The organism is Pandoraea anhela (assembly GCF_902459655.1).
GTDB lineage: Bacteria > Pseudomonadota > Gammaproteobacteria > Burkholderiales > Burkholderiaceae > Pandoraea > Pandoraea anhela.
This window is the reverse complement of the sequence record NZ_CABPSB010000010.1, coordinates 1-115,343: the sequence shown is the minus strand read 5'-3', so window position 1 is coordinate 115,343 and position 115,343 is coordinate 1. Positions and strand designations below refer to the sequence as shown.

Here is a 115,343-nt window from a genome sequence, read left to right as displayed (position 1 = left end):
CGCCGACCCCCTTCAGCCCGCCGGCATCAGGCGTGCACCGACAGGCGCGGGCTCAGCTTCGCGGCATACCCCAGCGCCTGCAACTCGCCCATGACGGCGGTCAGGTCGTCCAGACTCGATGCGCTCAAGGGCGCGGGCTTATCGGGGATGAAGAACAGCGGGGCGTCCACGCTGGCAAAGCCGGGCGAGAACGGGTTGCCGTTCTCGGCGTTGTGCCAGAAGAGCTTGCCACCCCGGTAACCGTCGCGGGCGACGGCGGTGTTGAGCGCGTCGACGATGGTGCGGTGAAAGAACGAAATATTGCCCATGTTCGGGTCTTCCGGTTGACGCTGCCCTGTCGCCACAGCCCCCAGGTACTGCGAGGCAAGATTTCGCGACGGATCTTTCGGCCCTGCGACCACGCGCGGCTGCACCGGCATGGGTAATCGGTCGACGTCGCGCTGCTGGCGCGAAAACAGGCAGAAGAGATCGTAATCGGCAGTCATCGGCAACGGGTTGGCCACGATCGCCTTGTCTTTGGCAAAGCCGCCGGGCAATTCCGGCGGGTTGGTCAGGACGGTCACCGGTTGTCCGGCGGCATCGAACACGCTGAGGGCATCAGGGGCATCAGGGGCTTCATGTGCGCCATGGACGCCGGCGGCACCGGTGCTGGCCGGGCGCAGGGAGAACGTCATCTCCCCTGCCGGATAGGTCGCCTGATAGGTCTCTCCGCCGACGTGCCTCATTGCCCCGTGAGCCAGCAATTCCGCCACGCGCGCCGGGCTGAGCCGCAGGCCTACCGCTTTTGCGCCGGCTTTCAACGCGCTGGCAACGGACTTGGCCTGCTTTTCCCATTGCTCGACGTCGACCTTGGCGTACTTCGCGTCGACCGGCACGAAGCCCGCCGTGGGGCCCGACGCGCTCGACTTTGCTTTGACGTGGAAGTTCTTCGTGGGAAAGCCCTCATGCAGCAGCGATTGACCCAACGCGTTCGGTCGGCGCAGACCGATGACCACGTTGTACTGATTCGATACGCGCTGAATGGCCTCGGCGAACGCCGGCATCGACGTTTCACGTCGCCGGGACGCCGATGTGCCGATTTCGTGTGTCGTTGTGGTCGTGGTCGTCGTTGCGTCACAACCGCCGGCGCCATGGGCGTCGAACGCGACATCGCGGCGGGCGTTGCTCACGCCGATCAGGGCGCGCCGCAGTTGATCGAAGGTTCGGCTGCCGATACGCCATGCGTCGTGGGCGGCATCGGTCTCGGCGTCGTGCGCGCCGTTGCCGCCGTCCTCGTAACTCTCATAGCCTGAATCGTCGTGGTGATGCGTCGCGCGCGCTTCCGTATCGGTTTCGCTCAAGCCGGCGGCGTCGGGCGATTGAGGGGTGTCCGGCGACGCTGACACATCGGGCGCGGCAGACGTCTCGACAGGCGACACACCGGGACGGTTCTTGTGGACGGTGGGAGGGGGCGTCGCGGTTTGCGACGTCAGGGCCGCAGGTGGCCCGTAACGCGAGATTTGCATGGACGGTTGGAGTCAATTTTTTGAGATAGCGGCGAATACGTGGTTTGCCGGATTTTTCGGGACCGCGTAGTCTGGGCAATCGGCGTGCGGGCGGGATATTCGAATTCGCTCATGGGGTGGCGTGGGCCTAAAGCAACGGTGCAACTGTGCCGCTATGCAGGTGCGCCGGCGCTGCGCGGCCTGCGCTGCTCGCCGGATCCCGGACCCGGCGGGGCGACGCGCGTCGTCGTGCCGCACACCGATGCGAAGGCGGTCAATCCGGGGGAGGCCGCGTTACAATACGGCCCATGTCAGAACCTCGTTTCGTCCACCTCCGTCTCCACTCCGAATACTCGATCGCCGATGGCATCGTGCGGCTCGACGACGTCGTCAAGGCCGCCGCCAAGGACGGTCAGGGCGCGCTCGCGCTCACCGACCTCGCGAACATGTTCGGGGCCATCCGTTTTTACAAGGAAGCCCGTGGCAAGGGCGTCAAGCCGATCATCGGCTGCGACGCCTGGATCACGAATCCGGCCGACCGCGACAAGCCGTCGCGATTGCTGCTCCTCGCGCGCGACCGCGAAGGCTATCTGAACCTTTGCCAGTTGCTCTCTAAAGCGTGGCTCGGCAACCAGTACCGGGGCCGAGCGGAGATCGAGTCGTCATGGCTGCAGCCCGACGGTCTCGCGCGCGGTCTGCTCGCGCTGTCCGGCGCCCAGATGGGCGATGTCGGCGCGGCGTTGGCGGCGGGCAATGCGGAGCTGGCGTTGCAATGTGCGAAGCACTGGGCGAGCGTGTTCCCCGGCGCGTTCTACATCGAACTGCAACGCACCGGCCAGCAAGGGATGGAAACGTATGTGCAGCAGGCGGTGCAGTTGGCGGCGAGGGCCGGGCTGCCGGTCGTCGCCACGCATCCGATCCAGTTCATGACCGCCGACGATTTCACCGCGCACGAAGCGCGCGTGTGTATTTCGGAAGGCGAGATGCTCGGCAATGCCCGGCGGGTGCGGCGTTTCACGCAGGACCAGAGCTTCCGCACGCAGGACGACATGATCGCCGCGTTCGAAGACGTGCCGTCCGCGATCGCCAACACCGTCGAAATCGCCAAGCGCTGCAACCTGACGCTCGAACTGGGCAAGCCGAAGCTGCCGCTTTTCCCGACGCCGGACGGCATGTCGCTCGACGACTATCTCGTCCAGCTCTCGAGGGAAGGGCTGGAGACGCGGCTGGCGATGCTGTACCCGGACGAGGCCGAGCGCGAGAAGCAGCGCCCCGAGTATTACAAGCGTCTCGATTTCGAGACCGGCACGATCATCAAGATGGGCTTCCCCGGCTACTTCCTGATCGTGGCCGACTTCATTCAGTGGGCGAAGAACAACGGCGTGCCGGTCGGTCCGGGCCGTGGTTCGGGCGCCGGTTCGCTCGTCGCCTATGCGCTGGGCATCACCGACCTCGACCCGCTCAAATACAACCTGCTGTTCGAGCGTTTCCTGAATCCGGAACGCGTCTCGATGCCCGACTTCGACATCGACTTCTGTCAGGACGGCCGCGATCGCGTCATTCAGTACGTGAAGGAAAAGTACGGTGCGGACGCCGTCTCGCAGATCGCCACCTTCGGCTCGATGGCGGCCAAGGCGGCGGTGCGCGACGTGGGCCGTGTGCTCGATCTCGGTTACAACTTCGTCGACGGCATCTCCAAGCTCATCCCGTTCAAGCCGGGCAAGCACGTCACCATCGACGACGCGCTCAAGGAAGAGCCGCAACTCGCCGAGCGTTATCAGACGGAAGACGAAGTCAAGCAGTTGATCGAGCTGGCGCAGCGCGTGGAGGGGCTGACGCGTAACGTCGGCATGCACGCGGGGGGGGTGCTGATCGCACCGGGCAAGCTCACCGACTTCTGCCCGCTCTACACGCAAGGCAGTGGCGAAGACGCCAGCGGCGTGGTGAGTCAGTACGACAAGGACGACGTGGAAGCCGTCGGTCTGGTGAAGTTCGACTTCTTGGGCCTGACCACGCTCACGATCCTGAATTGGGCCGAGCGCTACATCAAGCGCCTGCATCCGGAGATGGCGGACTGGTCGCTCGATCAGGTCTCGCTCACGGACCCGGCGGCGTTCAGCATTCTGAAGAAGGCCAACACGGTCGCCGTGTTCCAGTTGGAAAGCCGCGGCATGCAGGGCATGCTGAAGGACGCCCAGCCGGACCGCTTCGAGGACATCATTGCGCTGGTCGCGTTGTATCGTCCGGGCCCGATGGACCTGATTCCGAGCTTCTGCGCCCGTAAGCACGGCCGCGAAAAAACGGAATATCCGGATCCGCGCGTCGAGCCGGTGCTCCAGGAGACCTACGGCATCATGGTCTATCAGGAGCAGGTGATGCAGATGGCGCAGATCATCGGCGGTTACTCGCTCGGTGGCGCCGACCTGTTGCGTCGCGCGATGGGCAAGAAGAAGGCCGAGGAAATGGCCGAGCACCGCGAGATCTTCGCCAAGGGTGCTGCCGAGAACGGTCTGACGCGCGAGAAGTCGGACGAAATCTTCGACTTGATGGAAAAGTTCGCGGGCTACGGCTTCAACAAGTCGCACGCTGCGGCGTACGCGCTGCTCGCCTATTACACGGCGTGGCTGAAGGCGCACCATCCTGCCGAATTCATGGCCGCCAACATGAGCTTGGCCATGGACGACACCGACAAGGTCAAGATTCTCTACGAAGATTGCCTCTCGCCGGCCAACGGCCTGGGCGTGCTCCCCCCGGACGTCAACGTCTCTGCGTACCGGTTCGAGCCGGCGGACTCGAAGACCGTGCGCTACGGTCTGGGTGCCATCAAGGGAAGCGGGCAGTCGGCCATCGAAGAAATTCTGCGTGCCCGTGAGGACAAGCCGTTTACCGATCTGTTCGACTTCTGCGCACGTATCGACCGCCGCGTGGTGAACCGTCGCACGATCGAAGCGCTGATTCGCGCCGGTGCGTTCGATTCGATTCACGATAACCGGGCGCAGTTGATGGCGTCCGTGCCCATGGCCATGGAAGCGGCCGAACAGGCGAGCGCTGCGGCCAATCAGGTCAGCCTGTTCGATCTTGGAGACGAAAGCCTGCAAGCGCCGCTGGAACTGGCGGACGAGCCGGCCTGGACCGACAAACGTAAGTTGCAGGAAGAGAAGCAGGCGCTCGGCTTTTACCTGTCGGGGCATATGTTCGATTCGTATTCGGACGAAGTGCGCCGCTTCGTGCGCACCCGCATCAAGGACCTGTCGGAAGGGCGCGACCGGCTGGTGGCCGGCGTGATCTCCAGCATGCGCACGATGATGACGCAGCGGGGGAAGATGCTGATCGTGCAACTGGACGACGGCACGGCCACACTCGAAGTCACGATCTTCAACGAGCAATTCGAGGCGAACAAGCACCTCTTCAAGGAAGACGAACTGCTGATCGTGCACGGCAACGCGCGTCCCGACAGCTTCACGGGCGGCCTGCGCTTCACCGTGGAGAGCCTGATGGACCTCGGCCGGGCGCGTGCTCGCTATGCGCGGGCGTTGAAGTTGTCGTTCAACGGCAATGCCGACTGGACACGCCTGCGCGCCACGCTGCAACCGCACTGCACGATGTACCGCGTGGCCGCGACGGCCGGTGCGGGCGGTGGCGGTGGTGGTGGTGGTGGTGGTGGTGGCTTTCATAGTGGCGGCGGCGGCGGTGGATTCGGTCGACGCAACGGCAATGGCAACGGCGACGGCGATTCGGACAAGCAAAACGGCCTGCCGGTGCACATCGTGTATCGCCGCTCCGACGCCGAATGCGAGTCCCGTCTCGGCGACGACTGGAACGTGCAGCCGGGCGACGAACTGCTGGGCGAGCTTCGTCAGTGGCTGACGACCGACTCGGTACAAGTCATCTATTGATGCCCTGATGCCCTGATGCATTGAGGTACGGCTGTGAGGGGGGCGTCGGGCATTCGACGTCGCTCGCCAGCCCGGCGTTCGACACAACAAGGAAATCCGGATGTTCTCCATCATCGTTCCTACGTGGAACAACCTTGCCTTGCTGCAACTCTGCGTGCGCAGCATTCGCCAGAACTCGCGCTATCCGCATCAGATCATCGTGCACGTCAACGATGGCGCCGACGGCTCGCTCGACTGGGTGAGGGCCGAGGGCATCGAGCATACGGCGTCTGCCGAGAACATCGGTATCTGCTACGCCGTCAATCAGGCGGCGGCGCTTGCTCGCGAGAAGTACATCGTTTATCTCAATGACGACATGTATTGCTGCCCGGGGTGGGATACCGCGCTGGTCGAGCGAGCCGAAGCCATGCCCGACAAGGCGTTCATGCTCTCGGGCACGATGATCGAGCCGGTCGACACCGGCAACCCGTGCGTGCTGGTGCATGACTTCGGTCGTGACGTCGACAAGTTCGACGAGGCAGGGCTGCTTGCCGCCGTGCCCACGTACCGGAAGCCCGACTGGTTCGGCGCGACCTGGCCGCCCACGCTCGTGCATCGCGACTGGTGGTTCCTCGTGGGGGGCTACAGCACCGAGTTGAGCCCGGGCATGAGCAGCGACAACGACTTCTCGATGAAGATGTGGGCGGCGGGCGCGCGACGTTTCGTCGGCGTGGGCGCGAGTCTGGTGTACCACTTCCAGTGCAAGAGCACGGGCAAGGTCGTGAAGAACGACGGGCGTACGCAGTTCCTGCGCAAGTGGGGCATGACGCAGTCGATTTTCGATCGCTACTATCTGCGTCGCGGCACGCCTGTGCCGGCCGGCAGCGATGGCCGTCTGGCCGAGCCGGTCGACGACGGCAAGTTGCGCTGGCAACTGTTCCGCTCGCGCATCAAGCGGGCGCTGGCGAAATAGCGACGCATTTGCCATGTATTCACTACGCATTCACGACACATTGTCGACGCATGCGTGTCATACGAAAACGGACGCCTGAGGCGTCCGTTTTTGCGTATGCGCTATCGGGCTATCGGGCTATCGGTGCCGGGCGTATCTCAGGTCGCGACACGCTCCGGTGACATCGTCCACTCATACCTTCCGCGCACACCTTCCGCTCATACCTCGCCGCGTCTGAGCAGCGCGTATTTCAGGAAGGCGCTGCGGGCGTTCATGCGGGCAATCGCGACGCCGGTCGCGCCATCGAGAAACCCCCGGCGCAACACATAAGTGCGAACGAACGCCCATCCGCCATTGATCCAAGGCTTGAGCGGCGAGACGCGTTTGCCGCGCAAGGCCATCTCTTTGGCGCCGGCCTGCGCGTAGCGCTGCACTTTGTCCTCGACCTGACGGGCTTCGGTATAGCTGTAGTGCAGCAGATGATGGGCGAGGGTGCCGATCTCGCCATCGACGATGACGCGCTCATGCACGAGATTGTCGGAAAAGCGCCCGGCGTCGCGACGAAACAGCCGCAGCACGTAGTCCGGGTACCAGCCGCAGTGCTTCACCCAGTGTCCGAGGAATTGCGACAAGCGCGGCATGCGATACCCGCTATGCATGGCGCCCATGATGGCGGCCGCGATGTCGGCGGCCAACTCGGGCGTCACCCGCTCGTCGGCGTCGAGCGACAGCACCCACGGCTGCGTGGCGTGCGACAACGCACGATTCTTCTGCGGGCCGAAGCCGGGCCAGTCCGGCGTGATATGCACTTCCGCACCGGCGTCGCGCGCAATGTCTGCGGTGCCGTCCGTGCTCGCGCTGTCGAGCACGACGATCTGCGCGGCAAAGGGCTTCACCGACGCAATGCACTCGGCAATGTTGTGACGCTCGTTGCGGGTGAGAATCGTCACCGAGATCGGCAGGCGTTGCGTGTCGGGCATGGTCGGCACGGGGTGTTGGGTGGACGAAACAGAGGGCGATAAAAGCACTGCCACGTATGCATGGCCGGTATGGCCTGGCTCGGTGGCATCGATCCGGTACGCCGCTCAGGCATTGAGCAGTTCGACCAGCGCTTCGCCGTAGCGCTCGATCTTCGCTTCGCCCAGGCCGGAAATATCCACCAACCCGTCGCGATGACGCGGACGGCGTTGCGCAAGCTCTCGTAACGTACGGTCATGCAGGATAACGTACGCCGGCACGGCCTGTGTCTTGGCCATCTCCTGGCGCCACGCGCGAAGCTTTTCGAAGACTTGCTGATCGGCCACATCCAGTTCGATGGCAGGCGACGATGCATATCCGGCGAAGCGGCTTTTCTTGCCCGCAGTCGGTCGCTGCTGGCGTCGCAGCGACACGGTCGTCTCGCCCTTGAGCACCGGGCGCGCCGCCGCGTTGAGCGTGAGCGCCCCGTACTGGCTGCTGTCCGGCTCGATGATGCCGTGCGCGATCAACTGGCGAAACACCGCGCGCCAGCCCTGATCGTCCATTTCGCCGCCTACGCCGAAAGTCGGCAGGGTCTCATGCCCGAACTGACGAATCTTGTCGGTGCTGCGCCCACGCAGCAGATCGACCAGATGGCCAGCGCCAAAGCGTTGACCGGTCCGCAAAATGGCAGAGAGCGCTTTTTGGGCCGCAATGGTGCCGTCGAACACCTCGGGCGGGTTGAGGCAGACGTCGCAGTTGCCGCACGGCTCGCTCGTTTCGCCGAAATACGACAACAGCACGGTGCGACGGCAGCGCGGCGCTTCGCAATAGCCGAGCAAGGCGTCGAGCTTCTGGCGCTCGATGCGCTTTTGCAACTCGGAGGCGTTCGATTCGTCGATCCGGCTGCGGTGCACCACCACGTCGTTCAGGCCGTACGTCATCCACGCTTCGGCGGGTTCGCCGTCACGACCGGCCCGGCCCGTCTCCTGATAATAGGCTTCCAGGCTCTTGGGCAAGTCCAGATGCGCGACGAAGCGTACATCCGGTTTGTCGATACCCATCCCGAAGGCGACGGTCGCCGCCATCACCAGCCCTTCCTCGCGCAGGAAGCGTTGCTGATGGGTGCGGCGTACCTCCGCATCGAGCCCGGCGTGATACGGCAGCGCCGGAATGCCCTGCGTTTCCAGCCATGCGGCCGTTTCTTCCACTTTCTTGCGCGACAGGCAGTACACGATGCCCGCTTCGCCGCGATGCCGCGCCAGAAAGGCCAGCAACTGCTTGCGCGGATTGTCGCGATCGACGATTTCGTAGCGGATGTTCGGCCGGTCGAAGCTGGAGACGAACAGGCGGGCTTCGGTCAGACCGAGCCGCGTCTGAATTTCTTCGCGTGTCGCCGCGTCTGCAGTCGCGGTCAGCGCGACGCGCGGCACACGCGGATAGCGTTCGTGCAGTGCCGAGAGCTGAATGTATTCCGGACGGAAGTCGTGACCCCATTGCGAGACGCAATGCGCTTCGTCGATGGCGAAGATCGCCAGTTGCCCGCGCTCGTCGAGCCGGTCGAGCAGGTTGAGAAAGCGCTCGGTCAGCAGGCGCTCGGGCGCCACATAAAGCAGATCGAGTTCGCCGCGCGCGGCGCGACGCTCGATATCGATGGCTTCGTCGAAGGCGAGGCTGGAATTCAGATAGGCCGCGCGCACCCCGGCTTGCAGCAAGGCGTCGACCTGATCCTGCATGAGGGCGATGAGCGGGGAGACGACGATGCCCACACCAGGGCGCAGCAGCGCAGGGATCTGGTAGCAGAGTGACTTGCCGCCGCCCGTGGGCATGAGCACGAGTGCATCGCCCCCGTCGGCCACATGGTCGACGATGGCGGCCTGATCGCCACGGAATGCGTTATAGCCGAATACGGTACGGAGGACTTCGAGTGCGCTTGCCATGCGCCGGAGTATACCGGTTCCACCCCGGGTTCGGCGTGCCGAAGGCCCCGGATATCGGGCATTGAGGAGATTTTTACGATGGCGTCCTAGTCCGGTTCGGACACGTCCCGGCGGGAGCGGCCGGTACGTTAGAATAGCGGTTTTCCTGCCGTCCCCGACTTACATGAGCGCACCGCACAAGCCCGCCGGACCGATTTTGCGACGTCTGCTGGGCTATCTCCAGCCTTATTGGCACATGGGCCTGCTGGCCGTTCTCGCCATGGCGCTGGTCGCAGCGACCGAAGCGGCGATTCCGGCGGTGCTCAAACCGGTGCTCGACAAGGGCTTTTCCGGCGGCGATCCGTGGAAGCTCTGGTATGTCCCGGCCGCCGTGATCGGTCTGGCCGTCATTCGCGGGCTGGCGCAGTATTCGGCCAACTACATGCTGTCGTGGGTCTCCAACCGTGTGCTGCTCGATCTGCGCGTGCGCATGTTTGAGCGTTTGCTGCATGCGCCGGCGTCCTATTACCAGCGCGAGACGACCAGCACGCTGATCAACGCGATCGTCTTCGAGGTCAATCAGGTGCTCGGCGTGCTCACTACGGTGCTCATTACGCTCGTGCGCGATTCGCTCACCGTTATCGGCCTGCTGGGCTATCTGTTCTATCTGAACTGGCGACTGACGCTGGTGGTGGCCGTCATTTTGCCGCTCATCGGCTGGCTGGTCGGCAAGATCAACCGCCGTCTGCGCCGTCTGAATCGCGAGCAGCAGACGCTGACCAACGCGCTGTCGTACGTGGTCGAGGAGGCGGTCGGCGGCTATAAGGTCGTGAAGATCCACAATGGCGAAGAGTACGAGAAAAGCCGCTTCGACAAGATGACCAGCAAGCTGCGCGGGTATGCCATGCGCGTGACGGTCTCGGGCGGTCTGGCGCAGCCGGTAACGCAGGCGCTCGCGTCGCTGGCGCTGGCTATCGTCATCACGGTGGCGATGATCGAGTCGTCCTCCGGCGAGATGACCGTGGGCGGCTTTACGGCATTCGTTACGGCGCTGCTGCTCGTCGTGTCTCCGCTCAAGCATCTGATGGACGTCAACCAACCGCTGCAACGCGGCGTGACGGCCGCGGAACTGATCTTCGAAGTCATGGACGTGGAAGTCGAGCCGAGCGGCGGTGAGCGCACGCTCGATCGCGCGAAGGGCCGCGTGACGTTCGAACAGGTGAGCTTCAACTACGGCGCGAGCGAGCGCCCGACGCTCGACAAGATTTCGTTGGACGTCGCCCCGGGCGAAATGGTCGCGCTGGTCGGCCCGTCGGGCAGCGGCAAGACGACCATGGTCAATCTGGTGCCGCGCTTCTTCGACCCGACCGGTGGGCGCATCCTGCTCGACGGTATTGCGCTCACCGACCTGCGGCTGGCCGATCTGCGCCGTCAGATCGCGTTCGTGAGCCAGGACGTCGTGCTGTTCAACGACACCATCGCAGCCAACGTTGCGTACGGTCAGGCAGTCGACACGGCGCGTGTGCAGGCTGCCTTGCGCGCTGCCAATCTGGTCGATGCGGTCGCCGCGATGCCGGATGGCGTCGATACGCTCGTGGGCGACAACGGCATGCGCCTGTCGGGCGGTCAGCGGCAGCGTCTGGCGATTGCCCGCGCCATTTACAAGGACGCCCCGATCCTGATTCTGGACGAAGCCACGTCGGCGCTGGACTCGGAGTCGGAGCGCCACGTGCAGGCGGCGCTGGAGGTGTTGATGCAAGGGCGCACCACGCTCGTCATCGCGCACCGTCTGTCGACCATCGAACGCGCCGACCGGATCGTCGTGCTCGAACACGGCCGGATCGTGGAGCAAGGCTCGCACCAGACGCTGGTGGCGCATAATGGCCTTTATGCCCATCTGCACCGGATTCAGTACGCGCAGCAGCAAGAGGCGTGATTTCCGCCTGACGTATTCGGACACGACGCTAAGGCATGACGCCGAAGCATGAAGCCAGGGCATGAAATGAAGCAGGGGGCGTGGTGATGTTTTGCGGTGCGCCGTGGCGGGCTGCATCGCGGCGTCGGCGCCCACCGGACACCCCCGCCCGCCTTTGAGGAGACCATGATGAGCCAGCCGCCGATCAGTCGTTTTCCCGTGCCGGATCTTGCCGCCTTGCCGGCCGACATCCGCGCGCGTATCGACGAAGTCCAGGAGAAGGCCGGTTTCATCCCGAACGTCTTTCTCACACTGGCGCACCGTCCCGACGAATTCCGCGCGTTTTTCGCTTATCACGACGCGCTGATGCTCAAAGACGGCAATCTGAGCAAGGGCGAGCGCGAGATGATCGTCGTCGCGACGAGCGCCGTGAATCAGTGCCTGTATTGCGTGGTCGCGCATGGTGCGCTGGTGCGCATCTATGAAAAGCAGCCACGGCTCGCCGACCAGATCGCCGTCAACTATCTGAAGGCGGATCTGACCGACCGTCAGAAGGCGATTCTGGCCTACGCACTGAAGGTGTGCGAGCGCTCGCAGGATGTGGACGACGCTGACTACGCGAGCCTGCGCAGTCATGGTCTGAATGACGAGGACATCTGGGACATCGCCGCGATCACGGCGTTTTTCGGGATGTCGAATCGCATCGCGAATGCCATTTCGATGCGGCCCAACGACGAATTTTTCCTGATGGGACGTGTGCCTCGCAAGTGAGGCCGCGCCCACACATTCTTTCTGTACTCCCATGATCTTCGTGACTGGCGGCGCCGGATTCATCGGCGCAAATTTCGTTCTGGACTGGCTCGCACAACACGACGAGCCGGTGTTGACCATCGACAAGCTGACCTACGCGGGGAATCTCGCCAATCTGGCCAGCCTGGAGCGCGATCCGCGCCATCGCTTCGCACAGGTCGACGTTTGCGATCGTGCCGCGCTCGACCGTCTGTACGCGGAGCATCGCCCGCGAGCGGTCCTGCACTTCGCGGCCGAGAGCCATGTCGATCGTTCGATTCACGGCCCGGGCGATTTCGTGCAGACGAACGTCGTCGGCACGTTCACCATGCTCGAAGCCGCGCGCGCGTACTGGGGCACGCTCGAAGGCGCCGCACGCAGCGACTTCCGGTTCCTGCATGTCTCGACGGATGAAGTCTACGGCTCGCTGAGTCCGACCGATCCGGCATTCACCGAGACCACGGCTTACGCCCCGAACAGCCCGTATTCGGCGTCGAAAGCCGGCTCCGACCATCTCGTGCGCGCGTATCACCACACGTACGGCTTGCCGGTCCTCACCACCAATTGCTCGAACAACTACGGTCCCTATCAGTTTCCCGAGAAATTGATTCCGCTGGTCATCGCCAATGCACTGGCCGGCAAACCGCTGCCGATTTATGGCGATGGCAGCAATGTGCGCGACTGGTTGTATGTCGGCGACCATTGCGCGGCCATCCGCGAAGTGCTGGCCAGGGGCGTGCCGGGCGAGGTCTACAACGTCGGTGGCTGGAACGAGCAGAACAATCTGTCCGTGGTGAACTCGCTGTGCCAATTGCTCGATACGTTGTCGCCCCGGGCTGACGGCCAATCGTATGCCGGCCAGATCACGTTCGTGACGGACCGTCCCGGACACGACCGGCGCTACGCCATCGACGCCCGCAAGCTCGAGCGCGAGCTGGGCTGGCGTCCGGCCGAAACCTTCGAGACGGGCCTGCGCAAAACAGTGCAGTGGTATCTCGCCAATGGCGAATGGGTGCGACAGGTGCAATCCGGCGAGTATCAACGCTGGATCGACACGCACTATCGGCATGACGACGGCTCAGCGGGAGCGGCAGGAACGGCAGGAGGCAAGGCATGACGACCAGACGCAAAGGCATCATTCTCGCGGGCGGCTCCGGCACCCGTCTTTATCCGGCGACATTGGCCGTGTCGAAGCAATTGCTTCCCGTCTACGACAAGCCGATGATCTACTACCCGCTCACCACGCTGATGCTCGCGGGCATTCGCGACGTGCTGGTGATCTCGACACCACAGGACACGCCGCGTTTCGAGCAGTTGCTCGGCGATGGCAGCCAGTGGGGACTCAGCATCCAATACGCCGTGCAACCGTCGCCCGATGGGCTGGCGCAGGCGTTCCTGATCGGTGCGGAATTCATCGGTCGCGACCCGTGCGCGCTCGTGCTCGGCGACAACCTGTTCTATGGCCACGATTTTGCGGCGTTGCTGAACGCGGCGAATCAGCAGACCGACGGCGCCACCGTGTTCGCTTACCCGGTCCACGATCCGGAGCGCTACGGTGTCGTGACGTTCGACGATGCCGGGCGCGCCATCGAACTCATCGAAAAGCCGAAGGAGCCGAAGTCGCGCTACGCCGTGACGGGCTTGTACTTCTGCGATAACGACGTTGTCGATATCGCACGTTCGATCAAACCGTCGGCACGCGGTGAGCTCGAAATCACCGACGTCAACAACGAGTACCTGAAGCGCGGCAAGCTGAATGTCCAGATCATGGGGCGCGGTTATGCATGGCTCGACACGGGCACCCACGAATCGATGCTCGAAGCGAGCACGTTCATTCAGACGATCGAGTCGCGTCAGGGCTTGAAGGTCGCGTGTCCCGAGGAGATCGCGTATCGGCGCGGATGGATCGATGCGGCGGCGATCGAGACGCTGGCGCAACCGCTGGCGAAGACGGGCTACGGCCAGTATCTTCTCTCGATGCTGCGTGAACGGGTGTTCTGAGTCGCACACCGTTGCAGCGCGGACTCGTCATTGATTCTTACCGGTTATCCCCTATGCAAGTGATTCCTACCGCCATCCCTGCCGTGTGCGTCATCGAGCCCAAGGTGTTCGGCGACTCGCGCGGCCACTTCTTCGAGAGCTTCAATCAGCGCAACTTCAACGATGCGCTCGGTGAGGCGTTCACGTTCGTGCAGGACAACCAGTCGCGTTCCATGCGCGGCGTGCTGCGTGGCCTGCACTATCAGGTCAAACAGCCGCAGGGCAAGCTCGTGCGTGTGTTGCACGGTGAGATTTACGATGTCGCCGTCGATATCCGCGAAGGCTCGCCGACGTTCGGTCAGTGGGTCGCGGAAGTGCTGAGCGCCGAAAACAAGAAGCAACTTTGGATTCCGGCAGGCTTCGCGCATGGATTCGTGGTGACGTCCGACACGGCGGAAGTGCTGTACAAGACCACGGACTATTGGGCGCCGCAGTTCGAGCGCTGCATTCGCTGGGACGACCCGACGCTGGCGATTCCCTGGCCGCTCGACGGCATCACGCCGATCGTCTCCGACAAGGACAAGCTGGGTATGCGGTTCGCCGACTATCGCCACGAAGACTGACGTCGGCACTTCGCTCAGTGCGCAAGCGTCAGGTTGGCCGCCGCGATCCTTTCGTCAATCGACGGAGGACGCGGCGGCCGATGTTTTTGTGCCCTCGCTTTCGGCGTCTGTGGGGGCGTCGATATCCTCGGTGCCGCGAGATGTCACCGTGGTTTCTCCCGTCACACGAAGCACCCGAACGTAGCGTAAGCCCAGCGGTGCGAAGCGTGCGGCGAGGGCATCTGCGACCGTCTGTGACGCGGCTTCCATACTGCCGTCGACAAGACCTGCATAACGCGTCGCTTCGGCGCGCCCCGGCTCGCTGAGGCCCTCGACGATCACATCGGCTTCCAGGCCGTTGTTGAGGTAATGCAGTTTGACGTCGTGCAACGCAAGCGCGTTCGCCCGGCAGAGCAGTTCGGCGGCCCCGACGACGACCGCACGTGCCGGCCACTGTTGCAGGGCCGTTCCCTTGGTATCGCTCTCAGGGTCGACATGCACCAGCACATCCAGAATCTGCGGCTCGCTCATGACGGCCGCCCGCGCCTGCTCGGCAATGTAGTGCCCTTCGGAGACGGACAGCCGGGCATCGACGAGGATGTGCACGTCGACGACGATCTCGTCACCCATGCGCCGCGTGCGCAGCATGTCGATGGCGCGCACGCCGGGGGTGTCGAGCAGGCGTTGGCGGATGGTGACGGTGGTGACGTCGTCCACGCCCCGATCGATCAGATCCTGCAGGGCGTTCCAGCCGAACTTCCAGCCGGTGCGGCCGATCATGAGGCCCACGAGCGCCGCGGCGAGCGGATCGAGAATGCGATAGCCCGCGAGGTTGCCCAGAATGCCGCACGCGACGACGAGCGACGACAGGGCGTCCGAGCGGGCGTGCCATGCGTTGGCCACGAGCATCGCGGAACGCACGCGCTGCGCGGCGCGCAGCATGTATCGGAAAAGCCCTTCCTTGCTCACGAGCACCACGACGGCCACGACCAGCGCGATCGTATGCACTTCGGGAATTTCCTCGGGATGCAGCAGACGTTCGATGCCGCGCCACAACATCCCTGCGCCGACCACCAGCAGAATCACACCGAGAAACAACGACGCGGCGTTTTCGTAGCGGCTGTGTCCGTAGGGATGGTCGGCGTCGGGCGCGCGGGCGCTGCCGCGTGCGGCGGCGAGTACCACGAAGTCCGAGACGATATCCGAGAGCGAATGGATGCCATCGGCAATCAGCGCCTGCGAACGCGCGAAGACGCCAATCACGATTTGTGCCGTGGTCAGCACGACATTGACCCAGATGCTTACCCAGGTCGAATGGCGCGCGACGCCATGTTTGTCGAGCGCCTCGCTCGATGCCGCCAGATTGTCGTAGTTCGAGTAGGGCATGAAGTCCGGGCGCGCGTCGGAAGCGGCTCCGCATCGGGATGATCACGCATTCTAATTTAGCGGATCTCCGATTGTCTCGGGGCAATCTCCGAGATTTGCCGACGCGGCAGAGGCTGCCGGCGGCGCCCGCGTCGTCGATTCCCGTACCCCGTACCCCCAATCTCCCTCAGCAAAAGGGGGGGGCTCCGCTGACGTTCCGTGGACAACGCGGCGCGGCGCCTGGGGCGCTCGCACCCGTTTGGCGAGGCGTGGGTTACGCCGATCGGAGGTGAGACGCGTTCAACGTCACCACGACGGGCGGAGGGCGTTCGCGTGCCGGCAGTAGGCGCGGCCGAACTGCGTCGGCTCGAAGTGCTTGCCGACCTGATGAATCAGTTCGCGAGCCAGCAGCGCGTTGATGACGGCTTCCGAGGGCTGTTGCGGATTCTTCTCGGCAATCGATTGGAGCGCAGCAGTAATGGCTTTGGCGGAAAGGGTGAGCATCGCATGCTCCTGTAAGTGTTTTAGTGTTTTAACCGCCTTTGATGACACGTTCGAGAATCGCGCCGTCAATTGGGCAGATCGTGCGTTTTTACGACACGCCGGCGGTGCCAGATGCCGATGCGTCCGTGCTGCAAACGCTTCGTGGCGAGGCTTCGATGACGCAGGCCAAGTGCGTAGGCGAGCGATACGACCGAGAAGAATTTGGTTCTGTCCGGCGGTTCGTAGCCGGCATACAGAAACCAGTGGGGGGACGCGAACATTCGGATGACCTCCCTTCGTCTTCGCAGCGAAAACGTTGGTCGAACGGTGTGACGGCCTTGGGCCGCATGGCCACCGACAGTGAGCGGCGTCGCGAGACAGCGCGCAGGCGCTGCAACGTCGGTGGTGCAGGTGATGCAGGAAGGGGAGACGACACCGGGGCGACACCGGAACCCGGTACGACCTTCAGACGGAATCTGCGAGAAATGGCGAATACATCACTTATACGCGGGTTGAGTAGCTAACACAATGTATTTTTGTGTGAGCACTCACCCCGCAGTGCGATTCGATGGCTGCCGGCGAACGCGGCAGGCCTGGAGGACGGATGAGTTACATCAGAATGATGTCGTACTGTTCCTGGTGGAACGACGATTCCACCTGGAGCGAAATCGGCTTGCCGATGAAGTCGATCAGCATCGCGAGATGTTGCGACTCTTCTTCGAGGAAGAGATCGACGACCTCCTGCGACGCAATCAGCCGGAACTCACGCGGATTGAACTGACGCGATTCGCGCAGAATCTCGCGCAGGATGTCGTAACACAGCGTGCGCGGCGTCTTGACCTGTCCCTTGCCCTGACATACGGCGCATGGCTCACACAGCACATGGGCCAGCGATTCGCGCGTCCGCTTGCGGGTCATCTCCACCAGTCCCAACTGCGAGAAGCCGTTCACGGTAATGCGCGTGCGGTCGCGGGCGAGCGCCTTCTTCAACTCGGCCAGCACGGCGTCGCGATGCTCCGCGCTCTCCATGTCGATGAAGTCGATGATGATGATTCCGCCCAGATTGCGCAGGCGCAACTGACGCGCAATCATCAACGCCGCTTCCAGGTTCGTCTTGAAGATCGTGTCGTCGAAGTTGCGTGCACCCACGTAGCCGCCGGTGTTCACGTCGATGGTCGTCATCGCTTCGGTCTGATCGATCATCAGATACCCGCCCGACTTCAGGTCGACGCGGCGCGACAGCGCTCGCTCGATTTCCGTCTCGACGTTGTACAGGTCGAACAGCGGACGCTCGCCCGTGTAATGCGTGAGCTTGCCGAGCACCGCCGGCGTGTACGTCGTCGCGAATTCCGCCAGCTTCTGATAAGTCTCGCGCGAGTCCACGAGAATCTTGCCCGTCTCCTCATGCACGAAGTCGCGCAACACACGCTGCGCGAGGTTCAGATCCTGATACAGCAGCGCCGGGGCGGGCACGCGGGTGCTCTGCTCGCCAATGGTCTCCCACGACTTGCGCAGATAGGCGATGTCGTTGGCCAGTTCGGCGTCGGCGGCGTCTTCCGCGATCGTACGCACGATGAAGCCGCCTTTTTCGTCGGCAGGCACGAGCGCCTGAATCTTGCTGCGCAGCGCTTCTCGCTCGGCTTCGCTTTCAATACGCTGCGAGATACCGATATGCGGCTCCTGCGGCAGGTAGACGAGCGTGCGCCCGGCAATGCTGATCTGTGTGGACAGACGCGCGCCCTTGGTGCCGATGGGGTCCTTGATGACCTGCACCATCAGCGTCTGCCCCTCGAAAACCGTCTTCTCGATGGGCGGCTGCGGATGCGCTACGGACGTGTCGTGACTGGTGCGCGGATGCCAGATATCGGCCACGTGCAGGAACGCGGCGCGCTCGAGCCCGATATCGATAAAGGCCGACTGCATGCCCGGAAGCACGCGCACCACCTTGCCCAGATAGATGTTGCCCACCAGACCGAGCGATAGCGTGCGCTCGATGTGCAATTCCTGCACCGCACCGAGCTGCATGAGCGCCACACGGGTTTCCTGTGGCGTGATGTTGACCAGAATGTCTTCGTTCATAAAGTGAGTGTCGACCGGACTCGAAAGGCTTCGCAAATTCGGGATGCGTCAGAAGTCGACGCCCGCCTGACGCAACAGCGCGGCGGTCTCGCACAGCGGCAGCCCCATGATGCCGGAATAACTGCCGTCGATGCGCATGACAAATTCGGCGGCCTTGCCCTGAATGCCGTAAGCACCGGCTTTGCCTTTCGGCTCGCCCGACGCGACGTAACGCTCGATCTCCTCACGGCGCAGCGGCCGGAACCAGACGTGCGAGATATTCACTGCCTGATGAATCTGACCGTCCGCACAGACTGCCACGGCCGTCAGGACGCGGTGGCGGGTGCCGGACAACCGGGCGAGGACGGCGCGCGCGTCGGCGTCGTCGAACGGCTTGCCGAGAATGGTGCCGTCGAGGCAGACGGTCGTGTCCGCCGCGAGGATCGGTGCGCCGGGCAGGCCGGCACGCGCCAGGCGCGCCATGGCCGCTTCGGCCTTCGCGCGCGTGACACGTTGCACATAATCGTCGGGCGGCTCCCCAGGCAGTACGGCTTCGAGTGCTTCGGCGTCCTCTTCCGCATGAGGCAACAGCAGCTCGAAACGAACGCCGAGTTGCTGCAACAGTTCCTGACGGCGGGGGCTTTGCGAAGCGAGATAGATGTACGGCATGGCGGCTTGACTTGAATTCGTCCAGCCCGGCACACGGCTTTGCAGGGATTTGCAGCGCGCGCACCGGGCCGCTGAATGGGCTGGGCGAGGGGAACGCCCTATTATGCCGCCTTGCGCGCCCCCCCGCCAGCATGCGGCGGGGAGCATAGTGCCGCTTACGGCGGCTTCAGGGCGGGATGCGCGCTATCGGCGGCGCCGGCGCGATCGATTTGGCGACCGGTCGGCGCCGCCCCGCGCGGCTCAGAGGTCCGCGAGGAAGTCCGCGCCGATGAGGTCGATGCGGTCGGTGCAGATGGCGTCCACGCCCCACGCCGCAAGCTCGCGGGCGCGGGCCGGCTCGTTGACCGTATAGACGAGCATATGCAGGCCCGCCGTCTTGATCTCGGCGACCTGAGGGCCGTCGAGATGCTTGTGGCTCGCGTGCAGGGTGACGGTGCCGAGCTTGCGGGCGTCTTCGCGCCAGTGGGCCGGCACGGCCTCGTACAGCATGCCGCGCGGCAATTCCGGCACGGCCGTCGCCGCCGCTTCGAGTGCCTCGTAAGAGAACGACGAGAGCAGCGGCGGCGGCGTCTGACCGTTCCACAGCGTTTTGACCGCCTCGGCCACACGCTTGCCCGTCTCGGCCTCGCGGCCCGGGCACGGCTTGATCTCGACGTTCGCCGCCAAGCCCAGCGCATGGCAACGCTCGGCCACCTGCGCCAGCGTCGGCATGACCTGACCTGCAAAACGGCCGTCGGCGCCGAACCAACTGCCGGCATCGAGCGTCTCGATTTGCGCATAGGTCATCTGCGCAGCTGCGCCATGGCCGTCGCTGGTGCGATCGACGGTGTCGTCGTGCAGCAGGAAAACGACGTTATCCGCCGAGAGCTTCGCGTCGAACTCGACCATGCGCAGGCCGAGCGACGCGCCCATCTCGAACGCCGCCAGCGTATTTTCCGGCGCAAGCTTGCCGCCGCCACGATGCGAGACGATGCGCGGATACGGCCAGTCGCGCCACAAATGGGAAGATGCCGACGTATCGCTCATGCTTCGACTCGCTTGCCGGTCGCCGGATCGAACAGATGCAGCGCCTTGGCCGAGATCGCGAGCGGCACGATCGTGCCGGCTGCCGGACGCATCTCGTGCGGCAGACGCACCGTCACGTGCTGCTCGCCCCAGCGGCCGTGCAGCAGGTTATCGGCGCCCAGCAGTTCGAGTTGGTCGACGTTGATGCTGGTTTGCGCGGTGAACGCACCGAGGCCGTTCTGCTGCTCGGCGGGCACCAGATGCTCCGGACGCACGCCGAGCACCAGTTCGCGGTTGGCGTACGCCATGCTCGTGGGCGGCAGACGCAGCGCCGGACCGCCTTCGATCTCGAACGTACGGCCTTCCGAGTCGACACGGCCCTTGAGCAGGTTCATCGCCGGCGAGCCCATGAAACTCGCCACGAACAGCGACGCGGGGCGCTCGTACACGTCTGTGGGCGTACCGATCTGTTCGGCGTAGCCCTTGTTCATGACGATCACACGATCGGCGAGCGTCATGGCTTCGACCTGATCGTGCGTGACGTACAGGCTCGTCGTCTTCAGGCGCTTGTGCAGACGCTGAATCTCCAGGCGCATTTGCACGCGCAGCTTGGCGTCGAGGTTCGAGAGCGGTTCGTCGAACAGGAATACGGCCGGCTCGCGCACGATGGCGCGGCCCATGGCCACCCGCTGACGCTGACCGCCCGAGAGTTCGCGCGGCTTGCGCGCGAGCAGCGGTTCAAGCTCCAGAATGCGGGCCGCCGCGAGCACACGCTCGTCGATGGTTTTCTTGTCGATGCCTCGGATCTTCAGGCCGTACGACATGTTCTGACGCACGTCCATGTGCGGATACAGGGCGTAGTTCTGGAACACCATCGCGATGTTGCGATCCTTCGGTTCCAGTTGGTTGACGACCTGCGAGCCGATGAGGATGCTGCCTTCGCTGACCGATTCGAGGCCGGCGACCATGCGCAGCAGTGTCGACTTGCCGCAGCCCGAGGGGCCGACGATAACCACGAACTCACCGTCTTCGATGTCGATATCGACACCGTGCAGCACATAGTTGTTCTGGTCGTAGGTTTTCTTGACGCTATGGAGTTTGAGATTTGCCATGATTACTTATCCGAATCGACCAGACCGCGCACGAACCAACGTTGCATCAGCAGCACCACCGCGAGCGGCGGCAGCATGGCGAGCAGCGTGGCGCTCATGACGAGTTGCCATTGCGTGGCGGTGTCGCCACTGCCGATCATGCTCTTGATACCCACGACCGCCGTGGTCATTTCCGGGGCGTTGGTCACCAGAATCGGCCACAGGTACTGATTCCAGCCATAGATGAAAGTGATGACGAACAGGGCCGCAATGTTCGTCTTCGACAGCGGCAGCACCACGTCGACGAAGAACCGCATCGGTCCCGCGCCGTCGATGCGCGCGGCTTCGACGAGTTCGTCGGGCAGCGTCATGAAGAACTGCCGGAACAGGAACGTGGCGGTCGCCGAGGCGATCAGCGGCACCGTCAGGCCGGCGTAGCTGTTGATGAGCCCGAGGCTCGAAATCACCTGTACCGTCGGGAAGATGCGCACTTCGACCGGCAGCATCAACGTCACGAAGATGAGCCAGAAGAACAGATTGCGCAGCGGGAAACGGAAGTACACGATGGCGAAGGCCGACAAGATCGAGACCGAAATCTTGCCGATCGTGACGACCAGCGCCATGAACAGGCTGTTGCCGAGCATCAGGCCGAACGGCATGGCCGCGTTGCCCGTGCCCGAACCCCACACCGTGGCGAGGTTTTCGAACAGATGGGTGCTCGGAATGAGCGACAGGGGAACGTTGAAGACTTCGCTCTCGTTCATGGTGGCGGCGACGAACGCCACATAGAGCGGAAAGACCACCAGCAGCACGCCGATAATCAGCATGACGTGGCAGAAGATATCCAGGCCGCGACGGTTCTCGATCATGCGTATTGCACCTTGCGTTCGATGAAGCGGAACTGCACGACCGTGAGCACGATGACGATCACCATCAGCACCACCGACTGGGCAGCCGAGCTGCCGAGGTCGAGCCCCTTGAAGCCTTCCGAGTAGATCTTGTAGATCAGCGTCATGGTCGACTGGCCCGGGCCGCCGCCGGTCGCCGCATCGATCACCGGGAAGGTGTCGAAGAACGAGTAGACCAGGTTGACCACGAGCAGGAAGAACGTCGTCGGCGAAATCAGCGGCAACACCAGCCCGAAGAAGCGCCGGACCGGACCTGCGCCGTCGATGGCGGCGGCTTCCACGAGCGAGCGCGGAATCGCCTGCAAGCCGGCGTAGAAGAACAGGAAGTTGTAGCTGATCTGCTTCCAGATCGACGCGAGCACGACGAGGAACATGGCCTGTCCCCCGTTGAGCGCGTGGTTCCATTCGATGCCGAACTTGGCCAGGCCGTAAGTGACCAGCCCGATACTCGGATTGAAGAGGAAGGCCCACAGCACGGCGGCGATGGCCGGTGCGACCGCATACGGCCAGATCAGCAGCGTCTGATAGGCGCGCTTGCCGCGTGTGACGCGGTCGGCCATCGCGGCGAGCAGCAGCGAGATGATCAGTCCGCAGACCGTGACCAGCCCGCTGAAGATCATCGTCGTGCGAAACGATGCGAGATAGAGCGAGTCGCCCCATAGCGCGGTGAAGTTGTCGAGTCCGACGAATTCGCTCGACAGCCCGAAGGCGTCTTGCGTCGACGTCGATTGCCACAGGGCCTCGCCCGCAGGCCAAAGGAAGAACACGACGGTGATGAAGAGCTGCGGGGCTACAAGAGCGTAGGGCAGCCAGCCGGTGCCGAAGCGCGGGCGTTCTCTGGAGTTGTGCGCCATAACGTAGTGACCAAAAAAAACCAACCCGGCCCGCGTTTCAGGCGAGCCGGGGTGGTGTCATTGTAACGTCACGATTCATGCTGCAAACGCAGGAAAAGCCCCTGCATTGCCTGCGTGATCGCGCGTTCGAGGCGGCTTAGCTGCCTTGCTTTGCGAAGCGGGCGAGGAGATCGTCGCCACGTTGTACCGCCTTGTCGAGTGCGGCTTTAGGCGTTTGCTTGCCGCTCCACACGCCTTCGAGTTCCTCGTCGACCACGGTACGGATTTGCGGCATGTTGCCCAGGCGCAGACCCCGCGTGTACGGCAGCGGATCCTTGTTGAGCATCTGCTTGATCGCCGTATCGGCGCCCGGGTTCTTCGCGTAGAAGCCTTGCTTTTCGGTCAGTTCGTAAGCGGCCTTGGTCACCGGCAGATAACCGGTGTCCTGGTGCCACTTGGCGGCCACGGCCGGCGAGGCGAGATAGTTCAGGAACTTGGCCACGCCCTTGTACTCGGCTGCCGACTTGCCGGCGAGAACCCACAGGCTGGCGCCACCGATGATGGCGTTTTGCGGTGCGCCCTTCACGTCGGCGTCGTACGGCATCATGCCCACGCCGTAGCTGAACTTGGCGTACTTGCCGATGTTGGCCAGCGCGCCCGACGTCGTCATGGCGATACCGCAATCGCCGCTGTAGAACTTCGAGGTCACTTCATCCTTGCGGCCCACGTACGTGAACGAGCCTTCCTTGGCCATATCGGCGAGGAACTGGATGTGCTTGACCTGCTGCGGGCCGTTGAAGCTCAGCTTGGCGTCGAGGCCGCCGAAGCCGTTATCCTTCGTCGCGTACGGCAGGGCGTGCCATGCGCTGTAGTTCTCGAGCTGCGTCCAGCCCTGCCAGCCCATGGTGAAGCCGCACGACATGCCCGAAGCCTTCAGCTTCTCGGCGTCGGCCTTCACGTCGGCCCAGGTCTTCGGCGGCGTGTTCGGGTCGAGGCCCGCCTTCTTGAAGGCGTCCTTGTTGTAGTAGAGCACCGGCGTCGAGCTGTTGAACGGCATCGAGATGAGGTGATTGGTCTTGCCGTCGGCGTAGTAGCCGGCGATCGCGGGCACGAAGGCCTTTTCGTCGAACGGCTCGCCGGCGTCCTTCATGACTTCCCACACCGGCTTCACGGCCTTCTTGGCGCCGATCATCGTGGCGGTGCCCACTTCGTACACCTGGAGAATGGCCGGGGCGTTACCGGCGCGGAAGGCGGCGATACCCGCAGCCAGACCCTGCTCGTAGTTGCCCTTGTAGATCGGGACGATCTTGTAATCGCTTTGCGAGGCGTTGAAGTCCGCCGCGATCTGGTTGACGCGATCGCCGAGGGCCGATTCCATCGAATGCCAGAACTGGATCTCCGTGGCGGCCAGGGCCGACGTGCTCATGCCGAGCGCCAGTGCAGCGCCAACGCCAGCCAGGGCGAACGTGCGCAGGGAAGGTTGCTTCATACCAATCTCCGGGGGTTCACGAGAAGTCCAGGGCCTGTTGAGTGAGTGGCCCCTGCTTGTTCGCGGTGCGAACTGTGTAGCGCCGCGTAGACTAACACGTCGTTGTGATTTTTCCACTCGCAGTGCACAAACGGTGTTGCAAGCGGTGCAACGCGGGGATTGACAGAACCGGCGCAGGGCCGGCCAGCAAGGCCGCAGGCCCCATGTTCGGCCCGATACAACGTTGCATTGCGCCGCACCAACGCCTGATGACTTATGGCTGACTTATTCTTTTGTCATACAGAGTGGGCACGCTTGCTACGTACGAGCGGGAGGCGCTACCGAAAGGGGCGTGCCCTGTCGCAGGCCTTTCCTGACCCCGCCGTCAGACCCGATGGTACGGATGATTGGCGTTGATGCTCCACGCGCGGTAGAGCTGTTCGGCCAGCAGCACGCGCACCATGCCGTGCGGCAAGGTGAGGCTGGACAGGCGGATGAGGGTGTCGGCGCGCGCCTTGAGGCCCGGGTCGAGCCCGTCTGCGCCGCCGATCACGAAGGCGACGTCGCGCCCGTCCTGCTGCCAGACGGTGAGCGACTGCGCCAGACGCATCGTCGTGAGATCCTGCCCGCGTTCATCCAGACACACGAGGCGGCAGCCGCGCGGCAGCGCCGCGTCGAGGCGCTGCGCTTCGGCGGCCATGACCGTCTCGGCCGTGCGGGAGTTGGAGCGTTGCTCCGGCTTGATTTCCTTGAGTTCGATGCGCAGCTCGGGCGGCATGCGCTTGGCGTACTCGGCGAAGGCGGTCTCGATCCAGCCGGGCATCTTGTGCCCGACTGCGAGAATGAACAGACGCATGACGGCGAAGTGTCGGCGAAGTGACGGCGAAAGCGCGCGGCGTCTTACTTGCTGCTCTTGCGCCGGGGCGCCGCCGGGGCGGAAGCCTCGACGGCGTCTTCGTCCTCGCTGTCGTCTTCCGCGCTGGCCTTGGCGCCTGCCTTGGTGCCGGCAGCTTTGAGGCGAACGGGCTTCTCGCCCCAGATTTCTTCCAGGTTGTAATACTGGCGCAGGGCCGGCTGCATGATGTGCACGATGGCGTCGCCCGTGTCGACCAGCACCCATTCGCCGACGTCTTCGCCTTCGATGCTGACGATATCGCCGCCGGCGGCCTTGACCTTGTCGCGCACGCTGGCGGCCAGCGCCTTCGTCTGACGGTTGGAGGTGCCGCTCGCGATGATCACGCGTTCGAACAGGGCGGTGAGGTGCTCGGTGTTGAACACCTTGATGTCCTGAGCCTTGACGTCTTCAAGGGCGTCGACGATCAGGCGTTGAAGTTTACGAATATCCATAGTGCGTTTTTTGGGTGAAACAGGGGTGCGGCACGGCGGCCTGGCAAGGGAATGCAGGGGCCGTCAGGCGCGATACAGGTGTTGCGCGCGGATGTACCGCCACACGGGGTCGGGCAGGTTTGCCGGGGGCGTGACCGCGTCTTGCGCGTGCGCCAGCGTGGCGCGCAACTCGGTGGCGGATATGTCGACGGCCAGTGAGTCGTCGATCAGGATGCCGCCGCATGGCGTGGATTGTACCCCGAGCGAGGACTTTTCCCGCTGTGCGATCCACTCGCGCAGTGGCGCAGACGCCGTATCGCGGCTGAAACCGGGCCGCGCGGCGGCGCAAATGTGGGCGTAATCGAACAGTTCGCGCCAGGCGTGCCAGGTGTCGAGCCGCACCAACTGGTCGGAGCCGATGAGCAGCGAGAGCGACGCCTGCGGGCCCACATCGAGACGCATGTCGCGCAGCGTGTCGACGGTGTAGCTCGGTCCGGCCCGCTCGATTTCGCGCGTGCTCACGATCACCTGCGTCGACGGATGAGAGACGGCGAGTTCCGCTGCGAGCCCCTGCGCCGCCAGGCGCGTCATGGCCAGCCGGTGTTCGGCGGCCGTGCTGCCTTGCTTTTGCGGCTGCTGGCCGGCCGGCATCAGAATCAGTTCGTCGAGCGCCAGCGTGCGGGCGAACAGCGCGCCGAGCGCGAGATGTCCGGTGTGAATCGGATCGAACGTGCCGCCCAGCACGCCGATACGCCGGATGGCGTGGGATGTCGTCAATGTCGTGAAGGTCGACCCAGCGTTGGCGGTCATGCGCAGCGCACCCTCAAACCCACTCGCGGCGCACGAGGAAGTCGGTGTAGAGCTTCGCTTCCGGGGTGTCCGGCGCGGGCTTCCAGTCGTAATGCCACTTCACGATGGGCGGCATCGACATCAGGATCGATTCGGTGCGGCCGCCCGATTGCAGGCCGAAGTGGGTGCCCCGGTCCCACACCAGATTGAATTCCACGTAGCGGCCGCGGCGATGCGCCTGAAAATCGCGTTCGCGCTCGCCGTACGGCATGCCGCGGCGGCGCTCCACGATAGGCACATACGCGTCGAGAAACGCATCGCCCACGCTTTGCATGACGGCAAAACCCGTCTCGAAGCCGCCACCGGAGAAATCGTCGAAGAAAATCCCGCCGATGCCGCGCGGCTCCTGGCGATGCTTCAGGTAGAAGTAGTCGTCGCACCACGTCTTGAAGCGCGGATACCACGTGGCGTCGAACGGATCGAGGGCGTCTTTGCAGGTCTGATGGAAGTGCCTGCAGTCGTCTTCGAACGGATAGTAAGGCGTGAGATCCATGCCGCCGCCGAACCAGAAGGCGGGCAACTCGCCCGGGGTGGTGGCGATCAGGATACGCACGTTGAAGTGCACCGTCGGGCAGTACGGGTTGCGCGGATGCAGCACCAGCGAGACGCCGAGCGCTTCGAAACCGCGACCGGCCAGTTCGGGGCGCGAGGCGCTGGCCGAGGGGGGCAACTTGTCGCCGATCACGTGGGAGAAGTTCACGCCGCCGCGCTCGAAGAAGTCGCCGTCGTCGAGCACGCGCGTGCGGCCGTCACCACGCAGCGGGCTGTCGGCGGGGCGTTGCCAGTCGTCGACGAAGAAGCGTTTGCCGTCGAGTCGTTCCATCGTCGCGACGATGTTGTCCTGAAGCCCGAGCAGATAAGTGCGTACCGCCGCCGTATCCGGCGCCTGTGCGGTGTCTTGCGCTGTCATTCTGAGACGTCCCTTGCGTGGTCGATATGACGGGGCATGTGCCCGTCGATGGGGGCGTCGACGGGGTTGCCGACGTACGCCATTTATCCGCGATTGTACCGGGACGAAGCAGGACGCGGGCGGCCGGCCCACTGGCCGGCGGCGCCCGGATGATCTGGGTCAATGAGGCGTCGCCGATGGCCCGGCGACGGAATCGGGACCTGCGCTCAGGGGGCCGGTGAATTCGGCAGGGCGCCGGTCGGCGTCGCGCCGCCCCCGCCCGCTGCGATCGGCGGCGTGGCGGTGGAGGTGGCGGCGCTGGCGGGTACACCCGGCGCGCTGGCACCCGGCGGCGGCATCAGGATCTGACGCGTCGCAGGCACCGGCCAGTGCGCCGTGCCGCCGACTTCGGCAATTGCCCGGTTGGTATCGAAGTACACCTGCCAGTAATCGCGGTTGTGGCAATACGGACGCACCGCCAGCACCGGCCCGGACGGGTTGAATTCGAGAATCTCGACGTCGACGCCGGGCTTTTCCACCACGTTGGGAATCTGTGCGACGCGCGCCTTCAGGCGCACAACCGCGTCCTGCAGGTCGACCGTGTGGGCGAGCTGGGCGGTGAGATCCACGCGCCGGTAGGCATTGGCGTCGTACACGGTGATGTTGTCGCCGAACACCTTGGTGTTGCCGACGTACACACGCAGGTTGTCCGCTGTCGTGAGCGTGGTGACGAACAGGCCGATCTCGTCGACAACGCCCGTCACGCCCCCGGCGCTGATCATGTCCCCGGACTTGAAGGGCCGCAGCACGATTAGGAAGATGCCGGATGCGAAGTTGGACAGCAGTCCGGACCACGCGGCGCCGATGGCGATGCCGGCGGCGGCGAGCAGGGCGGCGAACGACGTCGTCTCGATGCCGCAGACGCTGAGGATGGAGAGGATGAGCGCGATGCGCAAAGCGATGCGCAGCGACGATTCGGTATAGCGAACGAGCGTGGGATCGATGTTGCGGCGAGTCATCGCGCTGCGAACGAGCCGCGCCACCAGATTGATGACGATGCCGCCGACGATCCAGATGACGATGGCCATCACGATCTTCAGGCCGAACGGCACCAGATAATCGTTGACCAGCTTGTCGAGGTCGAACATGTGAGTCTCCGTCGAGCGAGGGGTCTGTCGGGAAAACTGCATGGGTTCCGCCGGGGCTGGCCGGATGCGTCGACTACGGGTGAACTTCCAGTGTCACGCGACGCCAGCGTGCCAACTTGCCCCGCGCTTGTCAATCGCAGTGCACCAAGGATGTGACGTGGCCCAGGCGTGCAGGTGGCCGGGCCGCCTGACGACAACGGCCCGGCAGACGTGAGGTCTCCCGGGCCGTGGGTCGTGCGACTATGGTCGTGCGGCTATCGCCACCTGACGCCCGGTGCTGCCGGCGCGATGGCGTTAGATGGCGTCAGAAACTTCAGAGCCGTCAGAGACGTCAGAAACCGTCGGAAACGTTAGGCGCGTTAAATCAGGCGTGTTAACTGCCGTTACTCCGGCTTGCGCGCCAGCGCGCGGTTGCCGATGTCGTGCCGATACTGCATGCCGTCGAAATTGATCTGATTGACGGTCTGGTACGCCACGCTTTGCGCGCCGCGTACCGTGTCGGACAGGCCGACCACACACAGCACACGCCCGCCGGTGACTTTGAGCACGTTGTCTTCGAGCTGCGTGCCTGCATGGAACGTCACGCACTCGTCGGTCTCCGCAGGCACTTCCGAGATGCGGTCGCCCTTGCGCGGGGCGTCGGGATAGCCGTGAGCGGCGAGCACCACGCCCAGCGCATAGCGGCGATCCCAGTCCAGTTCCACCTTGTCGAGCGTGCCGGCAATGGCGTGCTCGACCACCACCGAGAAGTCGCCCTTCAGACGCGCCATGATCGGCTGCGTTTCCGGGTCGCCCATGCGGCAGTTGAATTCGAGCGTCTTGACGTTGCCGTCGGCGTCGATCATCAGACCGGCGTACAGGAAGCCGGTAAAGCGGATACCGTCGGTTTCCATGCCGCGCACGGTCGGCATGATGATCTCGCGCATCACGCGGGCGTGAATCTGCGGCGTGACGATCGGCGCAGGCGAGTAGGCGCCCATGCCGCCCGTGTTCGGGCCCTGATCGTTGTCCAGCAAACGCTTGTGATCCTGCGAGGTCGCCAGCGGCAGCACGTTCTTGCCGTCGACCATCACAATGAAGCTGGCTTCCTCGCCTTGCAGGAATTCCTCGATCACCACGCGTGCGCCGGCGTCGCCGAGCTTGTTGTCAGCAAGCATCATGTCGACGGCGTTGTGCGCCTCGTCGAGCGACATCGCCACGACCACGCCCTTGCCGGCCGCCAGACCGTCGGCCTTGATGACGATCGGTGCGCCCTTGGCGTCGATATAGGCGTGCGCGGCGGCGGCGTCGGAGAACGTTTCGTAATCGGCGGTCGGAATGCCGTGGCGCTTCATGAAGGCCTTGGCGAAGTCCTTCGACGATTCGAGCTGCGCGGCTTCCTTGGTCGGGCCGAAAATCTTCAGGCCACGGGCGCGGAAGATGTTGACGATACCGGCGGCGAGCGGCGTTTCCGGACCGACGACGGTCAGTGCGATGCCTTCGCGCACGGCGAATTCGGCGAGCACGTTCGGATCGCTGATCGGCACGTTGCGCAGGCGCTCGTCGAGCGCCGTGCCACCGTTGCCCGGGGCAACATAGACCAGTTGGATACGCGGCGATTGGGCAAGCTTCCAAGCGAGCGCGTGTTCGCGGCCGCCCGAGCCGACAACCAGAATTTTCATCTTATTCCTCGATGACGGCGTTGGTGAATACGTCCTGCACGTCGTCGAGGTTTTCGAGCGCGTCGAGCAGCTTTTGCATCTTCACGGCGTCGTCGCCGGTGAAGACCACTTCGGTTTGCGGTTTCATCGTGACTTCCGCGACTTCGGCCTTCAGGCCGGCGGCTTCCAGCTTGTCCTTCACGGCCTGGAAATCGTTGGGCGGGCACACGACTTCGAAGCTGCCGTCTTCGTTGGTGATCACGTCGTCGGCTCCGGCGTCGAGCGCCACTTCCATCAGCTTGTCTTCCGGGGTCTCCGGCGAGAACAGGAACTGACCGCAATGCGTGAAGAGGAACGACACCGAGCCGTCGGTGCCCATGTTGCCGCCGAACTTGGAGAAGGCGTGACGCACTTCGGCCACCGTGCGCACACGATTGTCCGTCATGGTGTCGACGATCACGGCCGCGCCGTTGATGCCGTAGCCTTCGTAGCGGATTTCTTCGTAGTTGGCGCCGTCCAGACCGCCTACGCCGCGATCGATCGCGCGCTTGACGTTGTCCTTGGGCATGTTGGCGTCTGCGGCCTTCTCGACGGCCAGACGCAGACGCGGGTTGCTGTCGGCGTCACCGCCGCCCAGACGGGCCGCTACCGTGATTTCCTTGATCAGACGTGTCCAGACTTTACCGCGCTTGGCATCTGCCGCAGCCTTCTTGTGCTTGATGTTGGCCCATTTGGAATGACCCGCCATGAATTTCTCCGTCGTGCCGCACGTTGCGGCGAAGTATGCTCTGCCGGCGCGCGCGGTGCGGCGCGGCCAACCGTTGAAACGGGAGCGCCCGCCACCACTGGGGTCGCGGGCGCCGATTGTCCAGCCGCCCCGTCGCCCCGTCGCGGTAGGCGGTTCGGGGCGATCACGCGAATTCGCGCGGGGGTATTTCGGGGCCGTGCAGTCCGAGCGGCAACGGGTGCCGCTATAATCGGAGGCAATTTTATCATGCCGCCGCACCGTGCCACGGGTGTTTGCTGCGCCGTGTCACGAGCCGCGCCGCGTCTACCGCAGAGGTCTCTCATGCCCAAGAAGCCTGTGTCGTCGCAAGCGCCTGCCGCCGCCGCTGCCGTGCCGCCCGAGGCGCCGACAGTGACAACATCGCCCGATACGTCGCATGCCACGGCGAGTTCGGCTCACGATCCCGGTGAGCGCCTCGTGATCGCGCGCAACGCCGAGCATGTTCTCGGACTGCTGCCCGCGATGGGCAACCGCCACGGACTCATCACCGGCGCCACCGGTACCGGCAAGACCGTCACCCTGCAAGTCATCGCCCAAGCCTTCTCGGATATCGGCGTGCCTGTTTTTCTGGCAGACGTCAAAGGCGATCTGACGGGCATCACCCAGCCCGGCGTCGAGACGCCCAAACTCAAGGAACGTATCGCCAATCTGGGGTTCGATACGCCCGACTGGCACGGCAGCCCCGCCACGCTTTGGGACGTCTTCGGCGAGCAGGGCCACCCGGTGCGCGCCACCGTCTCCGATCTCGGCCCGCTGTTGCTCGCGCGCCTGCTGGGTTTGAACGAGACGCAGACCGGCGTGCTCAACCTCGTTTTCAAGATCGCCGACGACAACGGCCTGCTGCTGCTCGACAGCAAGGATCTGCGCGCCATGCTCCAGCATGTGGGCGACAACGCGTCGAGTTTCACGACCCAGTACGGCAACATCTCGGCCGCCTCGGTCGGCGCGATCCAGCGTGGCCTGCTCACGCTGGAGCAGCAAGGCGCAGACAAGTTCTTCGGTGAACCGATGCTCAACATCGAAGACTTCATGCAGACGGACGCGCAAGGGCGTGGCGTGGTCAATATTCTCGCCGCCGACAAGCTGCTGGCCGCCCCGCGCATCTACGCCACGTTCCTGCTGTGGCTGCTCGCGGAGTTGTTCGAGCGCTTACCGGAAGTGGGCGACCCGGACAAACCCAAGCTCGTCTTCTTCTTCGACGAGGCGCATCTGCTCTTCAATGAAGCGCCCAAGCCGCTACTCGAACGCATCGAACAGATGGTGCGGCTGATTCGTTCGAAGGGCGTGGGCGTGTACTTCGTGACACAGAACCCGGTCGACGTCCCGGACACGGTGCTCGGCCAGTTGGGCAATCGCGTGCAGCACGCCTTGCGGGCGTATTCGCCGCGCGACCAGAAGGCGGTGAAGGTCGCGGCGCAGACGATGCGCGCGAATCCGGCGCTCGACATCGAGACCGTGATCGGCGAGCTGGGCGTGGGCGAGGCGTTGGTGTCGCTGCTCGACGAGAAGGGGCGTCCGGCAATCACGGAGCGCGCGTATATTTCGCCGCCGGCCTCGCGCATCGGGCCGATCACGCCGCCGGAGCGTGCAGCGTTGATGGCGGCGTCGCTCGTGGCGGGCGTGTACGAGAAAGCGGTCGATCGCGAGTCGGCTTACGAGCAACTGGTCGGGCGCACGCAGGCGCGCCAACCGGACGGCACTGTCGCGCCGGGTGGCGGTGCCGGCGGGGCGCCTGCCGGGGGCGGCGGCGGTCTGCTCGATTCGCTGGGCGGACTGCTCGGCGGTTCGGGCGGATCGCGCAGCAAGGACTCGCCGGTCGAGGCGATGGTCAAGAGCACGATGCGCACTGTCGGCAGCCAACTCGGGCGCGAGATCGTGCGCGGCGTGCTGGGCAGCATTTTCGGCGGCAGCAAGCGCCGCTGACTGAGTCGGTAATTCGGGAAGGGGCTTCCAAGCGTACCGAGGCGTACCGCAGTATGCTGAAGCGCGTCGCATGCATTGCCGGGCCTCGCCCGTCGGACAATTAAAAAGGAAAAGGACCTCCTTCTCGCCGATGTCTCTGAAATCATCGCTGGACCCGGTACGCACCGGCGTGGCTCACGATCCGCTCTGGTTGCGAGCCGCGCCGCTCATCTTTCTGTTCCTGTGGTCGGTGGGTTTCACCGTCGCGAAGATCGGGCTGGTGTACGCCGATCCGCTGACCTTCCTCGCGTTGCGCTACGCCCTCGTGCTGGTGTTGCTCGCCCCGCTGGCGCTGGCAATGCGCCCGCCGCTGCCGAAGACCGCGGCCGCATGGGGGCATCTCGTCGTCATCGGTCTGCTGATCCAGGCGCTGTATTTCAGCATGACGTATCTGGCGCTGCGTCTCGGGGTGTCGGCCGGCAGTGTGGCGCTGATCACATCGCTGCAACCGATTCTCGTGGCGCTGGCCGTGCCGCGTCTGGTCGGTGAGCGCGTGAGCGGCATGAACTGGATCGGGCTGGGTCTGGGGCTGGCGGGGGCGGCGCTGGTCATCGTGGCGCGCTCGTCGGTGGAGGTGACGTCGGCGCTCGGGTTACTGCTGACATTCGTGGCGCTCGGCGCGATCACCTGCGGCACGCTGTACGAGAAGCGCTTCGGTCTGGGGCAGCATCCGATTACCTCGAATCTGGTGCAGTACGCCGTCGGCTTTGCCGCGACGTTACCGCTCGCATGGTGGCTCGAACCGATGCGTGTCGACTGGACGTGGCAACTCGCACTCACGCTCGTCTACCTCGTGATCGGCAATTCCATCGTTGCGATCTCGTTGCTGCTGGCGATGATCCGGCGCGGCGAGGCCTCGCGCGTGTCGACGCTGTTCTTCCTGGTGCCGCCCGCTGCGGCACTCGCGGCGTGGCTGATGGTCGGCGAGCACATGCCGCCGCTGGCCTGGGGCGGCATGGTGCTGGCCGCCATCGGCGTGGCGATGGCGACGCGTCGCAAGCGGGCCTAGGCAGGCGCCGGCGAATGCGCCGTGCCCCCGGAAAGCAAAAGCCCCGGGACTTCCGGGGCTTTTCGCATCCTGCGCTCGCCGACCTCAGTTCTTCGTGCCGAACAGACGGTCGCCTGCGTCGCCCAGGCCCGGAATGATGTACGCGTGATCGTCCAGACGCTCGTCGAGCGACGCGACATACAGCTTCACGCCCGGGTGGGCGTCGTGCAGCACCTTCACGCCTTCCGGTGCGGCCACGAGCGCGAGGAACGCGATGTTCTCCGGCGCCACGCCGCGCTTGACCAGCACATCCACCGCGTGAACGGCCGAGTAACCGGTCGCGACCATCGGATCGCACAGAATGAAGCGACGGTCGGCCACGTCCGGCAGGCGCACGAGATATTCGACCGGGCGATGTTGTTCGTCGCGATACACGCCGATATGACCGACGCGGGCCGACGGCACCAGATCGAGCAGACCGTCGCTCATGCCCACACCGGCACGCAGCACCGGCACGACGGCGAGTTTCTTGCCGGCGATGACGGGGGCGTCCATGGCCACCATCGGCGTGTCGATGCGCTCGGTCGTGAGCGGCAGGTCGCGGGTGATCTCGTAACCCATGAGCAGCGTGATCTCACGCAGCAGGCCGCGGAACGTGCGCGTCGACGTTTCCTTGTCGCGCATGTGCGAGAGCTTGTGCTGGATCAGCGGGTGATCGCAGATGAAGAGATTCGGGAATCGGGTGTCTTGTTTCATGGCAGGCAATTCGAGGCTGGGCCACCGGACCGGTATGTCGCGATATAGCCCGCATGGCCGCGATTTTAGCCGAAGCGCGAGAGGCCTGGCCGGGTTTCGATGTCAGGGACCCTCAGCAGCGTGCGTACGATTCCCTTAGAATCCCTGCAAGACGGCTGTGGGGGGCGTCACTTCGACCCGCCTCGCAGTCCCCGCCAATGCATCACTTGTCTTGTCGAAGGCTGAACATGGATCTGGGAATCAAGGGCCGCACAGCGTTGGTGTGCGGCGCGAGCAAGGGGTTGGGGCGCGCCTGCGCGCAGGCGCTGGCCGACGCGGGCGTCAACGTGGTGATCGTCGCCCGCACGGCCGACGCGCTCAATGCCACCGCCGACGACATTCGCGCCGCCACGGGCGTGACGGTAATCGCCGTGGCGTGCGATATCACTACCCCGGAGGGGCGCGCACAGGCGCTTGCCGCATGCCCGCAACCCGACATTCTCGTGACGAACGCGGGCGGGCCGCCCCCGGGCGACTTCCGCGACTGGCAGCGCGACGACTGGATCCGCGCGCTCGACGCCAACATGCTCACGCCCATCGAACTGATCAAGGCGACGCTCGACGGCATGATTGCCAGGGGCTTCGGGCGGATCGTCAACATTACGTCCTCCGCCGTGAAGGCGCCGATCGATATTCTCGGGCTGTCCAACGGCGCCCGTTCGGGCCTGACGGGCTTCGTCGCAGGCATTGCCCGCACGACCGTTGCGCATAACGTCACCGTCAACAACTTGCTCCCGGGCGCGTTCGACACCGATCGTCTGACGGCGACGATGACGGCTTCGGCGGCCAAGAGCGGCCAGAGTGTGGAGGACACGCGCGCCAGGCGCGCGGCGGCGATCCCGGCGCGCCGCTTCGGCCAGCCCGACGAGTTCGGCGCGACCTGCGCCTTCCTGTGCAGCGCGCAGGCCGGCTACATCACCGGGCAAAACGTGCTGATCGACGGCGGTGCATACCCGGGCACGTTCTGACGCGTTCCGGCGCCGACCTCACGCATGCATCACGCATCATTCATCTCCAGTTCAGGGATCGCATCAATGACGGTTTCGACAGGACCGAAGGTCCGCATCGCGCTCATCGCGCACGACAAGAAGAAGGACGAGATCCTCGCGCTCGCACGTGACTACGTCGACGTGCTGCGTCGATGTCAGCTCGTGGCCACGGGCACGACGGGCGGGCGCATCGCCGCAGAACTCGGGCTCGACGTGGAGCGCATGCTCTCGGGCCCGCACGGCGGCGATTTGCAGATCGGTGCGCAACTCGCAGAGGGGCGCGTCGATATGGTGCTGTTCCTGCGCGACCCGATGACACCGCAACCGCATGAGCCCGACATCAACGCGCTGGTGCGGGCGTGCGACGTGCACAACGTGCCGTGTGCGACCAACAGCGCCACCGCACGCCTGTTGCTGGAACAACTGATCGTGCGGCTGGCGGCGCAACTGTCGACCTGATCCGGAAGATCAATCGATTTCCCATCGAGGAGAAGGAGCGAGGATGACCAAAGCGATTCGTATCGAACAGAACGGCGGTCCGGAAGTGATGCAGTGGGTCGACGTCGAAGTCGGCGAGCCGGGGCCGGGCGAGGCGCGTGTGCGACACAACGCCGTGGGGCTGAACTATATCGACGTGTATTTCCGCACGGGGCTGTATCCGCAGCCGCTGCCGGCCGGTCTGGGCATGGAGGCCGCCGGCGTGGTCGAAGCCGTGGGCGAAGGCGTGACGCACGTGAAGCCGGGCGACCGCGTGGCCTACGCGAGCCGTCCGTGCGGCGCCTATTCGCAGGCGCGTGTCATGCCGGCCGCGCCGCTGGTGCGCTTGCCGGACAACATCAGCGACGATCAGGCCGCCGCGATGATGCTGCAAGGCATGACGGCGCAGTATCTGCTGCGTCGCACGTATCCGGTGAAGGCCGGCGATACGATCCTCATCCACGCTGCCGCCGGCGGCGTGGGGCTGATCGTGTGCCAGTGGGCGAAGGCGCTCGGTGCGACGGTGATCGGCACGGTCGGCTCGGACGAGAAGGCGGCGCTCGTGCGGCAGCACGGCTGCGATCACCCGATCGTCTATACGCGCGAGAATTTCGTCGAGCGCGTGAAGGACATTACCGGCGGAGAAGGTGTGCCGGTCGTCTACGATTCCATCGGCAAAGACACGTTTATCGGCTCGCTCGACTGTTTGCGTGCGCTGGGCACGATGGTGAACTTCGGTAACGCATCCGGTCCCGTCACGCAGATCAACACGAGCGATCTCGTGTCGCGCGGTTCGTTGTTCTTCACCCGTCCGACGCTTTTCAACTACACCGCCAAGCGCGCCGATCTGGAGGCTACGGCCAACGAGTTGTTCGAGGTGGTCGGCAGCGGCACGGTGAAGATCGAAGTCAATCAGCGTTACGCGCTCGCGGACGTCGCGCAGGCGCACCGCGATCTGGAGTCGCGCAAGACGACCGGATCCACGTTGCTCATGCCCTGAGTGTTTCGTTCGGTAAAAAAACAAAGGGACGCCTCGGCGTCCCTTTTTCGTGTCCGGCGATCGCCGTGCGGGGTTCAGGGCTTTAGGGGGGGGCAGGCGGGGTTCAGGCGCGCTGCGTGAAGACGTGCGCGCGTGCGTCTTCACGCACCTCGACCGGCAAACGCTTGATGAGCCAGTGGATGACCATACCGATGACGACCACGTCGTCGAGCAGGCCGAACACCGGTACGAAGTCGGGAATCAGATCGATAGGGCTGATCAGATAGGCGGCGAGGAGCACCACGGCGGGCAGCAGCCAGCGCGGACGTCGCGGATCGCGAGCCGCGTGCCAGAGCACTCGGAAATCATGACGGGCGATTTGCCACAGACGGAGGAAACGCTTCACTTGCAAACTCCTGGTACCGATGTGCTTGCCGGGGAGCAGCAAGCAAGTTCTCGCAATCGAGGATAACATCGCTCAATATCGGTTGAATATCGCGCAACTTGTCTCGATTGTACGCAACGATTGCACGCGGTGCTGAAGCCGTCTCAAGGCCGATGGCGAGGCGTCTCATGCGTGACAATGGATTTCGACAGCGTCGGGACGAGACGGTTTCATCGCGTTGCGTTGTGGTACACCGTCATCACCGCGCGTTGGGGAAGGGATGAAATAACGCGCTCATCGTGCCTGCTTGCCCTTGGCTTGCGCTTGCTTGGGCCTGCGGAGCGGGGCGCGCCGGTTGCGGCCGGATTATGGCGGCGGGATAATTCCTGGGCCGACGTGGTCAATCCTACTTTCCCCTTCGTCCTCCCGCTCTTTTCAGGACGCATTCCAAAGCCATCATGACCGACGCTCAAGATCCGAAATCGCCGCAGTCGCCGCAGTCTCCGCAGCCGTCCTCCAAGCCCGAATCCGATACGAGCAAACCCACCGCCACGACAACGCCGTCTACGCCCGAATCCGCGAAAGCGGGTGGGGCGGTGGCGCATTCACCGACCGAGTCACCGGCCGAGTCACCGGCCGACTCGCCGGCAACGCGTTCGTCGGAATACGCCGCGCCGGCGACGCCCTCGACACCGCACCCGACCGCCAAACCGGTGGCCGGTACGGCCGAGGGGTCGTCGGGCATGCCGCCAAATCCCGACACGCTGACGCGCCCTGCGCCGCCCCCGGACGCCGCCGCGTCGGCAGACGCGCAAGCGCCGACGACCGCGTCCGCGCCACATGCCTCTGCCGCCGAAGTCGCCTCCGACAGCAATCCGATCGGCACGCCTGCGCCGAAATCGCGAGACGACGTCAAGGCGGCCGGTGTCGGCAGCGCCGGTGGCAATATCGGAGAGACGGGGACGACCGGTGGTGCAGGAGGTGCAGGAGGTGCAGTAGGCTCGGGAGGCTCGGGAGGCTCGGCAGGGGCGGAGCCGCCGCATCAACCGTCGTTCGGCTCGGCGGCGCCTCGCCCGGGCAGTCCGGCATCGATGGGCGGTCAGCCGTCGTACTTGCAGGCGGGCGATTCGCCCTGGTCGGTGCTACGCCGCATCATGTCGGCGCGTTTTCGCGCGTGGTACGACCGCGCGGGACAGCGCATCACGCAGCGCACGCTGAAGATCGGCATTTCGGCTCGCATCTTCCACCCGGAGCCGGGCTCCAAGGGGCTGCGCAGCAAGACGCTGCAATACCTGGAGGAGTCGATTGCGCACTGGGTGATGTCGCGCGACGTGCTGGTCTTCATGATTCCGACCGTCGACACGCAAGGGCTGCTCCACCCGAGCCATATCCGGCTGCACGATTACGCGAAGCATCTCGACGGCCTCGTCTTGCAGGGTGGGGCGGACGTTTCGCCGCTGACCTACTCCGAAGTGGCCACGCGTCACGAATGGCAGGGCGATCGCATGCGTGACATGTACGAACTCGAACTGCTGCACGAGTTCGTCGAGCAGGGTAAGCCGATCCTCGGCGTATGTCGCGGTTGCCAACTGATCAACGTGGCGTTTGGCGGCACGCTCCATCAGGACATTGCGACGGATTTGCCGCAAGCGATTCCGCATGTGACGGAGACGTACGAACACAACCGTCACACGCTCACGTTCCCGGAAGGGTCATCGCTTGCGCAAATGCTCGCGCCGGTCGATGTGCCGATCGTCAACTCGATTCACCACCAGTCGGTCAAGACGTTGGGGCGGGATCTGAGCGTGGAGGCGGTGTGCGCGGAAGACGGCGTGGTCGAAGCGATTCGCTATCGCAAGGCGCCGTTCGTGATGGGCTTGCAGTGGCACCCGGAATTCCACCGCGCGGGTGGACCGGAGTTTCTCGATTGCACGCCGGTGCTGGACAACTTCCTGCGCGCCGCGCGCGAGACGCGCTTCTGATGGGACAGACGTGAGGCGAATCGGCGGACGAAGGTATGTCCGCCGATACTTCGCGACGAGCGAATCGAAGTCTTGAGCGCAATCATTGAGCGCAATAAAAATGGCAGCCCGAGGGCTGCCATTTTCGTGTCAGGAACACCGGCATACTGCCCCGGTGTTCGCGCCGCCTGGATTAGAAGCGGTGACGGATACCCGTGCCGACGACGGTTTGCGAGCTGGTCGACGACATACCGCCGGCAGCGCCGACACCGGCTTGCAGGCCCGTGCCTTCGTTGTCGGAGATGTGCTGGTACGAACCCGTCAGGTACACATCGGTGCGCTTCGACAGACGGTAGTCGGCTTGCAGCGTAACGGTGTGGAACTTCGGCTTCTTGTCCGTCGAATCTTGCTTGGCCATCGTGTACGTGTACGCGGCCGACAGCGAGACTGCCGGGGTCAGCATGTAGCGACCGTTGACTTCGAAGTTGTCGAACTTCAGGCCGTCGTTGGCGAACGAAACAGCGGTGCTGTTGTAGTTCAGACCCGACAGACCTTGCAGTTGGGTGTGGGTGTACACCAGGCCGACCGTTGCCGGGCCGAAGGCGTAGTTACCACCGATACCCCACACGCGTTGCTTCGACGATTGGAAGATCGAATCGCCGTTGGCGGACGTGTCGACAGCGCCGCTGGTGTTGTTGTTACCCGGATTGCCTTGACGCTCCAAGTAAGCAGCAGCCACCGTCAGCGGGCCGTTTGCGTAGTTCACGCCAGCGCTGAATGCACGGTTGTTGGCGAAGTCACCCGCCTTGTTCGAGAAGCCATACAGGCCGCCGAACGTCAGGCCGTTGTAGTTGGCGCTCGAGTACTTGACCGAGTTGTTCACACGGAACGAGTTGTTCGTGTTGTCGTTGTCATACGGGTGCGAAGCGATCGTGCCGCCGAAGGACGAACCGTTCAGGGTCAGCGGTGCGAGGTAATCAACGACCGAGTCGTACTGACGACCGATCGTCACAGCGCCGAAGCGATCGTTTTGCAGGCCGACGAAGGCTTGACGACCGAACATGCGGTTGTTTTGCAGCGACGAACCGTTAGCGATCGAGAAACCGTTTTCCAGCACGAAGATGGCCTTGTTACCGCCACCCAGGTCTTCCGAGCCCTTCAGGCCCCAACGGCTGCCGTTGACCAGGCCGCTCGTTGCACGGAAGTTCTTCGAACCCGAAGCGCCTGCCGTGGTCGTCGAGTTGCTCGTGTAAGCGATGCCGGCGTCGATCAAGCCGTACAGGGTGACGCTGCTTTGCGCGTGCGCGGTCATCGAGAACGCGCCGACAACGGCCGCGGCAAGAAGAGTTTTTTTCATGGTTTAAGCTCCAGTAACGTGACACGAATCGCAGAATTCGCGTGTAAACAGAACGCGGCGAAACAGAACATGTCGAGGTGACGATGTGTCACTCGCGGACCCGAACAGATCGGCACTGCTCTGTTGACAGGGGGCAGTGTATGAGTCGCTGCTATTCCCGCCTATTTCAGAATCCGCAAGAATCTATTTCAGATATGAAAAGAATCTGTGTGACGTGTCGTAAAGCATTGTCTAACAAGGGATTGGCTTGATTAAGCCTAGGCGAGAAATGACCATGCAAGCGATGTGTGTTGCGCTTGGGACACAGTGTGTCGGGCTTGTGAAAGCGCGCGGGAAGCGGTGCCGGCGCTGGATTTGCGCGCGACCCGCGTGATTCGATTTGGTTCCGTTGATCGATGAATGCAGCGCGTGGAGGGTTCGGGTTCGCGTTCGCGTGAGATGCGCATCGAACCTACGCACATCGTGGCGGTCATCGTCACTCGCTCACGCGTGCGGCGTCTTTCGTCGCAACTATATAGTTACGCGTTTGTCGTCGTGTCAGGCGAGCGCCATGTTGTTGTCATCGAATGAACGTGCGCGCGCGTAATGTGAGAAATCCGAGATGCAGGCAAGCGCACCGCATCGCCGTGCGTCAAAAAGCGCTTTATTTATGGGGTTTTACGGACTATTGCGAGTCACCGAATAATTCATTGCGTCGAATGATGACAATGATTTCGAGAGGCAGACCTATACTACGTTCCGCGAGAAGTAGACTTTTGCGTTGAGTGAAAAGTCTCCAAACCTTGGCGCGGCCTCATCGGCCGCGCTTTTTTTTGCCCGCGATTTTCGTGAGCGGCATGATCGGGCGCAATCAAGCGTAATGCCCGGTCGTGAGCGCTTCGCCGCAATCGCGCACATGCGGAATACTCAACTGCTTGAGCTTTCGATAAAGCGACGCGCGGCAGAAACCGAGCGTGCGCGCGGCGGCGGAAATGTTCCAGCGGTGTTGCGCGAGTGCTTGCAGGATGCGTTCGCGCTCGGTGTCATGATGCACGCCGTGGATCGGCGGTTCCCCATGCAGTGCACTGACCTTCGTCGTCTCCGCGATTTCCTTCGCGCGCATCCGGTCGTCGCGAAGCGACGAATTCGTCAGCGGTATCGGCGGTATCGGCGGTGTCGCCGGCGTGCGGCCCGACGCCAGACATTCCGGCGGCAAATCGTTCATGCACAGCACATCGCCGCTCATCACCGCGCAGGCATAACGCAGCGCTGCACGCATCTGACGCAGATTGCCCGGCCAGGCGTGCGTGAGCAGACAAGACAGTGCCTGCGTCGATACGCGCGCCAACGCCTGATCGACACGCAGTCCGGGCCACTCGTCGCACAGCATGCGTGCGATCAGTTCGGTTTTGTCCTCGCGCTCGCGCAGTGTCGGTAGGGTGAGCACGCCGACAGCGATCCGGTAGTAAAGGTCTTCGCGGAAAGTGCCCTGTGCAACGGCGCTGGCGAGATCCTGATGCGTTGCGCAGATCAACTGAACGTCCACCGGCACCGGCTGACTCGCGCCCAGCGGTGTGACCTCGCGTTCGGACAACACGCGTAGCAGGCGCGTTTGCAGCGCATACGGCATGTCGCCGATCTCGTCGAGAAAGAGCGTGCCGCCGTCGGCCTGCTGCAACTTCCCTTTCATGCCGCCGGGCAAGGCGCCGGAAAACGCGCCGCGCTGGTAGCCGAACAATTCGCTCTCGACGAGATGCTCCGGCAGCGATGCCGTATTGATGGCGACGAACGCCTGCGCGCGTCGCTCGCTGTAGGCGTGCAATGCCCGCGCGAGAAATTCCTTGCCCGTTCCCGTCTCGCCGAGAATCAGGACCGGTAGGCCGCGATCGACGAAACGCTTGCCGCGCGCGAGCAGCTCGCGCATGCGGGCGTCGGTGCCGCACAGTTCGTCGATGTCGAGATAGTCAGGGCGCATCGGACGTGCCGGAAGTGCATGCGGCGCAGGGGGTGTCATGGGCCGGGCTACCGCAGCAGGGGGAACACGCACGATGCGCTCGGCAAGCGCGGCGATGTGGTTGAAGGCGGTGTTGACGGGGCTATTGACGGTGTTGCTGACGGTATTGGCGTTGGCGCCGCCGAGGGGGCTGGCATGGCCGACAGGTCGAGCGGGGGCGAACGCTACAGCAAGGTGAGCGGGCATGACTTGTCTCCTTCTCGTATTGGTACGAAAGGGGCGCCGTCGGTGGCTTGTGGCCTGGCGATTCCTCACGTCTCTTTATGTCGCGACCGGCTCGGGTGGCCAACCGCCAATGCAGCATACGGCCCCACAGTCATAACATCCAATACAATATTGATGCGCCAATAATACCTTCGAGGTATCAAATGATCGAATTGCGCCATTTTCAGTACTTCGTGGTGCTTGCCCAGACGCTCCACTTCGGCCGTGCAGCGCAGCAACTGCACATCTCCCAGCCGCCGCTCTCGCGCCAGATCGCCCTGATGGAGGCCGAACTTGGCGTACAGCTGTTCGAGCGCACGAACCGCAGCGTGCGGCTCACCCGGGCGGGCACGCGGTTTTATCAGGATGCGGTGGAAATCCTCAACTCGGTCGATCGGGCGCGTCGCAACGTGGTGGCCGCCAGTCGTGGTGAGGACGGGGCGATCACGGTGGGTTTCATGATGTCCTCGGCGTACAACATTCTTCCCGCCCTCACGCGGACATACGCCGCGGCGTTCTCGCGCGTCGATATGAAGCTGGCGGAAACGCTTCCCAATCTGCTGGCGGAGTCGGTCCGTGCCGGACAGACGGACGTCGGCATCATGTACCGTCCCGAGGATCTGACGGGCCTGGACACGGCGACCGTGTTTCGCGAGGAGATGGTGGCGGTGATCCCCCGTACGCACCCGCTCGCGAAGGTGCGTGTGCTCGATGCCGCGCAACTCGCCGAAGAGTCGTTCGTGAGCATTCCCCGCGAGATCGCGCCGCTGGTCTACGACCTGATCGTCACGCACTGCCGGCGCTCGGGCTTCTCGCCGCACATCCGGCTCGAGACCAACTTGCAGCAGACGATCATCAACCTCGTGGGCGAGGGCCTTGGCGTTGCGATGGTGCCCATGTCGATGAGCAGTGCCAGCGCTTCGGGCAATGCGGTCTTCAAGCCGCTCAGGAATGCGCCGGTAGCCGAGGTAGCGCTGCTGTGGAGTCGGGACAACCACAATCCGTGCGTGGCGACGTTCGTGGAAAACGCGCGCAGCGTGTGGCGGGAGATGCAGCGGGCGCCGGGCGCGCGGCTGGTGCCGGATTTGCCGGACACCAGCCTGCGCTGAGTGCGGAGCCCGCCGCAGGCGGGCGAGGGCGGGAGTGACGCGCCGATGAAGGGATGAGGGGACGCCGGATGACGCGGCGAAGCCGACGTCAGATTTCCAGAATCCCGGCGGCCACGAAGCCCCCGTCGACCGGCAGGATGTGGCCGGTCACATACGACGCATCGTCCGACGCCAGAAAGCTCACCGCACCGGCGATCTCGCTCGGCTGACCGTAGCGGCCCATGGGGGTGGTCTCGGTATAGTGACGACGCGAGACATCCGAGTGCAGCACCTTGGTCAGCGGCGTGTCGATCGGACCGGGGGCAATGCCATTCGCGGTGATGCCGAAGGGCGCGAGTTCGATCGCCATCTGACGCGTCAGCCCGATCACGGCCGCCTTCGACGTGCCGTAAGCCGTGCGCCCCGCGCTGGCCAGAATTCCCGCCACCGATGCGAGATTGACGATGCGCCCCCAGCGCTGCTCGCGCATGAGCCGAGCGGCGTGTTGCCCGCACAGCAGTGTGCCCGTGAGGTTCACGGCCATCACCTGATGCCAGTGGTCGAGCGGGTAATCGAAGAAGGGATACGTCTTGGCGATGCCCGCATTGTTGACCAGTACATCGCAGCGCCCGTAGCGTTCGGCGACCTGCGAAAAGCCGTCGGCAATCGACGCCGGCTCACCCACATTCATGCCCAATGCCCACGCGCGGGCGCCCGATGCGTTGAGCGCTGCGGCCGTCTGCGTTGCCGCATCTTCGTTCAGATCGGCCACGACCACGGTCATACCATCCTTGGCCAATCGTTCGCAGATGGCGGCGCCAATGCCCATGCCGCCACCCGTGACTACTGCTACCTTCTCCGTCATGCTAAGGACTCCTAATTTTACTGATAGACACAGCCCGGGCTCCGCCGCCAGCGATGCGGCGGAGCCCGTCGGTGAAATCGCGAAACCGTCAGGGAATTTGCGTTACTTCAGGAAACCGATCGAGATCCAGGGGATGAAGACCACCACGAGCAGCGCGACGAGCAACGCGCCCATGTAAGTCCACATGCGGTTGAAGACCTTGTCGGGCGAGGTTTTTCCGATGGCGCAGGCGGCGTAGAACCCGACACCGAGCGGCGGCGCGAACAAGCCCATGCCCATCGAGAGGATCACCACCATGGCGTAATGCACGTCGTGGATACCGAGCGAGCGCGCGACGGGGAACAGCAGCGGCCCGAACAGCACGATGGCGGGAATCCCTTCGAGCACACTGCCGAGCACGATAAACACGACCATCGAGATGAGCAGGAAGCCGATCTGTCCGCCCGGCATACCGTGCATGAGGCCGACGAGCTTCGCCGAGAAGCCCGACTGCGTGAGCGACCATGCCATTGCGGTCGCCATGCCGATGATCAGCAGGATCGCGCCGGAGAGGGCGGCCGTCTCGGTGAGCAGCGGATAGAGGCGTTTGAAGTTCAGATGCTGCTTGAATGCGTGAACGATCAGGCCGATCACGATGGTGTAAGCAATGCCGATGGTCGACACTTCCGTGGCGGTTGCGGCGCCTTCAATCACGGCCGTGCGGATCAGAACCGGCAACGCCAGCGCGGGCAGGGCGACGATGAACGTCTTGCCGATCACTCCCCACGGCGCACGACGTGCGGCGCTCGGCGCTTCTTTGCGTGAGCGGGCAAAACACACCACCACAATGGCGAGGGTGGCGATCACGGCGGGCAGCAGGCCACCGACGAACAGCGCAGTGATCGACACGCCGCACACCGCCCCGATGGTGATGAGCACGAGGCTCGGCGGAATCGTCTCCGTCATCGCGCCGGTGGCCGAGAGCAGCGCCACGAGGTCTTCCTGCTTGGACCCGCGCCGTTGCATTTCGGGGAAGAGCGCCGGGGCGACGGCGGCCATGTCGGCGGCCTTGGAGCCGGAGATCCCCGAGACCAGGAACATCGCGCCGAGCAGCACGTATTGCAGGCCGCCGCGCACGTGTCCGAGCAGCGAGGCCATGAATTCGATCAGGCTGCGTGCCAGCCCGCTCATCTCGATAAGCGCGCCGAGCAGCACGAACAGCGGCACCGACAGCAGCACCAGCCCGGACATGCCCTCATCCATGCGGCTCACGACGATCTGCAACGGGGCATCGGTCACGAGCGCGAGATACGCGAGGGTGGCGGTACCGAACGCAAAGGCAATCGGAATGCCGCCTGTCACGCACGCGCCCACGATCAGCACGAAGAAGATCAGCAGGTTGTAGTTGCCCATGGCGATGAGCGCGGGACGCCCGAGCCAGAGCGCGGCGCCGAGCGCGGCGACGAACAGCACGCCGAGCCCGAACTGACGCAGGCTGGAGCATCGCGCCATGCGCGAAATCGCGGCGATGAGCATCAGCGCCGCACCCACGGGCAGGGCGGCAGCGCGCAGCCCGTCCGGAATCTCTAGCGCGGGCGTGGTGATGTCCATCTGCTCGATCGCATGCGTGTACGCCGGCATGATGATGAGCGCGACGAACACACACACGGTCAGCGCGGCCATGGTCTGGAACCAGTTGCGCCATGCCTCGGGAAGTTTGTTGACGATGGCGGACAGACGCATGTGCTCGCCCCGGTCGAGGGCAAGCACGGCGCCGAGCATCGATAGCCAGATGAAGAGGATTTGTGCCAGTTCGTCCGACCACGTGAGCGGATTGTCGAACCCGTAACGCGAGACCACGCCCGCGAGCAGGATGAGCGTCTCCGCCACCACCAGCAGCACGGCAGCCGCTTCGGTGACTTTCATCACCGCGCGGTTGACGTGGCAGAACAGGCGTGCGAGCGCGTGCGTCGGCTCAGCCGTCATCGTCAAAGTTTCCATTTACACGAGCTTCCCTGTGTACTTTTCCAACATGGCCCAGGCGTCCTCACCGAACTTCTTGTGCCATTCGGCATAGAAGCCGGCCGAGCGCAGCTTGTCGCGGAACGTCTCGTTGTTCGGCGTGTTGAACACGAGCCCCTTCTGCTGGAGTTCGGTGGTCACGCTTTCGTTGAGCTTGCGCACGTCGTCGCGCTGGACAAGGGCGGCGGCGTTCACGTTGGCGGTCACGATGTCCTGCAGGTCCTTCGGCAGCTTGTCCCACTTCTGCTTGTTGGCGAGGAACCAGAAGCCGTCCCACATGTGATTCGTCATCGACACATACTTCTGCACCTCATAGAGCTTGGCCGTGGTCAGCAGCGCGAGCGGGTTTTCCTGCGCTTCGACGATTTTCGTCTGCAAGGCCGAATACACTTCTGCGAAGTTGATCGACGTGGGCGACGAATCGAACGCGCGGAACATCGACGTCCACAACGGGCTCGTCGGTACGCGAATCTTCAGCCCCTTGAGGTCGGTCGGCGAGGTGATCGGACGGCTGCTCGTGGTGATCTGGCGGTAGCCGTTCTCCCAGATTTTGTCGAAGGCGAACACCGTGGTCTTCGCGATCTGGCCGCGGACATGCTTGCCGAGATCGCCGTCCATGGCTGCCCACACCTGGCTGTAGTCCTTGAAGGCGAAGCCCACGCCCGAAATCTGCGCTGCCGGCACGAGCGTGCCGAGAATCAGCGGCGAGAGCGTGAAGAAATCGATGGCGCCCGAGCGTACCTGGCTCAGCATGTCGCTGTCGGAACCGAGCTGGTTGTTCGGGTAGAGCTGGAAGTCGATGCGGCCCTTCGATTGCTCCGCGATCTTCTGCGCCATTTCCTTGGCGCGGATGTTCATCGGATGGCTGACCGGCAGGTTGTTGGCGAACTTCAGCGTAAATTCTGCGGCGTGGGCTTGCGTCTGATACAACCCCGTAGCGGCAGCTGCCGACGTTGCGGCCACGACCTTGATGAAGTGGCGGCGATCCATGGTGCTCATACTGCTAATCTCCTGTCTTAGGTTTCGGCAAAGCATCTGAGACCGGGAGACGCTGGCGTGTTGCTGCGCAACGTCCCGGCCAACTTGGATGGCGATGTGCGATTCGCATCATGCGCCGGACATTCGGCTTGCAAGTGGCTGGATAATCTTACGCAAATCGAATGCCAGTTCGGGGCCCAAACGGGAAAACCCTAACGTCGATAAGCATCAGTGAAATCCCGCGGGCTTTGCCGGTGCGCTTTCGTCTGATGCCGCAAGGATTCGCGGTGCGCGGGCGCATGCGTGATGATTTGTTGCGTATACGAAGCCCGTGGACCGACCCATGGCGACGGGTGTGACACCTGTCGCATTTCCGCAAGGCCCTGCGACACGTGTCGCATTCTCAAGTGCGCACGATGCGACAGGTGTCGCACCCGTTCCTGCGGGCGCGTGGCGGCCCGATGCTTGCCGCGGTGCAGCAAAATTTCCGCGCATTACAGGCGCCGGCACAGCTTCAAATTTCGCTTGATGCGAAAACAAATCCCGCTTTACGCTTGCGTCAACTGCAAATGCGCCACAAGCGCACAAAACAGTACGAAACAGTACGAAACCACACGAACTCGTGACGACGACTGACCGGGCTGTCGATGTTGCAGACACCTCGCTGCGCCGATGGCGCGCGCAGCGGCGAGGTGCGTCTGGCATCGAAATTGCTCACCGGAGTCTGGATGACCCCATTTTTCCGGAGACACTTCATGGTTGCTGCATGCCTTACCGGCTGGGCCCACTCCCAGTTCGGCAAACTCGATAACGTCGATGCCGAAGTCCTGCTGGCCGACGTCGCACAAGCCGCGCTCGACGACGCGGGCCTCTCACCCGACCAGATCGACTCGATTCACGTCGGCACCTTCAACGGCGGCTTTCTGTATCAGGACTTCCCGTCGTCGCTCGTCTTCAACCGGATCCCGGGGCTGCGCTTCAAGCCGGCCACACGCTACGAAAACGCGTGCGCGACCGGTTCGGCCGCCGTGCACGGCGGGCTGCAATCGATCGAAGCGGGCAAGGCCACGCACGTGCTCGTGATCGGCTTCGAGAAGATGACGGAACTCGCCACGCCGCAGGTCGGCGAAGTGCTGCTCAAGTGTTCCTATGCGCGTGAGGAAGCGGGGATTCCCGGCGGTTTCGCGGGGGTGTTCGGCACGATCGCGCAGGCGTACTTCGACCGTTACGGCGACAAGTCCGACGCGCTCGCGCAGATCGCGGCGAAGAACCATCGCAATGGCGCGGTGAATCCGTACGCGCACATGCGTCGCGATTTCGGCTACGACTTTTGCCGCAACGTTTCGGAGAAGAACCCGTTCGTGGCCGGTCCGCTCAAGCGCACCGACTGCTCGATGGTCTCCGACGGCGCGGCGGCGCTCGTGATCTCGAAGGCCGATGCGGCGCGTGCGATGCCCAAGGCGGTCGGTTTCCGTGCGGCGGTGCAGGTCAACGACTACCTACCGCTCTCGCGTCGCGACCCGCTGGCGTTCGAAGGCGGCCAGCACGCGTGGCGTCAGGCGCTGGGGGTGGCGGGGGTGTCGTTGAAGGACCTGTCGCTGGTCGAGACGCACGATTGCTTCACCATCGCTGAACTCATCGAGTACGAAGCGATGGGGCTCGCCAAGCCGGGGCAGGGCGCGAACCTCGTGGCCGAGGGGCTGACGCAGAAGGACGGCCTGCTACCGGTCAATCCGTCGGGCGGCCTCAAGGCGAAGGGCCACCCGGTCGGCGCGACCGGCGTGTCGATGCACGTCATGGCGGCCATGCAACTTACGGGATCGGCCGGCGATATGCAGATTCCCGGCGCGAAGCTGGCGGGCGTCTTCAACATGGGCGGCGCGGCGGTAGCGAATTACGTGAGCATTCTCGAAGCACGCTGAGTGCATAAAGGAGACGAGAGATGCTCAAGAAGGTGATGAATCTCGGCCGCCTGTTGGCCGATGTCGCACGGCGTCATCCGGATGAACCCGGCCTGATCGTCGGCGACAGGATCACCACGTGGGGCGAGATCGACGCCCGCGTGAACGCTGCCGTCGATGCGCTGCGCAAGCTCGGCGTGGGCAAAGGCGACAAGTTGCTGGTGCACTCGCGCAACAACCTGCCGATCTTCGAGAGCGCGTGGATTGCGTTTCGCCTCGGCGCGGTATGGGTGCCGACGAACTTCCGCATCACCGCGCCGGAGGCCGCTTATCTGGGGCAATCGAGCGGCGCCTGCGCGATGATTTACGATGCCGGATTCGAAGGCCATGTCGATGCCGTTCGCGCGGCCTCGCCGGCGTTGCGTCATGTCATCTCGCTGGGCGCACCGCGCGAAGGCGAACTGCATTACGAAACGCTGGTGGCCGAGCATCTGGGCGCACCGGGTTACGAGGCGGAAGTCGAGTATGAGGATCCGCTGTGGTTCTTCTATACGTCGGGCACGACGGGCCATCCCAAGGCCGGCGTGCTCTCGCACGGACAGATGGCGTTCGTCGTCACCAACCATCTGGCGGATCTGATGCCCGGCATCACGTATCGCAGCCGCTCGATGGTCGTGGCGCCGCTCTCGCACGGCGCGGGCATTCACGCTATCGTCAACACCGCACGCGGCGCGGCGAGCGTGCTGCTGCCGGGCGAGAAGATGGATGCGGCACAGGTCTGGCAGGCCATCGAGCGTCACCGTGTCGACAACATGTTCACGGTGCCGACCATCGTGAAGATGCTGGTCGAAGACCCCGCAGTCGACGTGTACGACCATCGCTCGCTGCGCTTCGTGATCTACGCGGGCGCGCCGATGTACCGCGCCGACCAGAAGTTTGCGTTGCGGAAGTTGGGCCACGTGCTGGTGCAGTACTACGGGCTGGGCGAAGTGACGGGCAACATCACGGTGCTGCCGCCCTGGCTGCATAGCGAGGACGACGACGCGCCGGACGCGCGCGTGGGCACCTGCGGATTGCCGCGCACGGGCATGGAGGTGGCGATTCTGGACGAGCAGGGACAACGCCAGCCGGCGTTCGCGTCGGGCGAGATCTGCGTGCGTGGGCCGGCGGTCTTCATGGGGTATCACAACAACCCGGAGGCCAACGCCAAAGCTTTCAAGGACGACTGGTTCCACACCGGCGATCTGGGGCACGTGGATGCGCAGGGCTTCCTGTACATCACGGGGCGGGCGTCGGACATGTACATCTCGGGCGGCTCGAACGTTTATCCGCGCGAGATCGAAGAAGCGTTGCTGACACACCCGTGCGTGTCGGAGTGTGCAGTGCTCGGCGTGCCCGACCCCAAGTGGGGCGAGAGCGGGCTCGCGGTAGTGGTCGCCCGGGAAGGCATGGCCGCACAGGCCGATGAACTGCTCGGACATCTCGAAGCGCGTATCGCCCGCTATAAGTGGCCGCGTCGCTTCGTGTTCTGGAGTGCCATGCCCAAATCGGGCTACGGCAAGATCGTGAAAAAGCAAATCAAGACGATGCTCGAAGAGCAAGGAGACTATCGACTATGAAACCTGCGCTTTCACGGGTCTATCGGCATGCCGGCGTCCCCACGTTACCCCGTGTGGAAGACTGCGTGTTGAGCGGGCAGCACGAACTGCGCGTCACGATCCGGTCTGGTGCGAATCTCGGCGAGTCCTTACGCGCGGCGTTATCCCGCTATGCGTACGGTGGCGGCGTCGGGCGTTTCTGTGGGGGGACCGCGCGAGGGCTGCGGTATCACATGATCGAGAACACGACCGATGTGGAGCGTCCCTTCGGGTATGGTGCGCCGGTCGACGAGACCCGCGAGGTCGACCTGATCGGCGGGGCGCTCACCGTGGGCCGCACGGCCGACGGCGCCACCTTGCTGCACTGTCATGCGGGGTTCTCCGATCCGAGCGGCGAGTTGCACGGCGGGCATCTGATTCTCGACCACACGTGGGCCGGCGACGAGCCGGTGGTGATTCGCCTGTGTCTGTTCGAACATGGCGGATACGTGACGGGGGACGACGAGGAGACGCGGTTTCATCTGCTGCGTCCGGTGGCGGGAGGTCTCTCATGAGCGTCGCGCTGGATGTTCCTGTGGCCATCGAGAACGGCACGCTCGGCAGGCTGGTCGTGGCACGTCTCAAACCGAATCAGGATCTGACGGAGAGCATCGAGGCATTGTGCGCCGAGCATGCGATCGCGCGCGCCATTGTGCGCGGGGCCGTCGGGAGTCTGATCGATGCGCGGCTCGCCTTCCGTGCCGGAGACGGCTGGCGCGAGCAGTTGGTGAGCGGGCCCGGCGTGGAGATCCTCAATGTGTTCGGTGAGGTCGACGCCAGGCCCGGTGCCGCGAGCGCGCTGCCCATGCTGCACGGCATGGTGGCCGACACCAACGGACGCATGTTCGCCGGGCGCTTCGTGCGTGGCGGCAACCTCTCGTTCATCACCATCGAGGTCACGTTGCAGGAGTGGTTGCCCGCCTGATGCGACGTGGCCCGACGTTCGGACTCAAGAACGTACGAACATAAGGACGTACGAACATACGAACGTACGGATCGTCGGCACACGTTGAGAGCGCATGGGGAGTCTTCGGGCTCCCCATTTGCCTTTGCGCACACGACTCACACCTCGTCGCGAAGGAACGATTCGATGGCATGCACCAGCGCGAGCGGTGTTTCGTTCATCGGATAGTGGCCGGCGTTGCGGAGCACGTCGACGCTGACGCGCGCGTAGCGTTGCCCGTACGTCTGCGCCATCAGTTCGGTGGTGAACACCGGGTCATGCTCGCCGACGAGCACGTTGACCGGCACGGCGGCGTTGATGTCGCGGCTGAAGTCCGTGTCGGCCCATGCGTGAAAGTACGCGGCGAAGGCGTGTGGCGCCGAATGCGCCGCCGAGTCGTTCGCCTTGTGGTCGATCCATGACGACGGCAGCCGATGGCCGGTACTGCGGTCGATGATGGCCTTGCGGGCCTCCAGCGACGTGGCGGCGCTCTCGAACAGGGCGCGGCGGGCGGCGTCGAACGCTACGCCGCCACATGGCACGGGGGCCAGCGCGACGAGCTTGCGCACGCGCTGCGGCGCGAGCGCGGCGACCTTCTCGATCGCCATACCGCCCATCGAGTGGCCGATGAGGCTGAAGCTCGCGAGATCGAGGGTGTCGGCCAGTGCGATAACGTCCTGCGCGATTTCCGCGATGGTGTACGCCCCAGCGGCGTCGCGCATGCCGCCGTAGCCGCGATAGTCCATGAAGAAGTAGCTGAAATCGTCGCGAGAGAACCACGGCTCGCAATCGGAAAACGCGTGGGCGTGGCCGAACCAGCCATGTAGCGCGATGACGGCGTGCGGGCCGCAGCCGACCCGGTGAAACGTATGGGGCATGTGATCTGGCATTTCCATTCCTGTGGGGAGCATCGAGAACCTTCAGCACACGCATCGTAAAGATGCTCGCATGTGCCCGCCGTCGATGGTGGGTCGTTCAATGTAGAATTTGGGCCATGCGAAATACGTTGATCGACCCCTACGAGCCGCTGCCGCGCAGCATTGTCGTCACCGCCAACGACTATCCGGCGGGGCTCACCTTCCCGGTACACGCCCACGCGAGCGGGCAATTTGCGTTCGCATCGCGCGGCATGATCACGGTGTCGACGCCGCAGGGGCGGTGGTTCGTGCCGCCGCAGCGCGCCTGCTGGGTGCCGGCGGGTGTCTCGCACGAGATGACGATGAGCGGGCCGGTGACGATGCTCAACGCGTTCGTCACGTCTGAGGCGTCGGTGTCTGCCGGATTGCCCGACCGATGCTGCGTGTGCGGCGTCTCGCCGTTGTTGCGTCGCTTGCTGGACGACGCCGTCGATCTGCCGCCGATGTACGACGAGCAGGCGCGCGACGGCAAGCTCATGGCGTTGTTGCTCGCGGAAATGGCGGCAATGGCGGCTGTCCGGCGTCTGTCGTTGCATGCACCGTTGCCCGACGATGCCGTGCTCGCGCGCGTTTGCAGGAATGTGTTTGCGACCCCGTCGATGACGATGGATCTGGACCTCGTGGCGACGATGGCGTCGATGAGCCGGCGCACGTTCACGCGTCGTTTTCGCGAGGCGACGGGCGTGAGCTTCGCGCAATGGCGGCAGCAGGTGTGCTTGTTGGCGGCGGTCGAGCGGCTCAGCGACGGGCAATCGGTCACGCGTGTCGCACTGGATCTCGGTTACGGCAGCCCGAGCGCGTTCACTGCGGCGTTTCGCCGGGTGCTGGGCGACGCGCCGAGCCGCTATCTCGCCATCGCTTAGATGACGCCATCGCTCGTTCGGGGTTGCATCCCTGAGCCGGCTCGGGATGACCACAACGACCAGAGCGACCAGAGCGACCACAACAAAAAGGGGCGCCGTCGAGGCGCCCCTGTCACGTTGCGGGCTGTGTCCGCAGCGACGCCTTACGCCACCGTCGGCTGCACCAGTCCGTCTTCGCGGAACATCTGCTTGATGCCGCGCACGGCTTGCCGGATGCGCGACTCGTTCTCGATCAGCGCGAAGCGCACGTACTCGTCGCCGTACTCCCCGAAGCCGATGCCCGGCGAGACCGACACCCTGGCCTGCGCGAGCAGCTTCTTGGCGAATTCGAGCGAGCCGAGGGCGCGATACGGTTCCGGAATGCGCGCCCAGATGTACATCGACGCTTTCGGCAGATCGACCGTCCAGCCCGCCTCCGTGAGCCCCTTGTAAAGCACGTCGCGGCGGCGCTGGTATTGCTCGCGAATTGCCTCGACGCAGGTCTGATCCCCTTCGAGCGCGGCGATGGCAGCGACCTGCACCGGCGTGAAGGTGCCGTAGTCGTGATAGCTCTTGATGCGCGCGAGGGCGGCGACCAGCTCGGGGTTGCCGACCATGAAGCCGATGCGCCACCCGGCCATGTTGTAGCTCTTCGACAGCGTGAAGAACTCGACCGCGACGTCCTGCGCGCCGGGCACCTGCATGATCGAAGGCGCCTTGTAGCCGTCATAGACGATGTCGGCGTAGGCCAGGTCGTGCACCACGAGAATGTCGTGCTTGCGCGCGAGATCGACGACCCGCTCGAAGAATTCGAGTTCGACACATTGCGCCGTGGGGTTCGACGGGAAGCCGAGAATCACCATCTTCGGCTTCGGATGACTCTCGCGAATGCCGCGTTCGAGTTCGGTGAAGAAGTCGATGCCGGGCGTCATCGGCACGGAGCGGATGTTCGCGCCCGCGATGACCGCCCCGTAGATATGAATCGGGTACGACGGGTTCGGCACCAGCACCGTGTCGCCCTGATCCAGCGTGGCGAGCATCAGGTGGGCGAGGCCCTCCTTCGAGCCGATGGTGACGATCGCCTCGCGTTCGGGATCGAGTTCGACGTCGTAACGATCCTTGTACCAGCGGGTGATGGCGCGACGCAGGCGGGGAATGCCGCGCGAGGTCGAGTAGCCGTGCGTATCGGGGCGCTGGGCGACTTCGACGAGCTTGCTGACGATATGCGGCGGTGTCGCGCCGTCGGGGTTGCCCATCGACAGGTCGATGATGTCCTCGCCACGACGGCGTGCCGCCATCTTCAGCTCGGCGGTGATGTTGAAAACGTACGGGGGAAGACGATTGATGCGCGCAAAGCTGCGCGAGCCCTGAGAGCTGGACATGAGAAATCCTGGAACGTAAGCGCCCGGAACCGTCCGAGCGACGCCGGTGTGCTGGCCACACCGTGACGGCGACTGTAGCGCGACGGTGAACGCTTACGCAAGCGATTTTTGCAGCGCGCGAGCGCGAGGGCGTCGGTTAAGATGGGCGCCCACGCGTTTGCGCGAGTTCGAGTGAAAGGAGTGTCGATGGCCTATCTGTACCTGCTGGTGGCAATCGTGGCGGAGGTGATTGCGACGTCCGCACTGAAAGCGTCGGAGGGTTTCACGCGCGGCGGTCCGGTGGCGCTGGTCGTCGCGGGTTACGGTATTGCGTTCTACATGCTCTCGCTCACGCTGCGCACGATTCCCGTGGGCATTGCTTACGCGATGTGGTCGGGACTGGGCATCGTGCTGATCTCGATAGCGTCGCGCGTGTTGTTCGGTCAGAAGCTCGATGCGCCGGCCATCCTCGGCATGGCGCTGATCATCGCGGGCGTGCTGGTGATGAATCTCTGGTCCAAGTCGTCGGTGCACTGAGGCATCGGGGCATCGCGGTATCAGGGGGCGCGCGATTGCGCGCAGGCGGCTGCCGGTGCGGCGAAGCGCCGGGTAGGCGAGTCGCGGTTGCGTCGCCGCCGCCTCAGCCGTCGTGTTCCGCTTCCGCGAGTACGGCCTTGAGCGCCGAGATGCAGGCATCGATCTCGGCGCGTTCGATGACGAGCGGCGGCGCGAGGCGCAGCACGGTCGAGCGGGTTTCCTTCGCGAGCACGTGTCGTCGCAGCATGCGCATCGAGAGATCGTGTGCGTCGGCGCGCGCCGGATGGATTTCGATGCCCGCCCACAGTCCGCGTCCGCGCACTTCCCGAATGAGCGGCGAGTGAATCGCGTGCAAGCGCGAGAGCAGATACTCCCCCATTTCCGCACTTCTGCCCGGCAGGTCTTCGTCCGCCATGACATCGAGCGCTTCGAGCGCGACGGTGGCGGCGAGGGCGTTGCCGCCGAACGTCGAGCCGTGGCTGCCGGGCTCGAACAGATCGATGATGTCACGTCGCGCGACGAAGGCCGACACCGGCAGCAGGCCACCGCCGAGGGCTTTGCCGAGCATGAGGCCGTCCGGCACGACCCCCTCGTGCTGATACGCGAACCACCGGCCGGTGCGTCCGAGTCCGGACTGGATTTCGTCGAGCAGCATCAGCACGTTCTGCTCGGTGCAGAGCTGACGCAGGCCGCGCAGAAAGCCGTCGGGGGGCACGACGATACCGCCTTCGCCCTGAATCGTCTCGAAGAGGACGGCGCAGGTGTTGGGGGTGATAGCGGTGCGCACGGCGTCGAGGTCGCCGTAAGGCACGCGTACGAAACCGGGCGCGAACGGCCCGAAATCGGCGCGATAGGCGGGCTCGGAGGAGAAGCCGACGAGGGTGGTGGTGCGGCCGTGGAAGTTGCCGTCGGCCACGATGATTTCGGCCTTCTCGGCCGGGATACGCTTGACGCTGTATCCCCAGCGCCGCGCGGCCTTGATCGCGGTTTCGACGGCCTCCGCGCCGGTATTCATGGGCAGTGCGCCGCCGAGCGTGGTGAGGTCGCACAGACGTTCGAGAAAGGCGCCGAGCCGGTCGGTGTAGAACGCGCGGGAGACGACGGCGAGACGTTGTGCCTGTGCGGTGAGCGCGGCCACGAGACGCGGATGCGCATGCCCGTGGCTGACAGCGGAATAGGCGCTCATCATGTCGAGATAGCGGTTGCCTTCGACGTCCCAGACCCAGACCCCCTTGGCATGCGAGAGCACGACGGGCAGGGGGGCATAGTTGTGCGCACCAAAGCGTTGTTCGCGTTCGATCTCGTTCATGAGCGCGTTCCTCCACGTCTGAAGTCTAGATGCGAACGCGTTGGCACGCAAAGGGGGAGAACTCCCGAACCGACGCCAATGAAATTGGCATGCACGTGCGCTATAATCGCCGACTACCCGGATGAAGCGTATGGCGTTGCATCCGGGCGCTCCGGCAGCGATATCAGATCGCCGCCAGCATCGTGTACTTGCACTGCCCATAGCTCAGTTGGATAGAGCATCGGCCTTCTAAGCCGACGGTCGGGGGTTCGAATCCCTCTGGGCAGGCCAGCTGCCGCAAACGAATCCACGACATTTCTCGGCGCGCAACGCATCCATACATTGCGATATCGGCGCAAGCCGCCTTACATCATCGATTCCCCCGAAGCCGCCCCCGCTGTCCTGTCATCCGACCTTTTGAGCCAAACGCGGTGTTTGGGACACCGACGTTGCGCGTCGCCAGACGGGCGAGGGGGGGGAGGGCGGTAGAGGACGGTAGAGGACGCAGACGAACTTTACGACGTGCTCACTGGCGCTGTTCTGCGAGGGCCGGTCAAACGTCGTGGGCGGACGGGACGTGTTTTCGAACCGACGAGCGTCGTCCTCGCTCAGGCAGATGCGTCCGTGCCCGACGGCGACGGCCATGTGTTTTCGAACACGCAGTCGTCCAGCGGGGCACGCGAGGCCCAGCCTTCCTGCGCCAGCATCGGCGCGTCGTAGAACTCGGTAACGTGGCCGAGGCAGAGAATGGCGACAGGCTTTGCACCGGCGGGCATTTGCAGCAGTTGTGCGACGTCGTCGGGATCGAAAATCGACACCCATCCCATACCCAGGCCTTCCGCACGGGCGGCCAGCCAGAGGTTCTGGATCGCGCAGGACACCGACGCCAGGTCCATCTCCGGCATGGTACGACGGCCGAACACGTGACGCTCGCGGCCGTCCATGAGCGCCATCACCAGAATCTCGGCGCACTGCTGCATGCCCTCGACCTTCAGCTTCATGAATGCGTCGCGGCGAGCGCCGAGGGCGTCCGCCGTTTTCAGTCGCTCCCGCTCGACCGCCTCGTGCAACGCCGCACGCAAGGTGGGCGAGGTGACACGCACCATGCGCCACGGTTGCATGAAGCCGACGCTCGGTGCGTGATGCGCAGCGTCGAGCAGTCGGGCGAGCACTTCGGGATCGACGGGCGTCGGCACGAAATGACGCATGTCGCGCCGCTCGTAGATCGCGCGATAGACGGCGGCGCGTTCGGGGTCGCTAAAAGGCTGTGCCATGAAAGAGTGCCGCGGTAAGCGCCGGGTTCGACGGCCAGTAGCCGTGCAGATAGCTTGCGACGATTGCGCCATGACGGTACACCGGCTCGCCCGTCGCTGCGTCGGCGGCGCTGCCCGGCCGTGTCGCACGACAGACCGGCGTCATCGGCGTCGCCATGTGCGTGTAGTGGAAGGTGTGGCCGGTCAGTGTGCCGTGCGAAGTGGACAGCGACTGCATGCCGAGGCCGGCGAGACGCTTTTGCAGCGTCGCGTGCCCGGGCAGGACGCCGAGCATCGGCGTCGATACGCCTGCCGCGTCCGTCAGGCTTTCCAGCAGATACAGCATGCCGCCGCACTCGGCCACGATCGGCTTGCCCGCCGCCGCGTGGGCGCGCACGCTGTGTGCGCTGCATGTCTGCGTCGCCAACTGCGCCGCATGCAATTCGGGATAGCCGCCGGGCAGGAAGAGGGCGTCGCTCGCCTCGGGAAGCGCTTCGTTCGCGAGCGGCGAGAAATACGTCACGCGTGCGCCCATCGCCTCCAGCAGACGCATGTTTTCCGGATAGATGAACGAGAAGGCGGCGTCGCGGGCCACGGCGATTCGCTTACCGTCCAGCCACTTCGGGACCTCCGGCATCGCCGTGGACGGCGGCACGTCGAAGCTGACCGGGGGCGGGAGTTCGACCAGCGCAGTGTCGGCCAGCGCCTGCGCGGTGGCCGCAATGCGGGCTTCGAGCCGATCGATCTCGTCGGCCTGATGCAGGCCGAGATGCCGTGCAGGCAACGTCATCCGATCCGATGTCGCCAGATGGCCGAGCCATCGCAGATCCGGGGGCATGCCTTCCTGCAACAACTGCGCATGACGTGGCGAACTCACGTGATTCGCGAGCACACCGTGTATCGGCAACCCGCGCCGGTAGTGCGCGAGACCCGAGGCGATGGCGCCGAACGTCTGCGCCATCGACCGGGCGGAAATGACGGTAACGACCGGCACGCCGAACGTCATCGCCAGATCCGCGCTGCTGGGGGTGCCGTCGAACAATCCCATCACGCCTTCGATGAGGATCAGGTCGGCCTGCTGCGCCGCTTCGGCGAGCAGTCGACGACACGACGCCTCGCCGACCATCCAGAGATCGAGCGTTAGCACGGGCGCACCGCTGGCCCGCTCGAGAATCTTCGGGTCGAGAAAGTCGGGGCCGGTCTTGAAGACGCGGACCGTGCGTCCCTGCTCGCGGTGCCATTGCGCCAGACCGGCCGTGACCGTGGTCTTGCCCTGACCTGACGCGGGCGCGCTGATGAACAACGCCGGGCACGACGCCATGATCAGAACTCGACGCCCTGTTGTGCCTTCACGCCCTGCTCGCGGTACGGATGCTTGACCAGCCGCATTTCGGTGACAAGGTCCGCGGCTTCGATGAGTTCGTCCGGCGCATGACGCCCGGTGACTACCACGTGCTGCATCTCGCCGCGCGCGGTGAGCACCCCGAGCACTTCGTCGAGCGGCAGATACTCGTACTTCAGCACGGTGTTCAGTTCGTCGAGAATCACCATGCGGTAGTCGCCGCTCCCGATCATGTCGACGGCGGCTTGCCAGCCTTTGCGGGCCGTAGCGATATCGGCGTCGCGGTTTTGCGTGTTCCAGGTGTAGCCGTCGCCCATCGTGATGAAGTCGCACTGCGGGTGGCTGCCGAGAAAATCGCGCTCGGACGTATGCAGCGCACCCTTGATGAACTGCACGACACCGATGCGCTGGTCGTGACCGAGCATGCGCACGGCCATGCCGAAGGCTGCCGTGCTCTTGCCTTTGCCGTTGCCCGTGTGCACGATCAGCAGCCCCTTCTCGGTGGTCGCGGCGGCCTGCTTCTTCTCGTGACCTTCGCGACGTCGCTGTGTCATGCGAAGGTGGGATTCGTTATCGGTCTTCATCGTTTCGTGACTCCGGTTGAGCGTCGTGCTGAAGGTTGTCTTTCGTAGCGGCGCCCGGCATGACCGCGATGGCCACCGTAATGCCGTCGCCGGCATATTTCTGCGCGAGCGAGGTACTGCCGGGGGAGGCGAGCAATGCGCAAGGCTCGCATACCGCATGCACCCCCGTGTGGGCATATACCGTGTCCGAGCGTGGCAAGCGGGGATGAGCGGCGAGACACGCCTCGATTTGCGCAGGTGCGCATCGTACCAAGGCAATGGCGTGACGCTCGCAGAAACGCACGAGCGCCGGGTCGTCGGCCTTTCTGTCGAGCGTCGCCATCGCGGCGACCTCGGCGAGCGAATGCGGCCCCAGCGCCGCGCGCACCGCCGCTTCGATCTGGTCGGCCGTCACGCCTTGTCGGAAGCCGATACCCACGCTCAGCATGCGTGGCGGCGCGGGGCGCTCGGGCACGTGCGTCGGTGCGGCCGTTCCGGGCGGATGCGCCAGCGAAACCACATCACCGATCACGATGATCGACGGCGAACCGATGGCAGCGGCGCGCACCTCGGCGGGCAGTGTACTCAGCGGGGCGATCACCTGACGCTGTGTCGAAAGTGTGGCCGATTCGATGGCTGCGCAGGGCGTGTGCGGCGACATGCCCGCTTGCAGCAGTTGCGCGGCGATGTCTTCCAGACGGCGAATGCCCATGTAGACGACGAGCGTCAGGCCCGTAGCAGCGAGCGCCCGCCAGTCCGGTTCGTCGTCGCCGGCGCCGTGCCCCGTGACGAAGATCGCGCCTTGCGTGAGTCCGCGGTGCGTGACCGGGATGCCGAGCGTCGTCGGCGCGGCAATGCCGGCGGTAATACCGTTGACGATCTCGACCGGCACACCCTGCGCCTGTAACGCTTGCAGTTCCTCGCCGCCGCGTCCGAAGACGAAGGGGTCGCCGCCTTTGAGGCGCGCCACGCTGCGACCGGCACGCAGATGCATCAGCATCAGCGCCACGATCTCGCGCTGCGGCGTGGACGCGTGCCCGCCGCGCTTGCCGACATGGACGATCTGCGCTTGCGGCCCGGCCATGCGCAGGATCTCGGGGTTCACGAGGTCGTCGACCAGCACGACATCCGCCACGGCAAGGGCGCGCATCGCCTTGACGGTCATGAGTTCGGGGTCGCCGGGGCCCGCGCCGATCAGCCATGCGCGGCTCATTGCACCCTCCGCACGCCTTGCAGGGCGCGGCGCGCGGCGGTGGCGCTGCACGGGACTAAAACGGCGCCCGGTGTGGCAAGCGACGTGGGACGCTTCAACGGGCGACAGCGCGCCACCGGGACCGGGGCATGACGATGACTCATAGGCGGGACAACGGGGAGGAGGGCCTGCGCGCTCAGCGCCATGGGGGGCGAACGAATGCGCTGCAACGCCCTCGTCGAGAGAACCGGGGGACCAAAAAATTTGGTGGCGAGCATACCACAGGCATTGTGCGGCTCGCTGCCCGCCCGCCGTCCGTCGAGCGCCGGCGCGTTCCCCCTCGTGTCGCCTTGACGGGGCGGTATCCGGCACCTACACTCGCGGCTAATCTGGTGCTCGCGCACACGTTCAGGCGTGCGCAGTTAAACGGGAAACAGACGGGCGGCGCGCCCCCCACCATGGGTGCGACGCGACGCCCCAGCCTGTGCTGCCCCCGCAACGGTGAAACGAAGGCGCCGCAGTGATGCGACGCCAGGCCGACTTCAACCCCGCATGCGTTTTGCGGGGCGAGACCACTGCGCTCAAGCCTGTGATGGCGGCGTGGGAAGGTGAAGCGGCCATTTCGTCAGCCCGGATACCGGCCGGAGAAGACGATTGGCACTGCGGGTAGGCGGTGTGCAGTCACCCCTTCAGTTTTGCCACGTTGGCTCCGCTTTCCCGATGCAGCCGTCACCGGCGGCGCGGTCGTTCCCTGCCTGGCAGGTCGAACGGTCATGCCGGCGACACCGACTTTACCGATGATGCGACCGGCCGGACGACGCGTGCCACCACGCTTTGCTTTTTTCCATGTCGACTTCCATGCGCAAGATCCCCGTGACCGTGATTACGGGCTTCCTCGGCAGCGGTAAGACCACGCTGCTGCGTCACATTCTGTCCAACACCAACGGTCTGCGCGTCGCGGTCATCGTCAACGAATTCGGCGAGTTGGGCATCGACGGTGAAATCCTCAAGGGTTGCGGCATCGGCTGTGACGAAAACGGTCAGGAGACCGAGGGCCAGCTGTACGAACTGGCCAATGGCTGCCTGTGCTGCACGGTGCAGGAAGAGTTCTTCCCCGTGATGGAAGCATTGGTGGAGCGCCGCGACCGGATCGACCACGTGCTCATCGAGACGTCCGGGCTGGCGCTGCCCAAGCCGCTGGTGCAGGCGTTCAACTGGCCGTCGATTCGCAACAGCTTCACCGTCGACGCCGTGATCACCGTGGTCGACGGTCCCGCCACCGCCGCCGGGCAATTCGCCGAGAACCCCGAAGCGGTCGACGAGCAACGCAAGGCCGACCCGAATCTCGACCACGAATCGCCGCTGCACGAACTGTTCGAAGACCAGTTGAGCGCGGCGGATCTGGTCATTCTCAACAAGACCGATCTGCTCGACGATGCGGCGCAGGCCAGCGTGTCGGCGCTGATCCGCGAGGAACTGCCCGCCCACGTGAAGATCGTGCCGGCGAGCAACGGCAACCTCGACCTGAGCGTGCTGCTCGGCCTGAACTCGGCCTCCGAGGAGACCATCGACCAGCGTCACGACCATCACGGCTCGGCAGACGACGCCGATCACCACCACGACGAGTTCGACTCGGTCATGGTGTCGGCCTCGCTCGCGGGCGCGGCGTCGCGCGAGACGGTCATCGCGGCGTTGAGCGAATTGGTGCGAAACCACACGATTTACCGCGCCAAGGGCTTTGCCGCATTGCCGGGCGCGCCGATGCGGCTCGTGATTCAGGGCGTCGGCAAGCGTTTCGACAGTTATTTCGATCGTCACTGGCGCGATGGCGAAGCGCGCGACAGCCGCTTCGTGCTGATCGGCGAGGACCTGGACGCCAACGAGCTTCAGCGCGCGTTCGACGTGGCGCTCGGCGCCTCGGTGTCATCGGCGTCATCGGCCATCGCATCGGTCTGATTCCGGGAAGCCGCGTCGCATGCACCTGTTACGGACAGTCCCCGGCGGTTTTGTCGACGACGCCGCCGGCGTCATCCGCATCGATCAGCAGCCCGCCGACATCGTCGTGCTGAGCTCGGCCGACACGACCCTGTCGTTGCTCGCGAGCGTGGTCGAGCGCCTGGGCGACGATTTCCCGAGTCTGCGGCTCGCCAACGTCACGTACCTGCGGCAGCCGGCGTCGGTCGACTTCTATGTCGACGACGTCTTGCAACATGCCCGCGTCGTGGTGGTCGATCACCTCGGCGGCGAAGCTTACTGGCCTTACGGCATCGAGCAGATCGTCGCGTTGGCGCAGCGTCGCGGCCAGATGCTGGTGATGTTCTCCGGCGACTTGCAGGAAGACCCGAATCTGACCGCGCTGAGCACGGCAAGCCCCGAGTTCTGCACGCGCCTGTGGCGCTACCTGCGTCAGGGGGGGGCCGTCAATGCCGAGGCGTTCTTGCGCGCTATCGCCTGGCACGCACTCGGCTGGGGCGACGAGCCGCCGCTGCCGGTCGCGGTGCCCAACGCCACGCTGTACCATCCCAATCCCCAATCGCACACCCGCAACGCGACGATGGACGATTGGCAAGCCAGTTGGCATGCCGGCGCGCCCGTCGTGGCGATCCTGTTCTACCGCGCGCACTTGCAGGCGGCGAATACGGGGGTCTTCGATACCCTGATCGACGCGTTGCACGTGCGCGGGCTGAATCCGTTGCCGATTGCGATCACATCGCTCAAGGACGCGCTCAGCCGTGATGTCGTGCAGCAACTCTGCGACGCGCACGACGTCTCGCTGGTGCTCAACACCACGGCCTTTTCCACCTCGACGCCGGACGATCCGCGCCAGTCGCAAATCTTCGGCAGCGACGCACCGGTGTTGCAGGTGATTCTGAGCGGGGGCAATCGCGACGACTGGGTCAAGGACAATCAGGGCCTCAATTCCCGCGACATCGCGATGCACGTGGCGCTGCCGGAGGTCGACGGCCGCATCATCACGCGGGCGATCAGCTTCAAGGGCCTCGACTATCGCTGCCCGCGCACCGAAGTGGATGTCGTGCGGTATCAGCCGGACAGGGAGCGCGTCGCGTTCGTGGCGGAACTCAGCCGTCGCTGGTGTCTGCTGCGCACCAAACCCAACGCGCAGAAGCGGCTTGCGCTGGTGCTGGCGAACTATCCGGCGAGCGAGGGGCGCATCGGCAACGGCGTCGGACTCGACACGCCGGCGTCCGTCGTCGAGATCCTCACGATGCTGCGGGACGAAGGCTATCGCGTCGACGACCTGCCGGACGACGGCGGCGCGCTCATGGCGCGTCTGACGCGCGGCGTGACGAACGATCCCGAGATGCGCGCGTTGCGTCCGGCCTTTCAGAGTTACGCGCTCGACGACTATCTCGCCGCCTTCGCAACACTGCCGACCGACGTGCGTGATGCGCTCAACGAGCGTTGGGGGCCGGCGCATCAGGACCCGACGCTGCGGCAGGGGCGCTTCATGATCGCCGGTTGGCGCTGCGGCAACGTGTTCATCGGCATCCAGCCCTCGCGCTCGCGTGTCGACGGCGATTACGCCAGCTATCACGATGCCGAACTGGTCCCGCCGCATGCCTATCTCGCGTTCTATTTCTGGCTGCGTCACACGGTCGATGTCGATGCCGTCGTGCATGTCGGCAAACACGGCAGCCTCGAATGGCTGCCCGGCAAGAGCGTGGCGCTGTCCGACAGTTGCTGGCCTGACCTGACGCTCGGGCCGCTGCCGCACCTTTACCCGTTCATCGTCAACGATCCGGGCGAGGGCAGTCAGGCGAAGCGTCGCGCCCAGGCCGTGATCATCGATCACCTGATGCCCCCGCTCACGCGGGCCGAATCGTATGGTCCGCTTCAGGATCTGGAGCGGCAGGTCGACGAGTATTACGAAGCGCTGATGGTCGACGCGCGCCGCGCCAAACTGCTGCGCAGCACGATTCTCGAGACCATCGTGCGTCACCGTCTGCACGAAGAGCTGAGCCTGTCCGCCCCGAGCGATACCGATGCGGAAGACGAACTGCTCACGCGTGTGGACACGTGGCTATGCGAGCTGAAAGAGACGCAGATTCGCGACGGTCTGCACATCTTCGGCCGCTCGCCGGCCGGGCGCGAACGCCGCGACACGCTGCTCGCGCTGATGCGCTTTCCGGTGCGCGGCGGCCAGGGGCGCGATGCCAGCCTCATTGACGCACTCGCGAGAGACTTGCACATCGACGATCGGTTCGACCCGCTCAAAGCCGAATGGTCGACGCCGTGGGACGGGCCGCGTCCGGCGTTGCTCGCACAGGTAAGCGATGCGCCGTGGCGTCATCAGGGCGATACGCGCGAACGTTTGGAGTTGCTGGGGGCGAGCCTGCTGGAGACGCTGACCGGCGAAGACGCCGCGTCGCTCGACGGCAAGACGCAGCACTTGCCTGCGACGCGCGACGTGCTGACGCGCGCGAGAGACGACGTCCTGCCATCGCTGGACGCCTGCGGCAGTGAGGAGTTGCGCCACCTGCGGCGCGGTCTGGAAGGCCGTTTCGTGCCGCCGGGGCCGAGCGGCGCGCCCTCGCGCGGGCGACCTGACGTGCTGCCCACGGGCCGCAACTTCTACTCCGTCGACACACGTGCGATTCCCACGCAGACGGCATGGGCGCTGGGCGTGAAATCGGCGCGTCAGTTGATCGAGCGTCACTTGCAGGATCACGGCGATTACCCACGCGCCATTGGCCTGTCCGTGTGGGGCACCGCCACGATGCGCACCGGCGGCGACGATATCGCGCAGGCGTTTGCGCTGCTGGGGGTGCGTCCCAAATGGGCGCCGGGCAGTCATCGGGTCACGGACTTCGAAATTCTGCCGCCGGGCGGCATGGAGCGACCCCGTATCGACGTCACGTTGCGCGTGTCGGGCTTCTTCCGCGATGCCTTCCCGAACGTCATGCATCTGTTCGACGCCGCCGTGCAGGCCGTGGCGGCGCTCGACGAGCCGGAGGACATCAACCCGATCCGCGCGCGTGTGCTGCGCGAGCGCGACGCGTGGATCGCCCGTGGACTCGACGCCGACGAAGCGCGTAAGCGCGCGGGCTGGCGGGTCTTCAGTTCGCGTCCCGGCACCTATGGGGCGGGCCTGCAGGAGATGATCGACAACGGCTTGTGGCAGACCGACGAGGATCTCGCAAACGCCTATCGAGAATCCGGCGGTTACGCCTATGCGCAGGCCAGCGCCGGCGAGCAGGCTTATGGCGTGTTTGCGACGCGTCTGGCGAGCATCGATGTCGTTTTGCAGAGTCAGGACAATCGCGAGCACGACGTGCTCGACTCCAACGATTACTACCAGTTTCAGGGCGGCATGACCGCTGCCGTGCGGCATTTCTCGGGGCAACAACCCGAGGTGTATCACGCAGACCATAGCCGAGCGGACGCGCCGAGCGTGCGCCCGCTGACGGAAGAAATCGCGCGCGTGATCCGCTCGCGCGTCGTCAATCCGAAATGGCTCGACGGGGTGAAGCGTCACGGCTACAAGGGCGCGGCGGAAATCGCGGCCACGGTCGATTACCTGTTCGGATATGACGCGACCGCCCGCGTGGTGTCGGACCATCAGTACGGACTCGTGACCGACGCCTGCCTGAACGACGCCGACACGCGCGAGTTCATGCAGCGTCATAACCCGCACGCGCTGCGTGGCGTGTGCGAACGCCTGCTCGAAGCGATTGGCCGGGGGCTGTGGCAATCGCCCGGCGCTTATCGCGAGCAGATCGAAAGTCATCTGTTGGCCGCCGGGCACGAAATCGAACGGAGAGCGTCGTGACATCGAACACCGAATTGGCCGCATCCACGGCTTCCCCGGCTTCCCCGCTGCCGCCGCCGTTCCCGCTGACGGCGCTCGTCGCTCAGACGCCGTTGCGCGAAGCGCTGCTGCTCATCGCGGTGGATCCCTCGATCGGCGGTGTGCTGGTGAGCGGCCCGCGCGGCACCGCGAAATCGACGGCGGCGCGCTCGCTCGCGGATCTGTTGCCCGATTGCCCCTTCGTCACGCTGCCGTTGGGCGCGAGCGAAGCGCGCCTCATCGGCACGCTCGACATCGACGAAGCGCTGCGCGGCGGTGGGGTGAAGTTCTCGCCGGGGCTGCTCGCGCAAGCGCATCAGGGCGTGTTGTATGTCGACGAAGTGAATCTGCTGCCCGACGGGCTCGTCGACGTGGTGCTGGACGTGGCCGCGAGCGGCATCAATGTCGTGGAGCGCGACGGTGTATCGCATCGGCATGCCGCGCATTTCATGCTGGTCGGCACGATGAATCCGGAAGAGGGCGAATTGCGGCCCCAGTTGCTGGATCGTTTCGGGCTGATGGTCGAGCTGGAAAACTGCTTCGATCCGCAAGTGCGTCAGAAAATCGTGAAGACGCGTCTGGCGTTCGATCTCGATCCGGCGGCGTTTCACGCGCAGTATGCGCAGGCGCAGGCCGAGCTTCGTCGACGTATTCTCGACGCCCGTGAGGCCTTGCCCGGCGTCGCGATCGGCGACGAGGTGCACGACGCGGTGAGCGCGCTGTGTATCGAAGCCCGGGTGGACGGCATGCGCGCGGACCTCGTGATGCTGCGCGCGGCGCGTGCACTGGCGGCGCTCGAGGCGTCGCCGGTGCTCACGCGCGGGCACGTCGAGCGCGTCTCACCGGCCGTGCTGCGGCACCGCCGCCATGGGCAACCGCAGGCGTCGTCGTCCGCAAGTGCGTCGGGGCAGGCGGGCAGCGCGAAACCGGGGGCATCGGAAGTCGCAGAGGCAGGGCAGGCAGGGCAGGCCGGAGAGGCAGGAAAGTCGGCGCAGAGCGCCGGAGCGTCGGGCCGCGACACTTCCGATTGGGGGTATCTGCCGCCTGAGCCGACCGGAACGACACGCGTGAAGGGCGTGGTCCCCCTGTCGTCAAAAAAACGCTGAGCCACCGGGCGCGCGCCTCCGTCGGCTCGTCCGGCGGATCCCGGTGGTTACGCGGTGCAGGGCTGGTCGGACGAACGATCCGGCGAGCGAAACCTCGCGTCGGGACGCTCGCGCCGACGCGCATCGACTGGGGCGAGACGCTACTGCGCAAAGGCCCGCAACGGTTGAACAGGACACATCTGCGCTACGCGGTGGACAACGCGCCGCGCGGCGAACTGCATGTGTTCGTGCTCGACGGTTCGGCATCGATGCTCGGCAGTCTCGCGCAGGCGAAGGGCTGGTTGCTCGACAGCTTCGACCGGTTGGCGCGCGCACGATCCGACGTCGCGCTGATCCGCTTTGGCGGCGAGCGCGCCGAGGTGCTGTTCGGCCCCGCCATACCGCGTTGGTGGAACGAGCGCTGGATCGAACCCATCGGCGGCGGTGGCGGCACGCCGCTGGCGGCCGGTATCGCGGCGGCGTCGCGACTGCTCGCGCGGGCCGAACGCGCGAGAGGGCGGCATGCGTCGCAAGTGAAGGTGTTGTGGCTGCTCACGGACGGGCGCACCGCCGAGACGCCGTCGAGGCCCCCGGCGCTCGATCGCGCCGTCGTGATCGATTGCGAACCCGCCCGCCTCGGCCTGGGTGTCGCGTCGCTCGTGGCACCGCGCGGTTGCGAACGTCTCGCGCGCGCGTGGGACGCCGAATGTATTCGTCTGGACGAGATTGCCCCGCGCGTCCAGGCGTATTTCCGTTGCCAGGACTCACTTGATTGAAGGATCGACCGTATGTCCATGTCTCTTCTCCCCACCGCCCCGGCGGGGCGCTTGCGTACCCGTGTCGGCGGCATGTACGCCCTGCTCGCGGCCTTCAATATCGGCGCGTGGGTCTGGGCGTTCATCGCGTTTCACGGCGACCCGCTGCTGCTGAGCACCGGCCTGCTGGCATGGGGCTTTGGCCTGCGCCACGCGGTCGATGCCGATCACATCGCCGCCATCGACAACGTGACGCGCAAGCTGATGCAGGACGGACAGCGTCCCGTCTCGGTGGGTTTCTTCTTCGCGCTGGGGCATTCGGCCGTGGTGCTGATCGTGGCGGCCGGGGTGGCGATTGCGGCGGTGGCGTTGCAAAACCACCTGGAGGAATGGCGTGGTGTCGGCGGTGTCATCTCCACCAGCATCTCGGCAACGTTCCTGTTTCTGATCGCGGCGATGAACATCTTCATCCTGCGCGGCGTGTGGCGGGCGTTCAACAAGGTGCGTCGCGGGTTGCCGTACGACAACAACGACCTCGACATCCTGCTCAACAACCGGGGTTTCGTGTCGCGCCTGTTCCGTCCGATGTTTCGTTTGGTGTCGCACCCGGCGTGGATGCTGCCGCTGGGGTTCCTGTTCGGTCTCGGATTCGATACGGCGACGGAGGTGAGTCTGCTCGCGCTGTCGGCCAGTCATGCGGCGCATGGCCTGTCGATCGGCACGGTGCTGGTGTTCCCGGCGCTGTTCGCCGCGGGCATGACGCTGGTCGATACGACCGACGGCATTCTCATGCTCGGCGCCTACGAATGGGCCTTCGTTCGTCCGATTCGTAAGCTCTACTACAACCTGACGATCACGCTGGTATCGGTGCTCGTCGCCGTGCTGATCGGCGGCATCGAAACGCTCGGCATGTTCCAGGCCAAGTACGAACTCACGGGCGGGTTCTGGGAGGCGATCGCCGAGCTCAACGAGAACTTCAACAACCTCGGCTTCGCCATCATCGGCGTGTTCATCCTGTCGTGGCTGCTCTCGTTCGTCGTCTATCGCCTCAAGGGCTACGACAAGCTCGGGCCGGCCGAGCCGACCGAACTCGCGTAGTGCAGGGTCATGCCGGCCGGTCTTGCTGTCGGTCCTCAGCGTTTCGGCGGCTCGCCGTACCAGCGGGGGGTGTAGATCCACTCGCCGTGCGGGCCGCCATCGATGCCGCGCGTGGTCGACGAGCCGACGATGACCATCGTGCGCATGTCGACCTGCCCGGGGTGCAGCGCGCCCAGCGTGGTGTGGGTGAGCGTGGCGCCGGGGCGACCGATGTCGCGCCCCAGCACCACGCGCGTGTCCGGTGCACGCCATTCGCGCACGATATCGAGCGCTTCGCCGAGTTGCCACGGACGCGCCCGCGAGATCGGGTTGTAGAACGCCATGACCAGATCCGCCTGCGCAGCGTGCCGCAAGCGCTCGCGGATGACGTCCCAGGGTTTGAGATTGTCGGAGAGCGATAGCACGCAAAAATCGTGACCGAGCGGCGCGCCGGCAACGGCAGCGGTTGCCATTGCGGCCGAAATGCCCGGCACGATGCGCAGGTCGACAGCCTTCCAGCGTGGATTTTCACTGGCGTCCAGCGCTTCGAACACGGCGCTTGCCATGGCGAACACCCCCGGATCGCCCGACGACACGACCACGACATGCCGGCCCGCACTCGCGAGTTCGAACGCGTGACGCGCGCGCATCAATTCCTCGCGATTGTCGGTCGCGTGCACTTGCTGGTCGTCGCGCAACGGGCCGGCCATCGCGACATAAGTGGCGTAACCGAGAATGTCGGTCGCCCGCGCCAGTGCGGCGGTGGCGAGCGGCACGCGCAGTTCGGCGTCGCCGGGACCCAGGCCGATGACGGTCAGCGTGCCGCGCGCCTGACCGATGCGCGCGACGTCGATCGGGGCGACGGTGCGCGCGAGCACGATGCCGCAATCGCCCTGATCGTCATGGCGTATTTCGACGTCGGGACCGAGTGTCGTCCTCAGCCAGTCCGCCACGTTGCGCGCATCGGTGGGGGACTTCGCACGATTGGCGTTGTCCCTATCGAGCCCATCGGGAGCATCGGAAGCATCGGGAGCATCGGGGGCATGGGGGACATTGAGGGCATCGAAGTCCGCAAAGCGCAGCGGTACGCCGAGTTCGTCCGCAGTGGCTTGCAGGTCGGCGTCTCCCATTCGCGAGATGGGAGCGAGCACGGCGGCCAACGCCTGCGACGACAGGGCGTGCTTCGCGAGCAGCGCCCGCACCGGCGGTGGCCCGAGGCTTGCCGGGCGCGTGAGCACGGCGAGTACACTGCGCGGATAAATCACCAGCGCGTCGCGATGCCTGTCGCCGACAAACGGTGTGATACGAATCGTCAACGCTGCGTCGTCCGATGTGGGGAGGTCGGCATCGTCGAGCCAGGGGGCGTCGCCCTCGACGCGCACCGTCTCGCCGGCCAGCAGATCCGACACGAAGTGCTTGCTTTGCGCCAGATCGGCAAGCACATAGCCGGCGGGCGGGTTCAGCAGGCACGTGCCGAAGCGCAGTTCGCCGCTGGTCGTGATGGCGGGGACGATATCCAATGCGCGCGCAATACGGCGCGCCAGCACATTCACGCCTGCGAGTCCGCCCAGCAGCGGCACCACCGCGCTGCCGTCTTCCGCCACGGCCAGCACCGGCGGTTCCGTCCCCTTGTTGTTCAGCATCGGGGCGACGCACCGGATGACGATGCCCGCTGCACAGAGCGCAACGATGGGGGCGCCGCGCGCATACAGCGCCTGAAGATGGTCCCCGAGCTGGGTAAACGCCACGTCGGCGTCGTGGCCTACGCGCGTCTCCAGTCCGTGCACGAGCGAACCTGGGAGCGTGGCCTGAATCCGGCGCGCAGTGTCGAGCGCGCTGCGCCCGAGCACGACGATGGCCGGCGCCTGCGTGGTCGTTGCGTTCATCCCTGCCATTTCTGCCCCGGCACGACCAGCAACGAGAAATATGGCGATGCGCTCGGATCCACGTCTGCGAGCGGCACGATGCGCTGGTTCGCCATCGTTGCCCGCTCGACATAGAGGGAGCGGCTCGCCAGTCCCAGGTCGTCGAGCACGCGGCGTACCTTATCGAAGTTGCGTCCGAGCTTCATGATGACGGCGGCGTCCGTGTCGGCGAGCTTGCGGCGCAGTTCGCTCTCCGGCATCACGCCCGAGAGCACCGACAGGCTCTGATTGCGATAGACGAGCGGCGTGCCCAGCACAGCCGCGCCACCGAGCATCGAGCATACGCCGGGCACGACTTCGACCGCAAAGCGTGTGGCCAGCCGGTCGTGCAGATACATGTAGGAGCCATAGAAGAACGGATCGCCCTCGCAGACCACCGCAACGTCGCGTCCCGCCTCGAGATGCCCGCCGATGAGGGCTGCCGCCGTGTCGTAGAAGTCGGCAATGATCGTTTCGTACGACAGCGGCGGTTCGAGCGCTTCGGTCGTCACCGGATAGACGAGCGGCATGCGTGTCTGCGAGTCCAGCAAATGGCCTTCGATGATGCCGAACGCGTTGCCTTTTTTCCCTTTTGCCACGAAGTACGCGACGACCGGGGCCGCTTGCAGCAGACGCAGGCCTTTGAGCGTGAGCAACTCGGGGTCGCCCGGGCCGACGCCGATGCCGAAAAGTTTTCCGGAGGTTGTCATTATTCGATCTCCGATGCCAGAGCGTTGATGGCGGCGGCGGCCATGGCGCTGCCGCCACGGCGGCCCGAGACGATCACGTACGGCACGCCGCGACTGTCGGCGGCCAGCATCGCCTTCGATTCGGCCGCGCCGACGAAGCCGACCGGGAAGCCGAGGATCAGCGCGGGACGCGGTGCCCCCTGATCGAGCATATCGAGCAGATGGAACAGCGCAGTGGGCGCGTTGCCGATGGCGACGACGCTGCCCGCGAGCTTCGGGCGCCACAGTTCGAGCGCAGCCGCCGAACGCGTGTTGCCCATCGATCGGGCGAGGTCCGGCACGGCGGGGTCGGTGAGGGTGCACACGACTTCGTTCGCGGCGGGCAAGCGGGCGCGGGTCACGCCGTGCGCGACCATGTTGGCGTCGCACAGGATCGGCGCGCCGGCGCGCAGGGCGTTGCGTCCGGCGGTGCCGGCGTCTTCCGAGAATTGCAGGGCGTCGACGATATCGACCATGCCGCACGCGTGGATAACGCGAACCGCGAGCTTTTCGAGGTCGGCGGGAATGCGCGAAAGGTCGGCTTCGGCGCGGATCGTGGCGAACGATTCGCGGTAGATGGCCTGTCCGTCGCGGACGTAATCAATCATGGCTGGGCAATCCGGTCTTGCGAGTTGTCTTGCGAGTTGAGTCGAAGCGCAATCGCTTCGAGTGTCATATGGGTGGCGATACGCTTGCCGAAGCGCGATACATCGTCCCGGCAAAGGCCGGTAGCGTCGGGGGTGGCGTTCGCCGCCGTGTGCCGGTACAGGTCGTAATGTCCCGGGGCGACGGCGAGCAACGTCCATGGCGCGCGATGCGCCGCAGCGCACGAGCGTATGCAGCCGCTCAGATGGACTTCGACCCCGGCTTGCAGGCGTGCGGCCAGCTCGCGCGCGTCGGCTTTCGTGTCGGCAAGCGCCCTGGCGCAACCCGTCGACCCCGCGCAGGCGATCATGCGGCCCAGCGGCGCCTGCGGGCTGCGAATCATACCGAGACGGTCGAGCGCCCGTTCGATCCGAGGCACATCGGGCCCGGCGACATCCGGTATCAAAAGACCTTGCCATGGCGTGACACGAAAACCGTCTGGCGCGGACGACCGGCAGAGCTGGGCGACGGCGCGCAGCGTGGGCGCGTCGATGCGTCCGAGCGGCGCCTGTGCGCCGACGTGCCACATCCCTGCGTTGCGTTGCGGCCATGCCCCGAACCGCCGCAATGGATTGGCGGGCGTACGTCGCCAGTCGTTCACCGCAGCGTTGCGATGCAGCGCGACCCCTGCCGACGCGGCGGCCCGGTCGGCCACGTCGTCGGCGCGGCGCGCCCCGAGCAAATCGCGCATGCGGCGATGGTCGTGCGTGGCCAGATCGAGGAAGGTGTTCAGCAACGCATGCACCAGCGCCGGCACGTCGCCGGCGCGCACTGCGGCAATTGCGCCGCCGGGGTGGGATGTCGGGTGGCCGGCAAGGCCGAATGCGAACATCGATTCCTCACCCGCGCCGGCGGTCATCGGCGATAGCCAGACGTCATGCGGATGATCGAGCGCGGCAAGATGCTCGCCGCCGTCGAGCAGCACCGAGAATTTGGGCGACAGCGCGGCGAAACGCGGTTCGTTCTCCAGTCGGGAGAGGATCGGACCGGCGAGCGAGGTCGTGTCGTACAGCGCACCGGCGTCGCAGCCTGCGGTGGCGCTGAGCATGAGGTTGCGCACGTCGTCGGCAATGGCGGTTTGCCGGGCAAGATCCTGGGCGTCGGCAAGCGTGTGAGCGCCGTCTCGCGCGTCGGCGGTGTGCTGAACGCGAGGGCCTAACCCCGCGTCGAGCAGTTGCTGCGTGAGCGCGGCTTGCGCGCCGTCACGCACGCCGCGCAGTTGAAGATTGGCGCGGTTCGTCAGTTCGACGACGCCGCTGGCGAACGTCTGCGCGGCGTCGGCAATCGCGATGGCTTGTGCCGCGCTCAGTCTCCCGCCGGGCAGTTTTACCCGGCACAACCCGCCGTCGCGGCTGGCCACGATGCGTCCGAGCGCCGGGCAGGCCGACGGCCGCAGGGAGGAAAAGGAGACGTGATCCAAGGTTCGATGAATGGCAGGCGCGGCCATGGCACGGCCGTCTGTGCGGGCTGTCGTGCCTGCCGCCGTGGCAGATACGGCCCCGGAGGGCTTCGGCAAAGCGGTATTATGCCTGCTTTGCGGTTTCCGGCCGCGATTTTACGGGCCGTGAGCGACGGATGGGGAGAGGATCGAGAATGACGACCGGCGATGCGATGACACCCTGGCTGACGGTGATCGGCATAGGGGAAGACGGGTTTGCCGGTCTGGGCAGAAACGCCCGTCGTGCGCTGCTCGACGCCGAGATCGTGACCGGCGCCCCGCGCCATCTGTCGATGCTCCCGACGCGCATCCGGGCGCGGCGCGAACCGTGGCCCAGCCCGTTCGACGTCGAGCCGCTGCTGGGGTGGCGCGCTCACCGGGTCTGCGTGCTCGCCAGCGGCGATCCGATGCTGTTCGGCGTGGGTGCGACGCTGGCGCGCCGCGTCCCGTCCGACGAGATGCACGTGATCGGTGCGCCGTCGTCGCTGTCGCTGGCCGCCGCCCGGCTCGGGTGGGCGTTGCAGGACGTACAGGCCGTCTGGCTGGTCGGACGGCCGCTCGCCACCCTCAATGCGTATGTGCGTGACGGCGCCAGGCTGCTGGTGCTCAGTCGCGACGGCGCGTCGCCGGCCGACGTCGCCGCTTTGCTGTGCGGCGGCGGTTTCGGTGCGACGTCCATGCACGTGTTCGAAGCGCTCGGCGGACCCCGCGAGCATCGCATCGATGCCGTCGCCAGGGCGTGGGGCGACCGGCAGGTCGAGGCGCTCAATCTCATCGCGCTCACCTGCCGTGCCGATACGGCGCGTTCGCTGCCATTGACCGTCGGTCTGCCCGACGATGCGTTTCTCAACGACGGCCAGTTGACCAAGCGCGATGTGCGCGCAATCACGCTGGCGCGTCTGGCGCCGCTGCCGGGCGCGTTGCTTTGGGATGTCGGTGCGGGATGCGGCTCCATCGGCATCGAATGGATGCGCGCGCACCCGGCGTGTCGCGCCATCGCGATCGAATCGTCCCCGGAACGTCAGGCGTTTATTGCGCATAACCGGGAGGCGCTGGGTGTGCCCGGACTGGAACTGGTCGCGGGCCGTGCGCCCGACGCCTTGCAGGGACTGGCCGCGCCGGACGCCATCTTCATCGGCGGGGGCGTGACGATCCCGGGCGTGCTCGACGCATGCTGGTCGCGGTTGCGCCCCGGCGGGCGCCTCGTCGCAAACGCGGTGACGCTGCAAAGCGAGGCGGCGCTGGTCGACTGGCGCGAGCGGCACGGCGGTGCGTTGACGCGTCTGGCGATCAGCGAAGTCCGTCCGCTCGGCGGATTCGACACGTGGCGAGCCGCACTGCCCATCACGATGCTGGAAGCGACCAAGCCATCGGGCGATCACGCCGCCGGCGAACTTCGCGACGGAGGTGCCTCGTGACGCGGGTCCTGCTGCTCGGCGGCACCGGCGACGCGCTGAAGATCGCGCGTCAACTGACGCCGCAGGACATCTACAGTCTGGCCGGGCTGGGTCGCGTGCCCGACGACTTGCCGTGCGCGGTCCGGGTGGGCGGCTTCGGCGGCAGCGACGGACTCGCACAGTATCTCGACGCCGAGGGCATCGACCTGCTGATCGATGCCACGCACCCCTACGCCGCGCAGATCAGCGCGAATGCGCTCACCGCTGCACAGCGTGCGGCGGTGACGGTGTGGGCGCTGCGCCGTGCGCCGTGGCAGCCCCGGCCGGGCGACGACTGGCGTGTCGTGTCCGACTGGCGTGCCGTGTGCAAAGCGCTCACGAGCTTCTCCCGTCCGTTGTTCACCCTCGGACGCGCGCCGCTCGATCATCTCGATACCATTGCGGCGCATCAGCGCTGGGTCGTGCGCTGTCTCGACGCGCATCCGGGTAACGCGCAAGCTGTCGTGATCGGCGCCCGCGGCCCATTCACGCATGAGAGCGAACGCGCGTTGTTCGCGCAGTATGAGATCGATGTTGTCGTCAGCAAGAATAGTGGCGGCGCCGCGACCGAAGCGAAGCTCGACGTGGCGCGCGAGCGCGGCTTGCCGGTGGTGATGCTGACGCGGCCCGAGGCGCAGCAGGGCATCGCACCGGAGCGCACGTTCGAGAGCGGGGCCGCGTTGCTGGCGGCGCTCGGTGCATTGCGGGCCGAGGCGCGTGTCCGTAACATCCAGACCTCTTGGAGAGGGAACGAAGTATGACGGTCTATTTTATTGGCGCCGGGCCGGGCGACCCTGATCTGATCACGGTCAAAGGGCAGCGTCTGATTCGCAACTGTCCGGTGATTCTCTACGCAGGGTCGCTGGTCCCGGACGCCGTGCTCGCCGGTCACACGGCCGGGCGCGTGGTCAACACCGCAGACCTCGATCTCGACGCCATCGTCGCGCTGCTCTGCGAGGCGCACGCCAGGGGAGAGGATGTCGCGCGCGTGCACTCGGGCGACCCGTCGCTGTACGGGGCGATCGGCGAACAGATTCGCCGGCTTCGTGCATTGCAGATTCCCTACGAGATCGTGCCGGGGGTGACCGCCACGGCGGCGTGCGCGGCGACGCTCGGCTGCGAACTCACGCTTCCGGGCATTTCCCAGACGCTCATTCTCACGCGTTACGCGACCAAGACGGTCATGCCGGAGGGCGAGGCGCTGGGCGATCTGGCGCGTCACCGGGCGACGATGGCGATTCACTTGGGCGTGCGGCATCTCGCGCGCATCGTCGCAGAACTCAAACCGCATTACGGCGACGCATGTCCGATTGCGGTCGTCTATCGTGCCAGTTGGCCCGACGAGATGCGCGTGACCGGCACGCTGGCGGATATCGAAGCGAAGGTCGGACAGACGGGCATCGAGCGCACCGCGCTCATTCTGGTTGGCCGGGTGCTCGCCGCCGAAGGGTTCGCGGACTCGTCGCTCTACGCCTCATCGGGGGCGACGCTCCCGCATCGGGAGATCGAGGCATGAAGCAGATCCTGATCATCGGTATCGGTGCGGGCAATCCCGATTACCTGACGGTTCAGGCGATCGACGCGCTCAATCGCGCCGACGTGTTTTTCGTGATGGACAAAGGCGTGGCCAAGGAGAAGCTGATTGCGCTGCGCCGGCTCATCATCGAACGGTTCGTAACGCATCGCGAGTACCGGATTGCCGAAGCCACGAGTCCCGAGCGTCGGCCCGACGCGTCGGATGCCGACTACCGCACCGCCGTCGACGAACTGAACCGCGACAAGCAGCGCATTTTCGAGCGTCTGATTGCCGACGAACTGAAAGACGGCGAAGTCGGGGCGTTTCTCGTGTGGGGCGATCCGTCGCTGTACGACAGCACGATCCGAATCCTCGACGCCATTCGCGCCGGGGGCAACGATACGTTCGCGTTCGACGTGATCCCGGGCATCAGCAGTGTGCAGGCGCTGGCCGCGCAACATCGCATTCCGCTGAACCAGATCGGGCGGTCGATCGAAATCACCAATGGACGCGGCATCGTCGACGGCTTTCCGAAGCACGTGGATACCGTGGTCGTCATGCTCGATTCGAAGCACTCGTACAAGCATCTCGCGCATGAAGACCTCGACATCTTCTGGGGCGCATATGTCGGCACGCCCGACGAAATCCTGATCTCCGGCCGCCTGTGCGACGTGATGCACGACATCGAGCGCGTGCGCGACGAGGCACGCCGCACGCATGGCTGGATCATGGACACGTATTTGCTGCGCCGACGCACGCAATGACGCTCGCCCGACGCCGGGCGCACGGGATGACGCGAGTTCGTCGGCACCGAAGGCGCAAGGGGGCGTTTGCGCCTTCGCGACTCCCGGGACATCCATAAAACGCCGGGGCGGGCGTTATCGGCGAGCCGTCTCCCCGATCATCTCCAGAATCGCGGCAGACAATGCGTTGCCCGCCTGACCCACGCGGTCGACGGCGTCGAAATGATGTCCGTCGCGTTGCCGGGCGATTCTGACGTTCAGTCCATGGTCGTTGAGAAGCGTCTGGAACTGCGCCTGAAGCCGATGGAATTCGTCCGACTCGTCGCCGCCCACGCTGAGGATATACGGCAGCGGCACTTTGGGAAGGTGGTGAATGGGGCTGAAATGCATGACCTCGTCACGGTCGAGCCGAACCGCCTTGTTCAGATAACACAGGCGAATGGGCTCAAGGTCGTACAGGCCGCTGATGGCGCACGCACCTTTGATCAGATTGGCGGGCGCATCGTACGCGACCCAATCCGTGCCGGCGAGTGCCGCCGTCAGATGTCCGCCCGCCGAACTGCCACAGACAAAAATGGCGTCACGGTCGATGCCGAGCGACGCGGCGTTGCGATAAAGATGCAGCACGGCCTGGCGATTGTCCTCGACGATGTCGCCCATGCGCACCTCCGGCGCGAGCCGATAGTTCACCACGACGAAGTTGATGTCGTTCGTCTGATACAGCCCCGCCAGTGAACTGAAGTCGGATTTGTCCAGCGATTGCCAGTAGCCGCCGTGAATGAAGACGAGCGTGGGGCGCCCTGCGTGCTTTGCGGGAAACAGGTCATAGGTCTGTTTTGCGTCTTCGCCGTACGCAATGTCTTCTCTGAACGCGTTGGCGCGACGAAAGGCCTCGCCGGTGCGAGCCCAGCGCGAAAAAATAGCGAGATGATCGGGAATCCCCGCGCGAACGTTGTATTGCTGATCCAGTGCCTCTTGATCAAACGAACGGTAAACCGGCATGCTAGCCTCACTCATCGGAATGGAAAACGATTTCACGTCGCCGTGTCGCGACGCAAATGCCGAATGTAAGAGAGGCGCCGCGAAGCGGCGCGCGCACAAGTGACAACGTATGCCGAGGTTACGCCATGTTCGGGAAGAGTGAGGACCGGGACGATTATCAGCAGATTGCGCGGCCGGTCGGCGGCATGGCGCGCGATTTGCCGGATCGATTCTTCATCGACTATCACGAGCATGTTCGCGGACAACTCATTTATGCGATCACCGGCGCTATTGTCGTCACGACGTCCAAGGGCACGTGGGTCGTGCCGCCGCTGCGTGCCGTCTGGGTGCCGCCGGGCGTCAGGCACTGCATGCAGGCCGTTGGCGCCATCGAGATGCGCACGCTCTATTTCGACGCGGATCGGCTGCCTTTACACACGAGCGACTGTTGTGTCGTCTCCGTGTCTCCGTTGCTGCGCGAACTCATTTCTGCGGTCGCGCGCATGCCTGTCGAATATGCGTTGGGGGGCCGGGATGCCGCCGTCGTCGATCTGTTGTTTCACGAGATCCGCCCGCTCGCCATCGAACCGCTTCACCTCCCCATGCCCTCGGACGAACGTATCGCGCGCATTTGCCGGTGGATTCTCGCGAACCCGGCGGAAGAGACATCGGTTTGCGCGTGGAGCAAAGTTGTCGGCGCCAGCGAGCGCACCATCATCCGGTTGTTTCCCGAGCAAACCGGGATGACGTTTACGCGCTGGCGGCAGCAGGCGAGGTTGCTCGTCGCGGTGCAGATGTTGAGCGCACAGCGCCCGGTGACGGATATCGCATCGTCGCTCGGGTACGACAGCACCAGCGCGTTCAGCGCCATGTTCCGCAAGGCGCTCGGCTGCGCGCCGACCGAATTCTTCAGGCCGAAAGACACCTGAGCCCGATTGGCGTTATCGCGACATACGTTTGCCTGAGCTCGACATGCGGGTCGCGCCCGATCCTCCAGAATGAATGCACCGCCGCCGTGGCGGCTTCATGATGGAGATGACATGAATATTTACGAACGTATCGCGGCCGCAGCGCTGGAATTGCCGGACCTCAAAGTGACGCCGGCGGCTTTTCGGCCCTTCAAGGTTCATGGCAATACGCTCATCGTTTCGGGACAGTTGCCCGTGCGTGCCGGCGCGCCTGTGTGGACCGGCAAGGTGCCGTCCGACGTGTCGATCGACGATGCCCGGCATGCCGCACGCCTGTGCGTCATGAACGTGCTGGGTTGGGCGCATCTGGCGACACACGGTCAACTCGACCGCATCGAGAGTGTGTTGCGGGTCGGCGGTTTCGTCGCCACCTCGGAGGGGTTTGCCGACGCGCCGTCAATCATCAACGCGGCGTCGGAGCTGCTGACGCAGATCTTTGGACAACCGGGCGAGCATGCCCGTATTGCCATCGGTGTCGCGAGTTTGCCGCTGAACGCGCCGGTCGAAGTCGAAGCCACTTTTGCACTCGCATCATGAACGCGCGCGCCGGATATGCCGACGTCCTCGTCGGTCTGCAATACGGTGACGAAGGAAAGGCCAAGATCGTCGACAGGCTGTCGGTGAATTACGACATCGTCGCCCGCTTCAATGGCGGTGCGAATGCGGGGCACACGGTGTCGACGCCTTCCGGAGACGCCCGGTTGGCGCAGGTACCCTCAGGGGTTTTCCATGCGCATACGCTGATGTACATCGGGTCGGGCTGCGTCGTCAGTCTTGTCAAGCTGGCCAATGAAATCGACGCGTTGCGCAGCATCGGCGTCTCGCTGAAGGGGCGGCTTTATGTGAGCGAGCAATGTGCTGTCATACAGCCCCGGCATCTGGACTTCGATGCCAGACACGGCGCGCAGATCGGCACGACAGGCAATGGCGTTGGGCCGTGCTATGCCGATTTGTCGCTGCGGTGGCAGGGCGGCACACGAACCGTCGTACAGCTTCGCGATCTGGTCGCCGACGAGGCGGGTGCGTTCGACCAGATGGCCCGCTATGCCGAGACGCCCCACGCCGCTCCGGATGCCCGAGCGGCGACAGCGGCGGCCATCGCAGACATGCGTGCGGCATGGGCGAGGCTCGGACAAACGGTCGAGGTGGTGGATGCGCTGTGGATGACGCAGCGCGTGCAGCGCGGTGCACGTGTGCTTTTCGAGGGAGCGCAGTCGGTGCTGTTGGACGTGACCGGCGGACAGCAGCCCTATGTGACCTCCAGTCATACGGCGCCGGCGTTCGCTTTTGTCGGTGGCGATCTTCCCGTTCGATATCACCGCAAGACGATCGGCGTGGCGAAGGCAATTGCATCGCGCGTCGGCGCGGGCCCGTTTCGCACGGAATTCGGTGCGCAGCGCTCTTCCCGGTACTGCGCCGACGCCGCGCTGCGCGGGATCGGCTGGCGCGAGGAGCGGGATCGCTTCGATCCGAAAGCGCTGCTGATGTCGGAAGACGAGTTCGATGTCGGCATAGCGCTGCGCATGCTGACGTACGAGTACGGCACCGGCAGTGGCCGCCCGCGGCGGTTGGGACGGCTCGACGTCGCCGGGCTTGCCGAGGTCATACGGCGCCACGGCGTGGACGAGTGGTATCTCAACAAGTGCGACTGCCTGTCGCTTTTCTCCGGCACGCGTGAGGGCGCGATTCCGGTGCTCATGCCGAATGCCGAGGGCGGTGCGAACGCCACGACGATGTATCGCTTTCCCGCATTTGGCGAGCTTTCCGGCGATACGACCGATGCGGCCCGGTTGCCCTTGCCGCTTCGAGCGTTCGTCTCGGCATTGCAGGCAGCAACCGCATGCCGCATTGCCGGCATCGGGGTCGGCCCCCGCCGCGAGCAGTTACTCATCCTTTCCGAAGAGACCGTCAACGATGACGCCTGATTATCTCGACTCAGAAATGCGCCGTGCCGATCTGGCATGGACCGATTGGCCGGCTATCGAGGCTTTCTTGCGCGACGAACTGATCTGTCGCGTCGCCGTGAACGACGTGCCGTTTCCCTATGTCGTGCCGCAAAGCTTCACGTTCGTCGGCGATGCGTTTCTCATTCACTGTTCTCGCTTCGGTCGATTCTCGCGTTTGCTGCGCGAGAATCCGCACGTCACCATCGTCGTGGACCGCCCGGTTGCCCTGCTCAAAGCGCCCAAGGGACAGAACACCAGCCTGGAGTACTACAGCGTGATCGCCCGCTGCGAAGCGATGACCCGCGAGCAAACGCACGACGTCATCGCGCACCAGAACGAGGCGCTGGAGAAGTTCCGTCCCGAGAAGGATTACACCCCCATCGAGCCGGGGGCCGCGAATCAGATCGTGGCCATTCGTTGTCGGATCGAAAGCCTCAGCGCCAAGAAGCGGATTCTCGCGGACGGTCAGTATTCGCCGCCGGGACAGCCACAGGCGCCTTATCTGCGTTATCCGTTCGAGCGCGGAGCGGCCGTGTCCGGCTTGCCCGAAGACGCGTTCGATCCGCAACGTTTTCGTCGCAAGCAGTTTTAAGCGCCGACATCGATTGCCCGTGCACGGGCGCCGGCGAGGCGAGATGGCGACGAGCACGCGACGTCGCATCTTGGCGTAACTCCGATTGTGCACGACATTTTCCCGCGCGCCGCGCTGGTTTTGGCGCCCGATATTGATGCAGCCGGTACCGATTCGCGGTGCCGGTGTATTCAACGGGATAGGTCGAAACGGAGGAGCGGTGTATGAAAATGCATTCGATTGAGGTGGACCGGACAACGGCGGCGCAGCGACTGGAACGGCTGCCCGTTTGCGGGTATCACCGATGGTTGTTTCTCGTGATTTCCCTGGCATTTTTCTTCGATAACATCGACCTGGCGACCATGACGTTCGTGCTCGGTTCGATCAAGACGGAATTCGCGCTCTCCAACATGCAGGCAGGTCTGATCGGGAGCGCGAGTTTCGTCGGCATGGCGATCGGCGCGATCGGCTCGGGTATGGCGGCCGACCGCTTCGGACGAAAGCCGGTGTTTCAGATCAGCATGATGGTGTGGGGCGTGGGCAGCGTGATGTGCGCCATGGCCTCGGGGCCGGCGGAGCTGGGCGCGTATCGCGTGTTGCTGGGTATTGGCATGGGGATGGAGTTGCCACTCGCGCAAACGCTGCTCTCCGAGTTCATTCCGACGCACCGACGGGGCAAGTATCTCGCGTTGATGGATGGCAACTGGCCGCTCGCCTTCATCAGTGCAGGGCTGTTGTCCTACGTCGTGCTCGCCCATCACGACTGGCGCATGCTGTTCGCGCTGGAGGCGATACCTGCCCTGTTTCTGTTCGTCATTCGACGCTATGTGCCGGAATCCCCCCGCTGGTTGGAGTCGCAGGGGCGTTATGAGGCGGCTGACGCGATCGTCGGCGCGGCGGAGGCGTCGGTCATGCGCCGCCTCGGGCTGACGTCGTTGCCTTCGCTTGCGCCCGATACACAGGAGAATCAACGCGACGCCCGCGGCATGCGCGTGATCTGGTCTGCCGGTTATCGTCGGCGCGCCCTGATGGTCGGTGCGTTGTGGTTCTTTGCCTTGCTCGGCTTTTACGGGTTGAACACCTGGCTGGGGGCGCTCCAGCAGGCGGCAGGGATCGTGGTCACGAAGTCGGTGCTCTTCACGGTGTGCATCTCGCTAGGGGGGATTCCGGGATTTCTGTGCGCGGCGTGGTCCGTCGAGCGATTGGGTCGAAAGCTGACCTGCGTGGGGACGCTCGTTGGTGGGGCGTGCGCGACCTACGCGTTCGGTCAGGTGCTGCTCGCCGGTGCCCCCCAGTGGTCGATCTATGCGACTGGCGCGAGCATGCAATTCTTCGCGTTCGGCATGTGGGCGGTGCTGTACGCCTACACGCCGGAGTTGTTTCCTTCGCGCGCCCGTGCGACCGGGTGTGGCTACGCGTCGTTCTGTGGCCGGATCGGGGCATTGCTGGGGCCCACGCTCGTTGGCGCCATCGTGACGTGGTCCACGAGCGATGCGGTGTTTCTCTTCGGCGCGATCTGTTTCGGGATCGCCGCGTTGTGCGTGTGGCGTTACGGTGTCGAGACAATGGGGATGCAGTTGGAGACGGTCTCGGGCTGAGCGGCGTTAGGTTCTATGTATCGGATATATCCGGTATATCCGGTATGTCCTGTATTTCCTGAGGGGGCGGTGGGGGAGCGCTTCGCCGTGCATCGGCCCCGGCGCGATAGCGCGGGGCACGGCTTGCCGTATGATGGGCGCCTCCGTCAAAGAGACCACCCGAAATGCAAGTGCTAGTCGACGCGGACGCCTGCCCCGCCGCCATCAAGGAAATCTTGTTTCGTGCCGCCCGACGCGAATCCATGCCGGTGACGCTGGTGGCGAATCAGTGCCTGCGTACGCCGCCGTCGCCGTTCATCAAGGCGATTCAGGTCCCGTCGGGGTTCGACGTGGCGGACGCGCGCATCGTCGAGATGGTCGAGGCAGGAGATCTGGTGATTACGGCCGATATTCCGCTGGCCGCTGCGGTGATCGACAAAGGCGGCCATGCGCTGGACCCGCGCGGCAACTGGTTCACACCCGAGAACATCAAGGAGCGCCTGTCGGTGCGAGACATGATGGAGCAACTGCGCACGGCGGGCATCGAGACTGGTGGACCCGCACCGTTCAGCCCGCGCGACAGCAAGGCATTCGCCGGCGAGCTGGATCGTTTTCTTGCGCGTCGACGCAAACCGTCGCCCTGAGCGGCGCGCACGCGATTCAAGACGTGCGGCAGCGCCTGCGGGGAGTGTCATGTCTGGTTGGTGCCGGCACGCAACAGCTCGGCAAAACGCGCCTCGCACCAGCGCATCACATCGTTCGGCTCGCGACCGAAACGCCACAACATACGCACGGGCAATTGCGGCAGTCCGAGATCGTCGCAGCGAAGTTCGTGCAAATCCTCGTACTCCGCAATATCGATCGGCAGGACCGCCCAGCCGAGCTTGTCGACGACCATGCTGGCAATGACGTAGGAACTGTCCACACGCCAGATCGACGGGCTGAGTTGCAGCGGCATGATGTCGTCCATCTGCAACAGAATCTGACGGTACTTCGCCAGATCGCCGCGCGTGACCTGATCGCGGTACGCCAGCGGATGGTCGCCCGCGACGAAAACGCCCTGCACGGCCGAGCCGACGTACTTGTGGCCGAGTGCCGACGAGATCGCGCCGCGATCCACGTGAAAGCCGATGTCCGCACGCTGCTTCTCCACGTAATCGGCGACTTCGGTCGATGTGCCGTTGAGCAGCGTCAGTTCCAGATAAGCGAACTGATGCGCGAGGTCGCGCACCAACTCGCTCACGGCCTGATAGGGCAGCGCTTCGTCCAGCGCCAGCGACAACTGCGGCTGCTCCCCGAACGCCAGCGCGTTGGCGCGATGATTCAGGCCCTCCGCCTGGCGCAGCAACTCCTTGGCTTCGAGCAGCATCACCTCACCCTGATCGGTGAGGCGGGCGTTGCGGCGACTGCGATCGAATAGTTCAAATCCCAAATCCGCTTCGAGCAACGCAATCGCCGTACTCACCGCAGACTGGGCTTTGCCCAGACGACGGGCGGCAGCGGATATCGAGCCAGCCTCCGCTGCCGCCACAAAGTAGCGCAATTGTTCGATTGTCCAGTTCATCCATTCATTTTATAGATAGGTTCCAACTTTTTCTAACATGTTTTTCACGGCAAAATCGCGTTTCTCCAATCTAAAACGCCAGATTGAAACGCCAGCATAGGCGAGGCGGCAGACGACCGGATCGCCGGTCCGGCAGTCTCAGGCACAGACTTCCTCAGCGCAACGCGCACCTGCCACCCACGGCGCCCCTGGAGAGATGCGGGCTCCCGGTTTCCCCCATCGCCGGTGCATGGCGCACCGGCTCTCGCTCGACGCCGCGCACCGAACGCAGCCTCGACACCGTCGACCGGATGTCGTCAATCAAACGTGCTTACATGTCATCGAAAATCGTTTACCGAACCCGTTTCGGAGTGCTGACGGGTGTGTCCGCCAGCGTGGTCGCCTGCGTTCTTCTGCTGGCTGCATGCTCGGACCGTGGCAAAAATGAGACGGCGGATGCCACACCCGAAGCCGTCGTGCGCACGGTCGAGCGTCGCGCCGAGCCGCTCACGACCGAGCAGCCGGGACGTCTGGAGGCGTACCGCAGTGCCGACGTGCGCGCGCGGGCTGGCGGTGTGGTCATCGAGCGCAAGTATCAGGAGGGGCAGAAGGTCGCCAGGGGCGAGGTGCTGTTCCGCATCGACCCGCAGCCGCTGTCCGCCGCGCTCGACGCCGCACGCGGTGCGCTGGCCAAAGCGCAGGCCGAGCACGATTCCGCGCGCGACAAGATCGAGCGCTACCGTGGCCTGCTCGATTCGCACGCCATCAGTGCGCGCGAAGACGCAGAGTCCCGCGCCGCCGAAGCCCGTACCCGTGCGGAAGTGCTGGCCGCACGCGCGGAAGTCCGCAAGGCCGAACTCAATCTCGGCTACACGAGCGTTGTCTCGCCCATCGCGGGACGCGTTCGCCGTGCCGAAGTTACGGAGGGCGCGCTCGTCGGCCTCGACTCGCCCACGTTGCTCACGCGTGTGGAGCAGATCGATCCGATCTACGTGAATTTCTCGCAGCCGGCGGCCGAGGTCTACGCCATGACGCGCGACCTGCGCGCGGGCAAGTTGCAGCAAGGCGAAGGCGCCGCTGCACCGCAGGTGCATGTGACGCTGCCTGACGGCCGTGAATACGCGCTGCCGGGCAAGTTGCTCTTCACGGATCTGGCCGTCGACCCCGGCACGGACACCATCGCCATGCGTGCGCTGCTGCCGAACCCGGACGGCGTGCTGCTGCCCGGCGCGTTCGTGCAGGTGCGCATGCAGGGGGCGGTCAATCCGAATGTCGTTCGCGTGCCGCGCGAATCGCTCACCCGCACCGCTGAGGGCGCTATCGTGCGCGTGGTCGATGCGCAGGGCAAGGTGCACGACAAGTCCGTGCGCGCCGAGGCGATCGACGGTCGTGACTGGCTCGTGACGGACGGCCTCAAGGGCGGTGAGCACGTGATCGTGCAGAACGTCGCGCAGTTCTCCGACGGCATGCAGGTCAAAACCAGGGCAGACGCCACCGCGATGGCCGCTCAGGCCACCTCAGCGGAGACGCATTAACCATGGCCCGTTTCTTTATCGATCGCCCGGTCTTTGCCTGGGTGATCTCCCTGTTGATCACGCTGATCGGCGTGCTCGCGATCCGGGCGCTGCCCGTCGCGCAGTACCCCGACATCGCCCCGCCGATGGTCAGTGTGTGGAGCAGCTATCCCGGCGCGTCGGCGAAAGTCGTCGAAGACTCGGTCACTGCCATCATCGAACGTCAGATGAACGGCGCGCCGGGACTGACGTACACGTCCGCCACGAGCGGTAACGGCGAGTCGTCGGTCAACCTGACGTTCCGTCAGGGCACCAGTCTCGATCTGGCGGCGGTGGAAGTGCAGAACCGCCTGAAGACGGTCGAGTCGCGCCTGCCGGAGGTCGTGCGTCGCTACGGCGTAAAGGTCGAGCGCGCGGCCGACAACATCCACATGGTCGTCACGCTGTCGTCGCGCAATCCGGCGGTCAACGAATTCGATCTGGGAGAAATCGCGGCCTCGCAGGTCATGAACCAGCTCAAGCGCGTGCCCGGCGTTGGTCAGGTGCAGTTCTGGGGCACGGAGAAAGCGATTCGTATCTGGCCGGATCCGGCCAGACTCGTCGCGCTCGATCTCACCGCCACGGACATCGTCTCCAAGGTGCGCGCCTACAACGCGCGCGTGACCATCGGGGATCTTGGCGCGGGGGCGACGCCGACGTCCGCGCCGATCAACGCGAACGTCGTGTCCGACAGCGCGTTGTCCACGCCGGAAGCCTTCGCCGACATTCCGCTGCGCGTGCGCTCGGATGGATCGGCCATCCGCCTGGGGGATGTGGCGCGCGTGGAGCTGGGCGCGTCGGACTACAACTACTCGTCGCGTGTCGACGGACTGCCGGCCACGGCAATGGGCATCAAGCTGGCGGCCGGATCGAATGCCGTTGAAGTCATGAAGGCCGTGCGTCAGGTGATGAACGAGCAGGCGAAGCTGTTCCCGGCTGGGGTCGAGTACCAGATGCCTTACGAGACGGCGTCGTTCGTAAAGGTCTCGATCCAGAAAGTCGTGACGACGCTGCTCGAAGCCATCGTGCTCGTGTTCCTGGTGATGTATCTGTTCATGCAGAACCTGCGTGCGACGCTGATCCCGACGCTCGTGGTGCCGGTCGCCTTGCTCGGTACGTTCGGCGTGTTGCTGGGACTGGGTTACTCGATCAACACGTTGACAATGTTCGGCATGGTGCTCGCTATCGGCATTCTCGTGGACGACGCCATCGTCGTTGTCGAGAACACCGAGCGGATCATGGTCGAGGAGGGGCTGTCCCCTTACGCGGCCACGGTCAAGGCGATGCAGCAGATCAGTGGGGCCATCGTGGGCATCACGGTGGTGCTCGTGACGGTTTTCGTGCCGATGGCGTTCTTCTCGGGCGCCGTGGGCAACATCTACCGTCAGTTCGCGATCACGCTCGCGGTGTCCATCGGCTTCTCGGCGTTCCTCGCGCTCTCGCTCACGCCGGCGCTGTGCGCCACCCTGTTGCGCCCGGTCTCGCACGAACACCACGAGAAGCGCGGCTTCTTCGGATGGTTCAACCGCACGTTCGCGCTGGGCACCGAACGCTACACGCGCACCGTCGACAAGACGTTGCGGCATCCGTGGCGCGCGCTGCTGGTGTACGGGCTCGTGCTCGTCGCGGTGCCGCTGGCGTTCATGCGCTTGCCGACGGCCTTCATTCCGGAGGAAGACACGGGCAGCTTCATGGTGATGGCGTCCGAGCCGCGGGGCGCGACGCTGCCTGAGGCGATGACGGCGCTGGGGCGCATCGAGCGCTATCTGATGCAAAACGAGCCGGTCAAGCACGTGTTCGTGCTGGGTGGCTGGAACGAGTTCGGCGCGGGGCCGGGCGGCGGCATGTTGTACGTCACGCTCAAGGACTGGCACGAACGCACCTCGAAGCACGACGGTGTGAACGCCATCGTCGAGCGCGTGAACGAGAAGTTCATGGGGCAGCCGGATCGCATGATGATCGCGATGAACAGCCCGGCGCTGCCGGAGCTGGGCTCGTCCAACGGCTTCAATCTGCGCTTGCAGGACCGCGCAGGCGTGGGCAGGGACGTTTTCACTGCGGCGCGTGACGACCTGCTTCACAAAGCGGCGCAGGACCCGGTGCTCAAGAACGTGATCTTCGCCGGTCAGGGCGATGTGCCGCAGGTCGACGTGAGCCTCGACCGTCGCAAGATGGAAGCGCTCAAGGTGAATATGGACGACGTGAACACGACGCTCGCCACCATGTTCGGTTCGGACTACGTGGGCGACTTCATGCTGGGCGCGGAGAGTCGTCGCGTGCTCGTGCAGTCGGACGGCCGTCGGCGCGTGTCGCCGGAAGACATCGGCAATCTGCGCGTGCGTAACGCCAATGGCGAGATGGTGCCGCTCTCGGCTTTCGTTGCGCTCAAGTGGAAGCTCGGGTCGCCGCAGCTCACGCGATACAACGGCTATCCGTCGTTCACGATTCAGGGCGAATCCGCGCCGGGCAAGAGCAGTGGCGAGGCCATGGCGCGCATGGAGGAACTGATGAAGGCGTTGCCGGCAGGCATCGGGCACGAGTGGAGCGGGCAGTCGCTGGAAGAGCGCGACTCGGGGGCGCAGGCGCCGATTCTCTTCGCGTTGTCGGTGCTGGTAGTGTTCCTTGCGCTCGCGGCGCTCTACGAGAGTTGGGCGATTCCGGCGGCGGTCATCATGGTGGTGCCGCTCGGCGTGATCGGTGCGCTGGGCGCGGTGAGCCTGCTGGGGATGCCCAACGACATCTACTTCAAGGTGGGATTGATCGCGACCATCGGTCTGTCGGCGAAGAACGCCATTCTGATCGTGGAGGTCGCCAACGATCTGACCAGACAAGGCATGGCATGGCTCGACGCCACCGTGGAAGCGGCGCGCCTGCGTCTACGTCCGATCATGATGACCTCGCTGGCGTTCGGTTTCGGCGTGGTGCCGCTGGCGATTGCGTCGGGACCGGCGTCGGGCGCGCAGCGCGCGATCGGTGTCGCCGTGCTCGGCGGGATCGTCACGGCGACGGTGCTGGCGATTTTTCTGGTGCCGGTGTTTTTCCTGACGGTCGGTCGCTTCGTGCGTCGCTCACACAATGACGGCAAGGCTGCGCAGGCAGACGCCGCGCCCGCCGTCGAGGGGAAAGTATGACGATGTTTCGACCCCGCCTTCGCGGGATGACCTTGGCCGCGACAGGCTGTTTTGCGTTGCTCGCCGGATGCACGATGGCGCCCACGTACGAGCGACCCGCCGCGCCGATGCCCACGACGTATGAAGCGGCGCCGGCGGGTGGCGACGTGCAACGCGCGCTCGCCGCGCCGCTCACGGGCGACGCCGACTGGGCCGACGTCTTCACCGATCCGGCGTTGCAGGCACTGATTCGCAAGGCGCTCGCACAGAACCGCGATTTGCGTCTGGCGTCGTTACGCGTGCAGGAAGCCCGCGCACTTTACGGTATCGAAGGCGCCAACCTGTTGCCGACCGTGCAGGCAGGAGGCTCGTTCTCCCGTCAGCGCTATTCGGGTTCCGCCGGACTGCCCGAGGGCGGCAGCAGTACGCCGGGCGGCTATGTCGCCAACGATGTTCGGGCAATGGTCGGCGTGAGCGCATTCGAGCTCGATTTCTTCGGACGCGTGCGCAGCTTGCGCGACGCCGCTTTACAGACGTATCTCGCAAGCGAAGAGGCGCAGCGCGCGGCGCAGGTCAGTCTCGTGGCCGAAGTGGCGACGGCCTACATCGGACTCGTTGCCGCCAACGAGCAGCGCGCCTATGCGGCCAAGGTGCTGGCCGCGCGTGAGGCGGGCATGCAGGTCATTCGCCTGCGCGCCGAGCGAGGGCTCGTCGACGGCCTCGATCTGAACACCGAGACGACGCAGGTCGAAGTGGCGCGCGCGGCATTCGCCGAGCGTGAGCGCCAGCGCAGCGAGATCGCGCACGTCTTGCAGGTGCTGACCGGTGACGTGGCGACACGGCCCTCGTCCGAGGCGGCGCTCGACAGTGCCTTCGTGGTACCGGTCGCGGCGGGATTGCCGTCGTCGTTGCTGATGCGACGCCCGGACATCCGGCAGGCGGAAGCACAATTGCGCGGCGCGAACGCGAATATCGGCGCCGCCCGGGCCGCCTTCTTCCCGTCGATCCGGTTGACGACCGACATCGGTACGGCCAGTTCGCGCATCACCGATCTGTTCAGCGCGGGCACCGGTGTCTGGTCGTTCATGCCGCAGATCACCGTGCCGATCTTCGACGGCGGACGCAACATGCAGGGGCTGGATCTGGCGAACGTGCGCAAGGAGATGGCGGTCGTCTCGTACGAGCGTGCCATTCAGACCGCTTTCACCGAGGTCAACGACGCGCTTTCGTCGCAGCAATGGCTGACGCGTCAGCTCCAGGCGCAACAGCGTGTGTCGGATGGCGAGCGCGAGCGGCTGCGACTGGCCGAGCGTCGTTATGCGAATGGGGTGGCGAGCTATCTGGAGCTGCTCGACGCGCAGCGCAGCGACTTTCAGGCGGCGCAACAGCTGATCGACGTGAAGCAGCGCGTGCTGGTCAATCACGTGGCGCTGTATCGCGCGTTGGGCGGCGGCTGGACGCCGCATGTCGAGCCTTCCTGAGCACAGGTGACGCGCCGTCGGCGATGACGTGCCGTCCGTGCCGAAGTCGCGTATGCGAGGCAAAACATCCCCCGCCGGGTCTCGCGAACCGGCGGGGGTTTTTCATGCGGCGGCGCCGCGTGAAGCCGTGATGCGCGAGCGTCAGAATGCGAAACGGCCTTCCGAGGCGATCTTCGCCAGCGGCTCGCGCTGGCTCGGTAGTTCGCGAGCGCGCAGCCCTTCGGGCAGCGCGCTCAAGTCGCCACCCGGGCGGCCGATCGCGATGGCGGCTTCGATCTTGTATTCCGGCGACAGGTCGAGCGCGTTGCGGATCCTGTCGTGTTCGATGCCGGCCATACCGTGCGTCGCCCAGCCCGAGAGCGAGGCTTGCAACGCAAGGTAAGCCCATGCCGAACCGGCGTCGAAGCTATGCGTCGGTGCGGGCACTTCCTTGTCGCTGCCCGGTGGCGTGAACGTCGACTTCGAGATCACCAGCACGAGCGCGGCGGCGTGCCTGGCCCAGCGCTGGTTGAATTCGTTGAGAAAGCCGACGAACGGCTCCCAGTGCGGCGTGCCACGGCGCGCATAGACGAAGCGCCAGGGTTGTGCGTTATACGCCGAGGGGGCCCAGCGGGCCGCTTCGAGGAACGACAGCAGGGTCGCTTCGGGAATCGGTTCATCCTTGAACACGCGCGGCGACCAGCGGGCCACGAATTGGGGGTCGATCGGATGGTCGGCTTGACGGGTATTGAGATCGGTCATGCGAATGTTTCGTCGGCAAAAATATGGCTTCACGTCGGCGCTAAGCCGACATGTCGGGGGCAGGCAAGCCTGAGCGGATTTCAACGATAGTGCACGCATTGCCCGATCCCAACCAATATCGCCGCACGTGCATATAACGGGGCGCGATTATCCTGCGTCGAGAACCCCTGACAGGAAATGCGGATTTTCTTGCCGGTTGCTAATGGCGAGGGCGTCACGGGAGAGGGCGTCACCGGCGCGGCGCGCGTCCGACATGACGATGCTGCAATGGCAGGGGAGCGGACGTCGGGGCGGTGTGTGGGGCGCGCGGCGGTATCTCGGCGCGACGGTCAAGACGCGGATCGCGTGTCTTCGAGCGTTAGCGGAGCAGGCGCGTGCGGCGCCAGCCGCCGCAGCGATAGCGCCGAGGCTGCGATCAGCAGGCCGATGACGAGCGACACCCAGAGGATCGCATCGTCGCCCCAGTGTTCCCGGGCGAAGGCGTATCCCCAGGGCGCCACCGCCGAGACGGCGAACGCCGGGGCGAGCAATGTGCCCAGCGCCCGGGCATAGGCATCGCGCGCAAAGAGTTCGAGCGGGAGGCTGGCGCGCAGCAGCGTCGCCAGCCCGTTGAGCGCCCCGTAAAAGAAGATGAAGACGCCGGCCGCGAGCGGCGACGACATGCCCGCCAGCCCCAACGCAAAGCAGACCGGCAGGCCGCAACCGACCACGACGTTGAGTTTGACGGCGCTCGCCTGCCGGGGCTGAAGCCATTCCAGCATCCGCGCACAGACTTGTCCGAGGCCCCACGTGGCGGCGAGCCCGACGGGCAGCCCGCGCGTGCTCAGCAGCGACGTGAGGTGTGCCGCCAGTCCCGATGACAGGACCGAGACCAGCGCCATGATCGCGCCGTAGAGCAGCGCGGGTGTCCATGGCAACGAGGCACGAGAACCGCCTGCATCGCCTGTCGCCGGCATGCGGGGCGGTGTGGGTGGCAGACTGCGTAGCAGCGCCCAGGCGACGAGCCCGATGGCGCTGTAGACGAACACGCCTGTGCGCCACCCCCAGCCATCGCCAAGCCAGTTGCCCAGCGGCCAGAAAACGGTCGTCGCCAGCCCGCCGATCAGCGTGATCTGCGTCATCGGACGCCGGGCGTTGGCGCCATAGAGCACGGCGAGCGTGGCGAAGGCGGCGTCGTACAGGCAGAGCCGCATGCCGATGCCGAGCAGGCACCACGCGGCGTAGAACTGCGTCAGTGTGGTGGCGGTGGCCAGCACGACGCAGCCGACGACGCACACGAGCGTGCCCGCGCACATGACGCGGCGTCCGCCCAGACGTTCGAGCCAGCGGCCGGACAGCGGCGAGACGGCCGCCATCACCAGCATGGCGAGCGACGGCCCCGCGTACACCCACGTCTGCGCCCAGCCCGTATCGCGGGCAATGCGCCAGGCAAAGGCGCCCGGCAGATAGAAGTTCACTCCCCAGTTGATGAGTTGTGCAAGACCGAGCCTGAGAACGATGGGCATAACGCGGAGCGGGCGGTAGCGCGATGATGGATGCGTGAATGACGGTGGCGGAGGCCGGACCCGTGGCGAATGTCGCCAATCGGGCGAATTCGACGAATCTGCCGAATCTGCCAGCCGGCATCCGTCCGTTACCGGCATGGTGCGCCAGCGGCATCTCTTGGTAAAGTCTTGGCATCTTATTCGGTTCATAAGGAAAACTTTGAGATGCGCCGTCTGAATCTGGACCAGCTTCGCACGTTTTCGGAGGTGATCGACGCCGGCAGCTTCTCTGCGGCCGCCGCACGTCTCGATCTGTCGCAACCCGCCGTGAGCCTTCAGGTTCGCCAGTTGGAACAGCGCCTGAACGTCCGGCTCATCGAGCGGGTCGGCAAGCGCCTGAAGCCGACCTCGGCGGGCGTGACCCTGCTGGAACACGCGCGCCGTATCGACGTCGCCGTCGAAGACGCCATGCAGGCGCTGTCGAGCCATGCACGCGGCGTGGCGGGCGAGGTCGCTATCGGCACGGGCGCAACGGCGTGCATTCATTTGCTGCCTCCGATGCTGCGCGCTATGCGCAAACGTCATCCAATGCTCGATATCCGCGTGAGTACCGGCAATACCGACGATGTCGTCACGGCGGTGACCGAGAACCGGCTCGACATTGGCCTCGTGACCCTGCCCGCGACCGGGCGCAGCCTGCAAATCACCCCCGTGCTGCGCGACGAGTTCGTTGCCATTGCCCCGGCAAGCGATCGCGAATGGGCGCAAGAGGTCACGCCGCATGCGCTTGCCGCAGCGCCGATGGTCGCTTTCGAATCCGGCAGCAGCACGCGGTTGCTGATTGATGAGTGGTTCTTGCAGGCGGGGCTTCGTGTGCGGCCGGGAATGGCGCTGGGCAGCATCGAGGCCATCAAGGAAATGGTCGCGGCGGGATTGGGCTACAGCATTGTGCCGCGCATGTCGGTCAATGCGGTTCATCACAGACGCGGATTGCGTATATCCACGCTGACACCGGCGTTAACGAGAACGCTTGCGATCGTGGTGCGCCAGGATAAACCGCTCACGCCGGGATTGCGAAAAGTCTTGTCGGCATTGGAGGCATTGGGCTGCGCGGTGTGAAATTCGATGCGAAAATCATTCGCACTCCACGCGAAATGGCAGAGTTGTTTTATTGGGCAAAATTACTCCCCGCAAAACGCAAGGCTCAGACTACAATGCGCGAATATCGGCAATCCACCGGCAATTATTGAGAACGTGCAATTCGCAATGCATCACAATCTTTATCGATATGAGGGGCTGCTTGGCGCCCGGTCGGTCGAGGCGCTGGACGCCGAGTTTCAGAAACTGACGCAAACGCTGGAATACGACGCATTGTTCTATGCCCCGTTATTGCCGCGTCGCGAACGAGAGGCCGCCGCGTTTCAGATGGACGATCAGCTCATTTCCGCCCAGGGAATGCCTAGTCGCCATATCTTCACGACATTTCCACCGGCGTGGATCGAGCGTTATCAGAGTGCGGGCTATGCGGAAGTCGATCCGGTGCTCGTCGCTGCGAATCTGTCGCCGCTGCCGATTCTCTGGCGCACGTTTCTGACGCAGAGGCGGCCGCATCCGATCTTTGCCGACGCGCGCGCTCACGGCCTTGGCTGCGGCGTATCGATCCCGATCTACGGCGCCGCCGGCGAGCGCGCGATTTTCAGTGCCGCAACGGCAAAGTCACCGGAAGAATCGGTCGAACTCGAATCGCGTATGGTGGGTGAAATCTATCTGACGGCGTTGTACTTTCATCAGGCGATTCAGCAACTCGATATGCAATGGGTGGCGAGTCGCAGCAATGGCAAGCTCAGTCCGCGCGAGATTGAAAGTCTGCTGTGGGCGGCGCGTGGTAAAACGGCATGGGAGATCGGATTGATTCTGAAGATATCGGAACACACCGTGACTTTTCATATCAATAACGCCAAACGCAAGCTTGGTGCCGTCAACCGCCATCAGGCAATTGCTGCGGCGATCAGCACCGGTTTGATTTCCCCCTGAATTTTCCGTAATTCATATCTTTCTCGTGAGCGCTTTTTTCCAGCGCTCACGTGCGGGATTCGCTCGCCGTTTTTTTCGTTAGCGCCTGCTTTTTCTCTGAACTTTTACTTCTGGTTTTCACAGGATGAAATGACTTGCGCTTCGAGAGAGGTGCGTTATTTCACAATTGTCGCGTCGTCTGTTTCACGACAACTTTCCGCCATCTTCGAGACATTCTGACCGCGAATTCGACGGATTTCACACTTTTTCCGAAACAGTGTGTTGTCGCTTTGCGGCTGGTTCATTGCTAGGGGAAAACTATAATTTACTCATGACGAAAACTGATTGGTTAGCGGTTTTCGCTTCGATGAGTCAGATACGAACGATAAAAGGAGTTTTCCATGAAAAAGAACCTGCTGACTGCCGTGGCGCTGGTGAGCCTCACGGTTGCCGCCGGCTCGGCGATGGCTGCCGATCAGTCTGTCGGTGTGACCCGTGAGCATGTGCGTGCCGAACTGCAAGCTGCGCGCGAGCTTGGCCTCTCGCCGGTGACGGAATTCAACTTTCCGTACACCTTGGCGCAGTCGGTGCAACTGCAAAAGCGCACGGCGGAAATCGAAGCCGCTCAGCGCAGTGCCGCGCCGCAAGCCCCGATGGCCAACTAAGACCGCAGGGTCGGCCGGCAGACCGAGGAAGCCAATGTCAACGCAGTCATCGACTGGCATCTCAGCCGCATCCGATCCGCATTAGATCCGCATTCGATTCACCTGCGATGCGAAGACGGCCCGCCCCGCCGCACGAATCGTTGCACGACACCGCCGCGTGTCACCTGCCACAGCCCCGCGCGAGGATGCGTTCCCGACGGGGCTTGTGTGTTTCTGAGGGCTCCACGTCACGACCACGTTTCACGACGACGCGGTGTCGCCCCTACGCTTGTCGTTTCAATGCGTGGCGCCGGTTTGGCCGGTTGGGCCGGTCCGAGCGGTGTCGCCGGTGCCATGCGATGCGGCCAGCGAGGCGGTGTCCCTCGCCACGCTCGATTGCCAGCCGCCACCTAAGGCGAGGAACAGGTTGATCTGATCCATCGCGACTTGCGTCTGCGACGCCGCCAGCGCGGCTTCGGCGCTGGCGTGCGTGCGCTCGGCGTCGAGACTCGTGAGGTACGGTGCGCGACCGGCCTCGTAGAGCTTGTGGTTCTGCTCGGCGGCGGCGCGCGACCTGTCGCGGGCGTCGCGCAGGGCGTCGTCGCGCTGCAATTCACGCGTATACGCCGAGAGCGACGTTCTGGCTTCTTCCACCGCCCTCAGCACAACGCCGTCGAAATGCGCCAGCGCGGCGTCGGCGCCGGCTTCCATCCCCTTGATGTGCGCGCGCACGCCGTTGGTCGGCAGCGACCACGTGATCATCGGGCCGACGGTCCACTGCTCCGTGCGGCCCTGTCCGAAGTGTTCCAGCACACCGTTCGCGCCGATCGACGCGCCGAAGCGGATCGACGGATAGAGGTCTGCCGTGGCCACGCCGATCCTGGCGGTGGCCGACGCGAGTTCGCGTTCGGCCTGACGCACGTCGGGGCGACGCTTGAGCAACGCCGTGCCGTCGCCGACCGGCAGCGCTTGTGTGAGTTGCGGAATGCGTCGGCATTGGGTCACGCGCGCGTCGAGCGTGCCGGGCACCTTACCGAGCATCACGGCCAGGCGATACGTCGCGGCGTCGTGCTGCGCCTGGAAGTGCGGCAAGGCGGCGCGCAGGGTGTCGGCCTGCGCCTGAGCGCGCAGCAGATCGGTCGGCTGATCGCGGCCGGCGTCAACGAGTTTGCGGGTAATGGAGACGCTGCGTTCCTGCAACTTCAGTTGCTCGTTGGCAATGTCGTATTCATGGTTGGCGGCACAGCCTTGGACGTAGGCGCGCACGGTTTGCGCCGCCACGCTCACGCGGGTCACGTCGAGCGCGGCCTGACTGGCTTCGGCGGCGGCCATTGCGGCTTCGTCCGCCCGCGCGAGTTTGCCGAAGAAATCGATCTGATAGGAGATGCCGAGCGTGGCGACGGCGAGGTTCACCACCGGCAGCTTCTCTTCCTTGAGCAGACTCTCGCCGGAGATCTGGGCGCGTAGCGCCTCGGCTTGCACGCCACCCTGCGGCAGGTTCTCCGACTTCACTTCCTGATATGTCGCCACCGCGCGCTGCAAATTCGCCAGCGCCACGCGCACATTCGTGTTGGCGGCGAGCGTTTCTTTGACGAGCGCGTCGAGTTGCGGGTCGTCATAGAGCTGCCACCAGTCGTGCGGCACCGCTTCGATGGAGACGGCGTGCGTGGCACGTAACGAGGCATCGGCAAGCGCGCCGTTCGCCTCGGGCGAGCGCATCGCGGAATGCTCTGGCAGGCGATAGTCCGGGCCGACCGTCGTGCAGCCGGCGACGAGCGCAGCCGCTGCGGCCATGGCACCCATCGCGCCCATCGCGTGGAAACGCGCTTTCCAGGACCTCACTGGCGAGCCCTCGCTTGTGCCGCCGGCGTACCCGGTCGGGAGGCGGACGCAAACGTGGTCGTCGCGCCGTTGTGCGTCGCGGGCGTGGCCGACGTGCCTTGGCCTTCCACGATGGTGACGGTTGCGGTGCGCCCGGCGACGAGACGCATGTCCTTGGGCACATCGTCGAGCGCGATGCGCACCGGAATGCGTTGGGCGAGGCGTACCCAATTGAACGTCGGATTGATGTTCGGCAGCATCGATGCGCCGCTGGTGCGGTCGCGATCCTCGATCCCGGCGACGATGCTCTGCACATGGCCGTGCAGTACCTGATGCTCGCCCATGAGTCGAATGTCGACTTTGTCGCCGATGTGGATGCCGTGCATCTTGGTTTCTTCAAAATAGCCTTCGACGTGCAGCGAGTCGGCATCGACCATCGAGAGCACCGGACGCCCGGTGCTGACATAGTCACCCACGCGCGGCAGGCGGTCGTTGAGATAGCCGTCGGCGGGCGCGAGCACACGGGTGCGTTCGAGGTTGAGCGTGGCGATGCGCACGGCGGCGTCGGCCTGCGCCACAGCAGCCTCGCCGGCTTCGACCCTGGCCTGACCGGCCTCCACGACTTCCCTGGCCACGACCTCCGTCAACTGACGATTGCGTGCGTTCTCGCGGCGGGCCTGCGCCAGCGTGGCGCGCTGCGCGGCGGCCGTGGCTTCGGCTTGCTGCAAGGCGAGCGTGTAGCGGTCGCGATCGATCACGAACAGCAGATCGCCGCGATGCACTTGCTGGTTGTCCTTCACTTCGACATCGGTGATGAGACCGGAGACGTCGGGGGCGACTTGTACGATATCGGCGCGAATGCGGCCGTCGCGCGTCCACGGAGCGACGGTGTAGTAATCCCACAGATGCAGCAGCACGAAGATCGCGACGCAAGAGACGGCAAGCGTCAGGACGACGGGACCGAGGGAGCGAAGTTTCAGTTTCATGGTTGACAGGCGCGCGCGATGGCGACAACGCCGCCCAGCGCGATGATATACACAGCAAGGTTGAATAACGAACGGTGCCACACGAGCCGGTAAAAGCCCATGCGCGCGAGTACGAAACGCAATGCGCCCGTCAGCACGAACGCCACGACCATCAGGGCCAGCAGCGTCGGCACGAATACGCCGTAGATGTCGATTTCGCCGCTCATCGGGCGCTCCCGGTAGTGGTGGCGGGGAAGAGCGCCACGTGGATATCCATGAGCGAGGCGCGCGCACTGCGCGACGCCTGATCGCTGTGGGCAACCAACGAGCGCACTGCGCCCAGCAATTTGTCTTGCAGCGAGGTGTCCGGGCGGCTCACCTGTTCGTCGAGTCGCGACTGGTAGAAGCGCGCCACGTCGGTGAGCGCGGCTTCGACGGCACTGCGCTGCGAGGGATTCAGATGCGGCAATTCGCGCTGCAAGGCGAGCGCCGAGAGTTCGACGCGCACTTCGGTGAAGCCGTCGCTCGAGGTCTCGCTCTCGCTTGCCGCCAGACGCGGCACGAGTTGCCCGAGCCGGTCGAGCAGACGTGACCGCAGGCGGTTGTGCTCGCTCACGGAGCGGCCCACGGCGTTCTTCGCGATGTCGCGCCAGCTTGAATGAATCAGGCGGCGCATGGCCACGCGCGTGCCGAACGGACGTGTCTGCAACGTCCAGAGCAGCGCGAACAGCACGCCGGCCAGACCGGCGATATTGCTGTTGAAGAACGCCGGGAAGTCGGCGCTGTAGCCGCCCTGAATGCCCACGAAGCTCGCGGTATTGACCGCTACGAGCATCGCCACCATCGTAAAGCGCGGCTGGGGGATGAACGTGCCGAGCAGCAGATACGGCACGGCAAAGAGTGCGACGAGCAGACCGAAGTCGTGGGCGTTGGTCAGCATGAAGAAAACGTAGACGGCAGCGAACGCCACGCACACGGCTGTTGCCCAGAAGAACGAGCGGATGAACGGCGCGGGTTCGTCCATGGCCGCGAAGAAGCAGCACGCGACCGCCCCGAGCGAGACGGCGGCGGCGCCGTCGTTCCACCCCGTGTAGATCCATGCCATGCCCATAAGAAACGTGCACAGGGCGGCGGAGATCGTCGAGAACAGCAGCAGGCCGTGGTCGTAGTGGCGTGCGCCGCCCAGTTCCCAGTAGGGGAAGGCGGGTATCCAGTCGGTGGTGTGGGCGGCGTCGGCGTTGTCTTGCCGACTGAAGCGGCGTTGCAGCGAGGCACAGTCCTGCCACAACTGCACGAGCGAGCGAAGACGGTCTTCGGTCGCGGCGACGAGTGCGCCGTACCAGTCGGCGGCTTCGCCGGCGGACGGCGGCGGACTGAGCAGATGCGCCGGCGCCGGCGACGGCGCGCCGCGCCGCAGCCACGCGACCACCTCGGCCATCCTGGCTTCGAGCGCTTGCGGTGCGCCCTTCGGATGCAGTCGCAACGTGCGCACGAGCGAGGCGACCGTCGAGAGTACCGGCATCATCATCGTCATGCGCCCGCGCAACTCCTGCGCGTCGCGCACGCGCTCGGACGTGTCGGCGTCATAAGACAACTGGCTGATCAGTTGGTCCAGGGCCAGAATGTCCGCCGCCATGCGGTGGCGGCTCATATGACGCGTCGCTTTGCCCTCGGGGTCTGCCGAGAGCATGTCGGTGGTCCAGCGCGCCGCGTCCGTGAGCCAGCGTGTGGAGCGGTCGTGCAGCACCCTGGCGACGCTGGTCGGCAGGATCACCGCACCGACGACACTCGCGCAGACGATCCCGAGAATGATCTCCTCGGCCCGGGCGACGGCGATGTCGAAAATGCCGGACGGCGTGTTCACGGCCGGCAGCGCGATCAGCGGCAGCGTGTACGACGCGAGCAGGAAGACGTAGCTGCGCGGCGTGCGATGCAACAACGAGATATAGAGCAACGTGCCGGTCCACAGGCCGACGGCGGCCATCAGCCATTCCGGTGTATCGACCAGCGCGGGCACGAACGCAATGGACGCCGCCGCCCCCAGCAGTGTGCCGAGTACGCGATACAGCGCCTTGGAGCGTGTGGCGCCGGTGAGCGGGTGCGAGACGATGTAGACCGTGGCCATGGCCCAGTAGGGACGTGGCAGGCCCAGCGCGAGCGCGATGTAGAGCGCCAGCATCGAGGCGACGAACGCCTTGATCGAAAAAATCCAGTCGCGTGACGATGGCCAGGTAAGCACGATTTACTGCTTGGGGAGCGCCATCGCGGGGATGGACCCGTCGGGGTCGGCCGCGCGGTTGAGTGTTTCGAATACACGCAGCACCGCCTCGAAGTCTTCTCGGGGGAGGTTCGCGAATACCTTGGCGCGCAGCTGGCTGAGTTCGTGTTCGAGCTTCCCGGCGAGCGTTTCGCCGGCCTCGGTCAGCCGCAGCGCGTTGGCGCGCCGGTCGCTGGCGTCGACTTCGCGCACGACCAGACCGGCGGCGCACAACTGATCGAGCAGGCGCACGAGCGACGCGCCTTCGAGCCCGACATACTCGGCAAGCTCGACCTGACGCACACCCTGGCCGAGACGGCGGATGAACAGCAACGGGCCGGCGCTCGCCGCGGAAATGCCGTATTCGACGATCGCGCCCTGCGATAGCTGACGCCACTGTTTGCCTGCCAGCAACAGATGGCTGGTGAAGACGAAGCGGAGCGATTCAAGGGAGGTCATGGCGAAAGATTATATGTTAACTAATAATTAGGTTGCTAGTTAATAGCCTGTTGCGCCAGGCGTGGCAATCATAGGAAGGTTGGTGTCGGCATCGCTTGCGCAGGCACACGGGGCGTGCCTCCCGACGATTCGCCCGGGTAAGATAGCGGCACTCATGGCGGCATTCGCCGAGCGCGCCGACCGGCACGCATGTATTACGACATATTTCAAAGGACGCCCAATGACATCGAAGGGACTGGATAGCGAATCGTTCGCGTTGCTGCTCGCGGCGGTGCAACGTTTCATCCGCGAGCGGCTGATGCCCGCCGAGAACGAGGTCGAGGCGCAGGACGACGTGCCGGGCGCCATCGTCGACGAAATGAAGGAAATGGGGCTGTTCGGGCTCTCGATTCCCGAGGAATTCGGCGGTATCGGTCTGTCGATGGCGCAGGAAGTGCGTGTGGCGTACGAGTTCGGTCAGACGTCGCTGGCGTTTCGCTCGGTCTTCGGCACGAACGTGGGCATCGGCTCGCAGGGCATCCTGATGGACGGCACCGATGCCCAGAAGCGCGATCTTCTGCCGCGCGTGGCGAGCGGCGAGCTGATCATGTCGTTTGCGCTGACCGAGCCGGATGCCGGATCGGATCCTGCCGCGCTCAAGACGCGCGCAGTGCAGGACGGCGACACCTATGTGATCGACGGCGTGAAGCGTTTCATCACCAACGCGCCGCGCGCTGGCGCCTTCACGCTGATGGCACGCACCGGCGCAGAGGGCGCGGGCGGCATCTCGGCGTTCATCGTGCCTGCCGACACGCCGGGTCTGTCGCTCGGCAAGCCGGACAGGAAAATGGGCCAGCGCGGCACCAAGACCTGCGACGTCGTGCTGCAAGGGGCGCGGGTGCCGGCCGCGAACCTCATCGGCGGCGTAGCGGGCAAGGGTTTCAAGACGGCCATGAAAGTGCTCGACCGGGGCCGCCTGCACGTCGCGGCGCTCGCGTGCGGCATGGCGCAGCGTATCCTCGACGAGTCGGTGGCTTACGCGCGCGAGCGCAGGCAGTTCGGTCAGCGCATCGGCGACTTCCAACTGGTGCAGGCGATGCTCGCCGACAGTCAGGCCGAACTCTATGCCGGATGGTCGATGGTGCAGGACTGTGCGGTGCGCTACGACGCCAAACCCGCCGGGACGCGCGACGCCGACGTCAGCACGCGAGCATCGTGCGCCAAGCTGTTCTGCACCGAGATGGTCGGGCGGGTGGCCGATCGCGGCGTGCAGGTGCACGGCGGGGCGGGCTACATCAACGAGTACAAGGTCGAGCGCTTTTATCGCGACGTGCGCCTGCTGCGACTGTACGAAGGCACCACGCAAATCCAGCAACTCATCATCGGACGCGCCCTGATGCAGGGCGAATGAACGTGCAGACTTCCGCGCAGAAAGCGTCGCAAATGGCGTCGCAAATGGCGTTGCCATTGCTCGTTGCGTCGACATTCTTCATGGAGAACCTCGACGCGACCATCATCACGACGTCGATGCCCGCGATGGCGTGCGACTTCGGTGTGGCACCCTCTGAGCTATCGATCGGCCTGTCGGCCTATCTGGTCGCGCTTGCCGCGTTCATTCCGGCGAGCGGCTGGCTGGCGGACCGGCTGGGGCCGCGTCGCGTGTTTCCGGCGGCGATTGCGCTGTTCACGCTGGCGTCGGTGTTGTGCGCGATGAGCACGAGCCTCGACATGTTCACCGTGTGCCGTGTGTTGCAAGGGCTCGCCGGCGCGATGATGGTGCCTGTCGGGCGCCTGGTCGTGCTGCGCAGCACGCCGAAGCCGGCCCTCGTGCGCGCCATCGCGACGATCACCTGGCCCGGGCTCGCCGCACCGGTGCTCGGTCCCGCGCTTGGCGGCTTTATCTCGTCGACGTGGCGTTGGCACTGGATCTTTCTGATCAACGTGCCGCTGGGCATCGCGGCGTTCGTGGCAGCGCTATGGCTGGTGAAGCCGTCACCGGGACAGCGCAAGCCGTTCGATCTGGCGGGATTCGTCGCAAGTGGCGTCGGGGCCAGCCTGCTGATGTTCGGCGTCGAACTCGCGAGCCGCACGCCAGCGGACTGGCCGACCGTGATCGGTTGTCTGGGCATTGGCGGTCTGGCGATGGCTTGGGCGATTCGCCATTTCGCGCGTACGCCGCATCCGCTCATCCATCTCGGCGCGATGCGTGTGCAGACCTTCGCCGTGACGGTGTGGGGCGGTTCGATGTTTCGCATCGCCATCGGCAGCGCGCCGTTTCTCCTGCCGCTGATGTTTCAACTGGCGTTCGGCATGAGCGCGGTGACGTCCGGTCTGCTGATGCTCGCGCTGTTCGCGGGCAACCTCGGCATCAAACCGGCGACCACGCCGATCATGCGACGCTTCGGTTTCCGTCGCGTGTTGCTGGGCAACGGAGGTCTCGTCGCCGTCGGCTTTGCCCTGTGCGCGATGCTCTCGGCAACCACGCCGCTGTGGATCATCGCGCTGGTATTGCTCTTCGGTGGCATCTGCCGTTCGGTGCAGTTCACCACGCTGGCGACGCTGGCCTATGCCGACGTGCCGCCGGCCGACATGAGCGGGGCCAGCACGTTGTCCTCGGCACTCCAGCAAATGACGACCGGCATGGGCATCGCACTCGGCGCACTCGTGCTCAAGATCACCGAAGTCGCCGGGGCGACGCCGTTCAGTACGGCGAGCTTTCGCTGGACGTTCGTCGTCATGGCCGGTATCGCGCTGCTCGCCCTGCTCGACGGCGCTCGCTTGCCGGCCGACGCCGGCGCGCAGGTGAGCGGGCACGCGCCATTCTCGTCACGATGAGGTGAGCGGCTTCCGAGGGGCTGACGCACCGCAGGCAAGCATCATGATGGTGCGCGCGGGGCGGGCGCACCCTGCCGTGCACTGGTGCGGTGCAGCAGATGGTGCGCAAGAATCGGAAGCTTCCCATAGACAACTTCACATCTTCTCCTTGTCCGGCAACGCTTTGCCGGTAATCCCGCGTTCCCTGGCACGCTTGTTGCGTTAGCCATAACGCCAGCGGCAAAGGCGTCGCCGGCAATGAATTCAGGTGCGGCGTCGGGCGGGACAGCCTGCGACGTACCCACAGGACAACGGCGTCCCTCTGTGCTTCGGCACGGACGGACGCCGTTTTGTTTTTCGGGGCTGCGCTTCGGAGCGGTGCTTCGAAGTTGTATTTCGGCGCTGCAACGCGCGGCAACAGGAGAAGACAACATGGGCAAACCTCGTCTGGTCGTCATCGGCAATGGCATGGCGGGCATCCGCACGCTCGAAGAGCTGCTCGAGATCGCACCGGATCAGTACGACATCACCGTGTTCGGCGCAGAGCCGCATCCGAACTACAACCGCATCCTGCTCTCGCCGGTGCTCGCTGGCGAGCAGTCGTTCACGGACATCGTGCTCAATCCGCTCGACTGGTATGCGGACAAGGGCATCACGCTGCATCTGGGCAAGGAAGTCACGCAGATCGACCGGCCGCGTCGCCTCGTGCGCTGTGCCGACGGCACCGAAGCGCCGTACGACCGCCTGCTGATCGCCACCGGCTCCAGCCCGTTCATCCTGCCCGTGCCCGGCAAGGATCTCGACGGCGTCATCAGCTACCGGGACATTCGCGACACGCAGATCATGATCGATACGGCGCGCGTGAAGCGTCATGCGGTCGTGATCGGCGGTGGGCTGCTTGGACTGGAAGCGGCCAACGGCCTGAAGTTGCGCGGCATGGACGTCACTGTCGTACATCTTGCCGACACGCTGCTCGAACGTCAGCTCGACAGCACCGCCGGCAGGCTGCTGCAACAGTCGCTCGAAGCGCGCGGTCTCGCGTTCCGCCTCTCGCACCAGACGTCGGAAATTCTCGGTGATGCGCATGGCTGCGTGCGCGCCGTGAAGTTCGCCAACGGCGATGAAATCGCGGGGGACCTCGTGGTGATGGCCGCCGGTATCCGTCCGAACACGGCGCTGGCCGAAGCCGCCGGGCTGCACTGCCTACGCGGCATCGTGGTGTCGGACACGCTGCAAACCTACGACCCGCGCATCTACGCCGTCGGCGAGTGTGTGAGCCATCGCGGTGTGGCGTATGGTCTCGTCGCCCCGCTGTTCGAGCAGGCCAAGGTTTGCGCCAACCACCTCGCGCTCATGGGCATCGGCAGCTATCGCGGCTCGGTGCTCTCGACGAAGCTCAAGGTCACGGGCATCGATCTGTTCTCGGCCGGCGATTTTCTCGGCGGCGAAGGTACCGAGGAAATCGTGCTGTCGGATCCGGCGAGCGGCGTCTACAAGAAGCTCGTGATTCGCGACGACAAGCTCGTCGGCGCGTGCTTGTACGGCGACACGACCGACGGTGCGTGGTACTTCAAACTGCTGCGCGAAGGGCGCGCACTGGGCGAGCTGCGCAGCACCATCATGTTCGGTGAGACGAGCGTGGGCGACGTCGGCACGCAAGGCCAGAGCCGCGCCTCCGCCATGGCGGACAGCGACGAAGTGTGTGGTTGCAACGGCGTGTGCAAGGGCACCATCGTCAAGGCGATCACCGAGAAGGGCCTGTTCACGCTCGACGAAGTGAAGAAGCACACCAAGGCCGCCAGTTCGTGCGGTTCCTGCGCCGGGTTGTGCGAGCAGATTCTGATGAGCACGCTCGGCACGACATACGACGCCACACCGAAGCAAAAGGCCGTGTGCGGTTGCACCGATCTGTCGCATGCGGACGTGCGCCGCGCCGTGCGCGAGCATCGTCTCACCACGCACCGCGCCGCCTTCGATTTCCTCGAATGGCGAACGCCCAATGGCTGCGCGACGTGTCGTCCGGCACTGAACTACTACATGCTCAGCACGTGGCCGAAAGAAGCGGTGGACGATCCGCAAAGCCGCTTCGTCAACGAACGCGTGCATGCCAACATCCAGAAGGACAACACCTTCTCCGTCATTCCGCAGATGAAGGGCGGCGTGACGAATGCGAGCGAGTTGCGCCGCATTGCCGACGTGGCCGACAAGTATCAGATACCGATGGTCAAGGTCACGGGCGGTCAGCGTATCGACTTGCTCGGCGTGAAGAAGGACGATCTGGTGAACGTCTGGCGCGATCTGGGCATGCCGTCGGGGCACGCGTACGGTAAATCGATCCGCACGGTGAAGACGTGCGTGGGCAGCGAGTTCTGCCGCTTCGGCACGCAGAACAGCACCCAGATGGGCATCGATCTGGAGACGATGCTCGCGAACATGTGGTCGCCGCACAAGGTGAAGCTTGCAGTGTCGGGATGCCCGCGCAACTGCGCCGAGGCCGGGATCAAGGACGTGGGCGTGATCGCCGTCGACTCGGGGTGGGAGCTGTATGTGGGCGGTAACGGCGGCATCAAGACCGAAGTCGCGCAGTTCCTCGTCAAGGTGAAGACCGCCGACGAGGTCAAGGAGTACACGGGCGCGTTCCTCCAGTTGTATCGCGAAGAAGCCTATTACCTCGACCGCACGGTGCACTACCTCGACCGCGTGGGCCTCGATTACGTCAAGCAGCGCGTGGTGAACGATGCGGCCAATCGTCGTGCGCTGTACGAGCGGTTGCTGTTCTCGCTCGACGGGCTGCCCGACCCGTGGCAGGCGCGCATCAACGGGGCACAGGCCAACGAGTATCGTCCGCTGACGGTTGCCGGCGCGCCAGCCGACGCCGTGTCCACCGAAACCACGACCGCCTGAGGGAATGTCATGACGCAATCGCTTCAAGAATCGCTTCGATCATCGCTTCGATCCGGGCCGATCTGGCTGCATGTATGCGACGTGAACGCCATTCCGCGTCTGGGCACGCGCGTGCTGACCCATCCGGGCGGCGACATCGCACTGTTTCGCACCGAGAGCGACACCGTCTTCGCCTTGCGCGACAAATGCCCGCACAAGGGCGGCGCGCTGTCGCAAGGGATTGTGCACGGCGAGAAAGTGACGTGTCCGCTGCATGCCTGGAACATCGATCTGAACACGGGCGAGGCCTGCGCGCCGGACGTGGGCTGCGCACAACGTTTCCCGGTGCGGATCGACGCAGGCGAGGTGTACCTGTCGTTCGACGAGGCAGTGAGCGCTGACCCTGGCCAGGCGGGCGACGTGAGCGCCGCGGCGGTGGCCTGAGCGCCCCGCGACCTGAACGATCGTCGGAGCCCCCCATGACAACCATTACGCAAACCACCTGCTGCTACTGCGGTGTCGGTTGCGGCATGCTCGTCGAGAGCGACGGCGAGCGCATCGTCGGTGTGCAGGGCGACCCGGCGCACCCGGCGAACTACGGGCGGCTGTGCAGCAAGGGCATGACGCTGCCGCTCACCGCGCAGTCGCTCGCCGGACGCGTGCTGATGCCCGAGATGCGCACCTCTCGCGAGGCCGCACGTGCGCCTGCCACGTGGGACGCCGCGCTTGAAACGGTGGCGTCGCGCTTTGCCGAGGTCATCGACCGTCACGGCCCGGACGCCGTGGCGTTCTACGTCTCCGGGCAGTTGCTGACCGAGGACTACTACGTTTTCAACAAGCTGGCCAAAGGGCTGGTGCGCACCAACAACATCGATACGAACTCGCGCCTGTGCATGTCCAGCGCCGTGAGCGCGTACAAGATGGCGCTCGGCGCAGACGGTCCGCCCACGTGTTACGACGATCTCGAAGCCGCCCGCACGGTGATCTTCGCCGGCAGCAACATGGCGTATGCGCATCCGGTGCTGTTTCGACGCCTGGAAGCCGCGAAGGCGGCCGATCCGTCGATTCGCTGGATCGTGGTCGATCCACGTCGCACCGATACGGCGGCGATGGCCGATCTGCATCTGCCGATCGTGCCCGGCACCGACGTCGCGTTGTTTCACGGCATGTTGCATCACCTCATCTGGGAAGGGCGCATCGACCGTCGTTACATCGACGCGCATACCGAAGGGTTCGATGCGCTCAAGCAGGTGCTGCGGGCGTATCCGCCGCAACTCGTCGCGGATATTTGCGGCATCGACGAGTCGGCGCTGCGTCAGGCGGCAGACTGGTTCGGCGAAAGCCCGGCGGCGCTGTCGCTCTATTGCATGGGGTTGAATCAGTCGAGCCACGGCACGGAGAAGAACCTCGCGCTCATCCATCTGCATCTGGCGACGCGACAGATCGGACGCCCCGGCGCCGGACCGTTCTCGCTCACGGGGCAACCCAACGCGATGGGCGGGCGTGAAGTCGGCGGTCTGGCCACCATGCTCGCGGCGCATCGCGATATCGGCAACGCGGCGCATCGGGCCGAGGTCGAGCGGCTCTGGGGCGTGCAGGACCTGTCGGACAGGCCGGGGCTGCCTGCGGTGGAGATGTTCGACGCCGTTCGCGACGGGCGCATCAAGGCGATCTGGATCGCGTGCACCAACCCGGTCCATTCGATGCCGGATAGCGCGCGGGTTCGCGAGGCGCTGGCGACGGCGGAATTCGTCGTCGTGCAGGAAGCGTTCCATCAGACGGACACCGTGCCGTATGCCGACGTACTGCTGCCCGCCACCAGTTGGGGCGAGAAGGCCGGTACCGTCACGAACTCGGAGCGCCGGATTTCCCGCGTGCGCGCGGCAGTCCCTGCGCCGGGCAATGCCCGGGCCGACTGGTGGATCGCGAGCGAAGTGGCGCGGCGGCTCGCGCCGAGGCTCGGCGTGTCGCCGCAGCCGTTTGTGTTCTCGTCCATCGAGACGATCTTCGACGAGCATCGCTCGCTGACCGTCGGTCGCGATCTGGACATCGGCGGCATCGATTACCCCCTGCTGGCCGCGCGCGGGCCGCAGCAGTGGCCGTTCCCTGCGGGGGCTGCGCACGGCGTGGCGCGCCGCTACGAAGACGGCGTATTCGCGACGGCCGATGGACGCGCGAGATTCCACGCGTTCGAGTATCGGCCGGTCGCCGAGCCGATCAATGCGCGTCATCCGCTGCGCCTTATCACCGGGCGTTTGCGGGACCAGTGGCACGGTATGAGCCGCACTGGTCGGGTGGGCCAGTTGTTCGAGCATGCGCCGGAGCCGGCGCTGACGATGCATCCGGCGGATGCTGCGCGTCGCAACCTGCGCGCGGGGGACTTCGTGCGGCTGTCGAGTCGTCGTGGCGAGCGGGTGTTGATGCTGACGATGAGCGAGGACGTGGCGTCCGGCACGGTGTTCGTCCCGATGCATTGGAGCGGCCAGTTTCTCGGCGGCGGGGGCGTGAACGACACCACGACGGGCGCTGTCGACAAGTATTCGAAGCAGCCCGAGTTGAAGCATGCGGCGGTGCGCGTCGATCCGTTGACGCTGCCGTGGCGGGTGGCGGCGGTGCGCCGTGGCAATGCACTTCAACTGCATGCGGCGGTGCAGCCGTTGCTCGCCGAGCGACGGTTCGCGACGGTGCGTCTGGAGGGCGATGACCGTGTGGTCGTGACGGCTGCCGACGATCAGCCCGACGCGGCTTGGCTGGAGCGTCTGCATACGGCGCTGGGATTGCCGCGCGACGCGTCGTTGCTGGAGTATCGCGACGCGCGCCGCGCGATGACCAAACGCGTGGCGTGGCGCGGCACGCTGATCGACGGTGTGCTGGTGGCCGGCAGTGAGGCGGATGTGACCGGCTCGACGTCGCTGCTCGCGCGCGTGCGTGAGGGGTCGCCATGGACGCGGGCCCGTCATGCCGTGTTCGTGGCCGATAGCGGCCCGGCGCTGCCGCGCGACCGGACCGTCTGCCAGTGCCGGTCGGTCACGGCATCGAGCATCGGCACGGCGATTGCCACGATGGGTGCCGACGCCGATGTCGCTCAGCTCAAGGCAAAGCTCGGTTGCGGCACGGTCTGCGGCTCCTGCGTGCCGGAGTTGCAGCGCATGTGCGCGGCCTCCGGGGCCTCCGGGGCATCGGTCGGGGCTGCCGTCGGGGTGTCGATGGCGACGAGTGCCGCATGAGGGAGCGCTGGCGGGACATCGGAAACATCGAGGGCGGCGAGATCGTAGAGAAGGTAGACAAGGCAGACAGGGCAGACACGGCAGAGAGCGCAGAGAACATTCAGGAATCACGGGAGAACGATCATGAAACAGGGCAAAGTCACGCTGCTCAGCGCCGGACCCGGCGCTCTCGATCTGCTGACGTTGCGCGCGGCGCGCGTGCTGGGCGAGGCCGATGTGTTGCTCATCGACGATCTGGCGAATCCCGAGATCGCCACGCTTGCCCCGCACGCGCGCGTAATTGCCGTAGGCAAGCGCGGCGGTTGTCGATCGACGCCGCAGGCTTTTATCCAACGGATGATGTGCCGTTTCGCGAAGTGCGGCGCGCATGTGGTGCGGGTCAAGGGCGGCGACGCGCTGATGTTCGGTCGAGCGGGCGAGGAGATGACGGCGCTGCGGCGCGCGGGGGTGCCGGTCGAGATCGTCAACGGGGTGTCGGCGGCCTTCGCGGCGGCGGCCGGCCTCGGCATGTCGCTCACGCATCGCGATCACTGCGCGGGGGTGACATTCGTGACTGCGCACCGGCAGGACGGCAGTGCGCCCAACTGGGCGGCGCTGGCCGCGACGGGCACCACGCTGGCGATCTACATGGGGCTGCACCGGGTCGAGGAATTGAGCGCGACGTTGCTGACGCATCTCGATGCCGCCACGCCGGCGGGCGCGGTTCAGTGGGCGGGTACGCCGCAAGAGCGTCGCATGGTGACGTCGCTCGCACGGCTGGCGGCGGACGTGCGCGCCGGGGGCTACGCCAGTCCCACGATTCTGCTCGTGGGCGGCGCGGTCGCTGAGGCCACTGTAGGGCCGGTCTGTGAGGCCACTGTCGGGGCGGTCGGTGCCGAGGTGGGCCGAGAGGCCGTCATCGCCCGCGCTGCCTGAATCGTTGTATCGTCATACCGACGCACGCATACCCTTTTTCCTCTTTCTCACTGACTGGCCGACTGTGTCGGCCCTCACGACACTTGCCGAAAACACCGGATGCCGGGGATATCGATCCGCCGGCCGCCCCCTCCCGCAAGATGACTGGCGCTGCGTCTGCCGAGAGCGGGCCGGATGCGCAGGGCATGTTGCGCGTGCTGCTCGTCACCGATACGGACAAGCCGATCGGGGAGTTGCGCGCGGCGCTCGCGCGTCTGGGTTGCGAAATGCTGGCCGAGGTCGCCAAGCCGCAGGCGTTGCCGCGTGTGGTCGAGAGCGAGCGGCCGGACGTGGTCATCATCGACACCGAATCACCCTCACGCGACACGCTGGAACAATTGGCGGTGATGAATGCGGCGGCGCCGCGTCCGGTGCTGATGTTCTCCGCCGACGGCAATCAGTCGCGCATTCGTGCCGCTGTCGACGCCGGGGTGACGGCGTACTCCGTCGAAGGGCTGGCGGCGGACCGTCTCGCGCCGATTCTCGAAGTCGCGCTCGCGCGCTTCGCGCATGAAGAGAAGCTGCGTGCCCGGCTGGCGAAGGCCGAGAGCGAACTGGCCGACCGTAAGCTGATCGACCGGGCCAAGCGCTTGCTCATGGACCGGCGCAAGATTTCCGAGCAGGAGGCATACGCCATTCTGCGCAAACGGGCGATGGATCAGGGCGAGAAGCTCGTCGAAGTGGCGCGCCAGCTCGTCTCGATTGCCGAATTATTGGGATAGACACTGCTCATGTCGACGTCATCGAGGTTGGTTTCCGACGCGCAATCGTCCGACGGTATGTCGGACACCGGGCCGGAGAAGCGTCATTTGCGCGTGGGGTTCATCGCGCTCTCGGATGCGGCGCCGCTGGTCGTGGCGAAGCGTCTGGAACTGGGGCACGAGCATGGACTCACGCTGGAGTTGAGTCGCGAAGCGTCGTGGGCGGCCATTCGCGACAAGCTGATCACGGGTGAGCTGGACGCGGCGCATTCGCTCTATGGTCTGGTGTACGGCGTGCAACTCGGCATTGGCGGTCCGCGCGAGGACATGGCGGTGCTCATGGTGCTCAACCGCAACGGGCAGGCCGTGACGGTGACGCCCTCGCTGGCGGACGCGATGACCGAGACCGGGGATCTGCGTACTGCGCTGGCGTCGTTGGGCCGCCGGCCGGTTTTCGCGCAGACGTTTCCCACGGGCACTCACGCGATGTTCATGAACTACTGGTTCGCGGCGCAGGGCATCGATCCGCTCGCGGACATCGCCAGTATCGTGATTCCACCGGCGCACATGGTGGCGGCAATGGAGGAGGGCGGACTGGACGGCTTTTGCTGCGGCGAGCCGTGGCATGCGGTGGCGCAGGCCCGGGGGCTGGGGCGTACGGTCGCGGTGTCGAGCGACATCTGGCCGAATCATCCGGAGAAGGTGCTGGCCTGCCGACGGGACTTCGTCACGCGCTACCCGAAGACGGCGCAGGCGCTGGTGCGAACGCTGCTGAGCGCCTGCCGGTGGCTGGACATGCCGGGGCATCGGGCGGAGGCGGCGGGGTGGCTGGCGGAGCCGGCATGGGTCGGTGCGCCGCGCGACCTGATTGCTGCGCGGTTGCTGGGAGATTTCGGACGTCTGTCCGGTCGGCATGCGTTGCTGCCGGTGAGTTTCTTCGACGAAGGCGTGGTGAATTATCCGCACCCGTCGGACGGCATGTGGTTCGTCGCGCAGTATCGCCGGTGGGGGATGGTCGGCGACGAGGCGGTTACCGGGGCGGCACGCACGGCGGCGGCGGTGAATCAGACGGCGCTGTTCGAGGCCGCGGCGCGGGCGGAGGGGGTGCCGGTGGTGTCGTCGCCGGCGAGCGAAGTGTTGTGCGACGGCAATGCATGGAATGCCGCGAGGGCGGCTGATCTGGCGGCGTACGTCGACGGGTTTGCGATTCGGGCGAAGTCGGCGGGCTAGCTGGGATGGGCCGGTAGCGGGCGTCGTATCGTGACGGCGTGTTCGCGAGGCTATTGCGCGAAGGCGTCGCAATCGGCGCCGCCGCGCGCGAGGCAGGCGCGCAGGGCGCGTTCGCGATGGCGGTGGTGCATGTTCAGGTGGTAGACGAGGGCGAGCAGCACGACCTGTCGCGACACATTGGTCAGGACAGGTTCGAGGCCGGCGGCGCGGGCGAGTTCTCGCCGCAGAACGGGATGCAGGCAGGCGAGGGCGAGGATCGCGAAGGATCCGGGCACTGCGAGAAACGCGGCTAACGCTATCTTCTTTTTCATGGCCGTCGGTATATGGTTGGGCGTTGTGAAGACGCCCCGGCTGGAGACGGTTAGGGTTCTGAACGGAAACCGGCGCACAAAGGTGAACTGACCCCCAAGAGTTGGACATAAATCCAACCCTTGGGGGTTTTTGCATGACGAAGTACGACGAGGCGTTCAAGCGCCGTGCAGTTCGTGAATATCTAGACGGTGGGCGTGGCAGCC

General features: G+C 65.0%; 97 protein-coding genes, 1 tRNA gene and 1 riboswitch. Of the genes, 50 read left to right on the top strand and 48 right to left on the bottom strand.

Features of this window, described 5'->3' with window-relative positions; all coding sequences use genetic code 11:
• Window positions 1-26: 26 nt before the first annotated feature.
• On the bottom strand, window positions 27-1,505 hold the full coding sequence (locus tag PAN31108_RS15140; RefSeq protein ID WP_150669640.1) for an anthrax toxin-like adenylyl cyclase domain-containing protein: 1,479 nt from the start codon (window positions 1,503-1,505) through the stop codon (window positions 27-29).
• A 278-nt stretch (window positions 1,506-1,783) separates the two neighbouring features.
• On the opposite strand from PAN31108_RS15140, the gene dnaE reads away from it, so the two are divergent.
• On the top strand, window positions 1,784-5,380 hold the full coding sequence (gene dnaE, locus PAN31108_RS15135; RefSeq protein ID WP_150669702.1) for a DNA polymerase III subunit alpha: 3,597 nt from the start codon (window positions 1,784-1,786) through the stop codon (window positions 5,378-5,380).
• A gap of 100 nt (window positions 5,381-5,480) precedes the next feature.
• Complete coding sequence (locus PAN31108_RS15130) at window positions 5,481-6,332, top strand: glycosyltransferase family 2 protein (protein WP_150669639.1); 852 nt, start codon at window positions 5,481-5,483, stop codon at window positions 6,330-6,332.
• A 197-nt stretch (window positions 6,333-6,529) separates the two neighbouring features.
• On the opposite strand, the gene PAN31108_RS15125 is transcribed toward PAN31108_RS15130, so the two are convergent.
• Together PAN31108_RS15125 and recQ are read right to left on the bottom strand one after the other, a co-directional pair.
• Window positions 6,530-7,291 (bottom strand): glycosyltransferase family 2 protein, encoded by a 762-nt coding sequence (locus tag PAN31108_RS15125; RefSeq protein WP_370819663.1) that lies wholly within the window; start codon window positions 7,289-7,291, stop codon window positions 6,530-6,532.
• Window positions 7,292-7,396: 105 nt separating this feature from the next.
• Entirely contained in the window at window positions 7,397-9,208 is a 1,812-nt protein-coding gene (gene recQ, locus PAN31108_RS15120) for a DNA helicase RecQ (RefSeq protein ID WP_150669638.1), read from the bottom strand.
• Window positions 9,209-9,371: 163 nt separating this feature from the next.
• Here recQ and msbA point away from each other — a divergent pair, with 163 nt between their 5' ends.
• The 5 genes from msbA to rfbC all read left to right on the top strand — a co-directional run bounded on the left by msbA (window position 9,372) and on the right by rfbC (window position 14,494).
• Complete coding sequence (msbA, locus tag PAN31108_RS15115; RefSeq protein WP_150669637.1) at window positions 9,372-11,123, top strand: lipid A export permease/ATP-binding protein MsbA; 1,752 nt, start codon at window positions 9,372-9,374, stop codon at window positions 11,121-11,123.
• Window positions 11,124-11,291: 168 nt separating this feature from the next.
• Window positions 11,292-11,873, top strand: coding sequence for a peroxidase-related enzyme (locus PAN31108_RS15110; protein ID WP_174995002.1), 582 nt, complete (start codon window positions 11,292-11,294; stop codon window positions 11,871-11,873).
• A gap of 31 nt (window positions 11,874-11,904) precedes the next feature.
• Window positions 11,905-13,008, top strand: a complete 1,104-nt coding sequence (gene rfbB / locus PAN31108_RS15105) for a dTDP-glucose 4,6-dehydratase (RefSeq protein ID WP_150669635.1) — start codon at window positions 11,905-11,907, stop codon at window positions 13,006-13,008.
• Window positions 13,005-13,892, top strand: coding sequence for a glucose-1-phosphate thymidylyltransferase RfbA (gene rfbA / locus PAN31108_RS15100; RefSeq protein WP_150669634.1), 888 nt, complete (start codon window positions 13,005-13,007; stop codon window positions 13,890-13,892). The genes rfbB and rfbA overlap by 4 nt, the downstream gene beginning before the upstream one ends.
• Window positions 13,893-13,945: 53 nt before the next feature.
• Window positions 13,946-14,494 carry a dTDP-4-dehydrorhamnose 3,5-epimerase gene (gene rfbC, locus PAN31108_RS15095; protein WP_150669633.1) on the top strand — a complete coding sequence of 183 codons (549 nt, stop codon included), beginning with the start codon at window positions 13,946-13,948 and terminating at the stop codon, window positions 14,492-14,494.
• Window positions 14,495-14,548: 54 nt separating this feature from the next.
• Here the strand turns inward: rfbC and PAN31108_RS15090 are convergent, their stop codons facing one another.
• From PAN31108_RS15090 to PAN31108_RS15010, 17 genes are all read right to left on the bottom strand, one after another.
• Window positions 14,549-15,859, bottom strand: coding sequence for a cation diffusion facilitator family transporter (locus PAN31108_RS15090; protein WP_246183973.1), 1,311 nt, complete (start codon window positions 15,857-15,859; stop codon window positions 14,549-14,551).
• A 285-nt stretch (window positions 15,860-16,144) separates the two neighbouring features.
• Window positions 16,145-16,342 carry a hypothetical protein gene (locus PAN31108_RS15085; protein ID WP_150669632.1) on the bottom strand — a complete coding sequence of 66 codons (198 nt, stop codon included), beginning with the start codon at window positions 16,340-16,342 and terminating at the stop codon, window positions 16,145-16,147.
• 65 nt (window positions 16,343-16,407) lie between these two features.
• Window positions 16,408-16,602, bottom strand: coding sequence for a hypothetical protein (locus PAN31108_RS15080; RefSeq protein WP_150669631.1), 195 nt, complete (start codon window positions 16,600-16,602; stop codon window positions 16,408-16,410).
• A gap of 328 nt (window positions 16,603-16,930) precedes the next feature.
• Window positions 16,931-18,400, bottom strand: a complete 1,470-nt coding sequence (rng, locus tag PAN31108_RS15075) for a ribonuclease G (protein WP_150669630.1) — start codon at window positions 18,398-18,400, stop codon at window positions 16,931-16,933.
• Between the two features lie 48 nt (window positions 18,401-18,448).
• Entirely contained in the window at window positions 18,449-19,048 is a 600-nt protein-coding gene (locus tag PAN31108_RS15070) for a Maf family protein (protein WP_150669629.1), read from the bottom strand.
• 240 nt (window positions 19,049-19,288) lie between these two features.
• Window positions 19,289-20,074, bottom strand: a complete 786-nt coding sequence (gene ugpQ, locus PAN31108_RS15065; RefSeq protein WP_150669628.1) for a glycerophosphodiester phosphodiesterase — start codon at window positions 20,072-20,074, stop codon at window positions 19,289-19,291.
• Window positions 20,071-21,165 carry a sn-glycerol-3-phosphate import ATP-binding protein UgpC gene (locus PAN31108_RS15060; protein WP_150669627.1) on the bottom strand — a complete coding sequence of 365 codons (1,095 nt, stop codon included), beginning with the start codon at window positions 21,163-21,165 and terminating at the stop codon, window positions 20,071-20,073. The genes ugpQ and PAN31108_RS15060 overlap by 4 nt, the downstream gene beginning before the upstream one ends.
• 2 nt (window positions 21,166-21,167) lie before the next feature.
• Window positions 21,168-22,013 (bottom strand): sn-glycerol-3-phosphate ABC transporter permease UgpE, encoded by an 846-nt coding sequence (ugpE, locus tag PAN31108_RS15055; protein ID WP_150669626.1) that lies wholly within the window; start codon window positions 22,011-22,013, stop codon window positions 21,168-21,170.
• Window positions 22,010-22,906, bottom strand: coding sequence for a sn-glycerol-3-phosphate ABC transporter permease UgpA (gene ugpA / locus PAN31108_RS15050; RefSeq protein ID WP_150669625.1), 897 nt, complete (start codon window positions 22,904-22,906; stop codon window positions 22,010-22,012). The genes ugpE and ugpA overlap by 4 nt, the downstream gene beginning before the upstream one ends.
• Window positions 22,907-23,042: 136 nt before the next feature.
• Complete coding sequence (ugpB, locus tag PAN31108_RS15045; protein WP_150669624.1) at window positions 23,043-24,374, bottom strand: sn-glycerol-3-phosphate ABC transporter substrate-binding protein UgpB; 1,332 nt, start codon at window positions 24,372-24,374, stop codon at window positions 23,043-23,045.
• A gap of 364 nt (window positions 24,375-24,738) precedes the next feature.
• Window positions 24,739-25,209, bottom strand: a complete 471-nt coding sequence (gene rlmH / locus PAN31108_RS15040; RefSeq protein WP_150669623.1) for a 23S rRNA (pseudouridine(1915)-N(3))-methyltransferase RlmH — start codon at window positions 25,207-25,209, stop codon at window positions 24,739-24,741.
• A 44-nt stretch (window positions 25,210-25,253) separates the two neighbouring features.
• Window positions 25,254-25,700 (bottom strand): ribosome silencing factor, encoded by a 447-nt coding sequence (gene rsfS / locus PAN31108_RS15035; RefSeq protein WP_150669622.1) that lies wholly within the window; start codon window positions 25,698-25,700, stop codon window positions 25,254-25,256.
• A 63-nt stretch (window positions 25,701-25,763) separates the two neighbouring features.
• Complete coding sequence (locus PAN31108_RS15030; protein WP_150669621.1) at window positions 25,764-26,489, bottom strand: nicotinate-nucleotide adenylyltransferase; 726 nt, start codon at window positions 26,487-26,489, stop codon at window positions 25,764-25,766.
• Between the two features lie 13 nt (window positions 26,490-26,502).
• Entirely contained in the window at window positions 26,503-27,438 is a 936-nt protein-coding gene (gene hemF / locus PAN31108_RS15025; RefSeq protein WP_150669620.1) for an oxygen-dependent coproporphyrinogen oxidase, read from the bottom strand.
• 206 nt (window positions 27,439-27,644) lie between these two features.
• Window positions 27,645-28,565, bottom strand: a complete 921-nt coding sequence (locus PAN31108_RS15020; protein ID WP_246183972.1) for a mechanosensitive ion channel family protein — start codon at window positions 28,563-28,565, stop codon at window positions 27,645-27,647.
• A 383-nt stretch (window positions 28,566-28,948) separates the two neighbouring features.
• On the bottom strand, window positions 28,949-30,226 hold the full coding sequence (gene purD / locus PAN31108_RS15015; protein WP_150669619.1) for a phosphoribosylamine--glycine ligase: 1,278 nt from the start codon (window positions 30,224-30,226) through the stop codon (window positions 28,949-28,951).
• 1 nt (window position 30,227) lies between these two features.
• Window positions 30,228-30,953 carry a YebC/PmpR family DNA-binding transcriptional regulator gene (locus PAN31108_RS15010; RefSeq protein ID WP_069341631.1) on the bottom strand — a complete coding sequence of 242 codons (726 nt, stop codon included), beginning with the start codon at window positions 30,951-30,953 and terminating at the stop codon, window positions 30,228-30,230.
• A 501-nt stretch (window positions 30,954-31,454) separates the two neighbouring features.
• Here PAN31108_RS15010 and PAN31108_RS15005 point away from each other — a divergent pair.
• Together PAN31108_RS15005 and PAN31108_RS15000 are read left to right on the top strand one after the other, a co-directional pair.
• The gene (locus PAN31108_RS15005) at window positions 31,455-32,915 is read left to right on the top strand and encodes a helicase HerA-like domain-containing protein (RefSeq protein ID WP_246183980.1); all 1,461 of its coding nucleotides are present in this window, start codon (window positions 31,455-31,457) and stop codon (window positions 32,913-32,915) included.
• 130 nt (window positions 32,916-33,045) lie between these two features.
• A complete protein-coding gene (locus PAN31108_RS15000; protein WP_150669617.1) occupies window positions 33,046-33,963 on the top strand; it encodes a DMT family transporter in 918 nt (305 codons plus the stop codon).
• 84 nt (window positions 33,964-34,047) lie between these two features.
• Here PAN31108_RS15000 and upp read toward each other — a convergent pair whose 3' ends face one another.
• A complete protein-coding gene (gene upp, locus PAN31108_RS14995; RefSeq protein WP_150669616.1) occupies window positions 34,048-34,698 on the bottom strand; it encodes a uracil phosphoribosyltransferase in 651 nt (216 codons plus the stop codon).
• A gap of 227 nt (window positions 34,699-34,925) precedes the next feature.
• On the opposite strand from upp, the gene PAN31108_RS14990 reads away from it, so the two are divergent.
• From PAN31108_RS14990 to PAN31108_RS14980, 3 genes are all read left to right on the top strand, one after another.
• Window positions 34,926-35,705 (top strand): SDR family oxidoreductase, encoded by a 780-nt coding sequence (locus PAN31108_RS14990; RefSeq protein ID WP_150669615.1) that lies wholly within the window; start codon window positions 34,926-34,928, stop codon window positions 35,703-35,705.
• Window positions 35,706-35,771: 66 nt separating this feature from the next.
• On the top strand, window positions 35,772-36,185 hold the full coding sequence (locus PAN31108_RS14985) for a methylglyoxal synthase (protein WP_150669614.1): 414 nt from the start codon (window positions 35,772-35,774) through the stop codon (window positions 36,183-36,185).
• 43 nt (window positions 36,186-36,228) lie between these two features.
• A complete protein-coding gene (locus tag PAN31108_RS14980) occupies window positions 36,229-37,203 on the top strand; it encodes a quinone oxidoreductase family protein (RefSeq protein WP_150669613.1) in 975 nt (324 codons plus the stop codon).
• A 103-nt stretch (window positions 37,204-37,306) separates the two neighbouring features.
• On the opposite strand, the gene PAN31108_RS14975 is transcribed toward PAN31108_RS14980, so the two are convergent.
• Window positions 37,307-37,588 (bottom strand): YkvA family protein, encoded by a 282-nt coding sequence (locus PAN31108_RS14975; RefSeq protein WP_246183971.1) that lies wholly within the window; start codon window positions 37,586-37,588, stop codon window positions 37,307-37,309.
• A 437-nt stretch (window positions 37,589-38,025) separates the two neighbouring features.
• On the opposite strand from PAN31108_RS14975, the gene PAN31108_RS14970 reads away from it, so the two are divergent.
• Window positions 38,026-39,549, top strand: a complete 1,524-nt coding sequence (locus tag PAN31108_RS14970) for a type 1 glutamine amidotransferase (protein WP_150669611.1) — start codon at window positions 38,026-38,028, stop codon at window positions 39,547-39,549.
• Window positions 39,550-39,721: 172 nt separating this feature from the next.
• On the opposite strand, the gene PAN31108_RS14965 is transcribed toward PAN31108_RS14970, so the two are convergent.
• Both PAN31108_RS14965 and PAN31108_RS14960 read right to left on the bottom strand, forming a co-directional pair.
• Window positions 39,722-40,885: a porin gene (locus PAN31108_RS14965; RefSeq protein ID WP_150669610.1), complete on the bottom strand. Its 1,164-nt coding sequence runs from the start codon at window positions 40,883-40,885 to the stop codon at window positions 39,722-39,724.
• Between the two features lie 850 nt (window positions 40,886-41,735).
• A complete protein-coding gene (locus PAN31108_RS14960) occupies window positions 41,736-42,839 on the bottom strand; it encodes a sigma-54-dependent Fis family transcriptional regulator (protein ID WP_150669700.1) in 1,104 nt (367 codons plus the stop codon).
• Between the two features lie 407 nt (window positions 42,840-43,246).
• Between PAN31108_RS14960 and PAN31108_RS14955 the strand changes: the two genes are divergently transcribed.
• The gene (locus tag PAN31108_RS14955; protein ID WP_150669609.1) at window positions 43,247-44,191 is read left to right on the top strand and encodes a LysR family transcriptional regulator; all 945 of its coding nucleotides are present in this window, start codon (window positions 43,247-43,249) and stop codon (window positions 44,189-44,191) included.
• Window positions 44,192-44,279: 88 nt separating this feature from the next.
• On the opposite strand, the gene PAN31108_RS14950 is transcribed toward PAN31108_RS14955, so the two are convergent.
• From PAN31108_RS14950 to PAN31108_RS14940, 3 genes are all read right to left on the bottom strand, one after another.
• Entirely contained in the window at window positions 44,280-45,035 is a 756-nt protein-coding gene (locus PAN31108_RS14950; RefSeq protein ID WP_150669608.1) for an SDR family NAD(P)-dependent oxidoreductase, read from the bottom strand.
• Window positions 45,036-45,137: 102 nt separating this feature from the next.
• Window positions 45,138-47,000, bottom strand: coding sequence for a TRAP transporter large permease (locus PAN31108_RS14945; protein ID WP_246183979.1), 1,863 nt, complete (start codon window positions 46,998-47,000; stop codon window positions 45,138-45,140).
• Between the two features lie 15 nt (window positions 47,001-47,015).
• Complete coding sequence (locus tag PAN31108_RS14940) at window positions 47,016-48,035, bottom strand: TRAP transporter substrate-binding protein (RefSeq protein WP_150669606.1); 1,020 nt, start codon at window positions 48,033-48,035, stop codon at window positions 47,016-47,018.
• A gap of 734 nt (window positions 48,036-48,769) precedes the next feature.
• Here PAN31108_RS14940 and PAN31108_RS14935 point away from each other — a divergent pair.
• Genes PAN31108_RS14935 through PAN31108_RS14920 form a run of 4 tightly spaced genes read left to right on the top strand, consistent with a single transcriptional unit; the run spans window position 48,770 to window position 52,477 of the window.
• The gene (locus PAN31108_RS14935) at window positions 48,770-49,936 is read left to right on the top strand and encodes an acetyl-CoA acetyltransferase (RefSeq protein WP_150669605.1); all 1,167 of its coding nucleotides are present in this window, start codon (window positions 48,770-48,772) and stop codon (window positions 49,934-49,936) included.
• Window positions 49,937-49,956: 20 nt separating this feature from the next.
• Entirely contained in the window at window positions 49,957-51,534 is a 1,578-nt protein-coding gene (locus PAN31108_RS14930; protein WP_150669604.1) for an acyl-CoA synthetase, read from the top strand.
• Window positions 51,531-52,067, top strand: a complete 537-nt coding sequence (locus PAN31108_RS14925; protein ID WP_246183970.1) for a PPC domain-containing DNA-binding protein — start codon at window positions 51,531-51,533, stop codon at window positions 52,065-52,067. Before PAN31108_RS14930 ends, PAN31108_RS14925 begins: the two co-directional genes overlap by 4 nt.
• A complete protein-coding gene (locus PAN31108_RS14920; RefSeq protein WP_150669603.1) occupies window positions 52,064-52,477 on the top strand; it encodes a PPC domain-containing DNA-binding protein in 414 nt (137 codons plus the stop codon). Before PAN31108_RS14925 ends, PAN31108_RS14920 begins: the two co-directional genes overlap by 4 nt.
• 137 nt (window positions 52,478-52,614) lie before the next feature.
• Here PAN31108_RS14920 and PAN31108_RS14915 read toward each other — a convergent pair whose 3' ends face one another.
• Window positions 52,615-53,373, bottom strand: a complete 759-nt coding sequence (locus tag PAN31108_RS14915; protein ID WP_150669698.1) for an alpha/beta fold hydrolase — start codon at window positions 53,371-53,373, stop codon at window positions 52,615-52,617.
• A 116-nt stretch (window positions 53,374-53,489) separates the two neighbouring features.
• Between PAN31108_RS14915 and PAN31108_RS14910 the strand changes: the two genes are divergently transcribed.
• A complete protein-coding gene (locus PAN31108_RS14910; RefSeq protein ID WP_150669602.1) occupies window positions 53,490-54,275 on the top strand; it encodes an AraC family transcriptional regulator in 786 nt (261 codons plus the stop codon).
• A gap of 143 nt (window positions 54,276-54,418) precedes the next feature.
• On the opposite strand, the gene alaC is transcribed toward PAN31108_RS14910, so the two are convergent.
• Window positions 54,419-55,636, bottom strand: coding sequence for an alanine transaminase (alaC, locus tag PAN31108_RS14905; protein WP_150669601.1), 1,218 nt, complete (start codon window positions 55,634-55,636; stop codon window positions 54,419-54,421).
• A 186-nt stretch (window positions 55,637-55,822) separates the two neighbouring features.
• On the opposite strand from alaC, the gene PAN31108_RS14900 reads away from it, so the two are divergent.
• Window positions 55,823-56,152, top strand: coding sequence for a DMT family transporter (locus tag PAN31108_RS14900; protein WP_150669600.1), 330 nt, complete (start codon window positions 55,823-55,825; stop codon window positions 56,150-56,152).
• Between the two features lie 103 nt (window positions 56,153-56,255).
• On the opposite strand, the gene rocD is transcribed toward PAN31108_RS14900, so the two are convergent.
• Window positions 56,256-57,461 (bottom strand): ornithine--oxo-acid transaminase, encoded by a 1,206-nt coding sequence (rocD, locus tag PAN31108_RS14895; protein ID WP_150669599.1) that lies wholly within the window; start codon window positions 57,459-57,461, stop codon window positions 56,256-56,258.
• A 193-nt stretch (window positions 57,462-57,654) separates the two neighbouring features.
• On the opposite strand from rocD, the gene PAN31108_RS14890 reads away from it, so the two are divergent.
• A tRNA-Arg gene (locus PAN31108_RS14890) sits at window positions 57,655-57,731 on the top strand.
• Window positions 57,732-58,048: 317 nt separating this feature from the next.
• Here PAN31108_RS14890 and bluB read toward each other — a convergent pair.
• The 4 genes from bluB to cobA (PAN31108_RS27190) are packed head-to-tail and all read right to left on the bottom strand — an operon-like array spanning window position 58,049 to window position 61,811.
• The gene (gene bluB, locus PAN31108_RS14885) at window positions 58,049-58,714 is read right to left on the bottom strand and encodes a 5,6-dimethylbenzimidazole synthase (protein ID WP_150669598.1); all 666 of its coding nucleotides are present in this window, start codon (window positions 58,712-58,714) and stop codon (window positions 58,049-58,051) included.
• A complete protein-coding gene (locus tag PAN31108_RS14880; protein WP_150669597.1) occupies window positions 58,698-60,014 on the bottom strand; it encodes a cobyrinic acid a,c-diamide synthase CobB in 1,317 nt (438 codons plus the stop codon). Before PAN31108_RS14880 ends, bluB begins: the two co-directional genes overlap by 17 nt.
• Before the next feature lie 2 nt (window positions 60,015-60,016).
• On the bottom strand, window positions 60,017-60,619 hold the full coding sequence (cobO, locus tag PAN31108_RS14875) for a cob(I)yrinic acid a,c-diamide adenosyltransferase (protein WP_150669596.1): 603 nt from the start codon (window positions 60,617-60,619) through the stop codon (window positions 60,017-60,019).
• Window positions 60,606-61,811 (bottom strand): uroporphyrinogen-III C-methyltransferase, encoded by a 1,206-nt coding sequence (cobA, locus tag PAN31108_RS27190; RefSeq protein WP_150669595.1) that lies wholly within the window; start codon window positions 61,809-61,811, stop codon window positions 60,606-60,608. Before cobA (PAN31108_RS27190) ends, cobO begins: the two co-directional genes overlap by 14 nt.
• 352 nt (window positions 61,812-62,163) lie before the next feature.
• Window positions 62,164-62,450, top strand: a riboswitch (cobalamin riboswitch).
• Window positions 62,451-62,636: 186 nt separating this feature from the next.
• On the opposite strand from cobA (PAN31108_RS27190), the gene cobW reads away from it, so the two are divergent.
• The 5 genes from cobW to PAN31108_RS14845 all read left to right on the top strand — a co-directional run bounded on the left by cobW (window position 62,637) and on the right by PAN31108_RS14845 (window position 70,537).
• Window positions 62,637-63,746, top strand: coding sequence for a cobalamin biosynthesis protein CobW (gene cobW / locus PAN31108_RS14865; RefSeq protein ID WP_150669594.1), 1,110 nt, complete (start codon window positions 62,637-62,639; stop codon window positions 63,744-63,746).
• A 19-nt stretch (window positions 63,747-63,765) separates the two neighbouring features.
• Window positions 63,766-67,581 (top strand): cobaltochelatase subunit CobN, encoded by a 3,816-nt coding sequence (cobN, locus tag PAN31108_RS14860; RefSeq protein ID WP_150669593.1) that lies wholly within the window; start codon window positions 63,766-63,768, stop codon window positions 67,579-67,581.
• A complete protein-coding gene (locus PAN31108_RS14855; protein WP_370819661.1) occupies window positions 67,578-68,705 on the top strand; it encodes a magnesium chelatase ATPase subunit I in 1,128 nt (375 codons plus the stop codon). The genes cobN and PAN31108_RS14855 overlap by 4 nt, the downstream gene beginning before the upstream one ends.
• Before the next feature lie 77 nt (window positions 68,706-68,782).
• Complete coding sequence (locus PAN31108_RS14850; RefSeq protein ID WP_370819665.1) at window positions 68,783-69,460, top strand: vWA domain-containing protein; 678 nt, start codon at window positions 68,783-68,785, stop codon at window positions 69,458-69,460.
• Between the two features lie 12 nt (window positions 69,461-69,472).
• Entirely contained in the window at window positions 69,473-70,537 is a 1,065-nt protein-coding gene (locus PAN31108_RS14845) for a HoxN/HupN/NixA family nickel/cobalt transporter (RefSeq protein ID WP_217426309.1), read from the top strand.
• A gap of 35 nt (window positions 70,538-70,572) precedes the next feature.
• Here PAN31108_RS14845 and cobJ read toward each other — a convergent pair whose 3' ends face one another.
• From cobJ to cobG, 4 genes are read right to left on the bottom strand one after another with little or no spacing between them, the layout of a single operon-like run.
• The gene (gene cobJ, locus PAN31108_RS14840; protein ID WP_370819659.1) at window positions 70,573-72,402 is read right to left on the bottom strand and encodes a precorrin-3B C(17)-methyltransferase; all 1,830 of its coding nucleotides are present in this window, start codon (window positions 72,400-72,402) and stop codon (window positions 70,573-70,575) included.
• Complete coding sequence (locus PAN31108_RS14835; protein WP_174994998.1) at window positions 72,399-73,130, bottom strand: precorrin-2 C(20)-methyltransferase; 732 nt, start codon at window positions 73,128-73,130, stop codon at window positions 72,399-72,401. Before PAN31108_RS14835 ends, cobJ begins: the two co-directional genes overlap by 4 nt.
• Complete coding sequence (locus tag PAN31108_RS14830) at window positions 73,130-73,756, bottom strand: precorrin-8X methylmutase (protein WP_150669590.1); 627 nt, start codon at window positions 73,754-73,756, stop codon at window positions 73,130-73,132. Before PAN31108_RS14830 ends, PAN31108_RS14835 begins: the two co-directional genes overlap by 1 nt.
• A complete protein-coding gene (gene cobG, locus PAN31108_RS14825) occupies window positions 73,753-75,213 on the bottom strand; it encodes a precorrin-3B synthase (RefSeq protein ID WP_246183968.1) in 1,461 nt (486 codons plus the stop codon). The genes PAN31108_RS14830 and cobG overlap by 4 nt, the downstream gene beginning before the upstream one ends.
• Window positions 75,214-75,404: 191 nt before the next feature.
• On the opposite strand from cobG, the gene cbiE reads away from it, so the two are divergent.
• The 4 genes from cbiE to cobF are packed head-to-tail and all read left to right on the top strand — an operon-like array spanning window position 75,405 to window position 78,947.
• Complete coding sequence (gene cbiE / locus PAN31108_RS14820) at window positions 75,405-76,649, top strand: precorrin-6y C5,15-methyltransferase (decarboxylating) subunit CbiE (protein ID WP_246183978.1); 1,245 nt, start codon at window positions 75,405-75,407, stop codon at window positions 76,647-76,649.
• Complete coding sequence (locus tag PAN31108_RS14815; RefSeq protein ID WP_174994993.1) at window positions 76,646-77,428, top strand: cobalt-precorrin-6A reductase; 783 nt, start codon at window positions 76,646-76,648, stop codon at window positions 77,426-77,428. The genes cbiE and PAN31108_RS14815 overlap by 4 nt, the downstream gene beginning before the upstream one ends.
• Window positions 77,425-78,183: a precorrin-4 C(11)-methyltransferase gene (gene cobM / locus PAN31108_RS14810; RefSeq protein ID WP_150669586.1), complete on the top strand. Its 759-nt coding sequence runs from the start codon at window positions 77,425-77,427 to the stop codon at window positions 78,181-78,183. The genes PAN31108_RS14815 and cobM overlap by 4 nt, the downstream gene beginning before the upstream one ends.
• Window positions 78,180-78,947: a precorrin-6A synthase (deacetylating) gene (gene cobF, locus PAN31108_RS14805; RefSeq protein ID WP_150669585.1), complete on the top strand. Its 768-nt coding sequence runs from the start codon at window positions 78,180-78,182 to the stop codon at window positions 78,945-78,947. Before cobM ends, cobF begins: the two co-directional genes overlap by 4 nt.
• 114 nt (window positions 78,948-79,061) lie before the next feature.
• Here cobF and PAN31108_RS14800 read toward each other — a convergent pair whose 3' ends face one another.
• Window positions 79,062-79,928, bottom strand: a complete 867-nt coding sequence (locus tag PAN31108_RS14800) for an alpha/beta hydrolase (RefSeq protein WP_150669584.1) — start codon at window positions 79,926-79,928, stop codon at window positions 79,062-79,064.
• 125 nt (window positions 79,929-80,053) lie between these two features.
• On the opposite strand from PAN31108_RS14800, the gene PAN31108_RS14795 reads away from it, so the two are divergent.
• The 6 genes from PAN31108_RS14795 to PAN31108_RS14770 all read left to right on the top strand — a co-directional run bounded on the left by PAN31108_RS14795 (window position 80,054) and on the right by PAN31108_RS14770 (window position 85,613).
• Window positions 80,054-80,836 carry an AraC family transcriptional regulator gene (locus tag PAN31108_RS14795; protein ID WP_150669583.1) on the top strand — a complete coding sequence of 261 codons (783 nt, stop codon included), beginning with the start codon at window positions 80,054-80,056 and terminating at the stop codon, window positions 80,834-80,836.
• Between the two features lie 111 nt (window positions 80,837-80,947).
• On the top strand, window positions 80,948-81,412 hold the full coding sequence (locus tag PAN31108_RS14790) for a RidA family protein (protein ID WP_150669582.1): 465 nt from the start codon (window positions 80,948-80,950) through the stop codon (window positions 81,410-81,412).
• On the top strand, window positions 81,409-82,800 hold the full coding sequence (locus PAN31108_RS14785) for an adenylosuccinate synthetase (RefSeq protein WP_150669581.1): 1,392 nt from the start codon (window positions 81,409-81,411) through the stop codon (window positions 82,798-82,800). The genes PAN31108_RS14790 and PAN31108_RS14785 overlap by 4 nt, the downstream gene beginning before the upstream one ends.
• Window positions 82,790-83,413, top strand: a complete 624-nt coding sequence (locus tag PAN31108_RS14780) for a pyridoxamine 5'-phosphate oxidase family protein (protein ID WP_174994996.1) — start codon at window positions 82,790-82,792, stop codon at window positions 83,411-83,413. Before PAN31108_RS14785 ends, PAN31108_RS14780 begins: the two co-directional genes overlap by 11 nt.
• A 203-nt stretch (window positions 83,414-83,616) precedes the next feature.
• Entirely contained in the window at window positions 83,617-84,990 is a 1,374-nt protein-coding gene (locus PAN31108_RS14775; protein ID WP_150669580.1) for an MFS transporter, read from the top strand.
• 164 nt (window positions 84,991-85,154) lie between these two features.
• A complete protein-coding gene (locus PAN31108_RS14770) occupies window positions 85,155-85,613 on the top strand; it encodes a YaiI/YqxD family protein (RefSeq protein ID WP_150669579.1) in 459 nt (152 codons plus the stop codon).
• A 47-nt stretch (window positions 85,614-85,660) separates the two neighbouring features.
• Here the strand turns inward: PAN31108_RS14770 and PAN31108_RS14765 are convergent, their stop codons facing one another.
• Window positions 85,661-86,533 (bottom strand): LysR family transcriptional regulator, encoded by an 873-nt coding sequence (locus PAN31108_RS14765; RefSeq protein WP_174994995.1) that lies wholly within the window; start codon window positions 86,531-86,533, stop codon window positions 85,661-85,663.
• 314 nt (window positions 86,534-86,847) lie between these two features.
• Between PAN31108_RS14765 and PAN31108_RS14760 the strand changes: the two genes are divergently transcribed.
• The 3 genes from PAN31108_RS14760 to PAN31108_RS14750 are packed head-to-tail and all read left to right on the top strand — an operon-like array spanning window position 86,848 to window position 92,656.
• The gene (locus PAN31108_RS14760) at window positions 86,848-88,047 is read left to right on the top strand and encodes an efflux RND transporter periplasmic adaptor subunit (protein ID WP_150669578.1); all 1,200 of its coding nucleotides are present in this window, start codon (window positions 86,848-86,850) and stop codon (window positions 88,045-88,047) included.
• Window positions 88,048-88,049: 2 nt separating this feature from the next.
• Window positions 88,050-91,196: a multidrug efflux RND transporter permease subunit gene (locus PAN31108_RS14755; protein ID WP_150669577.1), complete on the top strand. Its 3,147-nt coding sequence runs from the start codon at window positions 88,050-88,052 to the stop codon at window positions 91,194-91,196.
• Window positions 91,193-92,656 (top strand): efflux transporter outer membrane subunit, encoded by a 1,464-nt coding sequence (locus tag PAN31108_RS14750; protein WP_150669576.1) that lies wholly within the window; start codon window positions 91,193-91,195, stop codon window positions 92,654-92,656. Before PAN31108_RS14755 ends, PAN31108_RS14750 begins: the two co-directional genes overlap by 4 nt.
• A 141-nt stretch (window positions 92,657-92,797) precedes the next feature.
• Here the strand turns inward: PAN31108_RS14750 and PAN31108_RS14745 are convergent, their stop codons facing one another.
• Both PAN31108_RS14745 and PAN31108_RS14740 read right to left on the bottom strand, forming a co-directional pair.
• Entirely contained in the window at window positions 92,798-93,397 is a 600-nt protein-coding gene (locus PAN31108_RS14745) for a nitroreductase family protein (RefSeq protein ID WP_150669575.1), read from the bottom strand.
• A 329-nt stretch (window positions 93,398-93,726) separates the two neighbouring features.
• Entirely contained in the window at window positions 93,727-94,902 is a 1,176-nt protein-coding gene (locus PAN31108_RS14740; protein WP_150669574.1) for an MFS transporter, read from the bottom strand.
• A gap of 204 nt (window positions 94,903-95,106) precedes the next feature.
• On the opposite strand from PAN31108_RS14740, the gene PAN31108_RS14735 reads away from it, so the two are divergent.
• The 3 genes from PAN31108_RS14735 to PAN31108_RS14725 all read left to right on the top strand — a co-directional run bounded on the left by PAN31108_RS14735 (window position 95,107) and on the right by PAN31108_RS14725 (window position 97,559).
• Complete coding sequence (locus PAN31108_RS14735; protein WP_150669573.1) at window positions 95,107-96,000, top strand: LysR family transcriptional regulator; 894 nt, start codon at window positions 95,107-95,109, stop codon at window positions 95,998-96,000.
• Window positions 96,001-96,147: 147 nt separating this feature from the next.
• A complete protein-coding gene (locus PAN31108_RS14730) occupies window positions 96,148-96,915 on the top strand; it encodes an autoinducer binding domain-containing protein (protein ID WP_174994994.1) in 768 nt (255 codons plus the stop codon).
• A 380-nt stretch (window positions 96,916-97,295) separates the two neighbouring features.
• Window positions 97,296-97,559 (top strand): DUF4148 domain-containing protein, encoded by a 264-nt coding sequence (locus tag PAN31108_RS14725; protein ID WP_150669571.1) that lies wholly within the window; start codon window positions 97,296-97,298, stop codon window positions 97,557-97,559.
• A gap of 276 nt (window positions 97,560-97,835) precedes the next feature.
• On the opposite strand, the gene PAN31108_RS14720 is transcribed toward PAN31108_RS14725, so the two are convergent.
• From PAN31108_RS14720 to PAN31108_RS14700, 5 genes are read right to left on the bottom strand one after another with little or no spacing between them, the layout of a single operon-like run.
• A complete protein-coding gene (locus PAN31108_RS14720) occupies window positions 97,836-99,341 on the bottom strand; it encodes an efflux transporter outer membrane subunit (protein ID WP_150669692.1) in 1,506 nt (501 codons plus the stop codon).
• Between the two features lie 35 nt (window positions 99,342-99,376).
• Window positions 99,377-100,345, bottom strand: coding sequence for an efflux RND transporter periplasmic adaptor subunit (locus tag PAN31108_RS14715; protein WP_150669570.1), 969 nt, complete (start codon window positions 100,343-100,345; stop codon window positions 99,377-99,379).
• Entirely contained in the window at window positions 100,342-100,551 is a 210-nt protein-coding gene (locus tag PAN31108_RS14710; RefSeq protein WP_150669569.1) for a DUF1656 domain-containing protein, read from the bottom strand. The genes PAN31108_RS14715 and PAN31108_RS14710 overlap by 4 nt, the downstream gene beginning before the upstream one ends.
• Window positions 100,548-102,563 carry an FUSC family protein gene (locus tag PAN31108_RS14705; RefSeq protein WP_150669568.1) on the bottom strand — a complete coding sequence of 672 codons (2,016 nt, stop codon included), beginning with the start codon at window positions 102,561-102,563 and terminating at the stop codon, window positions 100,548-100,550. The genes PAN31108_RS14710 and PAN31108_RS14705 overlap by 4 nt, the downstream gene beginning before the upstream one ends.
• 3 nt (window positions 102,564-102,566) lie before the next feature.
• Window positions 102,567-103,040 carry a MarR family winged helix-turn-helix transcriptional regulator gene (locus PAN31108_RS14700; RefSeq protein ID WP_150669567.1) on the bottom strand — a complete coding sequence of 158 codons (474 nt, stop codon included), beginning with the start codon at window positions 103,038-103,040 and terminating at the stop codon, window positions 102,567-102,569.
• Window positions 103,041-103,260: 220 nt separating this feature from the next.
• Between PAN31108_RS14700 and PAN31108_RS14695 the strand changes: the two genes are divergently transcribed.
• The 8 genes from PAN31108_RS14695 to PAN31108_RS14660 all read left to right on the top strand — a co-directional run bounded on the left by PAN31108_RS14695 (window position 103,261) and on the right by PAN31108_RS14660 (window position 114,828).
• A complete protein-coding gene (locus tag PAN31108_RS14695; protein WP_150669566.1) occupies window positions 103,261-104,430 on the top strand; it encodes an acyl-CoA dehydrogenase family protein in 1,170 nt (389 codons plus the stop codon).
• The gene (locus tag PAN31108_RS14690; protein WP_246183966.1) at window positions 104,427-105,854 is read left to right on the top strand and encodes an MFS transporter; all 1,428 of its coding nucleotides are present in this window, start codon (window positions 104,427-104,429) and stop codon (window positions 105,852-105,854) included. The genes PAN31108_RS14695 and PAN31108_RS14690 overlap by 4 nt, the downstream gene beginning before the upstream one ends.
• A gap of 411 nt (window positions 105,855-106,265) precedes the next feature.
• Entirely contained in the window at window positions 106,266-108,737 is a 2,472-nt protein-coding gene (gene nirB, locus PAN31108_RS14685) for a nitrite reductase large subunit NirB (protein WP_150669565.1), read from the top strand.
• Between the two features lie 9 nt (window positions 108,738-108,746).
• Complete coding sequence (gene nirD, locus PAN31108_RS14680; RefSeq protein WP_150669564.1) at window positions 108,747-109,160, top strand: nitrite reductase small subunit NirD; 414 nt, start codon at window positions 108,747-108,749, stop codon at window positions 109,158-109,160.
• Window positions 109,161-109,195: 35 nt separating this feature from the next.
• Window positions 109,196-111,943: a nitrate reductase gene (locus tag PAN31108_RS14675; RefSeq protein WP_150669563.1), complete on the top strand. Its 2,748-nt coding sequence runs from the start codon at window positions 109,196-109,198 to the stop codon at window positions 111,941-111,943.
• A 123-nt stretch (window positions 111,944-112,066) separates the two neighbouring features.
• Window positions 112,067-112,858, top strand: coding sequence for a uroporphyrinogen-III C-methyltransferase (gene cobA / locus PAN31108_RS14670; protein ID WP_150669562.1), 792 nt, complete (start codon window positions 112,067-112,069; stop codon window positions 112,856-112,858).
• A gap of 185 nt (window positions 112,859-113,043) precedes the next feature.
• Window positions 113,044-113,619, top strand: a complete 576-nt coding sequence (locus tag PAN31108_RS14665) for an ANTAR domain-containing response regulator (protein ID WP_150669689.1) — start codon at window positions 113,044-113,046, stop codon at window positions 113,617-113,619.
• A gap of 9 nt (window positions 113,620-113,628) precedes the next feature.
• Window positions 113,629-114,828 carry a CmpA/NrtA family ABC transporter substrate-binding protein gene (locus PAN31108_RS14660; RefSeq protein ID WP_246183965.1) on the top strand — a complete coding sequence of 400 codons (1,200 nt, stop codon included), beginning with the start codon at window positions 113,629-113,631 and terminating at the stop codon, window positions 114,826-114,828.
• A gap of 50 nt (window positions 114,829-114,878) precedes the next feature.
• Here the strand turns inward: PAN31108_RS14660 and PAN31108_RS14655 are convergent, their stop codons facing one another.
• A complete protein-coding gene (locus PAN31108_RS14655) occupies window positions 114,879-115,139 on the bottom strand; it encodes a hypothetical protein (protein WP_150669561.1) in 261 nt (86 codons plus the stop codon).
• Between the last annotated feature and the right edge of the window lie 204 nt (window positions 115,140-115,343).

Coding starts and splice junctions, on each gene's coding strand:
- PAN31108_RS15020 (WP_246183972.1), bottom strand. CDS start 28,565: ATGTTCGACCTCGACAAGCTGGTCAACGATTATCTGGTGCCGTTCGGC.
- cobF (WP_150669585.1), top strand. CDS start 78,180: ATGAAGCAGATCCTGATCATCGGTATCGGTGCGGGCAATCCCGATTAC.
- cobJ (WP_370819659.1), bottom strand. CDS start 72,402: ATGAACGCAACGACCACGCAGGCGCCGGCCATCGTCGTGCTCGGGCGC.
- PAN31108_RS14915 (WP_150669698.1), bottom strand. CDS start 53,373: ATGCCCCATACGTTTCACCGGGTCGGCTGCGGCCCGCACGCCGTCATC.
- PAN31108_RS14990 (WP_150669615.1), top strand. CDS start 34,926: ATGGATCTGGGAATCAAGGGCCGCACAGCGTTGGTGTGCGGCGCGAGC.
- ugpE (WP_150669626.1), bottom strand. CDS start 22,013: ATGATCGAGAACCGTCGCGGCCTGGATATCTTCTGCCACGTCATGCTG.
- PAN31108_RS15080 (WP_150669631.1), bottom strand. CDS start 16,602: ATGTTCGCGTCCCCCCACTGGTTTCTGTATGCCGGCTACGAACCGCCG.
- rfbB (WP_150669635.1), top strand. CDS start 11,905: ATGATCTTCGTGACTGGCGGCGCCGGATTCATCGGCGCAAATTTCGTT.
- PAN31108_RS14770 (WP_150669579.1), top strand. CDS start 85,155: ATGCAAGTGCTAGTCGACGCGGACGCCTGCCCCGCCGCCATCAAGGAA.
- PAN31108_RS14835 (WP_174994998.1), bottom strand. CDS start 73,130: ATGACAACCTCCGGAAAACTTTTCGGCATCGGCGTCGGCCCGGGCGAC.
- PAN31108_RS14655 (WP_150669561.1), bottom strand. CDS start 115,139: ATGAAAAAGAAGATAGCGTTAGCCGCGTTTCTCGCAGTGCCCGGATCC.
- rng (WP_150669630.1), bottom strand. CDS start 18,400: ATGAACGAAGACATTCTGGTCAACATCACGCCACAGGAAACCCGTGTG.
- PAN31108_RS14740 (WP_150669574.1), bottom strand. CDS start 94,902: ATGCCCATCGTTCTCAGGCTCGGTCTTGCACAACTCATCAACTGGGGA.
- PAN31108_RS14745 (WP_150669575.1), bottom strand. CDS start 93,397: ATGACCGATCTCAATACCCGTCAAGCCGACCATCCGATCGACCCCCAA.
- PAN31108_RS14735 (WP_150669573.1), top strand. CDS start 95,107: ATGCGCCGTCTGAATCTGGACCAGCTTCGCACGTTTTCGGAGGTGATC.
- nirD (WP_150669564.1), top strand. CDS start 108,747: ATGACGCAATCGCTTCAAGAATCGCTTCGATCATCGCTTCGATCCGGG.
- PAN31108_RS14790 (WP_150669582.1), top strand. CDS start 80,948: ATGAATATTTACGAACGTATCGCGGCCGCAGCGCTGGAATTGCCGGAC.
- PAN31108_RS14930 (WP_150669604.1), top strand. CDS start 49,957: ATGCTCAAGAAGGTGATGAATCTCGGCCGCCTGTTGGCCGATGTCGCA.
- PAN31108_RS14695 (WP_150669566.1), top strand. CDS start 103,261: ATGACATCGAAGGGACTGGATAGCGAATCGTTCGCGTTGCTGCTCGCG.
- PAN31108_RS15140 (WP_150669640.1), bottom strand. CDS start 1,505: ATGCAAATCTCGCGTTACGGGCCACCTGCGGCCCTGACGTCGCAAACC.
- PAN31108_RS14845 (WP_217426309.1), top strand. CDS start 69,473: ATGTCCATGTCTCTTCTCCCCACCGCCCCGGCGGGGCGCTTGCGTACC.
- PAN31108_RS14750 (WP_150669576.1), top strand. CDS start 91,193: ATGACGATGTTTCGACCCCGCCTTCGCGGGATGACCTTGGCCGCGACA.
- PAN31108_RS15010 (WP_069341631.1), bottom strand. CDS start 30,953: ATGGCGGGTCATTCCAAATGGGCCAACATCAAGCACAAGAAGGCTGCG.
- PAN31108_RS14920 (WP_150669603.1), top strand. CDS start 52,064: ATGAGCGTCGCGCTGGATGTTCCTGTGGCCATCGAGAACGGCACGCTC.
- bluB (WP_150669598.1), bottom strand. CDS start 58,714: ATGGCACAGCCTTTTAGCGACCCCGAACGCGCCGCCGTCTATCGCGCG.
- PAN31108_RS14780 (WP_174994996.1), top strand. CDS start 82,790: ATGACGCCTGATTATCTCGACTCAGAAATGCGCCGTGCCGATCTGGCA.
- PAN31108_RS14925 (WP_246183970.1), top strand. CDS start 51,531: ATGAAACCTGCGCTTTCACGGGTCTATCGGCATGCCGGCGTCCCCACG.
- PAN31108_RS15090 (WP_246183973.1), bottom strand. CDS start 15,859: ATGCCCTACTCGAACTACGACAATCTGGCGGCATCGAGCGAGGCGCTC.
- PAN31108_RS14675 (WP_150669563.1), top strand. CDS start 109,196: ATGACAACCATTACGCAAACCACCTGCTGCTACTGCGGTGTCGGTTGC.
- PAN31108_RS14945 (WP_246183979.1), bottom strand. CDS start 47,000: ATGACGGCTGAGCCGACGCACGCGCTCGCACGCCTGTTCTGCCACGTC.
- rocD (WP_150669599.1), bottom strand. CDS start 57,461: ATGAACGAGATCGAACGCGAACAACGCTTTGGTGCGCACAACTATGCC.
- PAN31108_RS14830 (WP_150669590.1), bottom strand. CDS start 73,756: ATGATTGATTACGTCCGCGACGGACAGGCCATCTACCGCGAATCGTTC.
- PAN31108_RS14980 (WP_150669613.1), top strand. CDS start 36,229: ATGACCAAAGCGATTCGTATCGAACAGAACGGCGGTCCGGAAGTGATG.
- PAN31108_RS14800 (WP_150669584.1), bottom strand. CDS start 79,928: ATGCCGGTTTACCGTTCGTTTGATCAAGAGGCACTGGATCAGCAATAC.
- PAN31108_RS15125 (WP_370819663.1), bottom strand. CDS start 7,291: ATGCCCGACACGCAACGCCTGCCGATCTCGGTGACGATTCTCACCCGC.
- PAN31108_RS15000 (WP_150669617.1), top strand. CDS start 33,046: ATGTCTCTGAAATCATCGCTGGACCCGGTACGCACCGGCGTGGCTCAC.
- PAN31108_RS14900 (WP_150669600.1), top strand. CDS start 55,823: ATGGCCTATCTGTACCTGCTGGTGGCAATCGTGGCGGAGGTGATTGCG.
- PAN31108_RS14935 (WP_150669605.1), top strand. CDS start 48,770: ATGGTTGCTGCATGCCTTACCGGCTGGGCCCACTCCCAGTTCGGCAAA.
- PAN31108_RS14710 (WP_150669569.1), bottom strand. CDS start 100,551: ATGAGCGGCGAAATCGACATCTACGGCGTATTCGTGCCGACGCTGCTG.
- PAN31108_RS14965 (WP_150669610.1), bottom strand. CDS start 40,885: ATGAAAAAAACTCTTCTTGCCGCGGCCGTTGTCGGCGCGTTCTCGATG.
- PAN31108_RS14795 (WP_150669583.1), top strand. CDS start 80,054: ATGTTCGGGAAGAGTGAGGACCGGGACGATTATCAGCAGATTGCGCGG.
- PAN31108_RS14760 (WP_150669578.1), top strand. CDS start 86,848: ATGTCATCGAAAATCGTTTACCGAACCCGTTTCGGAGTGCTGACGGGT.
- PAN31108_RS15005 (WP_246183980.1), top strand. CDS start 31,455: ATGGGCAACCGCCACGGACTCATCACCGGCGCCACCGGTACCGGCAAG.
- PAN31108_RS14690 (WP_246183966.1), top strand. CDS start 104,427: ATGAACGTGCAGACTTCCGCGCAGAAAGCGTCGCAAATGGCGTCGCAA.
- PAN31108_RS15130 (WP_150669639.1), top strand. CDS start 5,481: ATGTTCTCCATCATCGTTCCTACGTGGAACAACCTTGCCTTGCTGCAA.
- alaC (WP_150669601.1), bottom strand. CDS start 55,636: ATGTCCAGCTCTCAGGGCTCGCGCAGCTTTGCGCGCATCAATCGTCTT.
- msbA (WP_150669637.1), top strand. CDS start 9,372: ATGAGCGCACCGCACAAGCCCGCCGGACCGATTTTGCGACGTCTGCTG.
- PAN31108_RS15110 (WP_174995002.1), top strand. CDS start 11,292: ATGAGCCAGCCGCCGATCAGTCGTTTTCCCGTGCCGGATCTTGCCGCC.
- PAN31108_RS14665 (WP_150669689.1), top strand. CDS start 113,044: ATGTTGCGCGTGCTGCTCGTCACCGATACGGACAAGCCGATCGGGGAG.
- PAN31108_RS15085 (WP_150669632.1), bottom strand. CDS start 16,342: ATGCTCACCCTTTCCGCCAAAGCCATTACTGCTGCGCTCCAATCGATT.
- recQ (WP_150669638.1), bottom strand. CDS start 9,208: ATGGCAAGCGCACTCGAAGTCCTCCGTACCGTATTCGGCTATAACGCA.
- PAN31108_RS14960 (WP_150669700.1), bottom strand. CDS start 42,839: ATGCGCCCTGACTATCTCGACATCGACGAACTGTGCGGCACCGACGCC.
- PAN31108_RS14955 (WP_150669609.1), top strand. CDS start 43,247: ATGATCGAATTGCGCCATTTTCAGTACTTCGTGGTGCTTGCCCAGACG.
- PAN31108_RS15070 (WP_150669629.1), bottom strand. CDS start 19,048: ATGCCGTACATCTATCTCGCTTCGCAAAGCCCCCGCCGTCAGGAACTG.
- PAN31108_RS14720 (WP_150669692.1), bottom strand. CDS start 99,341: ATGGGTGCCATGGCCGCAGCGGCTGCGCTCGTCGCCGGCTGCACGACG.
- PAN31108_RS14880 (WP_150669597.1), bottom strand. CDS start 60,014: ATGGCGTCGTGCCCGGCGTTGTTCATCAGCGCGCCCGCGTCAGGTCAG.
- cobO (WP_150669596.1), bottom strand. CDS start 60,619: ATGAAGACCGATAACGAATCCCACCTTCGCATGACACAGCGACGTCGC.
- rsfS (WP_150669622.1), bottom strand. CDS start 25,700: ATGGATATTCGTAAACTTCAACGCCTGATCGTCGACGCCCTTGAAGAC.
- cobA (WP_150669595.1), bottom strand. CDS start 61,811: ATGAGCCGCGCATGGCTGATCGGCGCGGGCCCCGGCGACCCCGAACTC.
- rfbC (WP_150669633.1), top strand. CDS start 13,946: ATGCAAGTGATTCCTACCGCCATCCCTGCCGTGTGCGTCATCGAGCCC.
- PAN31108_RS14755 (WP_150669577.1), top strand. CDS start 88,050: ATGGCCCGTTTCTTTATCGATCGCCCGGTCTTTGCCTGGGTGATCTCC.
- rlmH (WP_150669623.1), bottom strand. CDS start 25,209: ATGCGTCTGTTCATTCTCGCAGTCGGGCACAAGATGCCCGGCTGGATC.
- PAN31108_RS14775 (WP_150669580.1), top strand. CDS start 83,617: ATGAAAATGCATTCGATTGAGGTGGACCGGACAACGGCGGCGCAGCGA.
- PAN31108_RS14730 (WP_174994994.1), top strand. CDS start 96,148: ATGCATCACAATCTTTATCGATATGAGGGGCTGCTTGGCGCCCGGTCG.
- PAN31108_RS14715 (WP_150669570.1), bottom strand. CDS start 100,345: ATGAAACTGAAACTTCGCTCCCTCGGTCCCGTCGTCCTGACGCTTGCC.
- PAN31108_RS14700 (WP_150669567.1), bottom strand. CDS start 103,040: ATGACCTCCCTTGAATCGCTCCGCTTCGTCTTCACCAGCCATCTGTTG.
- cobN (WP_150669593.1), top strand. CDS start 63,766: ATGCACCTGTTACGGACAGTCCCCGGCGGTTTTGTCGACGACGCCGCC.
- ugpQ (WP_150669628.1), bottom strand. CDS start 20,074: ATGAGCGATACGTCGGCATCTTCCCATTTGTGGCGCGACTGGCCGTAT.
- PAN31108_RS14940 (WP_150669606.1), bottom strand. CDS start 48,035: ATGAGCACCATGGATCGCCGCCACTTCATCAAGGTCGTGGCCGCAACG.
- ugpA (WP_150669625.1), bottom strand. CDS start 22,906: ATGGCGCACAACTCCAGAGAACGCCCGCGCTTCGGCACCGGCTGGCTG.
- PAN31108_RS14660 (WP_246183965.1), top strand. CDS start 113,629: ATGTCGACGTCATCGAGGTTGGTTTCCGACGCGCAATCGTCCGACGGT.
- PAN31108_RS14985 (WP_150669614.1), top strand. CDS start 35,772: ATGACGGTTTCGACAGGACCGAAGGTCCGCATCGCGCTCATCGCGCAC.
- cobW (WP_150669594.1), top strand. CDS start 62,637: ATGTCGACTTCCATGCGCAAGATCCCCGTGACCGTGATTACGGGCTTC.
- hemF (WP_150669620.1), bottom strand. CDS start 27,438: ATGACAGCGCAAGACACCGCACAGGCGCCGGATACGGCGGCGGTACGC.
- cbiE (WP_246183978.1), top strand. CDS start 75,405: ATGACACCCTGGCTGACGGTGATCGGCATAGGGGAAGACGGGTTTGCC.
- nirB (WP_150669565.1), top strand. CDS start 106,266: ATGGGCAAACCTCGTCTGGTCGTCATCGGCAATGGCATGGCGGGCATC.
- PAN31108_RS15030 (WP_150669621.1), bottom strand. CDS start 26,489: ATGACCGCCAACGCTGGGTCGACCTTCACGACATTGACGACATCCCAC.
- PAN31108_RS14970 (WP_150669611.1), top strand. CDS start 38,026: ATGACCGACGCTCAAGATCCGAAATCGCCGCAGTCGCCGCAGTCTCCG.
- PAN31108_RS14725 (WP_150669571.1), top strand. CDS start 97,296: ATGAAAAAGAACCTGCTGACTGCCGTGGCGCTGGTGAGCCTCACGGTT.
- PAN31108_RS14950 (WP_150669608.1), bottom strand. CDS start 45,035: ATGACGGAGAAGGTAGCAGTAGTCACGGGTGGCGGCATGGGCATTGGC.
- cobA (WP_150669562.1), top strand. CDS start 112,067: ATGAAACAGGGCAAAGTCACGCTGCTCAGCGCCGGACCCGGCGCTCTC.
- PAN31108_RS15060 (WP_150669627.1), bottom strand. CDS start 21,165: ATGGCAAATCTCAAACTCCATAGCGTCAAGAAAACCTACGACCAGAAC.
- rfbA (WP_150669634.1), top strand. CDS start 13,005: ATGACGACCAGACGCAAAGGCATCATTCTCGCGGGCGGCTCCGGCACC.
- PAN31108_RS14765 (WP_174994995.1), bottom strand. CDS start 86,533: ATGAACTGGACAATCGAACAATTGCGCTACTTTGTGGCGGCAGCGGAG.
- cobM (WP_150669586.1), top strand. CDS start 77,425: ATGACGGTCTATTTTATTGGCGCCGGGCCGGGCGACCCTGATCTGATC.
- upp (WP_150669616.1), bottom strand. CDS start 34,698: ATGAAACAAGACACCCGATTCCCGAATCTCTTCATCTGCGATCACCCG.
- PAN31108_RS14785 (WP_150669581.1), top strand. CDS start 81,409: ATGAACGCGCGCGCCGGATATGCCGACGTCCTCGTCGGTCTGCAATAC.
- purD (WP_150669619.1), bottom strand. CDS start 30,226: ATGAAAATTCTGGTTGTCGGCTCGGGCGGCCGCGAACACGCGCTCGCT.
- ugpB (WP_150669624.1), bottom strand. CDS start 24,374: ATGAAGCAACCTTCCCTGCGCACGTTCGCCCTGGCTGGCGTTGGCGCT.
- PAN31108_RS14910 (WP_150669602.1), top strand. CDS start 53,490: ATGCGAAATACGTTGATCGACCCCTACGAGCCGCTGCCGCGCAGCATT.